Raw genomic sequence first — 113,093 nt, forward strand, 5'->3', positions numbered from 1 at the left:
TCCGGTGGGGGACCGGCCGTCCCCCGCGCCGCGCCCACTCCCCCGCCGCAAGTCACGCACGTCCCGTGGGGGACCAGCCGTCCCCAACGCGGCACTCCATCCCCCACCGGAAGCCACTGTCCGAGCGCGGGCACCGGCGCGCGATCAGCGCACGGAGCCGGTCGCGCCGACGGGATATGCGTCGGACGCATGGCTACGGGCCGCAGAACACGTCTTGACCTGCACGAACAGCAGCCATGCGCCACGCGCATGGCTCTTCTGAGCAACACCAGGCCGTGCGGCGGCTCCGCGCCCGACGCCCGCGGCCGCGCACTGCTCAGGCGATGGGGATGAGCGCGCGGGGATCGTCGGCGGGGAGGGGCGCCGCGGCCTCGGCGGTCACGGTCAGCCGGTCGAAGCGGATGGAGCCGCCGTGGTTGTCGAGGAAGGCGATGTCGGCGGCGTCGCGGCCGGTGGCGATCCGCACCATCGACGCGCGCGGGGCGAGGCCGGTCCCGTCGAGCACCCACCAGCGGCCGTCGACCATCACCTCGGCGACGGCGTGGAAGTCCATCGGATCGCAGCCGGGCGCGAAGACCGCGCTCATCCGGGCGGGCAGCTTCAGGGCTCGGAGCAGCGCGATCGTCAGATGCGCGTAGTCGCGGCAGACGCCGGCGGAGGCGAGCAGGGTGTCGGAGGCACCGTCGACGGAGCGGCTGGCGCCGGGCAGGTACTCGAGCCGGCTCGCCACGAACTCCCGAACCGCCACAGCACGTTGTGCATCCCCGGTCACGCCCGCGAACTGCTTCGCGGCGTAGCCGTAGAACCTGTCCACCTCGCAGTAGCGCGAGGGCCGCAGGTACAGCGACCGCAGGTACTGGTCGACGTGCTCCGGCGCGGCGAAACCGGCGACCTGCGCGTGGTACTCGAACAGCACCTTCCCGGGCCCGGCGTCGACGCGGTGGATGCGTCCGCCGTGCGGCCCCACCACCTCCTGGGCCGGCAGGGGCGCACCGTCGAGCGTGACGGCGAGCGACTCCTGCACCTGCAGGCCCGGCACCCGGGCGACGGTGGCCTGATACTCCAGCACGGTGGGGGCGAGCACGGTGCACGCCACCCGCGCGGACATCCTCCGCGCTCCGGGGACCACTAGTTCTTCGACAGCGCCGACATCGATTGCCACGTCGGCCAGTCTAGGGTCCAGTCGTAGATGTCCCCGTCGGCCTCCGAGAGCTCGATCGACGTGCCGGTGACCTCGACCGGATCGCCGAACAGCGCGCTCGCGAAGTAGCGCTGCGCGTCCTCGAGCGAGAGGTTGATGCAGCCGTTGGTCACGTTCGACGCGCCCTGGTTCCCGACGGTCTGCGGGTTGGCGTGGATGAACTCGCCGTTGTTGGAGATCCGCACCGCGTACCGCTCGTGCACGTTGAAGTACCCGGCGGCGGGGTTGGACATGTAGAAGTCCTCGTGCTTCTCGCTGACCACGTGGATGCCCGACCGCGTGACGTTGCGCGGCAGATCCCCCTCGCCGTACGAGCAGGGCAGGTCGAGGTACACCTGGTCGCCGCGCATCACCCGGATCCGGTGCGACGGGGCGGAGGCCTTGACGATCTGCGACCGGCCGACGACGAACGAGCTGGTCACGTCGCTGGCGCCGTACTTGCCGTCGCCGTGATCGAGGCCGTAGAGCTTGCCGTTCATGGTCACCCTGGTGCCGGGCGCGTAGTACGCGCGCGGCCGCCAGTGCGCCCGGGAACCGTTGTCCTCGGGCAGCCAGGCCCACGCGCCCTCGGTGTGCGGCGTCGTGGTGACCTCGAGCGCCTTCTCCACCGCCGCCTTGTCCTCGACGGTGCCGGCGAACTTGAGGATCAGGGGCGCCGCGATCCCGACCTCGGCGTCATCGGCGATGTTGATCTGCACGGACATCGTGGCGTCGGGCGAGACCACGGAGACCTCTCCGTCGAGGCTCGAGAAGGTGCCGCCCTCGCCGTCGGCGGTGCCGGACCAGCGGTAGGTGGCGCCGAAGCCGAGGGGCTCCGCGGTCGAATAGGTCACACCGTCGGACGAAGCGGTCAGTTCGACCTTTTTGCCCGATTGCGTGTTGGTCAGCGCGACGCCCGGCCGGAAGGTGCCGCCGCGCACGCGCACGGAGACGGTGTCGCGGGGGCCGATCTTCTGTCCGGCTGCGGGGGCGTACTCGAAGGTGGGGGCATCGGCCCTGGTCTCACCGATGCCGCTGTCGCGGGTACACGCGGTCGCGGCGACGGCCACCGTGGCCGCCGCGCCGCCGAGGAAGGCACGCCGACGGACGGGCGCGCGAAACATGTCGAACACTGTATGAATTCTACGGGCGCAGCGGGGGGAGCTCCGCACCCACGAGGACGGGCTCGGGCCGCAGCTCGACGCCGAACCGGGCGAACACCCCATCCCGGACCTCGCCCGCGAGGCCGAGGAGTTCGGCGGTCGTGCCGGTGCCGCGGTTGGTCAGCGCGAGGGTGTGCTTCGTCGACAGCGAGACGCCCGGACGGCCGCCGTCGTAGCCCTTGTGGAACCCGGCGCGCTCGATGAGCCAGCCCGCGGAGAGCTTCACCCCGTCGGGCGCGGGGTACTGCGGCGTGCTCTCCCCCGTCGCCTCCTCGATGCGCCGCACCGTCGCGGCGGCGGTCGCGGCCGGGACGACGGGATTGGTGAAGAAGGAGCCGACGCTCCAGGTGTCGTGGTCGGCGGGGTCGAGGACCATGCCCTTCCCCCGGCGCAGGTCGAGCACGGCGCGGCGCGCGTCCGCGGGGTCTACGGTGCCGCCGGGCTCGACCCCCAGGACGCGGGCGAGCTCGCCGTACCGGATCGGGGCGGAGGCACCGTCGGTCAGCGCGAACCGCACGCGCAGCACGACGTCGGCGGGGCCGGCAGCAGTGGTCGAGCCGGCGGCGCCGGGTGCCTCGTGCTGCTTGAGGCGCGACGTGCGGTACGCCAGGCCCAGCGTCTCGGGCGCGACCCACGCGGTCTCGCCGGTGGCGCGGTGGTAGAGCTCGACGGCGTCGAGCCACGCCGACACCTCGACGCCGTACGCCCCGACGTTCTGCACCGGCGTCGCGCCCGCGGAACCCGGGATGCCGGACAGGCACTCGAGCCCGCCGAGCCCGGCGTCGACCGACGCGGCGACCACGTCGTCCCAGACCGCGCCCGCGTCCGCGGTGAGCACGGTGCCGTCGATCGAGACGGCGTCGTGCGCCAGGTGCACAACGGTCCCGTCGAAGCCCGCGTCGGCGATCACCAGGTTGGAGCCGCCGCCGACCAGCAGCACCGGCTCGCCGGCGGCGTCGCAGCGCGCGACCGCCTCCGCGACCGCCGCGGCGGAATCACAACGCAGGTAGGCACGGGCTGGGCCGCCCAGGCGCAGCGTGGTCAACTCCGATAGCAGTTCAGGCACCACGCAACGGTAACGTGTCCGGCTATGACCACCCGTCTCGAGCGCTCGCTCGACTACGCCACCAGTCCGGCCGCGCTGCACGCCGCGTTCACCGACGACGCGTACTGGCCCGCCCGTGTGGCCGAGGTCGGCGGCGAGGGCGCCCGCGTCGCGGAGCTGTCCATCACCGGCGAGGGCGCCGGGCGCTCGGTGCGCGTGCTCGTGGTGCACGTGATCGGCGAGGACAAGCTGCCGCCCGTGGTGACCGCGGTCCGCCCCGGCGGCCTGGAGATCCACCGCGTCGAGGAGTGGGGCCCGTTCGACGGCACCCGCTGCGAGGGCCGCTTCTCCGCCGAGATCCAGGGCGTGCCCGCGCAGCTGTCCGGCACGGCCGTCCTGGAGGCGGGCCCCGGCTCGGACGGCTCGGCCGCGCGCATCACCGCGGACGGCGAGGCCAGCGTGTCCATCCCGTTCGTCGCGAAGAAGGTCGAGTCGCTGGTGGTCGAGAACCTGCAGGAGCTCATGGAGAGCGAGCGGGAGTTCACCCTGCAGTGGATCGCGGAGCATCCCTGACCGGTAAGGTTCCCCCACATGGCACGACGTCTCAGCTACTCGGCGCGCTTCCCGTTCCCCGCCGACGTCTTCTACAACGCGTACTCCACCAAGGAGTACTGGACCGAGAAGATGACGGACTTCCGCAACCTGACCCCGCTGTCGGAGCTCTCCGAGTTCGACGTCGACGACGAGGGCATCACGGTCGTCCAGAAGCAGAACCTGCCGCACGAGTACCTGCCGCCGATCGCGCAGGGCGTCGTGAAGAAGGACATGATCATCACGCGCGAGGAGTTCTACGGCGCGTGGGACGGCGAGAACTCGGTCGGCGACTACAAGGCGTCGATCCCGGCGGGCCCCGGCTCGCTCAAGGGTGAGGCCTCGCTGTTCAACACCGAGACCGGCTGCACCATGCGCTACACCACCGTGGTGAAGGTCTTCGTCCCGTTCGTGGGCACCAAGCTCGAGCAGCTCATCCTCATCAACCTCGTGGACCTCTTCCGCGCCGAGGCCGAGTACCTCAAGTACTGGGTCGACAAGAACGCCTGATCCGCGTGCCCGCCCCGGAGGGCCGCATCGTGCAGCCCGAGGGGCGGATCACCCGCGGCACCACGGGGCTCAATCGGCTGCGCCGCAGCGATCGCTGGTCGGTGCACTCCCCCGCGCTCGCGGCCGCGCTCGGCGGACCGTCGCCGCTGGCCGTCGACGTGGGCTACGGCGCGCGCCCGAACACCACTCTGGAATGGGCGTCCTGGCTGCGGCGCGTGTCGCCGACGGTGCGGGTGACGGGACTGGAGATCGACCCCGCCCGCGTGGTCCCCGGCCGCGACGGCGTCGAGTTCGCCCGCGGCGGCTTCGAGCTCGCGGGGCTGCGCCCGAACCTGGTGCGCGCCTTCAACGTGCTGCGGCAGTACGACGAATCCGAGGTGGCCGACGCTTGGGCGACGGTCGTCGCGCGGCTCGCGCCGGGCGGGGTGTTCATCGAGGGCACCTGCGACGAACTGGGCCGACGGTGCTGCTGGCTCACTCTGGGCGCCGCCGCGCCGGGCGTGGCACCGGTCCCGCGGACGCTGACGCTGGCCTGGCACCCCGGGTTCACCGACCACCCGTCGGATCTGGCCGAGCGGCTGCCGAAGGCGCTGATCCACCACAACGTGCCCGGCGAGAGGATCCACACCCTGCTCACGCTGGCGGATCGCTGTTGGGACGAGGCCGCCGGCTACGCGCCCTACGGCAACCGGATGCGCTGGCGGGCCGCCGCGGCGCTGCTGGCGACGCGGACCGACGGGGCCGCCCGCCCGCCCCGTCGCCCGGTGCGCGACAACCTGCTCACCGTCGATTGGGCCTTCGTCGCGCCGTAGTCGCTCANGATGTCGAGTTCTGCGNNGNTCGAGGTGTCCTGGCGCATCTCCGTCGCAGCAGAAGCCGACATCGTGAGCGCGGAACCTTATCGAGCATGAGTCAGTAGTGTGGTGCGCATGACATCGCTGACGGTCGCGCTCGCGCAGATCGAGGCCACCACCGACCCGGCGGCCAACGCCGCGCTGGTCGAGGAGGGGCTGCGCCGGGCCGCGGAGGCGGGGGCGGCGCTCGCCGTCTTCCCCGAGGCCACGATGTGCCGGTTCGGGGTGTCCCTCGGCCCCGTCGCCGAGCCGCTCGACGGGCCGTGGGCCACGCGCATCGCGGAGGCCGCCCGCGCCACGGGCGTGCACGTCGTCGCGGGCATGTTCACGCCCGCCGCCGACGGCCGCGTGCGCAACACGCTGCTGTCCGCGTCGCCCGACGGCACCCGCACCGCCTACGACAAGATCCACCTCTTCGACGCCTTCGGCTTCGCCGAGTCGCGCACCGTCGAGCCCGGCGGGCGCGCCGTCCTCGTGGACGTCGGCGGCGTCACCGTCGGGCTGAGCACCTGCTACGACCTGCGCTTCCCTTCGCTCTACCAGGGGCTGGCGGACGCCGGCGCCCGCGTGATCGTCGCGCCCGCGTCGTGGGGCGACGGCCCCGGCAAGCTCGACGCCTTCACCACCCTCGCCCGCGCGCGGGCGCTGGACTCCACCACCTACGTCGTCGCCGTCGACCAGGCGCGGCCCTCCGATGCCGAGCCCGGCCCCGCGCCGCGCGGGGTGGGCGGCTCGCTCGCCGNCGGGCCCGACGGTGCCGTGCTCGCCTCCGCCGGCGACGGGCCGGAACTGATCGTCGTCGACCTGCCGCTCGCGCGCGTCGACGAGGTGCGGGCCGCACTGCCCGTGCTCGCCAACCGCAGGGACTTCACCGTCGCCACCCAGGGATGAGGAACAATCTAACGCCGATGGATACGAACCCGAACGCCCCGCAGAACCCCGGCCCCCCGAACGGCCCGCAGAACGGCCCGCAGGATCCGAACCTGACGCGGCCGATCGCCCCGGCCGATCGGCAGGCCCCCCAGCAGCCGCAGCAACCGCAGGCCCCGCAGCAGGCGCAGCAGCCACCCGTGCCCCCGGTGCCGCCGACGCAGATCCCGCCCGGCGGACCGTCGGGTCCGGGCGGTCGGAGCGGACCGGGTGAGCCCGCGAAGCCCGCCAAGCAGCGCTCCACCGGCAAGCTCATCGGCCTGGCGGCGGCCGGCCTCGTCGCGGTGCTCGTGATCGTGCTCGTGGGGTCCGAGCTGTACATCCGCAATCACGTGCAGAACTGCCTCGCGGACAACATCAAGAAGGGCACCAGCGCCGGCGACGTCAAGGTCAGCTTCGAGAAGACGCCGATGCTGATCCAGAACGCGAGCGGCAAGATCCCGTCGATCGACATCCAGGTCGACGGCATGCAGGGCACCCCCGGCCTCAACGCGCGGATCCTGCTCAAGGGCGTCGAGCCCAGCGGCGACAACAAGGTCGACGACGCGACGATCCTCGGCACCTTCACGGCCGACGGCATCAAGAACAAGGTCGTGAGCTCGCAGGTGATCTCGGACCCGAAGGTCACGCTGAACAGCGCCGCGAACCAGATCGAGATCAGCGGCACCGCCGTCATCCTGCCCGTCACGGTGAACCTCAAGCCCACCATCAAGGACAACAAGGTGGTGCTCACCGCGAGCAAGGCCTCGGTCTTCGGCATCGGCGTCCCCGACGACCTGGCGCAGCAGCTCATCAGCGCCGTCGCCGACATCCCCACCCCGAACGGCCTCACCGCCAGCGACCTGAAGATGACCGACGAGGGCATCTCGCTGCGCTACTCCGGCAAGGACGTGCTGCCGAAGGACATCGAGAGCGGATCCGACGTGGGCGCCACGAACTGCTCGGTGGTGTAGCGGGCCATGGCGATGGTCGCCCCGGTGGGTCAGGTGGTGCACGTCGTGCGCGACTTCAGCGCGCTGCCACCCGCCGCACTGGGGCTCCCCGCCCGGCTCTCGGCGACCATGAAGGCGGCCCTCGGCATCGGCCTCGTGATCGTCACCGTCGGGACCGCCCTGCTGGTCCACCGGCTGTGGGTGGACGCGGAGACGCCCGGCCTGTGGTTCCAGCTGCTGTTCACCGCCTTCCCCGGCCTCGTCCTGTTCGGGTTCTGGTTCGCCTATCTCGGCTCGTTCGGGGACGCCGCGAAGGCGCGGGCGGTCGAGCGGCGGTGGGTCGACCTGCGCGCATCCGCCCTGCCCGGCCACGGCACCGTCGAGGACCGGCGGGTGCGGACCTCCGAGAACGGCGGCGTCACCGCGTTCGTGCTCGAGATCGTCGGCGACGGCGTGCCCTTCTCCGCCCAGTGGCGCGCGACCGGCGACGAGCTGCTGCAGCCGCAGGTCCCGGGCATCGGCTCGCCGGTCCGGTTCTGGCGCACCACGCCCGACGGTCCGCTGGTGGTCGAGGTCCTCGATCCCACGGTGGTGCGGCCGTGAGCGCGCCGCGGCTCGACCTGAAGCTGCGGGTCCGCTGGGCAGTGCTGCACGGGCTGCCGCGGTACGCCCTCCCCCGCCGCGCGGCCCGCGGCGACACCATGGCCGAGCTGCTGCTCGGCTACCGCGGCGCGCCGGGCGGCCAGTACGCGCGCCTGGACCGGATCCGCGAGCAGGGCCGGATCATCGGCAGCGAGGTCGGCGCGGCGACGGCCGACCACGCGCTGTGCCGCGCCGTGCTGCGCGATCCGCGGTTCGCCACGATCCAGCCACGGGACTTCGGCTTCCCGCGTCCGCTCATCCCCGTCCTCGAGCGCACCGATCCGCGGCTGCCGAACCCCGTCGAGCCGCCGTCGATGCTGGTCACCGAGCCGCCGGCGCACACCGCCTACCGGCACCCGATCGCGCGGACCTTCACGCCGAAGGCGATCGCGACGCTCACCGACCGGGCGCGGACCGTCAGCGAGGAGCTCCTCGACGGGCTCGCCGAGTCGGCCCGACCCGACCTCGTGACCGGCTACGCCGCCCGGCTCCCCGTCACGATGATCGGGCGGCTCCTGGGGCTGCCGGAGGCCGACGACGAGTACATGCTGGAGTGGGGCGAGGCCGCCGCGCCGCTGCTCGACACGGGCCTCGACTGGCCCGTCTACCGGCGCGCGCAGCACGCGCTGCGGGGCCTCGACACCTACCTCACCGCGCACTTCGCGCGGGTCCGCGCGCACCCCGACGCCGACGACCCCTTCGCGCTCCTCGCCGCCTCGGGCGAGCTCACCGACCGCGAGCTGGTGGCGAACGCGGCGCTGCTCATCGGCGCGGGCTTCGAGACCACCGTGAACCTCATCGGCAACGGCATCGTCGCGCTGCTGGAGCACCCCGCGCAGCTGGAGCGGCTGCGCGCCGAACCCGAGTTGTGGCCCAACGCCGTCGAGGAGATCCTGCGCTACTCCAGCCCCGTCCAGCGCACCGCGCGCGTGGCCCGGGAGGCCGGCGAGATCGAGGGCTTCGCCTTCGCGGAGGGCACCGTCGTCTCCCTGCTGCTGGCCGGCGCGAACCGCGACCCCGCCGTCTTCGACCGGCCGCACGAGTTCGACGTCGCGCGCCCCGACGCGAAGAAGAACGTCTCCTTCGGCTACGGCATCCACGCCTGCATCGGCGCGGCGCTGGCCCGGATGGAGGGCGCCGTCGCGCTGTCCGCGCTGTTCGAGCGGTACCCCGGGCTCTCCCTCGACGGTCCCGGCACGCACCGCGGGCTCGCCACGCTGTACGGCTGGGCGAATCTGCCCGCGAAGCTCTCCTAGCCCGACGGGGCCGTCGTCCCGCCCGACGGGGCGCGGCACCGTCGGACGGAGGGGCTGCGCGCTACTCCGGGAAGCCGGCGAGCACCGCGCGGGTGCCGGAGAGGCCGAGCCGGTTCGCGCCGGCGTCGATCATCTCCCGCGCTGCCTCGGCGGACCGGATGCCGCCCGACGCCTTCACGCCCACGTCGGGCCCGACGGCCGCGCGCATGATCGCCACCGCCTCGGCGGACGCGCCGCCCGACGGGTGGAAGCCGGTGGAGGTCTTGACGAACGTGGCGCCGCCCTTGACGGAGCGCTTGCACACCTCGGTGAGCAGGTCGGCGTCGCCGAACTCGAGCAGCGCGGCGGACTCGACGATCACCTTGAGCACGGGGTCGGCGCCGATCGCCTCGCGAACCGTGAGCACGTCGGAGAAGACGCGATCCAGGTCGCCGGCGAGCGCGAGCCCGACGTCGATGACCATGTCGACCTCGTGCGCGCCCTCCTCGACGGCCATCCGCGCCTCGGCGGCCTTGATCAGGGTGTGGTGCTTACCGGAGGGGAAGCCCGCGACGACGCAGAGCTGCGGCACCCGTCGCCCCGTCTCTCCGGCACCGGCCTGCGCGTCGATCGCGGCGCGCAGCGGGAGCATCGACGGCGAGAGGCAGACGGCGTAGACGCCCAGGTCCAGCCCCTCGGCGTAGGCCGCCGCGGCGGCGGCCTCGGTGGCCTCGGGCTTGAGCAGCGTGTGATCGACGAGGGCGGCGACTTCGGAGCGTGTGAGCACGTTTGAGACGATACCGGGCGTGACCCGCGAAACACGCTACGTCCTCACGCTCGGGTGCCCGGACACCACCGGTATCGTCGCGCGCATCTCGACCTTCCTCGCCGACGTGGGCGGGTGGATCGTCGAGGCCGGCTACCACTCGGACCAGGATTCCGGCTGGTTCTTCACCCGCCAGGCCGTCCGCGCCGACAGCGTCGCGATCCCGCTCGACGAGCTGCGGGCGCGTTTCGCGGCCGAGGTCGCCGCCGAGCTGGGCCCCGAGACCGAGTGGCGGCTGACCTCCAGCGCGGAGCGCAAGGACATCGTCGTGCTGGTCAGCAAGGAGGGGCACTGCCTGCACGACCTCGTCGGGCGGGTGGCCACGGGCGAGCTGAACGCGCGCATCGCCGCGGTGATCGGCAACCATGAGGACCTGCGAGACTTCGTCGAGCGCCTCGACATCCCGTTCCACCACGTGCCCTTCCCCGGCCCCGGCGAGGACAAGTCGGCGGCCTTCGCCGAGGTCGCGCGGCTGACCGATCAGCACGCCCCCGACGCCGTGGTACTGGCCCGGTTCATGCAGGTGCTGCCGCCGGAGCTGTGCGCGGCGTGGGCCGGACGGGCGATCAACATCCACCACAGCTTCCTGCCGAGCTTCATCGGCGCCCGGCCGTACCACCAGGCGTTCGCGCGCGGCGTGAAGCTGATCGGCGCGACCTGCCACTACGTGACCGCGGACCTCGACGCCGGCCCGATCATCGAGCAGGACGTCGCGCGCGTCGACCACGCCGACGCCGCGTCCGACATGGTGCTCCGCGGCCGCGACATCGAGAAGGTCGTGCTGGCCCGCGGCCTGCGCTGGCACCTCGAGAACCGGGTGCTGGTGCACGGCCGCAAGACCGTCGTCTTCTCCTGACCCGGGGGCTACGTCCCGGAGGCGACGGGGCGGCCGTCGAGGATGGAGTCGAGGAGGGCGTTGAGCTTCTCCGGCTGCTCCAGCGGGAGCATGTGGCCGGCGTCGCGGATCACGGCGAACCGGTCCAGCCGCCCGGCGACGCGGAGCTCGCCGGCGATGACGTCGGCGTCCGCGGGCGGGGTGAGGTGGTCGAACTGGCCGACCACGACCGACGTGGGGATCGTGATCTTGCGCAGGCCGCCGGTGACGTCGACGCTCGCGAGCACGTGCCCCCACTCGGCGCGCACGTCCGAGGGACACGAGGCCACCATCTCCTCGGTGTACCGCACGGCGCCGTACGAGGCGTAGCCGCACAGGGCGGTGTAGCGGATCACGGCGGTGTGCAGGCGGTTGTGCCGCATCTTCACGTCGGCGCCGAGGATCCCGTCACCGAGCTTCTGGGTGAACCGGGGAGCGATCCGCGGCAGGGGCGCGAGCGGGGTGGCGGCGGCGAAACCGGCGATGCCGTCGCGGGCGAAGGTGGAGACGAGCACGGCGTGGTGCGCGCGCTCGGCGACCTCGTCGGTGTACTTGTCGGCCCAGGCCATGACGGTGATGGCGCCCATGCTGTGCCCGACCAGCAGCGCCTTCCGCCCCGCCGGCACGTGGGCGGCGAGGACGGCGTGCAGGTCGTCGGCGAGGACGCCGGCGGAGAACGCGAACGCGCCCGCCTCGGACGCGCCGTGGCCGCGCTGGTCGTAGGCGATCACGCGGTGGCCGCGGCCGACGAGGTGCTCGACCTGCCGCGGGAAGTTCGACAGGTTGCAGGACCAGCCGTGCACCAGGACGGCGATCGGGCCGTCCGCGGGACCCCACGCCCGGGTGCGCAGGCGGGTGCCGTCGCCGGAGACGACGACGCCGTCCTCGGAGGGGCCGTCGTAGTCCTCGATCAGCTTGGCGTTCGCCGGCTCCGCCGGGGACGACAGCGCGTACGCGGCGACGCTCGCGGCGATGGCCGCGGCACCGGCACCGACGGCACCCGCGGCGCCGACGACGAGCTTCCTGGAGATCTTCATGCGAGCAACCTTACTAACTAATACTCAATAGCGCGGGCGGCGGACCTCGTCGAGTTTCGGCTTCGCGTCCAGGAGGTACACCAGGATGCCGATCGCGCCGATGACCGTTCCCATGTAGTTCAGGCCGGCCAGCACGAGCACCTCGCAGGCGACGAGGGTGATCACCCAGTAGTTCTTCTGCCACTTCCCGGCGGCGGTGAAGGCGTCGGCCGGCGCGCGCAGGGCGTGGATGAGGCAGAAGGCACCGGTCGCGAGCAGCGCGACCGTGATGAGGAGCGAGGCGAACAGGCTCAGAGTGCCGAATCCGTAGAGGATGACGTCCATGACACCAGCCTAAAGGTCGGGNGCCCGACGGCAGTGCCGCCGGGCGCCCGGATGAAGCTGAAGGGGGTGACGATCAGGCGTCGGCCTTCTTCGCGGCGGCCTTGGGGGCGGCCTTCTTGACCGCGGTGGCGGCCTTCGCGGTGGTCTCCTCGACGGCGGCCTCGGCCTTGTCGGCGGCGGCCTCGACCTCGTCGCCCGCGCGGCCGACCAGCTTGGCGGCGCGCTCGCCGACCTGCTTGGTGGCGGTGGCGACCTGGCCCAGCGAGGACTCGGTCAGCTCGACGGCCGAGTTGTAGGCCTTGGTGGCCTGCTCGGTGGCGTCCTCGATCACGGAGCCGGACTTGATGCGGTCGTAGGCCGACTCGCCGCGCTCGGCGAGCGACTCGTAGATGTCGGTGGCGACCTGGATGTACGCGGCGGCGACCTTGCGGAGCTCGTCGGCGGTGAACTTGGCGCGCAGCTCGTCGACGTCCTTGGGCAGGCCGTCCTTGGCCTCGGTCAGCTTGGCCTGCGCGGAGCCGCGGGCCTCCTCCACCTTGGCCTGGGCCTCGTCGACCTTGGTCTGGAAGTCCTTGGACGCGTCGGTCGCGGCGGCGCGCAGCTTCTCGACGACCTCGGAAACGGCCTCGTAGGCGTAGTCACCGGCGCCGAGAGCGGCGAACAGGGGGGTCTTCAGGTCGTCGAGGGTGTTCTGCTCGGTCATGGGGTGATCTCCTTCAATGCAGTCTCGTTCTCGCGGCGGAAGCTCTCGTAGATCTCGAGGAGTGCCTGCTTCTGCCGCTCGGTGATGGTCGTGTCCGCGATCAGCGCGTCGCGCACCGGGGATTCCGGACGCTCCTCGAGGATCCCGGCCTGGACGTAGAGCACCTCCGCCGAGAGCCGCAGCGCTTTGGCGATCTGCCCGAGCACGTCGGCCGACGGTCGTCGGAGCCCTCGCTCGATCTGGCTCAGGTACGGGTTGGACACCCCCGCCCGCTCGGCCAGCTGCCGGATGGACACCTCCGCCGCGAGACGCTGCGCCCGAATGAACGCTCCGATGTCAGATCCCGAATTGGCTGAAACCTCTTCGGCCTGTTCATCGCTCGTCATATCCGGTCTCCCGTCTGCGCGGCTGATTCCACGCTAACAGCTAGTGCTAGCTCTTGCAAGCAGTTTGCTAGCAGAGTGATTCCAATCAGAAGAAGATCTGGGTGATCGAGTAGATCACCAAGCCCGCGATCGAGCCCACGACGGTGCCGTTGATCCGAATGAACTGCAGGTCACGCCCGACGGCGAGCTCGATCTTGTCCGAGGCCTCGTCGGCGTCCCAGCGCGCGACGGTGTCGGTGATGATCGATGTGATCTGGCTCGCATAGTTCTCGACGAGGTGCCGCACCGACCGGTCGACCCAGAAGTCGACCTTGTCGCGCAGCGCCTGATCGTCGCGCAGCCGCACGCCGAACCGGGCGGCCGATTCGCTGAACTTCTCCCGCAGCGTCGAGTCCGGGTCCTCGACCGACGCCTCGATCATCCGCTTGGCCGCCCGCCACGCCGCCTGCGCCGCGGTGCGCACCTCCTCGCGCCCCATCAGCTCGGCCTTGACGTCCTCGACCTTCGCGATGGTCCGCGGATCGTGCTGCAGGTCGGAGGCGAAGTCCCACAGGAAGGTGCTCATGGCCTGCCGCACCTCGTGGTCGGGGTCGCTGCGCACCTTCCACGTGAACTCGACGAGCTCGCGGTAGATCCGCTCCCCCAGCAGCGAGTTGACGAACTTGGGCGACCACTGCGGACCGTCGGTGTCGACGATCTTGTCGATGACGCCCTGGCTGCCCAGCGCCCAGTGGTGGGCGCGCTCGGCGAGCAGGTTGATGAGCGGCAGCTGGCGCTGCTCCTGCAGCAGGGTTTCCACCAGGCGCCCGATGGGCGGCCCCCACTCGGGCTCCGCGAGTCGCTTGATGATCGTCGAGTTGAGCACCGCCTCGACGTCCTCGTCGCGCAGCACCTCGCTCATCACCTTCACCAGCTTCGCGGCCTCGCCGCCCAGCTTCTGCGAGTTCTCCGGGTCGGCCATCCAGTTCGCGACGCGGCCGCTCAGTTCGAGCGAGCCCACCTTCTCCGCGATCACGTCGGGGGTGAGGAAGTTGCTCTCCACGAAGCCGCCGAGCGCGTCGCCCAGCTGGTCCTTCTTACGCTTGATGATCGCCGTGTGCGGGATCGGCAGCCCGAGGGGGTGCCGGAACAGCGCGGTCACCGCGAACCAGTCGGCGAGACCGCCCACCATGCCCGCCTCGGCCGCGGCCTTGACGTAGCCCACCCACGGCCCGGCGATGGCGAGGTTCGAGCCCTTCGTGTCGAGGTACTCGCAGAACAGGTAGACGATCGCCGCGCCGATGAGGAAGGAGAGGGCGAGCGCCTTCATCTTGCGCAGGTCGCGCTTCTTCTGCTCGTCGGGCGTGCCGCCGAACGGACTCGCCGGAACGCGGGACGTCGAATCGGTCCCGGACGACTGCGGGGTACCCGCGGGAGATGACACCGTCACGAGTCGATCTTGCCCGAAGATCGGGGTGGCGCGCCGGATAGGGTGACCGCATGGCGAACGACAAGGGTTGGTCCGGTTCCGCGTCCGCAGCTCTGCGCTGGCAGCCGGGGTCCACGGTCCAGGACATCGACACGTCCGGCACGCCGGGCTTCGACGGGGACAAGGCGCTCGGGGAGAAGCTGCTCGCCGAGCGCGGCGCGCGGCTCTCGGAGCTGCAGGAGCTGCTCTACGCCAACGGCCGCGCGGGTGATCACCGCTCGGTCCTGCTGGTGCTGCAGGGTATGGACACGGCCGGCAAGGGCGGCATCGTCCGGCACGTGATCGGCATGGTCGACCCGCAGGGCGTGAAGACCGCGTCCTTCGGCAAGCCGACCGAGGAGGAGCTCGCGCACGACTTCCTGTGGCGCATCCACCGGCAGACCCCGAAGGGCGGCCAGATCGGCGTCTTCGACCGCTCGCACTACGAGGACGTGCTGGTGGTCCGCGTGCACGACCTGGTGCCGCCGGCGGTCTGGGAGCCGCGCTACGCGATCATCAACGACTTCGAGGCGGACCTCATCACCGCCGGCACCACGATCGTCAAGTGCGCGATGTTCGTCTCCCTCGACGAGCAGAAGAAGCGGCTCGCGGAGCGGCTCGACCGCCCCGACAAGTTCTGGAAGTACAACCCGGCGGACATCGACGAGCGCGGCTACTGGCCGAAGTACCAGGAGGCCTACCAGGCGATGCTGGACCGTACCAGCGTCGACGGTGCGCCGTGGCACATCATCCCCGCCGACCGGAAGTGGTTCAGCCGGCTCGCGATCACCGAGCTGCTCATCGAGGCCCTCGAGGGCCTGGACCTCGGCTGGCCGCCCGCCGACTTCGACGTCGAGCACGAGAAGGCACGCCTCGCGCAGGCCTGACCGCTCCGGCCCATCAGGCCCGACGGTGCGCCGCTGGCCCACGGCCGTGCCGGGTCCGACGGTGCCGGGTGGCGTCCCGCGGGGGAGGAAACGCCGCGCGGGGGACGGCCGAGCCCCCACTGAACGAGGGCGGCGTTCAGTGGGGGACGAAACCTCGCGCGGGGGACGGCCGAGCCCCCACTGAACGAGGGCGGCGTTCAGTGGGGGACGAAACCTCGCGCGGGGGACGGCCGAGCCCCCACCGCAAGCGCGGCTTCTCGTGGGGGCTCGAACGCGAGAGCCGCGGATCGGCGCGGCGCGGGGGACGACGGGGCGATGCGTCCCACACATCACCGCGACCTCGACCATGCCCCTGAACCGCACGTACAGAGGTGTGCGCGGGACGCATCGCTCGCCGGAGCGAACACACTCAAGTGCCGGCGCGACGATCGACCGCTATGTCCGCGCCCGGCACCGTCGGGCTAGGCCAGGCGCTCGGCCCGGCGCTTGCCGGACCACAGCTCCTCGACGACGACCTGCACGAGCAGCGCGATCGCGCTCCACACCAGCGCGGCCAGCGGAGTGGCCCCGGCGGCGACCGCCGCGACGCCGGCGCCGAGCAGCGCGAGGGTGATGCCCACGGTGAACGCGCGGTGCCCGTCGAACCCGCAGAGGTAGGCGTCCATGATCTCGATCCCGAGCACCGCGACGGCGAGCGGGATGACGAACGCCGACGCGACCACCACGTTGCTCACGTGGGCCTCGTGCGAGATGCCCAGCGCCTCGACGTGCAGGCCGGCGCCGAAGGCGGCGATCGCCATGAAGATGGCGATGTGCCCGTAGCCCCAGGCGAAGCACTTGCTGGGGTTGCGGACCAGCGCGTGCCCGACGGGGATCGAGAAGTAGATCCACCAGATCGACAGGTTGAGCACCATCGCCGCGACGCCGAGCACCGCGATGTCGAGGCTCCAGCCCTGCGCCTTGAGCAGCGCCTGCAGCGCGACGACGGTGCCGACCACCCCCTCGCCCAGCGTGATGATGGTGAGCAGCCCGTAGCGCTCCGCGATGTGGTGCGGGTTCCACGGGGTGCGTTGGCGCCGCTCCGCGACGTACGGCCCGCCGAGCTCCACGACGTAGAGGACCAGGCCCGCGACGATGATCTGCGTGAGCGTCAGCGGCGCGAAGGCCGTGACGATCCAGCCGACCTGCGCGACGGTGATCGCGACGATGTAGGTGACGGCGGCGGTCCGGTACCGCGGGGAGGAGATCGCCACGCGGGTCCACTGCGCCAGCAGCGCGACGCGCATCACCACGTAGCCGATCACCAGCACCGTGTTGTTCGGTCGGTCGCCGGCGGTGACCGACGTGAAGAACGGCTCGACGCCGAGGCCCATGATGCAGACGCCGATCATCTGCAGCATGGTCACCGCGCGGAAGAGCCAGTCGTCGGTGTCGAAGGCCGAGGCCATCCACGTGAAGTTGATCCACGCCCAGATCGACGCGAAGGCGCAGAACCCGAAGCCCAGGAAGGCCGTGAAGTAATGCGCCTCCGCGATCGCGTCCGCCAGCTGCACGCCCGCCAGGGAGAACACGACCACGAAGGTGAGGTCGAAGAACAGCTCCAGCGTGGTGGCCGTGCGGCCCTCCTCGTGGGGGTCGCGGCCGGCCATGCGGGTCAAGCGGCGACGCATCGCCGACGGTCCATCGGTCACTGAAGAACTCTCCTGCTCGTCGCCCAATTCGTGATCGCACGAAACGTCGATCATCGTAGGCCTCGTGGACCGCCGGCGCGCGCCGGTGGTCAGCGCGTGGTGTAGCCGCCGTTGGCGAACAGCGTCTGGCCGGTGATCCAGTGACCGTCGGTCGAGAGGAAGTCGACGATCGGAGCGATGTCCTCGATGAAGGTCAGGCGGTTGCCCATGCCCTGCGACTTGTGGAACTCGACGCGCTCGGGCGTCTCCTGGCCGTAGAAGAAGGGCGTGTCCATCGGGCCGGGCGCGATGGCGTTGACGCTGATCCCGCGCGTGCCGAACTCCTTGGCCGCGGCGCGGTTGAAGTGCTCCACCGGCGACTTGCCGCCCGCGTAGGTGGAGTAGCCGTCGGTGAACGCGCCCAGCAGCGCGGTGACGATGGTGATGAGCGTGCCGTCGTCGTTGAGCGTGCGGCCCGCCTCCTTGATGAAGAAGTAGGCGGCCTTCGCATTGATGTCCAGCATGGAGTCGTACTCCTCCTCACTGGTCTCGAGGATCGGCTTGCGGAGCACCTTGCCGACGGTGTTCACGGCCACGTCCACGCCGCCGAACTCGGCGACGGCCGCGTCGAACAGCTCGGTGACCGTGGCGGGCACGGTGAGGTCGCCCTGGAACAGCAGCGCCTTGCCGCCCGCGGCCTCGACGGCGGCCGCGGTCTCGCGCGCCTCCGCCTCCGACGACGGGCTGTTGTAGTGCACGGCGACGTTCGCGCCCAGACCGGCCAGATGGCGGCTGACCAGGCCGCCGAGGTTCTTGCCGCCACCGGCGACGACCGCGGTCTTCCCTGCGAGCTTCGTCATGGAATGTCTCTCCTTCGTCGGGTTGGTAACGCCTTTGCAATTCCCAACATACGGTGCAGACGGTCAACCTACAATCGAATCTTTTCAGCCTATTCACAAGCGCTGATTGTGCAATGCTGGTCGGGTGACAACACCCGACCTCCGCCGTCTGGAGCAGTTCGTCGCCGCGATGGAGGAGCCCTCCCTCGCCGCCGCGGCCGCCCGCCTGCACCTGAGCCAGCAGGCCCTCTCGGCGGCCCTGCGCCAGCTCGAGCGTGAACTCGGCACGCCGCTGTTCACCCGGTCCGGGCGGCGCCTCGCCCCCACCGCCGCCGCCCGCTCCCTGTACGACGGTGCGCCGTCCGTCCTGTCCGGCGCCCGGCTCCTGGCCGCCCGGGCCCGCGCCGCGGGCGCGGAGCGGCCGCGGGTGTTCGTCGTGGGCCGCAGCCCCGCGGTGACCGCCGACGAGGCGTACGGATTGCTCGAACCGCTCATCGACCGCCCCGAGGCGCCGTCCATCACGGTGCGCGAGCTGTTCCCGTCAGCGATGGTGGACGAGCTGGAGCGGGGCACCGTCGACCTGGTGCTGCGCCGGGGCGTCTCCCTCCCGGACCGCCTGGCCGGAGTCACGCTCGCCTACCACCGCATGCGGGTGGCGCTGCACCGCGATCACGACCTGGCCGGCCGGGAATCGCTGGCGCTGGCGGACCTCGCGGGCTCGCCGATCGTGGTGTGGGCGCCGCCCCACGCCTCGTTCTACACGGACTTCCTGGTGGCGCAGTGCCGCCGGGCGGGGTTCGAGCCGGACCTCCTCGTGAACCGCGTGCAGGGCACGCCGCCGGCGACGGCTGTGCTGACCTCGCCGCACGCGGCCGCTTTCGTCACGGATCCGGCGGGCCCGCGGTCCGACGGGCGGGTCGTCGTCCTCGACCTCGACGACGCGCCGCAGGTCCCCGTCCAGGCCCTGTGGCTCCCGCACACGACGGACCCGCTGCGAACGGAGCTGCTCGCCGCCTATCCCCCGGCGTGAGGGCTCAGCTGACGATCCGCAGCACGATGACCTTCACGAAGTCATCGTTGACCGCGTATGTCAGCAGCCCGCGCCCATCGCCGAACAGGGCGGTCCACTGATCGGTGGTCTTGTCGTAGCTCCCACCACCCTTCGGATCGTCGAGAATCTCAGCGAACACGGCATCGAAGGACTGCTTCAGGTCGTACGGAAGCTCGGCGTATTGGACCCTCGCGATCTCCACCCACACCGGCGAGTAGAGCGCCATCTACCCGGTACGCAGCGGTGACGTCGCGAGACCGGCGAAGTCGCCGCGCGCGACCCGCTCGATGACGGCTCGCTCGTCGTCCGTCGGGGGGTTGAGGCGCAGGTGCGCGACGCCCCACCACCGGTTCACCACGCGCTCGACCCGAGAGAGGTCGAAGTCGTGGTCCGCCTCCGCGAGGGCGATCCGGAACTGGGCTTCGAATTCGGGAAGTTCATCCGGCGCCACGGCTGCGAGGGCATCCCGGATCGCCGGACCGGACCGTTCCACCGCCACGTACTCGCCCATGCATCGATGGTACGACGCACGTCCGACGCATCGCAGAAGCTACGGCGCCCGTGGCGCTCACGTCGCCTTGCGGGCCGTCACGAACTGCCCCTGGCCGCTGACCGTCTGCTGCACGTCGACGAGGCCGTACTCGCGCAGCCAGCCGGTGATCTCGTCCCTGCCGAACCAGCGGAAGCCGGAGACCCGCTCCGCGGTCGACGAGCCGAGGACCGACGTCAGCGGCGTCTGCAGCGAGGTGAACAGCGCGACCCGGCCGCCCGGCTTCGTGACGCGGCAGATCTCGCGGACCGCGAGCCGCGGCGCGGGGATCAGGTACAGCGCGGCGAGGCAGACCACGGTGTCGAACGTTCCGTCGGGGAAGGGCACGTCGAGGGCGCTGCCGTGCACGTAGGCGACGCGATCGTCGGCGTTGTCGCGGACCGCGCGCTGGAGCATCGCCTCGGAGACGTCGAGGCCGACCACCACGCCCTCGCCGCGCAGCTTGCGGGCCAGCGGCTTGGTGTAGAGGCCGGGCCCGCACGCGACGTCGAGGACCTTCTGCTCGCCCCGGCCGGTGAGCTCCTCCAGCAGCACGTCGGTGCGGCTCAGCGTCCCGCTCCCGCCGAGGCTGAACAGGCGGGTGAACGCCGGCCGCCACGCCTTCTCGTAGACCGCCGCCAGCGCCGGGTTGTGCATGAGCGCGTTGCTCAGGCCCGTCGGCTTGGCGCTCTCGGGCGCGAGCACGTCGAGGTAGCCGTGGCTGCGGTCGGGCTCGCGGCCGAGCCGGTCGGGATCGAGCAGGGCCTCCACCCGGTCCAGTGCGCTGGTCATGCGGCCACGCTAGCGCGCCCTCCTCCGGGCCGGGCCGGGACCGCCCACCGTCACCCCGCCCTTCCCGACGTAACAGCGTGAGCCCGCACCGCTTCCTGGGGAAACGTCTGCGACTAACGCTGTTACGTCAGTCCGGTCAGGAGACGAGGCTCGCCGCGCCCAGCTCCGCCGCGATGTCGCGCTCGAGCAGGTGCGCGCTGATCGCCGCGGCGGCGGTGGAGCCCGCACCGGCGGCGACGATGACCTGCGCCACCGGGTTCACGACGTTGCCGGCCGCCCACACGCCGGGCTGCCCGGCGACCGCACCCATCGGGTCGACGGGGACCGTCGGGAAGGGCCCGGCGGAGCCGCGCTCGGCGCCCAGCTCCAGCAGGAGCTCGTCCTGCGGCACGAACCGCGGCCCCACGAAGACCGCCTCGCGGGCGATCTCGGTGCCGTCGGCGAGCCGGACGGCGCGCAGCGCGTCGCCCTCGACGACCAGGCCGGCCACGGCACCGTCGACGATGCGGGTCCCGCGCGCCTCGATCTTCGCCCGATCGGACTCGTCGACGTCAACACCGTTGGTGAAGAACACCAGGTCGCGCGACCACTGCGGGATCAGCAGCGCCTGGTGCACCGACATCGCCGCGTTCTCGCCGCCGAGCACGGCGAGCGGGCGGTCGCGGACCTCGTAGCCGTGACAGAAGGGGCAGTGGATGGCGTCGCGGCCGAAGCGCTCGGCGACGCCGGGGATGTCGGGCAGCACGTCGGTCAGGCCGGTGGCCACCAGCAGGGTGCGGGCGCGCAGCACCTCGTCGCCGACGGTGACCTCGATGACCTCGCCGTCGCGGCGCACCGCGGTCGCGGCGCCGGGGAGGATGCGCACGCCGTAGGCCTGCGCCTCGCGGCGGCCGAGGGCCAGCAGCTCGGCCGGGTTCAGGCCGTCGTGGCCGAGGTAGCCGTGCATGTGCGCGGCCGGGGCGTTGCGGGGCGCGCCCGCGTCGACGACGGTGACGGCCCGTCGCGCCCGGCCGAGGACCTGCGCGGCGGTGAGCCCGGCGGCCCCGCCGCCGACGATCACGGTGTCCAGGATCTGCGTTGCGTTCATGGATCCACCGTGCTCCAGAAACGGCTGAACCGGCAAGTTTCCTTGCCGGTTCAGCAACAATCCCGCTTCCGCTCCGACTTAACAGCGTTAGCCCATACTGCTTCCTGGGGATACGTCTGCGACTAACGCTGTTAAGTCAGGCGGGCGCGGCTACTTCGCGGGGTACTCGTAGATCCCGCGGCCCGACTTCTTGCCGACGTAGCCGGCCTCCACCAGGCGCAGCAGCAGCGGCGGCGCGGCGTAGGTGGGCTCCTTGTACTCGGCGTACATCGCGTCGGCGATGAACTTCACGGTGTCGAGGCCCACGAGGTCGGCCAGCTTGAGCGGCCCCATCGGGTGCGCGCAGCCGAGCATCATGCCCTTGTCGATGTCCTCGGCGGTCGCGAAGCCCGACTCGTACATGCGGATCGCCGAGAGCAGGTACGGCACCAGCAGCGCGTTGACGATGAAGCCGGAGCGGTCCGTCGCGCGCACGACCTGCTTGCCCAGCACCTCGGAGGCGAACTGCTCGGCGCGGGCGGCGGCCGCCTCCGACGTCGACAGCGAGCTAATGACCTCGACCAGCGGCAGCACGGGCACCGGGTTGAAGAAGTGCAGCCCCAGCACGCGGCCGGGGTTCTTCGTGGCGGTGGCGATGCGCTGGATCGGCAGCGACGAGGTGTTGGACGCGAGCACGGCATCGGGGTCGGTGACGACCTCGTCGAGCTTGCCGAAGATCTCCGCCTTCACGGCCTCGTTCTCGACGATCGCCTCGACCACGAGCTGACGGTCGGCGAAGTCGGCGAGATCGGTCGTGAACTTCAGCCGCTCGGCGGCCTGATCGCGCTCGCGCTCGGTGATCTTGCCGCTGGACACGGCGCGGTCCAGCGACTTGAGGATGCGCGCGCGACCGCCGGCCGCGAGCTCCTCGGTGGCCTCCCAGACCAGCACGTCGGCGCCGGCGCGGGCCGACACCTCGGCGATGCCGCCGCCCATCTGACCGGCGCCCACGACGCCGACGCGCGAAACTACTTCGCTCATAACAATTTCCTTACGTAACGACCACTAGAGGTGAGACGGGGGTAACTCTGCTCGGGGTACCCCAGAACCGGAGCACCTACGCCACAGGCGGCCCGCAACGTGAGTCGCGGACCGCCTGCTGATCGGCCTGAGTTCCGGAGAGGCGGAACAGTTCCTAGTGGAACTGGCCCTCTTCGGTCGAGCCCTTCAGCGCCGCGGTGGACGTGTTGGGGTCGACGGTGGTGGCGATGCGGTCGAAGTAGCCGGCGCCGACCTCGCGCTGGTGCTTGGTGGCGGTGTAGCCACGGGCCTCCGACGCGAACTCGCGCTCCTGCAGGTCGACGTAGGCCGTCATGCCCTCGCGGGCGTAGCCGTAGGCCAGGTCGAACATCGAGTGGTTGAGGGCGTGGAAGCCGGCCAGCGTGATGAACTGGAAGGTGAAGCCCATCGCGCCGAGCTCCTTCTGGAACTTGGCGATGGTCGCGTCGTCCAGCGCCTGCTTCCAGTTGAAGGACGGCGAGCAGTTGTAGGAGAGCAGCTGGTCCGGGAACTCGGCCTTGACGCCCTCGGCGAACTTCTTGGCGACCTCGAGGTCCGGAACGCCGGTCTCCATCCAGATCATGTCCGCGTACGGCGCGTAGGCCTTGGCGCGGGCGATGCAGGGCTCGATGCCGTTCTTGATGTTGTAGAAGCCCTCGGCGGTGCGCTCACCGGTCACGAACGGCTTGTCGCGATCGTCGACGTCCGAGGTGATCAGGGTGGCGGCCTCGGCGTCGGTGCGCGCGATGACGACGGTGGGCGTGTTCGCCACGTCGGCGGCCAGGCGGGCCGAGGTCAGGGTGCGGATGTGCTGCTGGGTGGGGATGAGCACCTTGCCACCGAGGTGGCCGCACTTCTTCTCCGAGGCGAGCTGATCCTCCCAGTGGGTACCGGCGGCACCCGCGGCGATCATGGCCTTCTGCAGCTCGTAGACGTTCAGGGCGCCACCGAAGCCGGCCTCGCCGTCGGCCACGATCGGCACGACCCAGTTGTCGACGGACTTGTCACCCTCGACGCGGGCGATCTCGTCGGCGCGGAGCATGGCGTTGTTGATGCGACGCACGACCGACGGCACCGAGTTGGCCGGGTACAGCGACTGGTCGGGGTAGGTGTGGCCCGAGAGGTTCGCGTCACCGGCGACCTGCCAGCCGGAGAGGTAGATGGCCTTGAGGCCGGCGCGCACCTGCTGCACGGCCATGTTGCCGGTGAGGGCGCCCAGGGCGTTGATGTAGGAGCCGTCACCCTTGGTGACGCCGTCCCACAGGATCTCCGCGCCGCGGCGAGCGAGGGTGTTCTCCTCGACGACGCTGCCCTGCAGCTCGGCGACCTGCTCAGCGGTGTACTCGCGCGTGATGCCCTTCCAACGCGGGTTGGTGTCCCAATCCTGCTGGATCTCGGCGGCGGTCCGCGGCTGTCCGACGGTGCTCATTGGCTCCCCGTTCTTCGCTCTAGTCGATGTGGATCTGATCGGCCACCAGGAGGCTGAGCGAGGGGCTATCGCTAACCCGTTTCGCAGTCCCGGCGTTGCGCCTTCGCCTACTGTGCCACACCCAAAGCCGCAGGCCAAGGCGGTCGACTATGCCAAAGCAAGCCATGAAATCACCCCGATCTTGCTAATCCTGCGAAGGTCGACGGCGAACTTCGGTGTAAAAAGTACGCTCGTACTGGGAGTTTACGGGCGGACGCCACCGACCCCCTTTCGCCCGTTCCCGAACGGTCCCGGCCGCCGGACCGCGAACCGTCGACCTCCCGCTGTGACGCACCTCACTGCGAAGGTTCGCGTGAACCGCCGGAACCGGGTAGTAGCTGGGCGTCCGGGACTAAACTTCGCCCCATGTCCAAGACCTTCGTGGGGGCTCGACTCCGCGGCCTGCGCAAGGAGCGCGGGCTGTCGCAGGCGTCCCTCGCGGAGGCGCTCGAGATCTCCCCGTCGTACCTCAACCAGATCGAGCACGACGTCCGCCCGCTCAGCGTGCCGGTGCTGCTCAAGATCACCGACGTCTTCGGCGTGGACACCTCGTTCTTCAACTCCCAGGACCAGACGCGGCTGATCGCGGAGCTGCGCGAGGTCACGATGGACGTCGACGCGCCCACCAGCACCGACGAGCTGTCCGAGCTGGCGCGCGATCATCCCGGCTTCGCCCGCGCCATGGTCGCGCTGCACCGCCGCTACCTCGGCGCCGCCGATCAGCTGGCCCAGGTGACCGACGGCCGCAACGATCCCGGGGCCCGCGGCGCCATCCCCAATCCGCACGAGGAGGTGCGGGACTTCTTCTACCAGCGGCAGAACTACTTCCACGAGCTCGACGTCGCCGCCGAGGAGCTCACCGCGCGGATGCGCATGCACAACGCCGACGTGCGCACCGAGATCGTCACCCGCCTCGAGGCCGTGCACAACGTCTCGATCCGCCGCCGCGTCGACCTGGGTGAGACGGTGCTGCACCGCTACGACCCGCGCACCCGCGTGCTGGAGATCAACCGCCACCTCTCCGGCGGGCAGCAGGTCTTCAAGATGGCCGCCGAGCTCGCCTACCTGGAGTGCGGCCGGGAGATCGACGCCCTGGTCGACGGTGCCGGGTTCGGGTCCGAGGAGGCCGGCCGGCTCGCCCGCCTGGGGCTCGCCAACTACTACGCCGCCGCCGTCGTGCTGCCGTACACGCAGTTCCACGGTGCCGCCGAGGAGTTCGAGTACGACATCGAGCGGCTCTCCGCCTTCTTCTCCGTGAGCTACGAGACCATCGCGCACCGGCTGTCGACGCTGCAGCGGCCCAACCTGCGCGGCGTGCCGCTGTCCTTCGTCCGCGTCGATCGCGCGGGCAACATGAGCAAGCGGCAGAGCTCCACCGGCTTCCACTTCTCCGCGTCCGGCGGCACCTGCCCGCTGTGGAACGTCTACGAGACCTTCGCGTGGCCGGGCAAGATCATCACGCAGATCGTCGAGATGCCCGACGGCCGCAATTACCTGTGGGTCGCGCGCACCGTCGAGCGACGCGCCGCGCGCTACGGCCAGCCCGGCAAGACCTTCGCCATCGGGATCGGCTGCGAACTGCGGCACGCACACCGCCTCGTCTACGCCCGCGGCATGGACCTCCACGACGTCAACGCCACCCCCATCGGTGCCGGCTGCCGCGTGTGCGAGCGCGCCGGCTGCCCCCAGCGCGCCTTCCCCGCCATCGGCAAGGCGCTCGACATCGACGAGCACCGCTCCACGATCTCCCCCTACCTCGTCCGCTAGGCGCGGGCCTCCCCGCCCGACGGTGCCGCCTGCCTGGGGAGGCGTCAGGCGATCCGGCCGTCGATCACGACCGCGTACCGGGCGATCTGCTTCTTGATGGCGTCATAGCCTGCCTGCTTGTCGAACGCATCGCCGAGCTCGGCGTAGGTCTTCTGAGCGGAGTGCACGCCGTCGAAATCCGTGAGCGGATTGCCGGTGGACCGGGTCGAGGCCCGTCCGGTATACGTATTGCCATTCTTAGCGGCGTTCAACGGCGCGTCGATGAAGCGCGTGAGGTGGGCGAGCTCATCGACCGAACCGGCCAACAGAGCGTTATACCGCGCGGCCGCCTGATCTGCCATGCGCCGTTGATCGGCGGAACTCCATGGCAACGATGCAACCAGCCTGGTGCGTGTCGCCTCGGCAAAGGCGTCTCGAACCGCGCCCTGCCACTGGATAGGGGCAAGGCTCGCTATCACCGGGCTGCCCACGACCGTCATTCCGGGAACCGGATCGGCGCTGTCGCGGATGTGGACCGTCGGCACTGACAGCTCGGAAGTGATCGGGGATCCGAACGTCACGACACCTGTCACCTGTCCCTTGAAAGGGGCACGCAGTGCCAGGTTCTGCGCGTCCATTCCTCCCTGGCTGTATCCCACCAGAAGGATCTTGTCGTTCGAGTCGATCTGCTGCTGAATCTTCTGCATCTGCTTGGCGTCGGGAACACCGGACGCGGCGGGGAGAAGTTTCGCCACCCCTTGGTTATTCCAATCATTCCATGCCCAGAACGGCGTTGTCCCACCGAGATATACGACGACGTAGTCGCCAACCTTCTTGACCGCGATCCCGTCTGCCTTCCCCGCCGTTTCGCTTCGGAGGTTCTCGTAGAGTTCGCGGGTCCACCCCTGCCCAACGTGCGATCCAGAGCCCGAGCCTGTTCCTGTGCCCGTACCCGACCCGCCACCGGGATTCGGGACGATGATCGGCACCGGCTTGTTTCCCACGCCGTAGATCGTGTGCAGCACGTTCTGCGCAGTCATCGCGCCGTCCACCCCCGTCGTGAACTGCCGGGTCACGAGCGAGTAGTTGTTCTTCGGCGACAGGATCGCACCGGCACCGAGACTCCCGTCGAAGAACACCGTCGAGATCCCGCCCGACGCGGGCAGGATCGTGACGGCCGTCCGCGTGTCGAGGGGCTGCGCCTGCCCGAAGACCTGCTGCAGGATGTACACCGACCCGTCCTTGCCGACCTCCATCGTCGGCGCCACCGTGCCCGCGGGCAGCGTGTAGGTCGTCCTCCGGCCGTCGGCCTCGAATACCACGGCGTCGGTGCCGTAGGTCCCGGTCCCCGGCGAGACCCACATCGTCGCGGCTACCACCCGTCCATCCGCCGTCAGTACAGCTCCCGGCATGGGCGCGCCGTCGAGGAGGTGAGTGCGGAGGACCCGATCACCGGTCCGGCTGAGCACGGTCACCGCGCCGGACGTCCCTCCCGCCGTCGTGATCACGATCTCCCCTCCGGGGCCGAAGGTCACCGCCCTCGGCGTCCCCGTCAGCGACGTCCTGGCGACCTCTCCTCCCGCGCGCACGACGTTGGCGACGACGCCGCTGCCCGTCGCCGTCATCACGAGGGCGTCGCCGGCGGGCGTCAGTATCGGCGACGCTCCCGCGTACTGCGCCCCGAGGTTCACCGTCGTCACCCCACCACCCGGACCGATCCGTTTCACCACGGCGTTCCGGTCGTCATCCACACCGAAGTGGACGACCCCACCGTCGGACGTCGCGAGCACGCCGGCATTCGTGGTGCCGACCGCCACCCGGGTGATCTTCGCGCCGTCAGGGCTGATCATGACGAGATCCGATCCGGCCAGGTACACGAATCCGCCGCTGCGCGTGACCACCTGGGCCCCGGCGGACTCGTCCGGCAGCACCGTGCGGTAGGTGCGGCCGTCCGCCGCGATGCGGGTGAGAGCGGTCGGCCCCACCACGCCGTCGACGTAGGACCGCCCGACGAGATAGACGTCGCCGTTATCGGCGACGTTCCCGACCTGCACCAGCCGGTCGGCGAGGACGCTCGTCCGGGTGCGGCCGTCCGCCCGCACCACGGTGATCGTCGCGTCGTTCTCGGAAGTCGCGATCACCGCGACGGTCCCGTCCGTCCCGACGCCCGCGAGGTAGCCGTCGACGGTACGCACGGACCCGTCCTTGCGGACGATGACGGTCCCGAACCGATACGCCCCCGTCTCGTCCTGGGTCATCGTGGTCTGGACGACGGTGCCGTCGGCCCCGATCCGGTTGCCACCCCGCACCGCGTTCGCGACCGGCACCGTCTGCCGCGTGCCGTCCGGGCGGATGATCTCCATCGTGAGATCGCCGGTCCCGGCGGTCGCCGGCGCACCGACGAACGCCACCGTCGTGCCGTCGGGCCCGCGGTTGAACGCGGACGGGCTGCTCGCATCTCCCGGGAGCACCTCTGACTGCACGTACGCCTGGCGCAGGTCGACGACGTACTCGCGGACGGTGACGCCGCCGTGACCGTCGTTCGCGCGCACCGTGAACCGGGCGGTGCCCGGGTCCGATGCCGCGGACGCGAAGGAGGCGAACGCGGTGCGCGCGGCGGGCCGAGCGGGGGCGGCGCCGATGGCCGCCGCCCATTCCTCGACGGTCGGGACGTACCGGAAGGTTCCGTCCGGGTCGATCACGAGCCGGCCGTCGGTGGGCCCGTCGACGATCGTGAAGGTGAACTCGTCACCGTCCGCATCGGCGAAACCCGCCTTCAGGTGGCCCTTCACGACCCCGTCCGCGCCGGCGACCGCGGGCTGCTGCGGCGTGGTGGTGACGGTCGGCGCCTCGTTGACCGGCGCGACGTCGACGACGATCTCGACCGCGGTCCTGCCCCCGTCCGCGTTCTCCGCGTACACCACGACGGTGCGGGTCTTCTCCGCGTCGGGCGCGGTCGACGCGGCGGCGTGCCGCGTCTCCCCGGTGGGCGTGAAGCGGAACGCTCCGGTCGTGGGGTCGACGACGACCTCGCCGGACGTGTCCGACGTGCCGTACGTGATGCCGGGCCCGGCGACGAACAACTCGGCCACGGAGCCGGTGACCGCGCCGTCCTGTCCGGGAGTCAGGTCCGGCGCTTCCACCTCGCTCCGTTTCGGCCCCTCCGCGGCGATCGTCACGGTCACCGTCGCGGACTGCGCCGGCGGGTTGAGCCAGGACAGGAGCCCCGGCAGGTCGAAGCCGGGGCGGTCGGTCACGGTCACGAGGAACGAGTCCGCGCCCGCGTAGCCCGCGGTCCGGGTGTACACGTAGCGGCCGCTCTGATCGATCGTCACCGTGCCGTGCTTCGCCCCCGACGCCGCGAACCGCAGGCCGTCGCCGTTCGGGTCCGCGGCGATGACCGTTCCCGTGGTCCCCGCGCTCGTCGTGACCGGCGGCAGCGCAACCGCGATCGGCGCCCGGTTCGCGAACTGCGAGTCCAGGCGCCGCCCGATCCAGGTGAGCGCCCACATCGCAGGCGCGAGCGGCCCGTCGCCGGAGTTCCCGGTGTCGCCGAACAGGTCGAACAGGGTGCCGAGCGGGCCCGCGGGGGTCATCGGCGTGGGCGCAGGTGTCGCCTCCACGACGGTGCGCGGCCGCGGCGACTCGCCGGTCACCGCTCGGGACGCCGACGGTGTCGGCTCGGCCGCGGGCGCGGCCGTCACGATCGGGCCCTCGACAGGCCGCGTCGCGGGCTCCGTGTCCCGCGGTTCGGTGTCCCGCGGTTCCGGGGCGTCGACGCTCGCCGTCGGTTCGGACGACGCAGGTGGGGCCACGGTGACCGCCGACAGCGCCGTGGTCGGCGCATCGGCCGGCGCCGGCACTGCCTGGTCCGGGGGCTGTGCCGCCGGGGTCGGGACCGGCGCCACCGTCGGGTTCGTCTTCGACGGAGCAGACGGATCCGCCGGAGCGGGTTCACTGGGGGCTGCCGGCTCACTCGGCGCGGCCGGCTCGGGCTCAGCAGGCGCCGTCGCGGTACCAGGATCGGCGGCGCTGCCGGGATCCGGCGCCGACCGCTCAGCGGCCGGCACCTGCACACCGGGCTCGGCGGCACCGTCGGCATCCACGACGCCCGCGCCGGTGTCGGGCTCGGCGCAGGCCATCGTCGCCGGTCCGAGGCCGATCGCCCCCGCGAGAGCCGCGCTCGCGCCGAGGCGGATCGCCGCCTGGACCCACTGCTGTTTCCGCTGCATGGCGCGCCCCTCCGCTGTCGACCTACGGCATCGACGCTAGGCGTCGCCGATGCAGCGGCGACATCATCTGAACGGACCAATTCCGGCCGGGACCGGTAGCGTTCACGGCATGACACCGCGCGTGACCCCCGGCGGACTCCGCCAGCTCGGGCCCATCAACTACGCCATCGCCAAGATCGGCGCGAAGGCCATCCGCGCCGACGACATGCACCTGTTCTCCACGCTCGGCCGCACCAAGCGGCTGTTCGTCGGCTGGCTCGGCTACTCGGGCATGCTCATGCCCTTCGGGGCGCTGAAGCGCTCGGAGTCGGAGACGGTCATCGTCCGCGTCGCGTTCCTGCGCGGGAGCGACTACGAGCTGGGGCATCACCGCCGCATCGGCGCGCGAGCGGGCCTGACGGAGACGCAGTTCGAGCGCATCTTCGACGGCAGCGGCTGGGACGAGCGCAGCGCCGCGCTGCTCGACGTGGTCACCGAGCTCGTCGAGGAGAAGGCGGTCACCGACGACGCCTGGGCGCGCCTCGCCGCGTTCTACGACGACCGCAAGCTGGTGGAGATCGTCATGCTGGCCACCAACTACGACGGTCTCGCCACCGCGATCGACGTGCTTGGCATCCAGCCCGAGAGGCCCTGACCATGCGGGTGCACAAGGTGATCCCCAACATCGCGGTCGACGACATCGCCGGCGCGCGCGGCTTCTACGCCGACTTCCTGGGGCTCGCCGACGAGGAGTTCAACCTCGGCTGGGTGGCCCGCTTCTCCTCCCCCGATCACGGCGCCAGCGTGCAGCTCGTCACCGGTGACCGGACCGCGGAGGTCGACTCCGACCTGTCGGTCATGACGGACGACGTCGAGGCGGCCTACGCCGAAGCGCAGCGCTCCGGCTACGAGATCGTGCACCCGCTCACCAGCGAGGAGTGGGGCCCGCGCCGCTTCTTCGTCCGCGCCCCGGACGGCACGGTCGTCAACGTGGTCGGCCACCACTGATCATCTCGAAAGTCGAATCCAGCGGCGCACCGCGGCGCCATACGTCACGTCGCGCCGCTGGATTCGACTTTCGGACGGCGTCAGCGGGTCGCCAGGTACTCCGGGCGACGGGCGTCGGCGGCGAAGGGCTCCTGCAGCGCGTTGGAGACGGCGTTGAACACCACGAACAGATTCGAGCGCGGGTAGGGCGAGATGTTCCCCGCCGAGGCGTGCAGGCAGTTGCAGTCGAAGTACAGCGCGCTGCCTGCGCCGCCGGTGACCTGCTCGATGCCGTACTCGTCGGCCATCGCGGCGATGTCCCGCTCCTCCGGCGTGCCGAAGGGCGGCCGGTAGGACTTGAGCGACTCGCGGTGGTACTCGCCGGGCGTGCGGCCCACGCAGGAGACGAACCGGCGATGCGAGCCCGGCATGATCATCAGCGAGCCGTTGAACGGCGTGTTCGGCGTCAGCGCCAATGAGACGCTCACCGCGCGCGGGGTGGGCATACCGTCCTCGGCGTGCCAGGTCTCGAAGTCGCTGTGCCAGTAGAAGGGTCCGCCGGCGAAGCCCGGCTTGAGGTTGACGCGGCTCTGGTGCACGTAGACGTCGTCGCCGAGCAGCTGCCGGGCCACCCCGGCGATCTCCTCGCGCGCGATGATCGACGCGATGCGGTCGCTGAGCTCGTGCACCGCGAAGACCGACCGCACGCTGCCGTCGGAGGTCTCGCGGATCACCCGCTCGTCGGCGCCGAGCCGGCTGGTCACCGCGTCGATCTCGGCGCGGACGTCGCGGATGTCGCCGGCATCGAGGACGCCCTCCTCGCTGCGGAAACCGCGGGCGGCGAAGTCGTCCACCGCACTGTGGGGCCAGGGGCCGGGCCGGCCGGGCCACACCACGGGGTCCTGTCGGTCGTGGATCTCGCTCTGGTCGACGCGCGTCGGGTAGTGGTCGGTGAGCGTCGCTGCGTTGTTCATCGATTCCTTCCGTCCGGGCAGTGCGCTTTCCACTGCGTGCCTCGCGGCGCGGACGTGATGACGGTGACCGATGCCCTTTCTCGACCCGGCGCCGTGGCCACACCACGCCGCGTTCCCGACCCTGCCAGGGTCCGGCACAAGTGTCCAATTCAGCCGGAAGAGCACGGCGGCCCGGCACCGTCGTCGACGATGCCGGGCCACCGGGAGGAAAGATTCCTACAGGTTGATCATGTGGCCGGCGAGGCCGTGGATCGACTCCTGCAGCGCCTCGGACAGTGTCGGGTGCGTGTGCACGTTGCGCGCGAGCTCATTGACCGTGAGGTCCCACTTCTGCGCGAGGGTCAGCTCGGGAAGCAGCTCGGAGACGTCGGGGCCGATGAGGTGGCCGCCGAGCAGCTCGCCGTACTTGGCGTCCGAGACCAGCTTGACGAAGCCGACCGCGTCGCCCAGGCCCTGGGCCTTGCCGTTCGCCGTGTAGGGGAAGGTCGCGGTCTTGACGTCGTAGCCCTCGTCCTTCGCCTGCTGCTCCGTGAGGCCGAACGAGGCGACCTGCGGCTGGCAGAAGGTGGCGCGCGGCATCATGCGGTAGTCGCCCAGCGTCTGGGTCTCCGCGCCGGCGATGGTCTCCGCCGCCACGACGCCCTGCGCCTCGGCGACGTGCGCCAGCTGCAGCTTCGCGGTGACGTCACCGATGGCGTACACGCCGGGCACGTTGGTGCGCATGTAGTCGTCGATGGCGATGGCGCCGCGCTCGGTGAGGGCGACGCCCGTCTTCTCCAGGCCGAAGCCCTCGACGCGCGGCGCGAAACCGATCGACATGAGCACCTTGCTCACGGTGATCTCGCCCGGACCCTTCGGGCCGGTGTACTTGACGACGACCTGCGAGCCCTGATCGTCGACCGACTCGACCTTGGTGGAGGTCAGGATGTTCACGCCCAGCTTCTTGTACTGCTTGGCGATCTCCTTGGAGACGTCGGCGTCCTCGTTGGGCAGCGCGCGGTCCAGGAACTCGATGATGGTGACGTCCACGCCGTAGTTCTTGAGGACGTAGGCGAACTCCATGCCGATGGCGCCGGCACCGACGATGGCGATCGACTGGGGCAGGTCGCGCGTGAGGATCTGCTCCTCGTAGGTGACCACGTTGTCCGACAGCGTGACGCCCGGCAGCAGGCGCACCGTCGAACCCGTGTCGATGATGATGTTGTCGCCCGTCACCGTCTGGTCGCCCACCTGGATGGTGTGCGCGTCCACGAAGGTGCCGTAGCCGTTGATCTCGGTGATCTTGTTCTTCTTCATCAGGAAGTGAACGCCCTTGACGATCCCCTCCGACACCTTGCGGCTGCGGTCGAAGGCAGCGCCGAAGTCGAACGAGACGTCACCGGAGATGCCGAACAGCTGCGCCTTGTGCGTGAAGGTGTGCGCCAGCTCGGCGTTCTTCAGGAGCGCCTTCGACGGGATGCAGCCCACGTTCAGGCACACACCGCCCCAGTACTTCTCCTCGATGACCGCGACCTTCTGCCCGAGTTGGGCGGCGCGAATAGCGGCGACGTAGCCTCCTGGGCCGGCGCCGAGTACAACAGTGTCAAAGTGATCAGCCACGGCTTTCAGCCTAGCCCTAGTGTGGAGTCCATGGACCAGTACGCATGGCTCGAAGAAGTGGAATCCGCCACTGCCCTGGATTGGGCCAGGGAACGCAACGCCGCGAGCACCGCGCGCCTGACCGGACCGCGGTTCGACGAGCTCGAGGCGGGCGTCCTCGCCATCCTCGACACGGACCAGCGCATCCCCTACCCGGTGCGCCGCGGCGAGTACCTCTGGAACTTCTGGCGCGACGCCGACCACCCGTACGGGCTGTGGCGGCGCACCACGCTCGAGTCCTTCCGCACCGACAGCCCCGAGTGGGACGTCGTCATCGACGTCGACGCCCTCCGCGAGGCCGAGGGCGAGAACTGGGTGTGGGGCGGGGCCGCCGTCCTCCGCGCCGAGTCGCCCGACGGTGCGCGGTACGATCGCGCGCTCGTCTCCCTCTCGCGCGGCGGCGCCGACGCGACGGTGGTGCGGGAGTTCTCCATCTCGCGCCGCGAGTTCGTCGACGACGGCTTCTCCCTCCCGGAGGCGAAGAGCCGGATCTCCTGGATCGACAAGGACACCGTGTACGTGGGCACCGACTTCGGGCCGGGTTCGCTCACCGATTCGGGATACCCGCGGCTGGTGAAGCGGTGGCGCCGCGACACCCCGCTCGGTCACGCGGACCTGGTCTACGAGGGTCACCACTCCGACGTCTCCATCGGCGCCGGATACGACGACACCCCCGGCTACGAACGACATTTCGTCTCGCGCGCCATCGACTTCTACAACAGTGAGATCTACCTCCTCGATCCGGACACGCTGGCGCTGGAGCGGATCGACGTCCCGACCGATGCCGACGCGGACGTGCACGAGTCGCGGCTGCTGGTGCGCCCGAAGTCGGCGTGGGAGCTTCCCGGCGGCGTGGTCGAGCCGGGAGCGTTGGTGGCCTTCGACTTCGACGCCTACCGGGCGGGCACGCGCGAGTACAGCACCGTCTTCACCCCCGACGCGCACACGGCGCTCGCCGGGTACTCGTGGACCAAGTCGTACCTGCTGCTGTCGACGATGCGGGACGTCCGCTCGGAGCTGCACACCCTGGAGCCCGGCACGTGGGAGAAGCGCGAGACCCGCGGCTTCCCGGAGCTGGCCGAGATCGGCGTCTACTACACCGATCCGCGCGAGGGCGACGAGATCTTCGCCACCGCCAGCGGTTTCACGCTGCCGCCGACGCTGCTGCACGGTGAGGCCGGCGGTTCCGTGGAGCCACTGAAATCGGCACCCGCCTTCTACGACGCCACGGGCGTCACCGCCGAGCAGTTCTTCGCCACCAGCGAGGACGGCACGCAGATCCCCTACTTCGTGGTGCGCAAGCCGGCGGAGGGCCCGCAGCCGACGCTGCTCTACGGCTACGGCGGCTTCGAGGTGTCGTTGACCCCGGATTACACGGCGGTGTCCGGGACGTCGTGGATCGAGCGCGGCGGCGTCTACGTGCTGGCGAACATCCGCGGCGGCGGTGAGTACGGACCCGACTGGCACACGGCCGCGCTCAAGGAGAACCGGCTGCGCGCCTACGAGGACTTCGCCGCGGTCGCGAAGGATCTTGTGGCCCGGGGCATCACCACACGCGAGCAGCTGGGCGCGCAGGGCGGGTCCAACGGCGGGCTGCTCATGGGCGTGATGTACACGCGGTACCCGGAGCTGTTCGGCGCCATCGTCTGCCAGGTGCCGCTCCTCGACATGCGCCGCTACCACCAGCTGCTCGCCGGCGCGTCGTGGATGGCGGAGTACGGCGATCCGGACGATCCCGCCCAGTGGGCGTACATCAGCGAGTACTCGCCGTACCAGAACCTGCCCTCCCCGGACGCGGATCTGCCGGCGCTGCTGGTGACCACGTCGACCCGCGACGACCGCGTGCACCCCGGCCACGCCCGCAAGTTCGTCGCGGCGCTGCGCGAGCGCGGCATCGAGGTGGACTACTACGAGAACATCGAGGGCGGCCACGGCGGCGCGGCCGACAACAAGCAGGCCGCCTTCAAGTCGGCTCTCGCGTACGAGTTCCTGTGGCGCGAGCTCGGATCCACGGAGCATTGATGCCCGTCCGCGGGGCGCGCTCGCTGGCGGTCTTCATGGGCGCGATGACGGTGCTGTGGTCGGTCCTCGGGCTGCGCGCGGCACCCGTAGCGGGTGCGGTGCTCGCGGCGGCGGGCGCGGCGGTGATCGTCGCCGCTGTCGTACTCGCGCGCGGGCGGGCCGCAGCCGCGACGACGGGTCCCGATTCGCCCGGTAGGGGTCGTCGACAGCGGGCCGGTGGGTCGTCCCGCTCCGTGTTCCGCATCGCCGTGGCCGCCGAGATCGTGGCCGCGGTGATCGCCGTCGTCGTGCTGAATCGGGCCGGCCACCCGCAATACATCGCGCCCGCGATCGCCCTCGTCGTCGCGCTGCACTTCTTCGTCTTCCTGCTCGACGGCCCCCAGCCGGTGCATCTCGCCACCGGTATCGTCGGCACTGTCGGGGCCGTCACGGCGATCTGTCTTATGGCGGCGGGTGCCGTCACCCCCGGCGTCGGCCACGCGATCGCGGGCGGTGCGCTCGCGCTGTGCACCCTCGCCTACGGCCTCGGATTCCTCCGCATCCTTGCGGATTCGCCCCGCTCGACCACCGATCCCGGCGCCGCACGGGACTGAAAGGACTCCTCATGCTCGCAGCATTCTCGATCAGCCCGATGGGCGGCGACCAGAGCGCCGACGGCGGCGTCGCCGCCGCGGTCGCGGAGGCGGTCGCCATCGTGCGCGCCTCGGGTCTGCCCAACGAGACCACGGCGATGTTCACCACCATCGAGGGCGAGTGGGACGAGGTGATGGGCGTGATCAAGGCGTGCGTCGACCGCCTCGCCGAGAGCGCGCCGCGCGTCTCCCTCGTGGTCAAGTGCGACATCCGTCCCGGCCACACCGGCCAGCTCACCGCCAAGGTCGAGCGGGTGGAGCGTCACCTGCGCTGAAGCCGGGCCTCGATGCCGAACGGCTCGTCGAGGGCGAAGCGGCCGGGCCCGGCGCCCGCGAGGGCGAGGAGTACCAGAAGCAGCAACCACTCGGGGCTGTAGAAGAACTGGCTCAGGAAGCCGGGGATCGTGGTCGACGCCTCGACCGCCGCGGGCCACACCGAGTAGTAGATCGCGCCGAGCATCGTGACCGCGAGCCCCGCCGCCGCGAGCCGGGCGAGCAGCCCGAATACGAGGAGCGCGCCGAGGACCAGCTCCGCCCACGCCGTGACGGTGGACAGGAGTTCGGGTTCCGGGATCCCCCACGCCGCGAAGTCGGCGGAGAACTTCTGCGGGTTCGCCACCTTCCCCCACCCGCTGAGAAAGAACATCACCCCGACACTCGCCCGCGCCACCAGCAGCCAGAGGTCCCTCGTCGTATCCACGCCCTCGAAGGTACGGAAGGCTGCGAAGCGCCGTCGCCGACGTGCACGGTTCGGCCCAAAATCGCCGCGCATTCGGCGCTCCGACGCCGACCGGGCCCCACCGTCGATCCGGCGTCGCATAGAGAACGCCTAAGACCTGTCTTTCTGACTCAGTGATTGACTCTACCTGTCAATACGAGGTAATAAGTGAATAGCGAGAATCCTTCTCGTTCCAAGAAGAACCTGCGACCCCGGGAGCGCCGATGACCGGCACGGCCAACTACAGCAACTACGAGACCATGACCTTCGAGCGCACCGAAGGCGTGTTGACGGTGCGGTTCAATCGGCCCGAGGCCTTCAACGCGGTGAACCGCCAGCTGCACACCGAGTTGGCCCGCGTCTTCGCGGAGATCCGTACCGACACCGAGACACGAGCGGTCGTTCTCACCGGCGAGGGCCGGGCGTTCAGCGCGGGCGGGGATCTCAAGAACATCACCGAAGGCGCCGGCGCCCGCTTGGATCGGACCTTCACCGAGGCTCGGAAGATCGTTCTCGACCTGCTCGAGCTTCCGCAGCCGATCATCTCGGCGGTCAACGGCCCGGCGATGGGGCTGGGCGCCACCATCGCGCTCCTCTGCGATGTCGTGTTTGCCTCGGACCGTGCACAATTCGGCGATCCGCACGTCCGGATCGGAGTGGGCGCGGGCGACGGCAGCATCGTCATCTGGCCCTGGCTGATCGGTATCAACCGCGCCAAGCAGTACCTCATGACGGGGGACGCCATGTCGGCGGAGAAGGCCGAGCGCCTGGGTCTGGTGAACGAGCTCGTCCCCCACGACGAGCTGATCGCGTCCGCGCAGACCTTCGCCAAGCGGCTCGCCGACGGCCCGCAACGCGCGATTCGCGGCACCAAGGACGTCCTCAACAAGATCCTCCGCGACAACGCCAACCTCGTGCTCGACCCGAGCCTGCTGATGGAGAAGGAGTGCTTCGCCAGCGGTGACCACCACGCGCCGATCGCCGCGTTCCTCGCCCGGCAGAAGAGCGCCTGACGTGACGGCCCTCCCCCTGGCCGGACGCACCGCGTTGATCACCGGTGCTGCCGGCGCTCTCGGCAGCGCCACCGCGCGCAGGCTCGCCCGAGACGGCGCCGCCGTGCTGGTCACGGACATCCTCACCGACGGTGCCGAGCACGTCGCCGCACAGATCCGCGCGACGGGTGGCCGCGCGGAGGCGTTCGCGCACGACGTGACCGACAGCGCTCAGTGGCGGGCTGCAATAGGACGTGCGGAGGCGGCATTCGGCGGGCTGTCGATCCTGGTCAACAACGCCGGCATCGGCAATCTCGCACCGATCGACGAGTTGTCCGTCGAGGGCTACGACCGGGTCGTCGCCATCACCCAGACGAGTGTCTTCCTCGGTATGAAGTACGCCTGCGAGGCGCTGCGTCGTTCCGGCCACGGTGCGGTGATCAACATCAGTTCCATCTGCGGAGTCACCGGCACCACCGGCCGATCGTTCGGCTATCACGCCGCGAAGGGCGCCGTGGGCCAGATGACCAAGAACGCCGCGATCCGATGGGCGCAGAGCGGGATCCGGGTGAACTCGATCCATCCGGGCTACATCGCCACGCCCGGAGTGCTCGCCAAGGGCGAGTACTTCGTGAACCAGGTGACGAGCGCCGTGCCGATGGCGCGGTTGGGCGAGCCCGACGAGATCGCCGCCGCAGTCGCATTCCTGGCGGGCGACGAGGCCACGTTCATCACCGGGGCCGAACTGCACGTCGACGGCGGATTCCTGGCGAGGTGACCGACGTGACCACAGTGCGAGAGGAGAAGCCGATGGGCGAACTCGGGGGCCGGACGGCGCTCATCACCGGCGCCGGGCGAGGGATCGGCCGGGCCATCGCCTGCACGCTCGCGGCGCGCGGCGCGACCGTCGTGGTCAACGACGTGGACCCCGAGCCCGCAGCCGGGACGGTCGAACTCATCACCGCCGGCGGAGGCACAGCCGTGACCTGCGTCGGCAGCGTCACCGATGCGGACTTCCCGGACCGGTTCGTTCAGACCGCCCTGGACGCGACCGGCGGGCTCGACATCATCGTCAACAACGCAGGCTTCTACTGGAACGATCCGATCGAGGACATGTCGGACGAGCAATGGGACGCCGTTCTCGACGCCGATCTGACCGCCCCGTTCCGGATCATGCGGGCCGCGGCGCCGATCATTCGCCGCCACCCCACGGCCTACCACCGAAAGGTCGTGAACATCTCGTCGAACGCGGGCGTCGTGGGTCTAGAGCGCCAGAGCAACTACGCGGCGGCGAAGGCAGGCCTGATCGGGATGACGAAGTGCATGGCGAAGGAGTGGGGGCGCTACGGGGTGAACGTCAATGCCGTCGCGTTCGGATGGATCGCCACCCGTTTGACCGCCGCGGCGGAGAACCTGGCCCACATCGAGGTGGACGGGCATCGGATGCCGGTCGGCATGCGCCCGGAAAAGCGGGACCTCGCAGCGCGGGTGATCCCGCTGGGCCGATCGGGCACGGCGGAGGAGGCCGCGGGGGCGGTGTACCTGCTGTGCACTCCGGACGCCGACTACATCAACGGCCAGTGCCTCGTGTGCGACGGTGGACGCCACTGACCTCCTCGAGGCCCTCGCGTCGGAACCGAATCCAGCACGAACCCACTGGTCCTCGATCGCCAACGAACGCACCGAATCCCTTGACACCCCATCGCAGCGGCACGAAACTGAACCAGGAGAATCCTGTGAACCTCACCCTACCTCTGCATCGCGCTCTCCAGCAGAACGCCGACGCCGTGATGACGATCTGCGGAGATCAGGTCCGTACCACTCGTGAGGTCGCGGACCGGGTCGCCCGACTCGCGGCCGCGCTCGTCGACGACGGGGTCCGCGCTGGCGACCCGGTCGCCCTGCTGTCCCTCAACTCCGACGTCTATCACGAGTTCTTCTACGCCACCTGGTGGTGCGGCGCGGCCGCACTCCCGATCAACACCCGCTGGGCCCTCGACGAGATCGTCTATGCGCTGAACGACTCCGAGGCCGAAGTCCTGATCCTGGACGCCGAGTTCGCCCAGTACGGCCCCGAGCTGCGGGAGACCTGCCCCGCGTTGAGGACGGTGATCTTCCACGGAGAGGGCGTCATCCCCAGGGCGATGCTCGACTACGAGCACCTGATCGCCGCCTCGGAGCCCATGGACGACGTAAGACAGGGTGGCGACTCGCTCGCGCTCCTGCTCTACACCGGCGGCACGACCGGGCGTCCCAAGGGCGTGATGATCAGCCACCGCGGAATGTTCACCTCACTCATCGGCACCCAGCTGGTCAATCGCGCGGCCGAGCCCGGCGGCGTCATGCTGCACACCGCGCCCCTGTTCCACATCGCGGCGGTGTTGAGCTGGCACTCCCAGAACTTCATCGGCGGGAGCCACGTCTTCCAGAGCCGGTTCTCCCCCGGCGGCTTCCTCGAGGCGGTCCAGACCCACCGCGTGACCACCTGCGCGCTGGTCCCCGCGATGATGCAGATGATCTGCGATCACCCCTCGATCGCCGACTACGACGTCAGCAGCCTGCGGCGCATCACCTACGGCGGCTCCGCCAGTTCGGACGGACTGCGAGGCAGGGCTGTTCGCGCCTTCCCCACCGCGGGATTCGGCCAGGGCTACGGCATGACCGAGACCGGCGTCCTCACGATCCTCGGGCCGGACGAATCCGCGGAACAGCGCGCGACCGGGCGAGCCGTGGCGCACGTCGAGCTCGCGATCCATGACGTCGACGGGACACCCCTCCCGGTCGGGGAGATCGGCGAGGTGGTGACCCGCGGTGAACACGTGATGATGGGCTACTGGAAGCTTCCCGAGGTCACGGCCGAGACGCTGCGCGGGGGCTGGATGCACACCGGCGACCTGGGCTACCTCGACGAGAACGGCTACCTGTACGTTGTGGACCGCCTCAAGGACATGATCATCAGTGGCGGAGAGAACGTGTACTCCGCCGAGGTCGAGAACGCGATCGCCACGCACCCGGCGGTCTCGTCGTGCGCGGTGATCGGACTGCCGGACGATCGCTGGGGCGAGAGCGTGAACGCCGTGATCGTGTGCAAGCCGGGAGAATCCGTCACGGCGGAGCAGCTGCGGGCGCACGTGCGGGAAAGGCTCGCCGGCTACAAGGTGCCGCGCGACGTCCGCTTCGTGACTACCCTGCCCACGACGGCCACCGGCAAGATCCTCAAGCGCGAGCTCCGTGCCGAGTTCGCCTCGGCGCCCGCTGACCTCTGACGATCAGATCCCCGCAACTCCGTGTTGTCCACGGTGTTGCGGGGATCGTTGTGTTGCGGGGATCGTTGGAGGCGATCGGGTGCGGAACCCGCTGCACCGCGAGGACGGTGCAGCATTCGTCAGCGGTACTGCGGCTCCGTGCGCCCGGGGAAGATGTCGGGCAGTTCGGAACTGACGCGCGATCCGAAGACCGGATCCCGCTTCTCCAGGAACGACGTGATGCCCTCGTAGGCATCGCGATCGCCGCCGCGAGCCGCCATCCCCCGTGACTCCGCGATGTGCGCGGTCATGGGATGATCCGCACCGAGCATCCGCCAGACCAACTGGCGCGTGAGCGTGACCGATACCGGCGCCGTGCCGTCGATGAACCGCGCGGCGATCTCCCGGGCCGCAGGCAGAAGATCCTCGGGTGCGCACACGGCGGACACCAGGCCCGCCTCGAGGGCCTCGCCGGCGTCGAACATCCGCCCGCTGTAGAACCATTCGAGTGCCCGCGAGACCCCCACCACGCGCGGCAGGAACCAGCTCGAGCAGCTCTCGGGAACAACCCCGCGCCGGGTGAAAGGCACTGCGAAACGCGCTTGGTCCGAGGCGATCCGGACGTCCATCGGCAACGTCAACGTGGTACCGACTCCTACGGCCGGGCCGTTGATGGCGGCGATCACCGGCTTGAGCGAATCGAAGATCCGCAGCGTGGTGATCCCTCCGCCGTCCCGCGGAGGAGTGTCCCCGTAGTCGCCGTGGTCGAATCGTGCTCCGCCCTCGGAGAGGTCGGCGCCGGCGCAGAACGCGCGGCCCGCACCGGTCACGATCACGACCTTCACGGCGTCGTCCCCGTCAGTACGATCGAAGGCGTCCCGGATCTCGGCGGCCATCTCCCGGGTGAAGGCGTTGAGCTTGTCCGGTCTGGTGAGTGTCAGGACGGCCACGCCGTTCCCGTCCACTTCGAGTCCGATCGTCGAGTAGCTCATGCCGGCACCCCCGCTCCGGCGGTGCACGCGCGCAGCACGTGGCGCGCGAGGTTGCGCTCATGTACCTCCGAGGCGCCCTCGTAGATCCGCAGAGCACGCACGTCCCGCCACATCCGCGGGACCGGGCTGTCGCCGACGATGCCCGCCCCGCCCAGGATCTGCACCGCACGATCCGCGACCGAGCTCGCCATCTCGGTGCAGAAGTACTTCGCCGCGGCGATCTGGTGGCGCGGAATCTCTCCCGCATCGAAAGCCCGCGCGCAGTCGAGGACCAGGGCGCGACCCGCCGCGATCTCCGCGTAGCTCCGCCCGAGCCACGCCTGGACCGCGCCGAGGTCACCGATCGGGCGTCCGAACTGCACACGCTCCCGCGCGTGCCGCGCTGCCTCGTCGAGCAGACGGGTGGCCTGACCGACGGCTGTGGCGGCCACATGGGTTCGCGCGTGGTTGATCCCGCGCATCGCGAACTCGAGGCCGCGCCCCTCGACGGCGCCGATCAGAGCGTCGGGCCCGACGTGCACATCACGGAACTCGAGCTCTGCGACCGGCCCCGCCTCGTGACCGTTCATCCGCTCGGGCAGACGCACGGAGAACCCCGGCGCATCGGCGGGAACGAGGAACGCCGACAGGGCCCCGTCGGCCTCGGTTCCGGTCCGGGCGAAGACGACCACGAGATCGGCCCACGCCCCGTTGGTGATGTAGCGCTTGGTTCCGTTGATGACGTATCCGTCGCCGTCGCGCACGGCGCTGGTGCGCAGCGCTCCGGCGTCGGAACCGGCGACGTCCTCGGTGAGCGCGAACGCGGTCACGCAGTCGCCGCCGGCCATCACGGGCAGGTACAGCTGCTGTCCGGATGTGCCGTGGTCGAGCAGGATCTGCGAGGTCAGGCCGATCGTGGTCGAGAACCGCGAGCGGTAGACCACAGACGCGCGCGTGAACTCGAATGTCAGAAGGACCTGCTGCTCCATGCTCCAACCGAGGCCGCCGTGCTCGCGCGGCAGGGTCATACCGAAGAGCCCGAGGTCTCCCATCCGGGTCACCAGGTCCTCGGGGACCGCCCCGCGCTCCGCCATCTCCCACTCGCTGGGGATCAGTTCCTCGTCGGTGAATCGCCGCACCCTCTCGAGGTATTCCTCGAAGCCCATCACGCGAACGTTCTCGTCGATCATCCGTCTCTTCCCGTCGTCGTCCGCGCCGACGTCGATCGTCGACACCCGCTACGCACGACTCAACCACCGGAACCGGCTCGAGTCCAAGATCGATACCCGTTGGTTCGCATAGAGAACGAGCATTGGAATCGCTCTCGAGGGGACGGTTCCATGGAGGTTCGACACGTCTGTGAAACGTACTGACAAGGAGACACCATGAAGTCGTGGCGGGTGCACGAACCGGGCGAGCCGCGGAGCGCGATGCGCTGGGAGGAGGTCCCCGATCCGCAGCCCGGGCCGCACGAAGTGGTCATCGACGTTCGCGCCGCGGCCGTCAACTTCCCGGACCTCCTCTTGTGTCGCGGTACGTACCCACCACAAGCCGGCGCCGCCGTTCACCGTCGGCTGCGAGGCGGTGGGCGTCGTGACGGAGCTCGGCGACGCCGTGACCGGGATACAGGTCGGGCAACGGGTGATCGCCGCGCCGATGGCGTACGGCTGCTTCGCCGATCGCATGCTCGCCCCCGCGGCGGGCTCGCTTCCGGTTCCGGATGACATGCCCGACAGCGCCGCTGCGGCGTTGTTCTCGGCGTACCAGACGAGCTGGGTCGGGCTGGTGCGCCGCGCTGCACTACGGGCGGGCGACACGCTGCTCGTACACGGGGCGGCAGGAGGCGTCGGGAGCGCCGCAGTGCAGATCGGAAAGGCGCTCGGCGCCCGCGTGATCGCCGTCGCCGGCGGCTCCGAGAAGGTCGCGGCATGCACCGCCCTCGGTGCCGACCTCGTGGTGGACCATCGGCGCGATGACCCGGTGGCCGCGGTTCGTGCCTTCACCGACGGACGCGGCGTGGACGTCGCGTACGACCCGGTCGGCGGATCCGCGTTCGACGTGAGCCGGAAGGTGATCGCCGTCGAGGGCCGGATCCTCGTCGTCGGCTTCGCCGGCGGCAGCATCCCCACGTTGGCTGTGAATCACGCTCTACTCAAGAACTACAGTGTTGTCGGATTCCGCCTCCAGCCGTTCCGCGAGGATCCGGAGTATCTCCGCCGGGTGCACGGCGAACTGGTGACGCTCCATGCGGCGGGCATGATCGCGCCCCTGGTCTCCCAACAGCTGCCCCTCTCCGAAGCTGCGGCTGCGGTGGCGCGACTCGGCGAGCGCGGAGTTCTCGGCCGGATCGTCCTCACCGCCTGAGCCCGTCGCGGCGACGCCATCGGCGAAACCCACGGACCTGGTGGACATGACGAAGCGGCCGGGCGATGACATCGTCGTCACCGCCCGGCCGCACCGGGAGCACACCCTCACCGTGCCGGGATCACCGGCGTGCGAGCTCCTCGATCTTCTTAGCGTCGCGCTCCGGGTCGGCGATCAGCGCGACCAGCGCGCCACCGAGCAGGATCGTGACGCCCACCAACTGGAAGGCGACGGCGTAGCCGCGTCCTGCCGAGCCGACAGCATCGACGATCACGCCAGTGAGCCAGGGCGCGATCACACCGGCGGTCGAGTACAGCGCGGTGAACATCGTCAGCACGCTCGCCTGGCGCGCTCCAGGTGCCACGTGCGAGACCGAAGCGAACAGTAGCGGGGTGGCCAGCGACGCAAGGCCGTAGCCGAACACCAGGAGCGTCACCGGCGCCCACTTGCCATCGACGTACGGCAGCAGTACCAGCAGGACGCCGCCGACCCCCAGGCCCGTCGCCGCGACCAGCGAGCGAAGTACCCGCGAGGAACCGCCGCGGCTGAGCAGGCGGTCCGTGAGCCACCCCCCGAGCACGCCGGCGGCGATCGCCACCAGGCTGGGAAGACCGAACAGGGTTCCCGCCTGGACTCGGGTGAAACCGAGCCCTACCTCGAAGTACGACGGCAGCCAGGTCAGAACCACGGTGGCCATGGCGTTGAGCGCGAAGGCACCCACCACCGCGGCCAGCACCGTGCGCGTCCGCAGGATGGCCCACATCGGCACCCGCAGGTCGTCCGCCGCGGACCCGCTGGCCCCGGGCGCGGCGTCGGCGTCGCCCACAGCCCTCTCTTCGGCGCGCGGGACGCCGGCGGTGCTGAAGGGCCCCTGCTTCCCGATGAAGAACCACAGCACGCACCACACGCCGCCGATCACGGCGAGGGCCACGATCGCGGACCGCCACCCGTGGTTCACGATCAGCACTGCGAGGAACGGCGCGATCACGATCTTCGACAGGCCCGTTCCTGCGATGAGCAGCGCCGACGGCAGCGCGCGCTTCTCCTTCGGGAACCACTGGAACGCGGCGGCCTGGGTCAGTCCGCCCGCCGGTCCCTCCGCGGCGCCGAGGCCGATGCGCGTGGCGAGCAGGACTCCCGCGGACGCCATGAACACCAGCGGCATCTGCACCGCCGACCAGATCACCACAAGGATCAGGAGCGCCCATTTGATCTTGATGCGGTCCGCGATCAGGCTCACTCCCAAACCGGTGACGGTGAACAGGAAGAAGAACGCACTGCTCATGAATCCGAGGTCCGAAGCCGACAGCCCGAGCTCCTTCGCGATCGGCTGCGCGATGAGTCCGAACACCGCCTTGTCGGCCCAGTTGATCATCACGCAGCACATCAGCATGATCACGACGAACCACGCCGTCGATGATCGGTGTTGATCCTGCTGCTGCGGCGTGGCCGGTTGATCGGCCATGGTGTTGGTGGACATCTGCACCTCTCACGTTCTGTGGAAATCGATCGACGCCCGACCGCCGATCGATGAAGGGCCGGAATCCGGTACACGGGGGGCCGGATCGTGGCAGACACCGGCCCGGCGCAGCGAAACGTCGTGTGGAAATCCCTCTTTCGCGCTCCCGATGCGATCGGGTCTGCGATGACACCGTGGCGGTGCGACTCGAGATGGAGGCTCTTCCGGCTGCAACAAGTAAATCACCGGAACCCTACTGTGGCAAGAGTCACAGAGGATGGAGGGCCGTCCGAACCATAGAGATGTGCACACCCGGCCATCGCACTGCGTCATGATTGCCTTCGAAGCCCAAACATGTTGGATTGCAACGCCGGACGCGGCAGCAAGGCGGGAGATGCACGGCATCTCCCGCCTCGTGGCGTTCGGTCTGGATTCCAGCGGTTCAGATGTCGACGAGGAACTCCGCCTCGCCGATCAATGCGTCGACGCCGTTCTGCCGAGCACAGTGCAGCTCGACCAGCACGCGACGGCCGTCGTCCGCCTCGCGCACGTCGATGATCGTCGCCGAGCAGGTCAGCTCATCGCCGGGCCACACCTTCTCCGCGAACCTGATCTTGAAACGGCGGACAGCCTCGACCCCCAGCCAGTCCGTCGCGTAGCTGGCCAGCATTCCGGCCTGCAGCATGCCCACCGAGAACACGGACGGAAAGCCGGTCTCCTTCGCGAAGACGTCGTCGTGGTGGAGGGGATGGAAGTCGCCGGAGGCGCCCTGGTACTTCACGAAGTCTGTGCGCGTGAGCGGCGGATAGGTGCGCGGCGGCGCTTCCTGTCCGACGGTGTAGGAAATCGATGTCGTCATTTCTTCCCCTGGGATTCGCCGGACGTCGCCGTCTCGATGATGGTGCTGTTCTGCGTCGCCACGAGAACACCCTGTTCGTTACGGAATTCGGTGACCAGCTTCGCGAAGGTCATGACTCCGCCGCGCTTGCCCGGCTTCTCGAACCGCTCGCCCACGCTGGTCTCGGCGGTGAGCGTCTGGCCGGCGCGGGGCAGCGGACCGTGGAACACGTACTCCTCCTCGCCGTGCAGGATGCGACGGCGATCGAAGCCCAGCTGCTTGAAGCCCGACTGCTCCGCCGGCTCCCAGATCATCCGTGCGCTGGTGAGCATCGTCGGCGGGATCACCGCGTCACGTCCCTCGTGCGCTGCGTCCTCGGTCTTGACCGCGCGGGCGAACTCCCGCACCTTGCTGTAGTCGATCGGGAACTCGTAGCTCATTTCGTCTCTCCCTCGACCTTGGGAATGCCGGCGCGACGGGTCACCACCGACTTCGGGAACGACTCCTCGCCCATCAGTCGCGTGAGCTCGCCGATGTCCAGCGGCCGATCCTCACGGATCTCGTGCGCGATCGAGTACCCGCCGTAGAGGCCCACGTACCCGCCGTACACTGCGAACACCTGTCCGTTGAACGCGCATTCCGCGCTCGAGAGGTACGCCACCAGCGACGAGCAGTTCGCTGCGTTGTAGCGATCGAAGACGGCGGCGTCGACGGGCTCGCCGACCAGGTCCTTGATGCCGGGCGTGGCCTTGACCGGCTCGGTCCGCGCGACGGGGGCGATCGCGTTCGCCTTCACCCCGAACCGCTCCAACTCACGGGAAGCGTTCACGACCTGGATCGCCAGTCCGGCCTTCGCCGCGGAGTAGTTCCACTGGCCGAAGTTGCCGTGCAGGCCGGACCCGGAACTCGTGTTGACGATCGTCCGCTGCGCCTCGTGTCCCGCCTTGGCCTGATCTCGCCAGTACCTCGCCGCCGCCTGAGTAGCGGAGAACGCCCCCTTCAGATGGACCGCGACGACCGAGTCGAACTCCTCCTCGGTCATGTTCCACAGCATCGAGTCACGGATGATGCCCGCGTTGTTCACCACCGAGTGCAGGTCTCCGAAGTTCGCCACTGCGGCGTCCACGAGCTGTTGCCCCACCGCCATCTCCGCGATCGAGCCCGCCACCGCGACGGCCTGACCGCCCGCACCGGCGATCTCATCGACCACGTCCTGCGCGCCGCGCACGTCGTTGACCACGACTGCGGCGCCCTCGCGCGCCAGGAGAAGCGCGTGTTCGCGGCCGATCCCGCCGCCCGCACCGGTGACGACCGCCACCCGCCCATCGAGTTGTCCCATGATTCTTCCTTCAGTTCGTCGGATTCGGCTGTAGCCGAAGAGGTTCGTGCCCCAGGCGGGGCGGCGATCGAGGTCAGGAGACCTTCTCGTACAGGGTGACGACGCCCGCGCCGCCGAGCCCGAGGTTGTGCGCGAGGCCCATCGTGACGCCGTCCACCTGGCGGGCATCGGCGGTACCACGCAGCTGCCAGACCATCTCGGCGCACTGGGCCAGTCCCGTCGCACCGAGCGGGTGCCCCTTGGACATCAGCCCGCCGCTGGGGTTGACCACGACCCGGCCGCCGTAGGTGTTGTCGCCGTTCGCGATGAACTCCTGCGAGGCGCCCTCCTCGACGAGGCCGAGCGCCTCGTAGCAGAGCACCTCGTTCACGGTGAAGCAGTCGTGCAGCTCGACGACGCCGATGTCCTTGGGGTCGACCCCCGCCGTCTCGTACACGTCGTTCGCGGCGGCCCGGGTGATGTCCGCACCCACCAGCGCGAACACGTCGTCACCCGTGAACAGCCCGTCGAAGTCGGTGGCCAGCGACTGGGCGGCGATCTTCACACCGGGAGTGAGGCCGTTGACCCGCGCGAACTCCTCGGAACAGATGATCGCGGCGGCCGCGCCACAGGTGGGCGGGCAGGCCTGCAGGCGGGTCAGGCCGCCGTACAGGGCCGGCGAGGCCAACACCTCCTCCTCCGTCACCGCGTCGCGGAACACCGCGTACGGGTTGTTGGCCGCGTGCTTGCGTGCCTTCACGGAGATCTTCGCGAACAGGTCGGTGGAGACGTCGTACCGACGGCTGTACTCGGCCGCCGCGGCACCGAAGTACTGCATCGCCATCGACGGATTCTCCTTATCGACACCGTGGAGCCGGTCGAGCGCCTCGGCGTGCAGGCCCATCGGGGCGGGACGGTCGGTCCACTGCCCTTTGAGGGCGCCGGGCTGCATCTGCTCAAACCCGACCGCGAGCGCGCAGTCCACCGCACCGGACTCGACGGCCTGGCGGGCCAGCCACAGGGCCGAGGACCCGGTCGCGCAATTGTTGTTGACGTTGATGATCGGGATCCCGGTCATGCCAACGCCGTAGACAGCTCGCTGTCCGCTGGTCGAATCGCCGTACACGTAACCGGCGTACGCCTGCTGGACGAGCTTGTAGTCGACGCCTGCGTCGGCGAGGGCCGCGGCGATCGCCCGTGATCCCATGTCGAAGTAGTGCTCGCTGCGGCCGGGCTTGGTGAAGGGAACCATCCCGACACCGGCGACGAGGGCTTGTCCGCTCATCGTGACTCCTTCAGGTAGCTGAGAATCTGTGTTTTCCAGGCCGTTACAGGCCGATGTCCTTGGCGATGATGGTCTTCATGACCTCGCTGGTACCGCCGTAGATCCGGGAGACGCGTGTGTCCGCGTACAGTCGCGCGATCGGGTACTCGAGGATGTAGCCGTAGCCGCCGTGCAGCTGGAGGCACTTGTCGATCACCCGCCCCGCGGTCTCGGTGCAGAAGAGCTTGATCCGAGCGGCGTCGGGCGCCGTCAACTCCCCCGACTCGTCGAGCTCGAGCCCCTGATCGACCAGCGCTTGTGCCGCAGCGACTTCGGTCGCGCACTCGGCGAGAACGAACTTGCTGTTCTGGAAGTCCGCGACCGGGCGGCCGAAGATGTGCCGCTCTCGCACGTAGTCCTTCGCGAGGTCGATGGCGGCGACGGCGTTCGCGGTCTGGGTGACCCCGATGGAGAGGCGCTCCCGAGGGAGATTCTGCCCGAGGTACGAGAAGCCTCGATCCTGCTCGCCGAGCAGGTTCTCCACCGGAACCTTCACGTCGGTGAACGACAGCTCATTCGTGTCCGAGGTCTTCATCCCGATCTTCTCGAGCTTGCGGCCGAACTCGAATCCCTCACTGTCGGTGGGGACCACCAGCAGGCTGAGACCGTGGCGCCGATCCTGAGCGGAGGCCTCCCCTGTGCGTGCCACCACGACGCAGAGTTCGGAGTTCCGAGCGCCACTGATGAAGGTCTTCGCGCCGTTGAGCACATAGTGCGTTCCGTCTGCGGAGAGCTTCGCGGTGGTCCGGATACCGGCCAGGTCCGATCCCGTGCCCGGCTCGGTCATCGCGATGCACAGCATGGTCCGGCCGGACGCGACACCCGGCAGCCACCGCTGCTTCTGCTCGTCGTTCGCCAGTCGTAGCAGGTACGGAAGGACGATCCCCGTGCTCACGCCGTAGTGGCCGAGGCTGACTCCGAGGCGGGCGGTCTCCTCCGCCATCACCGCCTGGAACTTGAAGCTGGCCGGGCCGGTACCGCCGAACTCCTCGGGGATGTCGAACCCGGTGGCCCCGAGCTCGGCGAGCTTGACGAAGAAGTCGCGGGAGACCTGGTTCTTCTCCTCCCACTCCTGGAAGTTGGGCACGGCCTCGCGCTCCATGAACGACCGGAAGGTCGTGCGGAAGGCTTCGTGCTCGTCGGTGAAGACGGTGCGCTTCATGAGTACTCCTTGATGTTCGGTGACGCGGCGCCCCTGCAGGCGGACGTCGGTTCGTCGGGATGTGGTGCGACAGCTCGGATACGTGGGCGCCGGAGCTGCGTCAGACGCGCCCGGCGTCGACCACGAGGCACTGGCTGTTGACGTAGTCCGCCTCCGGAGTGCACAGCAGGTACACCGCGCCGGCGGCCTCCGCAGGGGTCCCCCCGCGCCCGAAGGGGATGGTCTTCGAGGCCATCGCCATCCGGTCCGGGTTCACACCGACGCGGATGTCCCGGCCATCGATGGTCAACTGCGCATTCGCATCCGCGGTGACCTCGGTCATCCGCGTGATGATGAGACCGAACGCGACGGCGTTCACGTTCACCTTGTACCGGCCCCACTCCTTCGCCAGGGTCTTGGTCAGGCCGATCACACCGGCCTTCGCCGCGCCGTAGTTCGCCTGTCCCGCGGTGCCGTAGACGCCGGACACCGAGGAGATGTTGACCACCTTGCGGTGGTACTCAGTGGGGTTGGCCTTGATGTAGGGCAGCGCAGCGCGGAGGATCCGGAACGGCGCCTTGAGGTTGACGTCGAGAATCGTGTCCCACTGCTCGTCGGTCATCTTCTGGATCACGGAATCCCAGGTGTACCCGGCGTTGTTCACGATGATGTCCAGGCCGCCGAACGAGTCGACCGCGGTTGCCACGAACCTCTCGGCGAAGCCGTCCTCCGCAACCGACCCGACGCAGGACGCGGCCCGCCCGCCGGCTGCGATGATGTCCTGCTCAGTCCGCCGTGCCGGCTCCGGGTCCAGGTCGTTGACGACCACCGCGGCACCCTCGCGAGCCAGCTTGAGAGCCACCTCGCGCCCGATCCCGCGCCCGGAGCCGGAGACCAGAGCCACCCTGCCGTTCAGATTTCCCATGGGTTGCGCCTCTCTGCGCTCGAAGGCGATCGTCCGCCGGACATGAGACGGAGCGCCCGCGTGACTCGCCGTATTCGGTTTCTTCATATTTACATCTACGGCCATACTCGCTGATTGTCAACACTGATCGCGCCACTCATGGAGCAACTGTCAGTTCGCATCAAGCGAACAGGACCGCCGCGGCGCCGGAGCCGATCACCAGGGCGATCACGAGCGCGCGAAAGGTCTCGACGGGCAGTAGTGCCCCGCATCGCAGACCGGCGGCATTGCCCACGAACGCCGCCAGGAGGAAGAGCGGCATGGCGTGCCAGGGGAAGGAGTCGGGGAGCATGCCGCCCGTGACGACCAGACCGAGCGCCACCGTGTTGGTGACCACGAAGTAGCCCGCGAGGTCGGCCACGAAGATGTGCCGAGGCACTTCCGCCCGGTGCAACAACAGCACGGGGGGGAGGTCCCCCGAGCGACGTGGTCGAGGTCATGAAGCCGCCCACCGCGCCCACCGCGGCCTGGGCGGCGGCGGACGGTGGCGGCGCCGGATTCCTGGGCACCGCGAGCCACACGCCGCACACCACCACGGCGGCGCCCGCGCACGGCTGCAACAGTCCCGTAGGGGCGTGCACGAGGACGGCGGCGCCCCCCCAACGCGCCGGGAACGCTGCCTGCGCAGAGGAGGAGGACCCGCCGCCGGTCCATGTCGCGGCGCATCCGTGCCGCGACCACCGCGCGGGTGGTGATGCCTGCGACGAGATTGATCACCACCACTTCGGGCAGGCCGAGGCCGACCAGGAGCATCAGCGGGGTCCCCACCAACGCCGAGCCGAATCCCGTGGCGCCCCCGACCATCGCCGCGAAGCCGAGACACAGGACGCCCAGGAACGTCGTCACCATCCGGCGCCGACCTCGACCGGGATATCAGTCACCGAGAGTGACCATCCGATGATCGCCGATCCCATCGCTGATCCGGCGCAGGTGGTCCGCACCGCCGCCGAGCGTGTGCTCGATCGCGGTCAGCCGGCTCACGTAGTGCGCCAACGGATATTCGGCGGTGAGCCCGATTCCGCCGTGCATCTGAATCGCCTCCTGGCCGATCAGTCGCGCCGACCTGCTCACCCGGAGCCGGGCCCGGGACGCCACCACCGGATCGAACTCGCCGGCGTCGATCGACATCGCCGCGTACATGCTCATGCTGCGCGCCAGCTCCAACGCGACGTACATGTCGGCGGCGCGGTGGGTGAGCGTCTGGAACTTCGCCAGCGGCACCCCGAACTGCCGCCGATTCTTGAGGTATTCGACGGTCAACCGGAGTGCCTCGCTCATCGCGCCGACGGCCTCCGCGCACAACGCCGATTGCGCGCGCACCTCCCACTCGACGAGCGTCGCCCCGCGATCCGACGGATGACCGAGCGGCACGGCCGCAGCGTCGGCGAGCTCCCACTGCGCGCCCCGCAGGCCGTCGTGTGTCGCGTACCCGATCCTGGTGACCCCGGCACCGTCGGACGGCACCAGGAACAGGCCCGTCCCGCCGGACGGGAGCGCCGCGCTCACGAGGGCGACGTCCGCACAATCGCCATGCAGCACGGGATTCTTGGTCCCGGTCACGCGCCAGCCGTCAGGTCCCTCGCTCGCTGCGGTGGTCACGGGCACGTGCGGCCATCGCCCGCCCGGCTCGTGGTGCGCCACGGCACAGAGGAGGGAGCCGTCGGCCAACCCGGGCAGCATCGCCGCCCGCTGCTCGTCACCCCCGGCCGCCACGATCAGCGCACTCGGGCCGAGAACCGCATCCCACAGCGGCTCGGGTGCGAGCGCTCGCCCCACCTCCGTCAGCACCAGCATCGCCTCGACCGCGCCCGCGGCCATGCCGCCGTCCGCCTCGGGAAGGCTCATCGCGAGCACGCCCATGTCGGCCAGCGCGCCCCACGCATCGCGGTTCCAGCCGAGTTCCTCGCCGGTCACACGGTTGCGGTCCTCGATCGCGGGGTAGAACTTGGTCAGCAGCACGCGCGTGGCGTCCGCCAGCATCTGTTGCTCGTCGGTGACGTTGAAATCCATGTTCCGTCCTTACAATCCGAGAGTGGTGGACGCGATGATGGTGCGCTGCACCTCGCTCGCGCCGCCGTAGATGGACACCTTGCGCACGTTCAGATAGCTCAGTGCCGAGCGCTGCGCCCAATGCGGACTGGCCACCCCGATCTGCGCGCCGATCGGTATCGAGTCGACCCCCGCCACGTCGAGCAGGAGTTCCGTCGCCGCCTGCTGCAGCTGCGATCCGCGCAACTTGAGCACCGACGGGATGGCGGCCAGGTCCGCCGTGGCACCGCCGGACACGGCCCGGAGCTGTGTCAGTTCCAGAGCCAGCACGTCGTTCTCCAGCTCCGCCAGGCGGGAGGCGAACATCGGGTCATCGAGCAACGTGCCCGTGCCCACCGGGATCGCCGCGGCGTAGTCCTTGGCGCGCGCCAGACGCACCTTGGTGACGCCGCACCGCGCGACGCTGGTGCGCTCGTGCTGGAGCAGGAACTTCGCATAGGTCCAGCCGTGGTTCTCCTCGCCCACCAGGTTCTCCGCCGGTACGCGGACGTTCTCGAAGAACACCTCGTTGACCTCGTGGCCGCCGTCGATCAGCTCGATCGGACGGATCGTGATGCCCGGCGTCTTCATGTCGATCAGCAGGAACGAGATCCCTGCCTGCGGCTTCGGCGCATCCGGGTCGGTGCGCACGAGACAGAAGATCCAGTCGGCGTGCTGCGCCAGCGAGGTCCAGATCTTCTGGCCGTTCACCACGTACTCGTCGCCGTCCCGCACCGCGCGCGTCTTGAGCGACGCCAGGTCCGAACCCGCGTCGGGCTCCGAGAAGCCTTGGCACCAGTAGATGTCCATGTTCGCAGTGGGAGGCAGGAAGCGACGCTTCTGGTCCTCGTTCCCGAACTCCGCGATCACGGGGCCCACCATCGCCGTGTTGGTGGGCAGGGTCTCGGGCACCGACGCCAGCTGCAGCTCGTCGAGGAAGATGTGCCGCTGGATCGGCGTCCAGTCGCGGCCGCCCCATTCCACGGGCCAGTTCGGGACCGCCAGGCCGTGGGCGTTCAGGATCTTCTGCGTTGTGACGCGATCCTGCTCGTCGACGTGGACGGCGAGGCGGGCGCGCTCGCGGATGTCCGCGGGAATCTCGGTCGTGAAGAACGTCCGCACCTGCTCGCGGAACGCCAGCTCCTCGTCGGAGTAAGTCAGGTTCATGTGGTTTCCTCGCTCGGCTGTCCGCTCCGGCACCCCGGGGCGACGGAGCGGACCGATCGGACGATGACCCTTCCAGTGAACGTGGCGGGCGGCGCACCCGTCCAAGAGCCGTTTGCGCAATCACCCATCGCGATCGTCTATCCCGCGCGACGCACTGCACCCATCGCGATCCTCTATCCCGCGCGACGCACTGCACCCCCGCGCGGCGCGGCTCATAGGCGCCGACTATCCCATCGTTCGGCGCTGGGCCATTGCCCCGCGCCTCCCACCTCGGTGAGGTGAAGGGATGACGAGAGATCTGCAGGACAGGGTGGCGATAGTGACCGGCGCGGGCCGCGGCGTGGGCCGCGCACACGCGCACGAGCTGGCGGCACTCGGCGCCCGGGTGGTGGTCAACGACCTCGGAACCGCGGGCGACGGCAGCGGCGGCGCGCACGGCCCCGCCGAGCAGGTGTGCGCGGAGATCCGCGCTGCAGGAGGTGAGGCCGTCCCCGATTTCGGCGATGTCGCCGATGAAGCGGCCTCCGCGGCGCTCATCGCCCGCGCGGTCGACACGTTCGGCCGTCTGGACGTGCTGGTGTGCAACGCCGGCATCATCCGCGGCGGGCCGCTCCAGGACATCTCGGTGGAGCAGTGGGATTTGATGAGCGCGGTCAACCTCCGCGGACACTTCCTGCCGGTCCGGGAGGCCGCACGGTACTGGTCGGGCCGCGCCGCGGAGTCGGGACAGCGGGTGTACGGCAGCATCGTGCTGACCGCGTCCCGGGCCGGTCTCGTGGGCAGCCAGGGGCAGCTCGACTACGCGGCCACCAAAGCCGGCATCGCCGCGATGGCGGTCGTCATCGCGCGCGAACTCGCCCCGATCGGCGTGCGCGCCAACGCGGTGTGCCCGCGCGGGCGCACCCGGATGACAGCCGGGGCTCCCGGCTACGAGGCGCCCATCGGCGACGGTTTCGACGTCAAGGCGGTCGAGAACAACTCCGCGATGGTCGGCTACCTGGCGTCACCGCTGTCCGCGGACGTGTCCGGCCAGGTCTTCGTCGTGGGCGAGGACAACGTCCAGTGGATGCGGGGTTGGACGCAGCAGGGCGAGCTGCGCAAGCCCCATGCCCGCCTCACCGTCGCGGAGATCGACAGCGGCGCGCGGGTCCTGTTCTCCGACCGCCCTACTCAGCCTTCCGAGGGGCTGGCGCTCCCTACCACCGGCGGCTCACCGGAGGCGCCGTGAACCTGCGCGCGGCGTCCGATGGTGACGAACGCGCGGGCCGCCGCCGAGAGCCCCGCCTTCCGATAGACGAACCCGTACGCCTGCACAGGTTCCGGATCGATCCGGCAGAGGTGGGCGCCGCCCTCCTCCGCTTCGCGCGCCAGGTCGGGGGGAAGCACCGCTGCTCCCGCTCCCGTGGCCACCAGCCGCGGGTGTGCGGGCAGCACCCCCACTTCCAGGGCGACGCGCAGCGTCACGTCCATTCGCTCGCACTCGCGATCGAGCAGGTCCCGCACCACATCGCCCGGGGGGCCGGCAACCAGGGAGAGGTTGGCCAGGCGCGCCAGCGGAATGCTCGCCTCATCGAACAGGACGTGTCCCGGCGGCAGCGCGAGGACGAGCGGTCGACGCCCGAGCGCGACCGCCGCGGTTCCGGTCGGCGGTACCTCCGGCGGCGAGCACAGTGCGAGCTCGCATTCGGCGCGGCGCACGTGGTCGGCCGCGGCGTCCGCATCCGCCGCCTGCAGCACGTTGACCCAGATCCCGGGGTGAGCGTCACGAAACGCGCGGATGATCGGCAGCAGGGGATCCACCGCGAGGTCGGAGGTGACCGCGATGTCGATCCGGCCCGCCTCGAGGTGCTCGATCCGGCGCACCGAGGCCGACGTCGACGCCACCCCGGCGAGTACCTGCCGCGCGGGCCCCACCAGCGCCGTCCCGGCGGAAGACAGTTCCAGGCCACGGCCCACTCGCCGGAAGAGTTCCACGTCGAGTTCCCGCTCCAGCGCTCGCAGCGCGTGCGAGACCGAGGGCTGGGCGACGAACAACGCCTCCGCGGCCCGGGTGACGCCGCCGTGGTCGACGACCGCGAGGAAGTAGCGTAATTGTCGGGCGTCCATGCTTGCACCGTATCTCAGGAGGACCACGTGGAGTTCAGACAACTGGAGCAGTTCCTCGCGGTGGTCGATCACGGCGGACTGGTGCGGGCCGCGGCGGCGCTGCACATCGCGCAACCGTCACTGTCCCAGACGATTCGCGGCCTGGAGCGGGAGCTGCGGACTGCACTGTTCCATCGCGTCGGACGAGGGCTGGTGCTCACCGTGACCGGCGAGGCGCTCGTCGCGCCTGCTCGTCAGCTGATGCGCGACGTGGACACCGCGAGGGCGTCGGTCGCCGAGGTGTCGGGTATCCGATCGGCACGGCTCGACCTGGCGGCGATGGGCGGGCCGCTCGAGATGCTGCTTCCCGTTCTCAGCGATTTCCGCCGCCGCTACCCGGATGTGGTGATCGGGTTGGTGACGCCCACGATGGAGACCGAGCTGGTGCGGCGCATCATCGAGGGCCGGAGTGAGCTGGGGTTCCTCCCGCTGCCCGAGGACGTGGACACGTCGGATCCCCGCAGTGGGGTGGAGTTCGACCTCCTCGGTATCGAGCCGATCGTGCTGATGACCCCGCCGGGCCACGGTGAGGAGCTCCCCGACCCGCTTCCCCTGGACCTCCTTCCCGACCTACCCGTGGTCGCCGCGCCGCCCGGAGCCCGCGGCCGCGGGCTGGTCGAAGAGGCGCTCCGGGCGGCCGGAGTCCGTACCCGGGTCGGCGTGGTCACCGAGCACAGGTACACGCAGGCCGCGCTGGTGGCGGGCGGCCTGGGGATAGCGTTCGTCCCGGCCGGCCAGGCCGGGCCGGGACACCAGGCGGGCGCGGTCGTCCGGCACCTCACCCCACCCGTCGTGGTGCCGTTCGGGATCGCTCGCCGGTCGGGATTCCTCTCCCCCGCGGCGCGCGCCTTCCGTGCGCTCGCCGTCGAACGCCTCACCGGCCCGTCCTCTGCCTCCACGGCCCGGGACCCAGCCCTTCCGTGATCGGACGGCGCGCGTCTGTTCGATCGCGGCGGCTCAACCGTCGGTCAGAGCAGCTCCAGGACGGTCGCGTTGGCCATCCCGCCGCCCTCGCACATGGACTGAAGGCCGTACCGGATGCCCTCATCGCGCATCCGATGCACCATCGTGGTCATCAGGCGCGCGCCCGACCCGCCCAGTGGGTGGCCGATCGCCATCGCGCCGCCGTACGGATTCATCAGCCGGTAGTCTGCGCCGGTCTCCGTGAGCCAGGACAGCGTGACCGAGGCGAAGGCCTCATTGATCTCGAACGTCCCGATGTCCGACAACGACAGGCCCGCCCGGGCAAGCACCTTCGCAGTCGCGGGAATCGTGCCCTTGAGGTTGGCCACGGGATCGGAGCCCGTCACGACGGCGGTGTGGATCCGCGCCATCGGGCGCCAGCCGTTCGCGCGGGCGATCTCGCTCGTGGTCACCAGGAGAGCCGCGGAGCCGTCCGACACCTGCGACGACGTCGCGGCGGTGATCGTGCCCTCCGCGGAGAACGCCGGTCGCAGGGCACCGAGGCTCTCCAAGGTGCCGCCGCGGCGGACCCCTTCGTCCGTGTCGAACAGGCTCGCTCCACCGTCGACCGGAATCGGGGCGATCTGTCCCACGAACCGGCCCTCGTCGATCGCGCGGGCGGTGCGCTCGTGCGAATCGAGCGCGTGCTGATCCATGTCGGCGCGGGTGATGCCGTACTCGTCGGCGATCATCTGTGGTGCCCCGCCGCGCGCGTACCCGGTGCCGCGGTAGCGCTCCCGCGCGAGCGGCGCATACGCCTCGCCGAAGTCACCGACCCTCGCCGCGGTGCCGATCGGCACCGCGCTCATCAACTCGACCCCACCGGCGACGGCGATGTCGTACTGGCCGCTGATCACGCCCGCCGCCGCCTGATGCACTGCCTGCTGCGACGAGCCGCATTGGCGGTCCACCGTGACACCCGGTACGTGCTCCGGCCACCCCGCCGACAGCACCGCGGATCGCGCGATGCACTGGGACTGCATGCCGAGCGTTTCCACGCACCCCCAGATCACGTCGTCGACGGCGCCGGGATCGAGGCCCGTCCGGTCCACCAGTGCGTTCAGAACGTGCGCCGACACCGATGCGGCGTGGGACTTCGACAGCGCACCGTTGCGGCGGCCCACCGGGGTACGCACCGCATCGACGATGACTGCATCACGCATGAGATCTCCTCGAACCGATTGGGGCCACGCTTCCCGTGGCCCGACACCGACGGGCGCCCCGACGCAGCGACTGCGAAGTGCACAACCCGACCCGCGTGCCTGTGTCTTGATTCTGTCGCTGACCAGGTATTGTGTGCCAATACATAAATCAACACTCACTGATAGGCGACGAGACGTGACCGAGAAAACGGCGGCGTCCCCGGGCCGTCGAAGGCCCCGCGACCGCAAGCATCAGATCGTGCTCGCCGCTTCGCGGCAGTTCCGCGACAAGGGCTATCACAACGTGTCGATGTCCGACGTCGCCGCCGAGGTCGGCATCACGGCGGGCGCCTTGTACCGACACTTCGCGGGCAAGCAGGAACTACTGTTCAGCGCAGTGTCCGACGGCCTCGCCCACGTGCAGGCGATCGCCTCCGACGCAGCGGACCTGGATGCGTTCATCGCGGCCACCGGCCGGTCGTCGCTGGAACGACGGGGCCTGCCCGTGCTCTGGAGCCGCGAGGCCCGGCACCTGAGCGCCGACAAGCGCGCGGCGCTGCGCCCACAGCTCGCGGCGGTGGAAAGCCGAGTGCGCGACCTCCTCGCCCGGGAGCGCCCCGACCTCGATGACGCCGACGTCGACCTCGTGTCCTGGGCCCTGATCGCCGCTCTCGGATCCTCCGGCCTGCACCGGATCTCGCTGTCCAAACACGAGTTCCTCCGCGTGCACGCCGGAATCATGCGACAGGTGGTTCAGGCGCCGCTCGGCACCACCGCCGACACGATCGCGCCGGCGCCGGCACATGATCGGTACACCGGGATCGGCCTGCCTCGCCGGGAGCAGCTGATCGATCACGCGATCCGCCTGTTCGACGAGCGCGGCTTCCAGTCGGTCCGGATGGACGACGTCGGCGCCGCCGAGGGGATCACCGGTTCCAGTGTGTACAAGCACTTCTCCACGAAGGAGGAGCTACTGGCCACCGCGATCCGGCGGGGCGACGAGCAGTTGCGCGCTGGGATGTCCCGCGCACTCACGGAAGGATCCGATTCCGCGGAGGTGCGCCGCATACTGCTCCGTTCGCATACGGATTTCGCGCTCGGGAACAGCCGCCTGATCGGCATGCTGAGCAGTGAGCGCGCGGAACTCCCCGACAAGGAGCGCCGCGTGTCCGAGCGGGTGCTCCGCGACTACCTCGGCGTATGGACCGACGTGCTTCGGGACGAGAACCCCGCGCTCACACCGGAGGTCGCGAAGATGATGGTCGACACGGCCTTCACCGTCACCAACAACCTGGTGCGCATGCGCCTTCTGCGCGAGCGGCGGGACCTCGGCGACCGGATCCTCGACATCAACTCATCGGTCATGCGCTACGCCGGCCCCACCTCGCACACCGACTGACTACGGGCGCGTCGCGGCGAGCAACGCACCGTCGGGACGCGCATCGCGCGCGCGCCGGAACAGCGCCACCCCTACCCCCTGTTGCTCCACGACGGGCCCGCGCGCCACCAGGTGGCGCAGATGCGCGGCAGCCTCCGACAGCGCGAGCCCCTTCCCCATCCAGCGAATCTCGTGCCACGCTCGGTGCCAGTGCATGCGAGCGGCTACCTCCCACAGAGTGAGCTGCTCGTCACCGAAGGAGACGAACATCGCGGCGAGTTCTCCTCGTGGTGGTCGATCAGTTCGCCGGCCCGACGTGGGAGATCGTCGATCGCCGCGCCGTGCGCGCCCAGCCCACGCGTGATCCCGAACCGGCGGACGTTCCGCAGCGAGGAAAGGTAGTCGCCGACGTGGTCGCGCTCGTCCAGCGGGAGGATGGCCGATCCCACGTGCGGGCTCGTCTTCTGCAGCACGTGATCGCCCGTGAACAGCACATCGGCGCCGTCGAGCAGAAAACAGGCGTGTCCGGGGGTGTGCCCCGGAGTGTGCACCACGCGCAGATTCCGCCCGGCGAGCGCGATCACCTGACCGTCGTCCAGCGGGCGGTCCGGGGCGCTCTCCACTGGAGCGGGCGGGGCCGTCGCCCGGTGCTGGTCGAACAGAGCGATCTCGTCCGGAGGAGCGCCGGCCGCGCGCAGTGTGCTCCGGAACCGGTCGGCCCAACCGGTGTCCCGCGGAGAACCATCTGAGCGAAGAGGGCATCGTCGAGGGCGTGCATCGCCACCCACGCGCCGGACGCCTCGCGGACCCGGCCGCACAGACCGGCGTGGTCCGGATGGTGATGCGTCAGGACGACGCCCTCGATGTCCGCCATGGCGACGCCGAAGGAGCCGAGACCCGATACGAGCGCGGCCCAACTCTCGTCGTCGTTCCACCCCGCATCCACCAGGAGCACACCGTTCGTAGACTGCAGGGCGTAGACGAAAGTGTGCCCCAGAGGGCTGTCCGCGATGGGCACCGCGATCCGGTGGATGCCGTCCCCGATCTCGACTGCCAGGTCCATGTCGCCTCCTGCCGAACGTCGACCCCGAGCCGGCCGATCGTTGATGAAATGAACCGCATCACCCGAAGAGTCACCGACGTGATCGGCGGTAGAACTGCAGGAAACCGCGCACTATGTGAATATCAAGACACCACGAACGGCGCCAACTCCGACGATTCGACCGGCGCCTCCCACCCGAGTCGGGGCACGCCCGCGCACGCCACCCCCGGCCATGTCATACTGTGACGCATGCTGCTCAAGAGGCGTCAGGTGCTCGTGGGGCTAGCTGCGCTCCCAGCGGCCGCGGTCGCCACGTCGGTGACGGTCCCGCACGCCGCCGCCGCGGACGCCGACAAGGCGCTGCTCGACGCCGCGGTCGCGGCCGCGCCGACGGCCCGCGAGGTCATCACCGTGGCGGCACCGTCGTTCTCGTCCACCGACGTCCAGGTCTCGGCATGGGCCCTGCTCGCGCAGGGCTGGACGAAGGTCTACGGGCCGGTCCCGGGCAAGGTCGGCCAGCAGGGCATCGGCGAGGGCAAGGACGGCGTGCCCCGCACCCCGTTCGGTGTCTTCCGGCTCGACCTCGCCTTCGGCCGGCAGGACAACCCGGGCACCACGCTGCCGTACACGAAGGTGACGAATCAGCACTGGTGGGACGGGAACGTCGCCTCCCCCACCTACGACCGCATGGTCGTCCAGGCCGCCAGCCCCGGGCCCGAGAGCGAGAACCTCTACGACATCGGCCCCGTCTACGACTACGCCGTGCACTTCGACAACAACCCCAGCCACACCCCGGGCAAGGGCGGCGCGATGTTCCTGCACGTCACCGACGGCAAGCCGACGCTGGGCTGCGTCGCGATCAGCCGCGACGGCATGAGCACCCTGCTGAAATGGCTGGCGCCCGCCCACAACCCGGTCCTGGTCACCGGCCTCGCGGGCTGACCCTCCCGGCGCGCACTACCGAGGTGCCCCGGCGTCCACCGGGGGGACCGAACGCCGCGCGGGGGTAGACCGCTCCCCTACCGCACGAGCGGCCTCCGGCGGGGGAGCGAACGGCAGGCCCGCGGATCGGCGTCGCGCGGGGGACGAACACGGGGGTACGCGCGCCGCCGACAGGGGCTGCGCCGCCCACGCCGACGGGGCGGCTATGCGCGATGCGCATAGCTCCAACCCGCAAAAACCGGCACTGAACTGCGTTTTCATAGGGTATGCGTGGGACGCATGGCTGTCGCGACCGAACACACCTACCCCGGCGCCGATCGCCTTCAGCCGCGCGGCAGTGACTGCGCGATCCACCCCGACAGCGCGGGAATCACGGCACCGGGCGAGAGGATCCACTGGTTGTGCCCCAGGGGCTCCTCGATCCGACGGTGCACCGATGACGGGAACTTCTCCCCCACGAACCGCGACTGCCGATCCGAGACCAGCTCGTCGCCGGCGATCGCCACCGTCAGCACCGGGGTGCGCGTCCCCGCGATGCGCGCCTCGTAGTCCACGTCGGCCCCGTCGACGTTGAAGTCGCCCGTCTGCACCAGGTGGTCGAAATCGGACACGATCCCGGCGGGTACCTCGCCGAGGCCGTCCGGGCCGGACCAATGGCCCCGTCGGGCGGCGGCGCGGGCGGCCACGGACGTCCCGATCCGGCGCGCGGCCCCCGACAGCCCGTCGAGCTTGTAATAGCCGGTGCCGCAGGCGATGAGGATCACCCCGGCCAGGTTCCGGCGGGCGCGCGCCGCGTACATGACGCCCATCAGCCCGCCGAGGCTGTGCCCCAGCAGGATCCGCGGCGCGTCGGGGAACTTCTGCCGGGCCAGCGCGGAGACGGCCGGGTAGTCCTCGACCACCACGTCCTGGAAACCGTGCGTGCCGGCGGCGCCGCGGGGCCGCGAATCCCCCTGCCCCCGCAGCTCCGACACCACCGCGTTGAACCCCGCGTCGATGAGCGCGCGCCCGAAGTCGTCGAAGTACCCGGCCGGCACGTTCACACCGGGCCAGATCATCAGCACCGGCGCCGCGGGGTCGGGCCCGCGGAAGATCCGGACGGGATTGGTGGTGCCGTCCTTGTACGTCAGCGTCGCGACGGTCGGCCGGGCCGTCGACGTCACCAGGCGCGCCGTTCCGCGCGCCGGGCGGCGACCGCGCCCAGCCCGCCGAAGATCAGGCCCAGCAGCGCGAGCGCGCCGCCGATCGCGGCCTCGGTCGTGATCCACGGCGTCAGGCTCTTCGTCACCTGCTCGAGCGCGGCGTCCACCACGGGGCTCAACCCGCCCGTGCCGCTGCGGCTCGAGACGTACGACGGTGCCGCCACGCACAGCATCCACGTCACGCCCGCGGCGACGGCGACGCCGAGACCCAGGTAGAACATCATGAAGCCGCGACGGTGCGCGGCCAGCAGCGCGAGCAGCGCCGCGGCGAGCGCGGTCAGCGGGGCGATCCACGCCGCCGACCGGATGGCGTCGGCGACGGAGGCGTACCGTCCGGCCCGGAACAGGTCCCGGTTCGCGCCGGTCCCGGACAGGTCGATGGTGACCCGCTCCGGCACCGTCACCTTGACGTTGTTCGCGGCGGCCACGTCGCGAATCATCGGCGCCAGGTCGATCTCGGCGGTGGTGGCGCCGCGCAGGCGCTGCTCCGCGGTGGGGCGCACCAGCAGCCACGTGTGCACCTGGCCCACGGCCTCGGTGAAGGCGCCCGGGAACTGCGGGCCGTGCACATAGGTCGAGACGTAGGGCGTGATCGCGTCGAGCGGCGGCCGGGCGTCCCCCTGCTCGGTGAGCAGCCGCTGCACCTGCTGGGCGATCTCCTGCGCCATCGCGTCCTGCACGGCGGGGTCGCGGCCCAGCGGCTCCATGAGCGTCATGAACTCGGCGCGGTCGAGCACCGTGTTCTTCGCCCACGCGGCGGGGACCGCCACGAACGTGGCCGCGATCGCCACGAGAACGAGGAGGAAGGCCGTCAGAGAACGCACGGCGACAACGGTACTCGACGGTCCCGACGGTGCCGGTCCGGCGCAGCGACGGCCCGTCCGCGCACCCCGGCCACCGCGCCGATCAGTCGCTGATCAGGTCGCGGCCACGACCGACGATGAGCGGGTCCGGCCCGGCCGCGAGGACGTCCATGTCCTTGTTGTCGTAGTCGAACTTGTCGAGGATGTAGCGCATCGCGTTGAGGCGGGCGCGCTTCTTGTCGTTGCTCTTCACCACGGTCCAGGGCGCGTAGTCGGTGTCCGTCGCGGTGAACATCTCCTCCTTCGCCGCGGTGTAGCCGTCCCACTTGTCCAGCGAGGCGAGGTCCATCGGCGAGAGCTTCCACTGCCGCACGGGGTCGATCTGGCGGATCGCGAAGCGGGTGCGCTGCTCGAGCTGGGTCACGGAGAACCAGAACTTGGTCACGTCGATGCCATCCTCGACCAGCATCTTCTCGAACAGCGGCACCTGGTGGGTCCAGCGCTCGTGCTGCTCGTCGGAGCAGAAGCCCATGACCCGCTCGACGCCGCCGCGGTTGTACCAGGAGCGGTCGAACAGGACTATCTCGCCCTTGGTCGGGAAGTGGTCGATGTAGCGCTGGAAGTACCACTCGCCGGCCTCGCGCTCGGTGGGCTTGACCAGCGCCACCACGCGCGCACCACGCGGGTTGAGGTGCTCCATGAAGCGCTTGATGGTGCCGCCCTTGCCGGCGGCGTCGCGGCCCTCGAACACGATGACGAGCCGCTGCCCGGTGTCCTTGACCCAGCGCTGCAGCTTGAGCAGCTCGATCTGCAGCAGGCGCTTGTCCCGCTCGTACTCCGACCGGGCGAGCCGCTCCGAGTACGGGTAGCCCTCGCGCCAGGTGTCGACGACGTGGCGCTCGGGCGTGAGCAGCACCGGATCGTCGTCATCGTCGTCGTTCACGGAGAAGCCCTCGGTCGCCCGGAGGTCGACGATCTTCTGCAGCGCCTCGCGGCCGCTGACCGCGCTCAAGTCGATGCCCACGGGCAGGTCGAGATCCATCACGCGCCGAAGGCTACGGGCAGGCTCGGACCGGCGGGTGAACGTCGCATGAACGCGCGGTGCCCGGTGGTCGGTAAACTGTGCGGAATGCCTACCACCGCCACCGGCGGGCGCCGCCGCGCCGAACACCTCGGGCCCGAGCGCCGCCGCCCCCAGGTCCTCGACGCCGCGCTGGAGATCGCCGCGCGCGACGGGCTGGCCGCCGTGACCATCGGCACCGTCGCCGACCGCCTCCAGGTCACGCGCCCGGTCATCTACTCGTGCTTCCCGGACCGCGTCGCGCTCATCACCGAGCTGCTCGACCGCGAGACCGAGACGATGATGGCCTACGTCCTCACGTCGCTGCACAACGCCCACGGCGAGGACCCCGAGACCGCGTTCATCATCGGCATGCGCGGCCTGCTGGCCGCCGTCAACGAGCGCGCCGACACCTGGCAGCTGCTGTTCTCGGGCGTCACCGACCCCGAGGTCGTGCACCGGGTCCGCGGCGCCCGCGCGACGCTGGCGAAGCAGGCCGAGGAGTGGATCCGCCCCGCCCTCACCCGCTGGTGGGACATGCAGGACCTCGACGAGAAGCTGCCCATGCTCATGGAGCTGTTCGTCTCGGCCTGCGAGGCCGCGGTCCGCTCGATGCTCGCCGGCCGCCCGGACGACGCCGGGCCGCAGTGGCGCGGCGATTCCGAGGGGATCGGGAAGTTCTACGGCTCGGCCGTCTACCGCGCCTTCCACGGCGCCTGACGGCGCCCCGGCCACCGCTCGGCGGTCAGGCCTGCGCCCCGTGCTCGACGGTGACGTGCTGCTCCAGATCCGGACACCAGTGTCGACGCAGTTCGTGCTTGAGCACCTTGCCGGTCGGTGACAGCGGGAACTCGGTGACGAACGTGAATGATCGGGGCGCTTTGTAGCCCGCAACGCGCGCTTTGACGAAGGACCGGAGGTCGTCGGGCCGGGGATCGGTACCGGCCTCCGCGATGACCACGGCGTGCACCCGTTCCCCGTACCGCGCATCAGGCACTCCGATGACGGCGCACGAGGAGACCTGCGGGTGTTCGACGAGGGCGTGCTCCACCTCCGCGGAGTACACGTTCTCACCGCCGGTGATGATCATGTCCTTGATCCGGTCCGCGAGGTACAAGTAGCCCTCGTCGTCGAGCCGTCCGGCGTCGCCGGTGTGCATCCATCCGTCCCGGAGCGCCGCCGCCGTCTCCTCCGGACGATTCCAGTAGCCGAGCATCACGTTGGCGCCGCGCACCAGAATCTCTCCGACCTCGCCGAGTGGGAGCTCGCGGCCCTCCGGGTCCGCAATGATGATCTCGGTGTGCCGGGAGGCCCGGCCCACCGAATCGAGGCGGCCGGCGCGATGATCCTCCGGGGTCAGTGAGGTCACGTTCGCGGAGGTCTCCGTCATGCCGTAACCCTGACCGAATCCCGCGAGCGGGAAGGCACGCATCGCGTGCTCCAACAAGGACGGAGCCATCGGCGCCGCACCGTACTGGAGGCGCCTCACGGAGGATACGTCCCGCGGTCGTGCGGACAGTTCACGCACGACCTGCTGCATCACGGTGGGAACGAGCACGAGGCTCGTGATGCGATGCGCCTCGATCGCGTCCAGCACTGCGGGGACGTCGACACCGGGGAGGAAGACCATCCGACCGCCGGCCACGAGCTGACCGTTCCACAGCATCAAGGACGCGAGGTGGAACATGGGAAGAGCCACGAGAGTCGCGCCGCCCGGTGTGACATTCGACGACGTCGCTTGCACCCCCAGGGAACTCGCCTGCAGATTGCCGTGGGCGATCATCACGCCCTTGGGCCGTCCGGTGGTGCCGCCGGTGTAGAAGATCCCCGCGAGATCGCCGTCGTCCCTGCGCGCATCGGCGATCGGGTCACCGGTGGCGATGAGTTCTTCGAAGTCCAGGACGCCGTCGGACGCGGGGGCGTCGACCGCGATCACTACCCGCAGCGGGTACACCTCGCGCAGTCGCGGGAGGATGTCTCCGAACGCGGAGTCCACGACCAGCACGTCCGATCCACAATCGCGCAGGGAGAAGCCGATCTCTGCGACGCTCCACCGGGTGTTCACCGGATTGACGACGGCGCCGGCCCACCAGGTCGCAAGGATCGCCTCGTGGAAGCGGTCGGAGTTCACACCGAGCACCGCGACCCGGTCGCCCTCGGCGACGCCGGCCGCTCGGAGGGCCCCGGCAAGCCGGGCGATCCGGTTCACGGTCTCCCTGACGGTGCGGGTCCGAGCGCCGTCGACGGTCAGGACCGAGTCGGGTGCCTGCTGGAGGGCGCGGTGCAGCGCGCGGGTCGACGACATGGAGGCTCCTGTTCGTGGTGATTCGCTGATCCATTTACCGTGAGCCGCGTCGAACGTGTCAAGGCTATGGGAGGCATTGATATTCGGTATGAACGACGCCCGTTCACGTGTCGACAAACGATCGAGCGCATTCGTATGATTTTTTTCTTAGCGGGCCGTTGCGGCGGCCCCTAGGCGTACGCCCGAATTCATCGGGCCATCGAATCCGCTGAGGAGCACACCGTGACCACCACCGAATCCTCCGCCCACACGGCGAGCCTCGACGACCTCGCCCACCGGAGCCGCGCCTTCTTCGCCGGCATAGGCTCGGTCCTCGACCCGATCCCGGACCCGGAACTGCGGGCACGCACGTACCAGCGCGAGTTGTTCGCAGCAGGGCTGACCGGGATCGACGTGCCTGTGGAGTACGGCGGTCAGGGGCTGGACCATATGGCAAAGGCGTTGGTCGACAGGATCACCCGTACCGACGCGCCGCCGGAATCCAGCACGTTCGCAGTCGGCCCGGGCATGGCCGTGCCCACCATCCTCGAGCTGGCGGCGGAGTCGCTCCGGCAGCGATACGTGCGCCCCGCGCTCGAAGGCACGGAGATCTGGTGCCAGCTGTACTCCGAGCCGGGCGCCGGGTCCGACTTGGCGGGGCTGCAGACCCGGGCGACGCGCACCGAGGACGGTTGGGAGCTGAACGGGCAGAAGGTCTGGACCTCGCACGCTCACTGGGCCGACATGGGGATCTGCCTGGCCCGCACCAACCCCGACGTGCCGAAGCACCGCGGGCTGACCATGTTCGTCGTGCCGATGCGCGCCCCCGGCGTGACCGTCCGGCCGATCACCCAGATCACCGGCGATCAGGAGTTCAACGAGGTCTTCTTCGACGGCGTGCGGATCCCCGCCGACCACGTCGTCGGCGAGGTCGACGGCGGATGGCCGGTTGCGGTGGCCCTCATGCAGAACGAGCGATCGTCCATTGGTGCCGGCGGCGGCCGCCAGGCGGTGGGGTACCTGCGCTTGGCGGAGCTCGTTCGCTCCCGCGGAGCCTCCGCCGACCCCGCGGTGCGCGAGCGGCTGGTCGACGTCTTCGTGGGCCAGCGCCTCGCCGGCGCTGTCGACGAGTACCTGGCCGAGTCCCGGGACGGCGGCGCACCGCTCGGTGCCGTCGCGTCCCTCGGCAAGCTGTGGCGCTCCGACAACGGTCGGCTCGCCAGTGATCTGATCGGCGAACTCGCGTACCGCGACGGCACCGCCTGGGACGGCGGCGACGACCGGGACGAGTGGACCTACGCACTTCTCGATGCGTGCGCGCTCGCCCTCGGCGGCGGCTCCGACGACATCCAGCGGAACGCCCTGGCCGAGCAGGTCCTCGGACTCCCGCGCGACCCCTTCAGCGTTTCCAACGTGCCTTTCCGCGAGCTGCGGGTGGGCAACACCCGCTCGACCCCCGAGGAGATCCGATGATCGAGACCACCGAACAGCGCGAGCTCGGCGCCGCCCTGCGCGCCGCACTCGAGCCCATCGCAGGCGACACCGAGCGCGTGACGTCGGTGTTGGTCGACGAGTTCGGGTTGCGCGGGTTGTCGTGCTCCGAGAGCAACGGCGGCCTCGGGGCGAGTGCCGGTGACATCGCGGCGATCGCTTTCGAACTCGGCTACACCCTCGCCTCGGATTCGATTCTCGGTCCGGAACTCCAAGCCCGGCGGCTGCTCGACCTCGCCGGCACTGCAGACGCCGCGGCCGCGGTCCGCAGCTCGATCGACTCCGGCCGGTCCCTCACGCTGATACCGGACGGCTCGGTCACCGTCGTCCTCGAGGACGACGTGCTGCGCACCTCCGGTACCGCGAAAGCGCTGCCGGGACCGGTGACCGACGACTACCTGGTGATCGGCGGGACGCCCGCGCGGCCGGAGCTGCTCTTCGTCTCCGGCGACATCGACTCCGTGACCGCCATCCCGGACGACCGTGCACTGGACCTGCGTCGGCCGCAGCATTCCGTGCGCCTCGCCGACGCTGAGAGTCGCGNNGNNGCCGTGGGCGACGACGTGACCGCGGCGCTGGACCGTGTGTCCCTCGAGGTGCGGTTCGCGCTGGCGGCGCAACAGGCCGGCGGGGCCCGACGGTGCCTGGACGACGCCGTCGCCTACGCCAAGGACCGGTACCAGTTCGGCCGTGCGATCGGGTCCTTCCAGGGGCCGAAGCATCGGATGGCCGTGATGTTCCAGCGCGCCCAGTCCGCGTACGTGGCGGTGCGCAAGGCCGCCGACCTGCTCGACGCCGGTGACGCCGACGCTGCGGAGGCGGTCGACGTCGCCGCAGTGTGGTGCGGCCCTGCCTACATCCGCAATGCCGCCGAATCGCTCGACATCCACGGCGGAATCGGGTTCACCGTGGAAATGGACTGTCACCTGCACATCCGTCGCTCTCGCGCCGCCGCCGCCCTGTTCGGAGGAACCGGCGCGGCGCGGCGCGGCGTCGCCGAACGCCTGTTACCCGCGTGACGAACACCCGTGGGTCCGACATCGGTCACTCCGGCCCCACCCCACCCGACCTGAACGAGAACAACGGAGAATCGTCGTGACTGACAACCCGCGAGTCACCACCCGCGACGGCATCGTCGACATGGTGCTGGACATGCCCGCGCGACGGAACGCGCTCACCCGGGACACCGCACGGGCGATGCTCTCCGCCCTGGACTCGACACTCAGTGATCCGGAGACACGGGTGCTCCTGATCCGTGCCGAGGGACCCTCCTTCTGTTCGGGCCTCGATCTCGACGATCTGAACGGCCCATCCGCATTCGCCGAATGGATGCCCCTGTGGACCGAAATACATTGTCGGCTCGCCGAGTCCGCCGTTCCGATCGTGATCGCCGCGCAGGGCGCGATGGTCAACGCCGGAGCGGGACTGGCGATGTCTGCGGATGTCCTGCTCGTCTCGGACGACGCCTTCCTCCAGGTCGGTGAGATCAAGCAGGGTCTGGCAGCACCGGTGTGCATCGCCTGGTTGGCGCTGCGGCACCCACAAGCCGTGGCTCGTCAGATCTGCCTCCTCGGCGACCGGATCCCGGCCGACAAGCTGTTGCGTCTGTCGATCGCCGCGGCGGTCCACCCGGCGAGCGAACTGACCGATCGGGCACGAGAAGTCGCCGGACAGCTCGCACGGTATCCCGCGTCCGGTGCGTCCCGTACCGCCGCCGCCCTCTCGGCCGCGTATCCCACCGATATGCGCACCCTCCTCGCTGGAATCGCTCAGGCGGGCGACATGGCTGCGCCCACGGAGTTCGCACCGGCACGGGTGCGCTGAGCGGAAGTCCCTGGAATGAGCGAGACGAGCCGGACCGATGACGAACCGAATCGCTGGCCCAGTGGCGTCTTCGGGGTGGGGACTGAACCGGACCCGCGGTTCTCCTTGGCGAACGAACGCACCTTCCTCGCGTGGATCCGCACGGCTCTGGGGCTGCTCGCCAGCGCCGTCGTCCTCGAAGCCGTTCGGCTGCCGGTCCCCGGCTATCTCACGACGACGGCCGCAGTCGTACTCACCACTGCGGCGGGTGTCGCGGCGTGGGCCGGGTGGCGTGGTTGGTACCGCACGGAACGTGCGTTGCGGATGAATCGCGCCCTGCCGAGCAACGCCCACCACGCCCTGACACTCGCGCTGGCCGTCGGAATCTGCATGGTGATGCTGCTCGCGGTGATCGTCGCGTGAGCGGTCCTGGCCCGCGAACACCTTCCGGGCCGAGAGATCCGGGCCTGCAACCGGAACGTACACGACTGGCCTGGCGACGAACGGCTCTTGCTGCCGCGGGGCTGATGGCGATCGTGACCCGCCAGGCGCTCCACCTACCGCCCGCGGCCCTGGTCGGCGTCATGGCGCTGCCGTGCGCCGCTGCCGTCACCGTCGTCCTGGCCGTTCGGGTCCGCCTCCGGTCCGGTTTCGACACGGTGCCCGGCCCAGTCGTGGCCGGACTGACCTTCGCAGTAGCGGCGGCCGCCGTCGCGCACACCGTCACCCTGCTCTGGCCCTGATCGACGTCGACCTCGGCGATGCCGAAGTGCTCGCGATTGAGGTCGTGGTGACCGTGGTGCCACGGCTGCGGCGCCCGGGTCCTGGAAGAATCCCGAGGCCGACGACCTGTGGGCATCGAACGGAACGGCCCACCCCGGCTCCGGGCACCCGGCGGCCGCCTCCGGGCGGGAGGATCAACAGGAGGGCGCACTCACCGGTGTCGGCTCCACGCGGCCCACAGCTGGGCGTACCGTCCGCCCGCACTCCGCAATTGGTCGTGCGTGCCCTGTTCGACGACGGCGCCGCGGTCCATCACCAGGATCCGGTCGGCCCGGGCGGCCTGGCTGAGCCGGTGCGCCACGACGAGGGCGGTGCGCCCGGCCAGGGCGGCCTGCGCGGCCTCCTCGAGCACGTCGGCGTCGGCGCTGTCGGCGTCGGCGGTGGCCTCGTCGAGGATCGCCACCGGCGGGTCCAGCAGCACGAGGCGCGCCAGCGCCAGCTGCTGCTCGCGCTGCGGCGTGAGCGCGTGCCCACCCGCGCCGACCACGGTCTCCAGGCCGGCCTCGAACCCGCCGCCGAGCTCCGTCACCCACGCCGCTGCGCCTACCCGCTCCAGCGCGGCGCGCAGGTCGTCGTCGGAGGCCGACGGTGCCGCCATCCGCAGGTCCTCGGCGAGGGTGCCGGCGAAGACGTGCACGTCCTGCGTGAGCAGCACCGGCGCGGCGGAATCCGGGAGGCTCGCGAGGTCGGTGCCGCCGATCCGGATCGTGCCCGCGTCGGGCACGTGCACGCCGGCGATGAGCGCGGCGAGGGTCGTCTTGCCCGCGCCGGACGTGCCGACCACGGCCACCGTCTCCCCCGGCTGCAGGCGCACCGACACCCCGTCGAGCACGCGGCGCCCGCCGCCGTAACCGAAGACGACCCCGTCGACCTCGACCGCGGGCGGCGCGTCCCGCACGGGCACCGCGCCCGACGGTGCCGTGGCCGCGTCCTCGTCGCCGAGCCGGATCACGCCGACGATGCGTGCGAGCGAGGCGCCCGCGGACTGGATGTCGTCCATCACCAGGAGCAGCGCGCCGATCGGTCCGAACAGGCGCAGGAAGAGCAGCATCGCGGTGGTGACGGCGCCGACGGAGACGAGATCCCCGTCGACGAGGGCGACGCCGAGCAGGAGGATCGCGGCCATGCCGACGAACTCCGCGAGGTTGACCCGGCCGAAGAGGCGGTTCTGCACGATCCGGGCACGCATGGTCCAGCGCACCACCCGCCAGGAGCCGTCGCCGACCCGCAGGCCGGCGCGGTCCATCAGGTCGTAGGCGTGCACGGTGGGCAGCCCCCGGATCGAGCCCAGCATGTGGTGCGCCCGCTCGGCCATGGCGGCCCGCTCGGCGCGGTACACCGGCGGCGCCGTCCGCACGTACATGCGGGCGCCGAGCGCGTAGACGGGCAGCACGACGAGCACCACCAGCAGGAAGCGCCAGTCGAGCGCCGCGAACCCGGCGACGGTGACGGCGACCGAGAAACCGGACCGCGCGAGCGCGGGGACGCCGCGGGAGATGGCCTGGCTGACGACGCCGACGTCGTCGGTCGCGCGGGAGACGAGGTCGCCGGAGCCGGCCTCCTCGACGCGCGCCTGGGACAGCCGCAGCGCGGCGCCCACCATCGACTCGCGGAGCCTGGCGAGCGCGGTCTCGAAGAGTCGCGCGGTCAGGGCGATGCCGATGCCGGTGAACGCCGCCGAGGCGGTCGCTGCGACGGCCACGACCCCGCCGATCCGCAGCACGTCGCGGTAGCCGCGGCCGTCGATCGCCACGTCGACCATGGCGCCGAAGCCCCAGGGCACGGCGAGCCCGAGGGCGGCGCCCACGAGCAGGACCGCGAAGACGAGCGCGAGCGCGCCGCGCTTGCCGGCGAGCAACCCGCGGGCGTAGCGGAAGGTCTCGGCACCGTCGGCGACGGGCAGGGCGCCGGTCGTGACCGGGGCGCTCATGCGCGCACCTCCGCTCCGGTGGGGCTCACGGTGAGCACGGTGTCGGCCGCGGCGATCAGCGTCGGGGATCCGGTGAAGACGACGGTGGCCAGGCCCGCGCGGGCGGCGCCCAGCCGGTCGGCGATCGCGGCCTCGGTGACGGAGTCGACGGCGCTGGTGGGATCGACCAGCACCAGGGTGCGGGTGTCGGTGGCGAGCGCGCGGGCCAGTGCGATGCGCTGCCGCTGGCCACCGGAGAGCAGCCGCCCGGCCTCGCCGACGGAGGTCTGCAGCCCGTCGGGCAGGACTTCGAGGACGTCGTCGCAGGCCGCGGCGAGCAGGGCCGCGGCCACCCGGTCGGGCGCGCCGCCGGCGGCCACGTTCTCCTCGACGGTGCCCTCGAACAGGGTGGTGGCGTGCGGCGCGACGCGCACGGTGCGCAGCGCGGCGGGCTGGGTGAGCGTGTACAGGTCGGTGCCGCCGACGGTGACCCCGGCGCCGGGCCGCGGCGCCCCGGAGCGCGCGAGCAGCGCGGTCGCGGCGGCGGCGGTCTCGGCGCCGCACACCACGGCGGTGACGCCGGTGGGCGGGAACTCCAGGTCGACGACGCCCTCCCCCGCGGGGACGCCGGTGAGGCGCACGGGGACGTCGTCGCCGTCGTGCGCGTGCAGGGTGCCCTCGTCGCGGGCGAAGGGCGCCTGCAGCACCATCAGCACGCGCTTCGCGGAGGCGTTGCCCGCCACCCAGAACTTGCCGACGTTGGTGCCCATGGCCTGCAGCGGCGCCATCACCACCTGGGTGAGGCCGACGACGGTGATGAGCTGGCCGACGGTGAGGTCGCCGTGGACCGTCATGACCCCGGCGAGCACGCCCACCAGCACCACGAAGACCGCGGCGACGGCCTCCATCGCGGCCACGTACGCGCCCTCGGAGCGGCGGGCCCGGATCACGGCGGCGAGGGCGCGGGCGCTCGCCGACCGATAGCGACGGCCCGCCTCGGCCTCGGCGTGCATGCCCTTGACCACGCGGAACCCGGCGACGAGGTCGGCCGCGGCGCCCGCGGCCTCGNCGGCGGCGCGCTGCTCGGCCTCGGTGCGGGCGCGCAGGGAACCGCCCGCCTTGTCGAGGCACCAGAGCATCGCGGGCGCGCCGAGCAGTACCAGCAGGCCCAGCTGCCAGGAGACGGACAGCAGCACGACGCCGCAGAAGACGATCGCCGCGAGCTCGCCCACGGGGTAGAGCCCCAGCGCGACCGACATCGCGAGGCGCTGCACATCGGAGGTGGCGATGGACAGCAGCACCCCCGGCGGATGTCCGCCGCCCAGGCCCCGCGGATCGAGGATCCGTTCGGTCACCTGGGTGCGCAGCCGGTGCTGCACCGTGTTCATGCCGAGGAAGCCGATGCGCGAACCGAACCGGAAGCTGAAGGAGAGGAAGGCGAACAGCACCGCGAGCACGAGCACCCAGCGGAGGGTGGCTGCCCAGTCCCCGGTCCGGACGGCCCGGTCGATGGCCAGGCCCATCACCACGGGCACGAGCGCCTCGCCGACCTGATGGCCGACGATGAGCAGGCCCGCGGGCAGCGTCCGCGCCCGGTCGCCGAGCATCGTCCGCAGCACCAGTTGCCGCGGCGTGGTGTCGGCGTCGACCGCGATCGGCCGGTGATCGGGCTGCTGTTCGGGCGCCTCGAAGAACACCGGCAGGCGGCTGCCGGTCCAGTCCGCCATCCTCAGCTCCGCGCGGTCTCGGTGAGCCGGAACGGGCCCAGCACGGTGCGCAGCTTGTTGCGGGTCTCGGCCAGCTCGGCCTGCGGATCCGACGCCCCGACGATGCCGCCGCCCGCGTAGGCGCGCAGCCGCGCACCGTCGAGCTCGGCGCACCGGATGCTGACGCGCCAGTGCCCGTCGCCGTTCGCCGCGGTCCAGCCGACGGCGCCGGCGTAGAAACCCCGCTCGCCCTCGATGTCGGCGATCGCGCGGGCGGCGGTGCGCCGCGGGAAGCCGCACACCGCGGGCGTGGGGTGCAGTGCGAGCGCGAGGTCGAGCGCGCTGGTCGCGGGGTCGGCGAGCCGGCCCTCGATCTTGGTGCCGAGGTGCCACACGGGCCCGGCGCGCGTCACCGACGGCGCGGCGGGCACGTCCAGCTCGGCGCACAGCGGCGCGAGCGCGGAGGCGATCTCGTCGACGACGTAGGCGTGCTCCTCGCGGTCCTTCTCCGAGTCCAGCAGACCCTCGGGCGAGGTGGCGGTGCCGGCGAAGGGGTGGCAGAAGACGGTGCTGCCCATCCGTCCGACGAGGATCTCCGGGCTCGAGCCCACCAGCCAGCGGCCGCGGTAGGCGTCGCCGGCGGCACCGAGGTCGACGGCGAAGGCGTTGCCCTCCAGGTCGCGCTGCTCCAGCGCGGCGGCCACGGCGAGCGGATCGAGCGGGGCGTCCGCCTCGAAGTCGACGGCGCGCGCCAGCACCACCTTCCGCAGCGCGGAGTCGTCGATGAGCGCGATGGCGCGGCGCACCCGGTCGACGTGCTCGGCCGGGGCGGGGTGCTGGGCGGTAGGGGTCAACGTGGGCAGCTCGGCGGCGGACCCTGCCACTGTGGCGGGGAGGTCGCCGAAGTGCGCCGGCACCGTCAGCGCGGCGGCATCGGCCAGGTCGAAGGGCAGGGCGCCCACCACTGCGGGGGCCGTGCCGGCGCGCAGCGCGGCGGCCGCGGCGTGCGGGTCGGTGAAGGTCGCGGCGGTGCCGCGGGCGGCCAGGCGCTGCCCGGCGGCGGTCAGCAGGAAATGCGGATGGTCGCTCTCCCCGCTCGTGCTCGCCGTCATCGCAGTGCCTCCAGAACCTTGCCCGTAGTCTCCACTCTGCCGCATCGGCCCGCTACATAGGTGAGCGCGTTGGCGTGATCCTGCGCGGAGAAGTCGGCGACGGCGTCGCGGACCACGTACGGCTGCACGTCGCGCATGAAGGCGTCGAGCGCGGTGGTCATGATCCCGATGTGGGCGTAGATGCCCGCGATCACCAGCTGATCGCGGCCCCAGGCCCGCATCCGCTCGGCGAGGTCCGACTTGGCGAAGGCGCTGTAGCGCCACTTGGTGAGCAGGACGTCGTCGTCGGCCGGGGTCAGCTCGCCGATGATGTCCTGGTTCGCGGTCTTCAGGCCGGGGCCCCAGAAATCGGTCAGCAGCGCCCGCTCCTCGGGGTCCTGGTCGCCCGGCTGCGCGGTGTACACCACGGGCACGCCGGCGGCGCGGGCCGCGGCACGCAGCGCCACGATGTTCGGCACCACGGTGCGCAGCGGCTCCGCGTCGCGCTCGAACGGGCCGACGAAGTGCTCCTGCATGTCGTGGATGAGCAGGACGGCGCGCGCCGGTTCGACGGTCCAGTCGACGGTGTCGGCGCATTCGATCTCGGGCAGGTCGTAGACGACCGTCTTGGGCAGGCTCACAGCTTCTCCTCGTTCGTACGCGCCTCGTCCTCGCGCCGGAGGCGGTCCGCCAGCGCGCGCCGCAGTTCGCGGCGACTGATCTTGCCGACGCCCGTCGTGGGGAACTCGTCCACGAACTCCACCCGGTCGGGCACCTTGTACTCGGCCACGCCGCGGGAGCGGACGAACTTCTTCAGCTCGGGCACGGTCGGCCGCTCGTCCCCGGTGAGGACCACGGCGCAGGTGCGCTCCCCCAGGAACGCGTCGGCGACGGCCACGACGGCCGCATCGATCACGAGCGGGTGGGCGAGGAGGTGGTTCTCCACCTCCTCCGCGGCGATCTTCTCGCCGCCGCGGTTGATCTGATCCTTGGCGCGGCCCTCGACCACGAGGTGCCCGCTCGGCAGCCGGCGCACGATGTCGCCGGTGCGGTAGAAGCCCTCGGCGTCGAAGGACTCGGCATCGACGCCGCCCAGGTAGCCGCGGATGGTGTACGGCCCGCGGGTCCACAGCAGCCCCGGCTCGCCGGGCGCGACGGGCGCGCCGTCGTCGTCGAGGACGCGCACCTCGTCGTCGGGCGAGATGGCGCGGCCCTGCGTGCCGAGGACGAGGTCCTCGGGGTCGTCGTCGCGGGTGTAGTTGACCAGCCCCTCTGCCATCCCGAAGACCTGCTGCAGGCGGCAGCCGAGCTCGGGGGTCACGCGCCGCGCGGCCTCGGGCGGGAACTTCGCGCCGCCCACCTGCAGCACGTCGAGGCTGGACAGATCCGTTGTCGCGGTGGCACCTTCGCCGCCCCGAGCCTGCAGCCAGAGCATCGCGAGCGGCGGCACGAGCGAGGTCATGGTCACCCGCTCCGCCTCGATCAGGGGGAAGGACTTCGACGGTGCCGGGTCCGTCCCGAGCACGACGGTGCCGCCGGCCCACAGGACGCCGAGGATGCCGGGGCTGCTCATGGGGAAGTTGTGCGCCACGGGCAGGACCACCAGGAAGCGCGTGCCGGGGCCGAGGCCGCAGATCTTCGCGGACTCGCGCACCGAGTACAGGTAGTCGGCGTGCGTGCGCGGGATCAGCTTGGGCACGCCGGTGGTGCCGCCCGAGAGCTGCAGGAAGGCCAGGGCTTCCGGGTCGACGGTGACCGGCGTCCCGTCCGCGCTGTCCTGATTCGGCCCGCTCGCTCCGCTCCCGGCGCCGAGCGCGACGAACGGCGCGTCGTCGACGACGAGGGCCTCGATGCCCGTCTCCTCGGCGACGACCGCGGCGAGGCCGCGGTGGTCGAAGCGGTTGATCGTCGCGGCGGTGATCAGGGCCTTCGCCCCCGCGGTGCGCACGAAGTGCACGAGCTCGCTGCGGCGGTGCGCGGGCAGCGCGAACACGGGGACGGCGCCGATCCGGAAGAGCCCGAACAACGTCGTGACGAACTCGGCGGTGTTCGGCAGCTGCAGCACGACGCGGTCGCCCTCGGCGATGCCGCGGGCGCGCAGTCCGGCGGCGGTCGCCGCGGCGGCGTCGTCCAGGTCGCGGTAGCTCAGCCGCACCGGCTCGCCCGCGACGTCCTGCGCGACCAGCGCCTCGGTATCGCCGAACCGCGCGGCCGCGTCCGGCAGGAAGGCGGCGAAGGTCTCGCCGGTCCAGTAGCCCGCCGCGCGGTAGCGCGCGGCGAACTCCTCGGGGAAGTAGCGGATCCGGGTGCTGGTCATACGGTGGCGCCTCCGTCGACGGTGAGTACCTGCGCGGTCACGTGCCGCGCATCGGGCGAGAGCAGGTAGTCGATCGCGCCGGCGATGTCGTCGGCATCGGCGATCCGGCCAAGGGGGATGCCCAGCCGGTGCCGGGTGAGGTCGCCCGCGATCGCGGCCTCGGCGGCGGCCGCGCCGCCGAAGGCGGTCTGCATGGGCGTGGCGGTGGAACCGGGCGCGACCACGTTGATCCGCACGCCGCTGCCCGCGAGTTCGAGCGCGAGGGTCAGGGTCGCGTTGTGCGCGGCGGCCTTCGACGCGCCGTAGGCGCCGAGGCCCACGCGCGGGCCGTTCCCGGCATTGGAGCCGACGACCACGGCCGCGCCGGTGCCGCGCTCGGCCATCCGCCGGGCGGCGGCGGTGAGCACGTGGACGGTGCCGGTGAGGTTCACGGCCAGGGCCGCGGCCCAGTCGTCGGCGGCGGTGTCGAGGACCGGCCCGGCCACCAGTATCCCGGCGCAGTGCGCGAGCGCGTCGACGGGCCCGCCGGCCTTCTCGGCGGCGTCGAGCGCCGCGGCGACGGCGTCCGCGTCGGTCACGTCGAGGACGTGCGAGGTGGCGACGCCGCCGGCCGCGGTCACGGCCCGCGCGGTCGCCACGAGCCCGTCGGCGTCGCGGTCGGCGAGGGCGACGGGGCCGCGACGCGCGAGGCGCAGGGCGGTCGCCGCGCCGATCCCGGACGCGGCGCCGGTGATGAATGCGTGCATGTCTCGCTCCCCCGGCTCAGCCGAGATAGGCGCCGGAGTCGCCGAGGATCTTCGCGGCGGGGTGCTCGGCGCCGTCGGCGGTGCGCACCGTCTCGACGATGAGGGCGGGGTTGCCGCCGCGCCACGCATCGGGTCCCGCGACGACCGCGATGCCGTCGCCGTCGGGCACGCAGACGCGTCCGGGCGTGCCGCCGTAGCGCTTGGTGGAGACCGAGGCCGCCGTGATCGCGAGCCGCTCGCCGCGGAAGACGGTGTGGGCGTTCGGGTACGGATCGGACTGGGCCCGGATCAGCCGTTCGATGGCGTCGGCGGGCCAGGACCAGTCGATGGCGCTGTCGGCGTCCGAGCGCTTATGGAAGTACGTGGCGGCGGCGGGGTCCTGCGGGATCGGCTGCGCCGTACCGGCCTCCAGCTCGCCGAGCGAGCGGGCGACCAGCGGGCCGATCAGGTCGACGGTGCGGTGGAACAGGTCGACGGTGCGGTCCTTCGGCCCGACGGCGACGGACTCCTGCGCGATGATCGGGCCGGTGTCGAGGCCCTCGTCCATGAGATGTGCGGTGACGCCCACGTGGGTCTCGCCGTTGATGAGCGCCCAGATCAGCGGCGAGAAGCCGGCGTACTTGGGGAGCAGCGAGTCGTGGATGTTGAGGGTGCCGAGTCGCGGCATCGAGTGGATCGACGTCGGCAGCCAGGTGCGCCAGTTGTTGGCGACGATGATGTCCGGCTCCGCGGCCGAGACCGCCTCGTAGAGAGCCTCGTCGGGCTTCTTCGCGAGGTGCACCGGCACGCCGCGCTCGGCGGCCAGCTCCTCGACCGAGTCGTTCCACATCATCTCGTACGGATTGTTGGAGACGGGGTGGGTCACGGCGAGCGCGACCTCGTGGCCGGCATCGAGGACGGCGGACAGCGTGCGGTGGCCCCAGGTCTGGAAGCCGAAGGTGACGACGCGCATCATGCTCCCTTCGCGGCCGCGAGGCCATTGGTCAGGCTGGTATCGGCGACGATCCCGTCGAGGATCTCGCCGGCGCGGACGGCGACGTTCGACAGCAGCGTCGAACCGAGGCCGTGGGTGGATTCGGTAGCGCCCTGGACGTATAGGCCGTCGAGCGGTTCGCCGTCGATGGCGAGCAGGTAGTCGCGGCCCACCTGCATCCGCTCGGGCGCCACGTCCCACCCGGCGAGCACGTCGGAGACGCCGATGGAGCGGAAGCCGGTGGCGCACACCACGGCCGAGTAGTCCTCGCCGCTGGTCGCGCCCGCGATCCGGTCGCGCAGGGTCACCCGCACCCCGGCGTCGGACGCGACCGCCGAGGTCACGACCGTGGCGGGGCGCATGAGCAGGCGACGGTGACCCGAGACCTTCTCCTGGTACTCGACGGCGAAGAGCTCGTTGATCAGTTCGAGGTCGACGCAGCCGTAGTTCGTGGTGGCGTGGCGCGTCATCAGCTCGCTCCGCACCTCGGCGGGGGCGCCGTAGAAGTCGTCCACGGCCGCGGGATCGAAGACGCGATTGGCGTACGGGCTGTCGTCGGCGGGCTGGTAGCCGTAGGAGTTGAAGACGCTCTCCACCACGGCGGCCGGGTAGGTGCGGTGCAGGTACTGCGCGACCTCGGCGGCGCTCTGGCCGCCACCCACGACCAGGAAGCGGTGCGGCGCCGCGGGATCCAGATCCGCCGCGGCGAGGTGCTCGAGGAGCCGGTGGTTGTGGAACAGGCGCGGACCGGTCTGGGCCCACTCCGGCAGCCGCTCGCGCAGGCCGGTGGCCACGACGACGGACCGGGCGCGCAGCGCACCGTCACCGTCGGGGCCGGTGTACCGGACGAGCCAGCGCGCACCGTCGACGGCGCCGTCGATGTGCTCGACGTCCGTGACGGTGGTGCCGTAGTCGATCCGCGCGGAGACGCTCTCGGCGACCCAGGACAGGTAGTCGGTGAACTCCACGCGAGTCGGGAAGAAGGTCTGATGGTTGACGAAGTCGACGAGCCGGCCGCGGGCCTCGAGGTAGCTCAGGAAGGTGAACGGACTGCGCGGATTGCGGAGCGTCACCAGATCCTTGAGGAAGGCGATCTGCATCGTGGCGCCGTCGAGCAGCATGCCCGGGTGCCAGGCGAAGGCGGGTTTGCGCTCGAGGATCGTCATCGACAGCGGCGGAAGGCCCGTCCGGTTCCGCTCGTCGAGGGCTGCGGCGAGCCCCAGATTCGACGGTCCGGCCCCGATCCCGACGACATCGGCGATCGCGTGCTGCTGTCCCATGTATCTCCCTCGTCGTTAACTTGGATAGGATAGGCATACCTGAAAGCAGGAACTGTTCGCCAGTCGTGCGAACGTCTGTGTCCCTCGACACAGGCAACTCATGGAAGAGGAGAAACCGTGTTCGGGTCATCCCGCATCGCTCGTACCGCCCTGACGCTCGCCACTCTCGCCGCCCTGGTCACGGGCACCGCCGCCTGCGGTTCGGGCTCGTCGAACGACGAGCACGCGCAGCACGACGCGGGTTTCCCCGTGTCGATCGTCTCCGCGCTCGGCACCACCGAGATCAAGGCCCGGCCCGAGCGCGTGGTCACGCTCGGCTGGGGCAGCACCGAGGCCGCGATCGCCCTCGGCGTCACGCCGGTGGGGATGCGCGACATGAAATCGGAGCTCGGCGAGGGCGGCGGCGGAATCATGCCGTGGGTACAGGAGAAGCTCGCTGACGCGAAGCCCGTGCTGCTGCCCGAGTCGAGCCAGTCGCTGCCGCTCGAGCAGATCGCGGCGCTCAAGCCCGACGTGATCCTGTCGGTCCAGTCCGGCCTCACCGCGGACCAGTACGCGCAGCTGAGCAAGATCGCGCCCACCGTGGCGCAGCCGGGCCGCAACTGGCAGACCTCGTGGCAGGACCAGACCACGCTGGTCGGCAAGGCCCTGGGCCGCGAGGCCGAGGCGAAGACCCTGATCGCGGACACCGACAAGCGGATCGCCGAGGTCAAGACCGCGCACCCGGAGTTCGCCGGGAAGACGGTGGCGGCGGCCAGCGGCACCACCGCCGACGGGCTGAACTTCTACTTCGACACCGATCCCCGGGTGAAGCTGCTGCAGGGCTTCGGCTTCACCCTGCTGCCCGAGCTGGCCGCGCTGCGCGAGGCCACCCCGGCGGGCAAGTTCGCGGCGCCGGTGAGCTGGGAAAACGTGCCGAAGTACAACGCCGACGTGCTCACCTCGTGGTACCTCGACCCCGCGAAGCGCAGTGCCACCGAGGGCAACCCGTCGTTCGCGAGCCTGAAGGCCGTGCAGCGCAAGGCCTACGTGCCGCTCACGGATCCGCCGCTGGTCTTCGCGGTCAGCTCGCCCAACGTGCTGGACCTGCCGTGGCTGCTGGATCGGTACGTGCCCGCGCTGTCGACCGCGGCGAAGAACGCCGGCTGAGCCGGCACCACGCAGCGCGCCGACACTGCGTCAGGCCTTCGCCGGCCCTGTCGTCCGTCGTTCGATGAGGTGCGGCGACAGCACTACGTCGGACGGGGAGCCTCCGTGGAGACGGTCGATAACGCTGGAAATGGTCTCCGCCGCGATCCGCTCGGTGGCCTGCGCGATCGTCGTGAGTCGGATGTGGCCGAGCCTGGACAGTCGTGAGTCGTCGTAGCCGACAACCGAAACATCGTCGGGCACCCCGATGCGATTGCGGAGTAGGTCATCGAGCACGCCGGTCGCGACCCGATCGTTGAAGGCCATGACCGCAGTGACCGAGCGCTCTTCGTGGCGTAGGCGCGTCATGGCGATGACGCCGTCGGTCTCCGTCGATCCGCCCGGCACGACGAGACCGTCCACGCCGAGTGTGTCGGTGTAGGAACGGAATCGGGCGGCTCGGTCGTCGCTGCCGGGGGCGTCGCCGCCATCGATGTACGCGATCCTGCGGTGGCCGAGGCCGGTGAGATGGTCGACGGCGAGTGTGATGCCGGCACCGTCGTTCATGCGCACCGCGCCGACGGCGTCGGTGCCGGGCGCGCGTGCGACGACCTCCACCGGAACCTTCTTGGCGAGCCGGTCCAACTCCTCGGGGGTCAGCCGGGAGCCGAGCAGGATGACAGCCTCACACCGCTCGCGGACGAGGGCGTCGAGCGCTGCGGATTCGTCACGCGTGGGGGCGATTCCGCTGAGCACCAGGTCGTAGCCCCGGCTCGACGCCTGCGGGTACAACTGCTCGACGAGGTCTCCGTGGAAGGGCTGCTGGAGCTCGAACGTGACGCCGATGAGCCCCGACCGGGCCTGCCGGAGCTTCTGCGCATGGCGGTCGGGTACGTAGCCGAGCTCGTCCGCGATCCGCTTGACCCGTTCGCGGGTCTCGTCGCTCGCGCCCGGGGCGTCGCGGAAGATGATGCTGACGAGCGCCGTCGAGACCCCGGCCGCGGTGGCGACATCGGCCATCGTGGGACGTCGCGCCATCCGCCTGCCCCTCCTTCACCGCTCGCTGTTTCGCACTCCATCATCGCGCGCCCGGATCGGTCGCGGTATTGACCCCGCGGGAGTGATGTGGCTAACATCGACTAGATCGTACTACTAGAACGTTCTAGTTCCTCAAGGAGGCTTCATGCCGAACCAAGCACCTGTTCGAGTCGCGCTGATCGGGGCGGGCCGTATCGGCGCCAATCATGCGGAGCTGCTGGCGCGGGAGATTCCGGACGCGGAGCTGGTGGTCGTCGCGGATCCGACGCCGAGCGCCGACGCACTCGCGTCCCGGCTGGGGGTGGAGTCCGAGAGGTCGTCCGACGCGGTGCTCGGCCGCGACGACGTCGATGCCGTCGTGATCACCACGCCCGCGCGCACCCACGCCGATCTGGTCGTAGCGGCGGCGCAGGCCGGCAAGCACGTCTTCGTGGAGAAGCCGATGGCGGTGACTCTCGCCGATGCCGATCGCGCGATCGCGGCGGCCGACAGCGCCGGCGTGGTGCTGCAGGTCGGTTTCAACCGGCGGTTCGCACCGGGATTCGCCGCGGCGCGCGGTGCGATCGACAGCGGGCGGGTGGGGACGCCGCAGCTGTTGCGTTCGCTGACCCGCGACCCCGGGCCGTTCACCGCTGATCCCGCCCGGATCCCGCAGTGGACGATCTTCCTGGAGACCCTGATCCACGACTTCGACGCGCTCGCCCACCTCAACCCCGGCGCGAAGCCGGTCACCGTCACGGCCCACGCGGACGCACTCGTCCGCCCCGATGCCAAGAACTCCGGGCACCTGGACACCGCGGTGGTGACCATCGTCTTCGACAACGGGGCCATCGCGACCGCCGAGGCCAGCTTCTGCGCCGTCTACGGCTACGACGTGCGGGCCGAGGTGTTCGGTTCCGGCGGCATGGTGACCGCCGGCGACATCCGCCGGACCGACATGACCTACAGCGGGCCCGACGGGATCGCTGTCGACACCTCCCGCCTGGACACCGATCTGCTGCACGCCGCCTACCTCGGTGAGCTCGGCGCTTTCGTCGACGCGGTCCGCACCGGGCGGCCCGCCACGGTCACCGGGCAGGACGCCCGCAACGCGCTCAGGATCGCGCTCGCCGCGATCCGCAGCGTCGAGACCGGGACGACCGTCGACATCGCCTCGATCAGCGCGGAGGTCACGGCGTGAGCGCGCGTCTGGCCGCGTGCGCGGAGATGCTGTACACGGACCTGCCGATCATCGAGCGCGTCGAGCGGATCGCCGAGCGAGGGCTCCTCGTCGAGATCTGGGACTGGTCGTCCAAGGACCTCGATGCGCTCGCTGCATCGGGAGCCGAGTTCTCGTCGATGACGGGCTACCTCCGCGGTGATCTCACGTCGGACGAAGGCCGCGCGGAGTTGATCGCGACGGCACGCCAGTCGCTCGAGGCCGCCGAGGTGATCGACTGCCCCCGGCTGAATCTGCACGGGACGGGGTTGGGCGAGAAGGGACTGCCCGTCCGCCCGGTCGAGGTCGTCACACCCGCGATGTGGCTGCGCGCGGCCGACACCCTGCGTGAGGTCGCAGCGCTCGGCGAGGCCGAGGGCAGGATCTTCGTCCTGGAGAACCTGAACCTCGCGGTCGACCACCCCGGGACGCCGTTCGCGCGCGCCGCGGACACGTTGACTCTGGTCAAAGCGGTGGACCACCCGAACCTCCGGCTCAACCTCGACCTGTACCACGCACAGATCGGCGAAGGGAACCTCATCGAGCTCGTGACCGAGGCCTTCCCGTACATCGGCGAGATCCAGGTGGCGGACGTGCCCGGACGGTGCGAACCCGGCACCGGCGAGATCAACTACGCCGCTGTCGCCGCCGCCCTGCGACGGCTCGACTACGACGGCGTCGTCGGACTCGAGGCCTGGGCATCGGGCGACCCGGACGCAGCGCTCGACGCCTTCCAAGCCGCGTTCGCAGCAGCGCTCTGACCCACCCCTCCGAGAACTGGAACCACCATGCCCCACAGCACTACACCCGGCTCAGCCCGCAAGCTGCCACCGCTGCGGCCCGGGCCGCATCAGCGTCGGCTCGACCTGATCGTCGTCGTCGCGACATTCGGCGGCCTGCTCTTCGGGTACGACACCGGGGTCCTCAACGGCGCTCTCGAGCCGATGACCCGTGACCTCGGGCTGACGTCGACCACCGAAGGACTCGTCGGCGCCGCACTCCTCGTCGGCGCCGCCGTCGGCGCCGTGGTCGGCGGCCGCATGAACGATGCGCTCGGCCGGAAGAAGACGCTCACCATCCTCGCCGTGGTGTTCTTCGTCGGCACTTTCGGCGCGGTCTTCGCACCGAATCTCGGAGTCATGATCCCGGCCCGGTTCATCCTCGGCCTCGGCGTCGGCGGTGCATCGGTGACGGTACCCGTCTATCTCGCCGAGCTCGCACCGACCGAACGACGCGGAACACTCGCAGGGCGCAACGAACTCGTGATCGTCTTCGGGCAACTGCTCGCCTTCGTCGTCAACGCGATCATCGGCAACGTGTGGGGCGAGCACGCCGGCGTCTGGCGGTACATGCTCGCCGTCTGCGCCATCCCCGCCGTCTTCCTCTTCGTCGGCATGCTGCGGATGCCCGAGTCGCCCCGATGGCTGATCTCCAAGCAACGACACGACGAGGCCCTCGCAGTCCTCATGCAGGTGCGGACAGAAGACCGTGCACGGGCCGAAATGGACGAGGTCGAGGATCTCGCGGAAGAGGAGCGGCTCGCCCAGACCGGTGGCGCGGCGGACCTCGCCGTCCCGTGGGTCCGCCGCCTCCTGATCGCGGCCGTCGGTCTCGCGATCGCCCAACAGTGCACTGGAATCAACTCGGTGCTCTACTACGGTCAGCAGCTCCTCATCACCGCCGGCTTCGACAAGGGCACCGCCCTCGTCGTCAACGCGGCGGTCCCCGGTGTTCTCGGCGTCGTCGGATCCATCATCTGCTTGTTCGTCCTCATCGACCGTGTACCCCGACGTGCGCTGATCATCGGCGGATTCATCGCAACGACCGTCTGCCACGGACTCATCGTCTGCGCCGCTCGATTCCTTCCCGAAGGCACCGTCAAGGCGTACCTCATCCTCGCGATCATCGGCCTGTTCGTCTTCGCGATGCAGACCATGCTCAACGTCCCCGTCTGGGTGTGCCTGTCCGAGATGTTCCCCCTGCGACTGCGCGGATTCGGCATGGGCGTCGCGGTCTTCGCACTGTGGGTGACCAACGCCGCCCTGACCTACGGCTTCCCGATCATGCTCGCGCTCACCGGGCTCACCGGCTCCTACCTCGTGTTCTTCGTCCTCGGTCTCATCTGTATCGCCTTCCTCTGGAAGATGCTGCCCAACACCAGCGGCAAATCGCTCGAAGAACTCGAAGAGCACTTCGCACGGGGCGAATTCCGTTGATCCCCAGAACACCCACGGAAAGGAAGCAGTCAGCTCATGACGATCGTCGTCGCCGTGCCGGAAAGCGCTGAAGGCCGTACCGCCCTCACCGCCGCCTTCGAAGAGGTACGCCGCATCGGCGGCGACCTCGTCGTCGTCAACGTCGGACTCACCCCGCTACGCCTCGATGGCATCGTCCCCGAGGGAATCGCGGTATCGGTCGTCGAACGCCTCGGACGAGGTGACCGAGACCCCGTCGACGCCGTACTCGACGAGATCGAGGAACGCTCCGCAACCCGCCTCGTCATCTGCATCAAGCGGCGCAGCCCGGTCGGTAAGCTCGTGCTGGGCAGCATCAGCCAGAGGCTCCTGCTCCAGAGTCCCGTCCCCGTGCTGGCAGTCAAGGTTCCGCCGCTTCCCGAGTCGGAGCATTCAGCGAGACCGTAAGGGCCGCAATCCTGCCGGGCCTACCCGGAGGACAGGATTTCGTGTGCAGCTACAGCCCCGCGGCCTCCAGCGCCTGCTCATAGAGGTCGGTCGCCTCGTCGCGGGACTTGCCCGCGGCGAGGGCCTCGGCGAAGACCGCCCGCAGCCGCTCCTCGCCCGCCGCCTCGAAGCGCTTGGTCCACGCCTCGGCGTCATGACGCCAGTAGCCGACGACGTCGGCGCGGTCGCGCGCCCAGCCCAACCCTCGCACGTGCTTCTTCGCGGCGCGGGTGTCCGCCGCCTCCCCCGCGAGCCACAGGTACCCGTCGGTCGGCAGGTCGACGGTGCGCAGCGCCTCCGGAAGGCGGCTCGGTGCGGCGCCGTTGCCCGTGCCGATCAGCTCGATGATCTCCGTGCCGGGACGCTCGGGGAGGTAGGCGATCTCGCTGCGATCGAGGACCTCGGCGATCACGGTGACGTCGGCGTCGGGCGGGGTCTCCTCGAGGATCCGGGCGAGCGCGGGCAGCGCCGCGAGGTCGCCGGCGAGGACGTGCCGGGAGGCGTCGTCCGCCGGGTCGTACCAGGAGCGGGGCCCGGCGGCGAGCAGCCGCCACCCCGGGCGCGCGGCCCGGAACCACTCGATCGCGGGGCCGTGGCCGTGCTCGGCCACGTCGACGAGCATGCGCCGGGTCGCGGGGTCGTAGGCACGCACCGAGTAGTTCCGGTGGCCCAGGCTGCGCTCGGGGTCGGCGATCTCCCAGCCGCCGAGTGCACCCGGATCGTCCGATGGGCGGGCCGTCAGCTCGGTGCCGTCCGGCGAGAAGTAGAAGGCGATGGACTCGTCGCCCGGCGAGATCGGCACGTAGCCCCCGGCGGTGCCGCCGCCCACCTCGAACTCGAGGCGCAGCAGGTTCTCCGCGATCTGCGAGGTCGCGGTGAGGGTCAGGACGAAATCGTTCCACTTCATGGGTCACTCCGGACGGGTCGGGCCGCGGCGCGGATCGAGCACGCACCGCGGCGAACGGGACGGCGGCATGGTCCGGCACGCAAGCGACTCAACAGCAAAGTGTAGGCTTACCTACCTGACCGCACCGCAGATTACCCCAAGGAGACGGTTTCCGATATGTCCACCTCCCCGCTGACCGCAGACCGCGTGCGCGCCGACGTCGCCGAGCTGCTGCAGGTGCCCGCGCAGTCGATCGCGGACGACGACAACCTCTTCGACCTGGGCCTCGACTCGGTGCGGGTCATGACGCTGATTCAGCGTTGGCGCGACGCGGGCGCCGCGGAGCTCGAGTTCCCCGACCTCGCCGAGCAGCCGGAGCTGGCGCACTGGCAGCAGCTCGTGGTGGGCGGATGAACCCGTTCGACGAGCCGGACGCCGGCTTCCTGGTCCTGCGCAACGCGGTGGAGCAGCGATCGCTGTGGCCCCGTTTCGCCGAGGTGCCCGCCGGCTGGACCGTCGAGTTCGGCCCGGCGTCGCGCGAGGACTGCCGCGGCCACATCGAGGCCGCGTGGACGGACCTCCGCCCGCAGCGCGCCGATCTCCCCCGCTAGCCGAACCACCGCTCAGGAGCCCCCGACGTGACCCTCGCAGAGGCCGCCCCTTCCCCGGCTCCGGCCGGCACCGACGCACCGGATCTGCTGCCGCTCACCGCGGCGCAGCACGGGATCTGGAACGCCCAACGGCTGGAACCGGATTCGCCGTACTACGTGGTGGGCGACGTTCTGGAGATCGTCGGCGACACCGTCGTCGACGTCGACGCCCTGCGCGCGGCGATCACGCGCACCGTCGCCGAGGCGGGCAGCCTGCGGCTTCGCGTCGTCGAGACCCCGGACGGCCCGCGGCAATGGATCGACGATGCCGCCGCGCCCGAGCCGGAGGTCGTCGACCTGCGGGGCGAGGCCGATCCGCGGGCCGCGGCCGAGGCCGCCGTCGTCGTCGAGCGCGCCCGGCTGGCGGCGGAGTGCGCGGGAATGACCGATCGCGACCTGTTCGCCTTCCGGGTCCTCCGGCTCTCGGACACCGAGGCCTGGTACACGCAGCTGGGGCACCACCTCGTGTTCGACGGCTACTCCGCCGCGATGCTCTCGCGCCGCGTCGCGGCGCACTACACGGCGCTGGTCTCCGGCGCCGAGCCGCCGAAGTCGCCGTTCGGCTCGTTCGCCGAGTTCGTCGCCGCCGATCAGGAGTACCGCGCGAGCGAGCGGCACGAGGCCGACCGCGCCTACTGGCGCGACGAGCTGACGCCCCTGCCCGAGCTGCCGGATCGCCCCGGCGTCGACGGTCCGGCGGGCGCGGTCCACGTGGCGCGCACGGAGCTCTCCTCCGATGTCGTCGACGCGCTGCGGCGGGTGGCGGACGAGTCCGGAACCACCTGGGGCGAGGCCCTCATCGCCTGCTACGCGGCCTTCCTGCACCGGACGCTCGGGGAGTCCGACGTGGTCTTCGCGATGCCGCTCATGTGCCGCAGCGGCGGCGTCGCGCTGCGCACCCCGGCGATGGCCGTGAACGTGCTCCCGCTCCGCATCGCGGTGCGCGCCGAGGACCGCCTCGCCGACCTGAGCACCCGGGTGGCGGAGACGATGCGCCGCATGCGGAAGCACCAGCGCTACCGCGGCGAGGATCTCCCGCGGGACCTGGGTGCGCCGAACGTGGGCGCGCTGCTGCACGGGCGCGGCATCAACCTCAAGGCCTTCGACCTCACGCTCGACTTCGCCGGCTCCGCCGGCACGATGCGGAACGTGGCGGGCGGGCCGCCGGAGGACTACGGGCTCAGCGTGATCCCCACGTCCGGCGCCGGGAGCGGAGCGAGCGGGCCGAATCGGAGCGGCGCCGGGAGCGGAGCGAGCGGGCCGAATCAGGGCGGCGCCGGGAGCGGAGCGAGCGGGCCGAATCAGGGCGGCGTCGAGGGCGGCGCCGGCGGTGACGGATTGCTGCTGGGCTTCGAGGTGGACGCCCGCTCCGCGACGCAGGAGCAGGTGCAGGGCCGGCTCGATGCGGTGACGACCCTGATCACCGAGCTCTCCTCGCCCGCCGCCCCCGCGGTGGGCGAGGTGGAGTTGGTCCCGGAGGATCTGCGCACCGCACTGATCGAGGGTTCTCGCACAGCGGAATCCGCCCATCCGGCGCAGGACGTGCCCGCCGCGTTGGACGCGCAGGCCCGCCGCGCTCCCGCGGCCCTCGCTCTGGTGCACGGCGCGGAGCGGCTCACGTTCGGCGAGCTCGCCGACCGGGTGCACCGCACCGCCCGGCTGCTCCGCGCCGNAGGCGCCGGCGCCGACGACGTGGTGGCTCTCGCCCTGCCCCGCGGCGTGGATCTCGTGGTCGCGATCCTGGCGGTCCTCGACGCGGGCGCCGGCTACCAGTACTTGGACCCGGCGCACCCCGCGGCCCGGCACGCCGAGCTGGTCGCGGATTCGCGTCCCGCACTGCTCCTGACCGACGCCGATTCGGCCGTGCCCGCGGGCATCCCGGTGCTGCGGCTCGCCGACCCACAGATCCGCGCGCGCCTGGGCGACCTGTCCGGCGCGCCGCTGGGAGAGTCCGAGCTCGCCGCGCCGCGGCACCCGGACCACCTCGCCTACGTCATCCACACCTCTGGTTCCACCGGTCGACCCAAGGGCGTCGCGGCCCGCACGGGCGGGCTCACCAGCCTGCTGCGGCATCATCGCTCGACCCTGGCCGATCTCGCGACGGGCGGCGACGGCGAGCGTCGCCTGCACTGCGCGCACACCTACTCCTTCTCCTTCGACGCCTCCCTCGACCAGCTGCTGTGGCTGCTGAGCGGCCATGCGCTGCACCTGTACTCGACGGAGACCGCGCGGGACGCCGATGCCCTGTTGGCCGCGTACCGCACCGACCGCATCGACGTCGTGGACACCACGCCGTCGATGGCGGCGCCGCTCATCGACGGCGGGCTGCTCGACGGCCCGCACCACCCCGCCCTGCTCATCCTCGGCGGCGAGGCCACCGGCCCCGCGCTGTGGCGCCGGATCGCGGACACCGGCGTGCCCGCCGTCAACGTCTACGGGCCCACCGAGGCCGCAGTCGACGCCACCGCCGCGGCGATCACCGGCGAGACGCCCGTCATCGGCCGGGCAGTGCCCGGGACCGCGGCCTACGCCCTCGACGGTGCGCTGCGACCGGTCCGGGACGGCGAGGTCGGGGAGCTGTACCTCGCGGGGCCGCACCTGGCCCGGGGCTACCTGAACCTGCCGGCCGCGACCGCCGAGCGGTTCGTCGCGGACCCGTTCGGGCCGCCCGGCTCCCGCATGTACCGCACCGGCGACCGCGTGCGCCGGCGCGGCGAGGCCGGCTACGAGTACCTGGGCCGCGGCGACGGCCAGGTGAAGATCCGTGGTTACCGGATCGAGTTGGCCGAGGTCGAGACGGCGCTCGCCGCCGTCGCGGGCGTCACCAGCGCCGCCGCCGTGGTCCGCGCCGATGCCGGCCGGGACCGGCTGGTGGGCTACGTCACCGGCTCCGTGACCGCCGACGGGGTGCGTGATGCGCTCACCGCCGCCGTACCCGACCACATGGTGCCGTCGGCGGTGATCGTGCTCGACGAGCTGCCGGTGACGATCAACGGCAAGCTCGATCGCGCCGCCCTGCCCGCGCCCGCAGTGCAGGCCGGCGGCCGCGCGCCGCGGACCGACCGTGAGCGGCTGCTCTGCTCGGTCGTCGCGGCCGCGTTCGACGTCGCCGAGGTCGGCGTCGACGACGACTTCTTCAGCCTGGGCGGCGACAGCATCAGCGCGATCACCGTGTGCAGCGAGCTGCGGGCGGCCGGGCTCGACGTGCGTCCCCGGGACTTCCTCTCCGGCAGCAGCTTCGCGACGCTGGCGGCCGGCGCCACCGCGACCGCCTCACAGCAGGAGGGTCCGGTCGTCCCCGCCGTGGGCGACTTCCCCGCGCCGCCGATCGTCGCCGCACTGCTCGAGCTCAATCCGGACCCGCGGGTGTTCGCGGGGTACGCCCAGTGGGTCGCCCCCGAGCTGCCTTCTGGCGCCACCGTCGAATCCGTGCGGGTGGCGCTGGAGGCCGTCGTCGCCGCGCATCCCGCGCTTCGGCTGCGCGTTGCGGGGCCCGCGTCGCTCACCGTCGATGAGGCCGCCGCGCCGCTCGACGTCTCCGCGGGCCCGGGCACCGTCGACGCCTCCGCGGCCGCACTGGCTTCCGAGCTCGACCCCGCCGCCGGCGTCGTGCTGCGCGCGCGGATCGTGCGCGGCGACGGCGCCCCGGACCGGCTGGTCCTGGTGATCCACCACCTCGCCGTCGACGGGGTCTCCTGGCGCGTGCTCCTGCAGGACCTGCCGCAGGCGCACCGGGATGCCGTGGCCGGCCGCCCGCCCGCGCTGCGGGCCGAGGCGACGCCGTGGCGCGCGCACGCCCTCGCCCTCGCCGAGCAGGGCGAGAACGGCACGTACCGTGCCGAACTCGAGCACTGGCGGGCCGCGCTGGCCGACGCCGAACGGCTCGGCGAACGGCTGCTCGACCCCGCGGTCGACCGGGTCGGCACCGCGGCGACCACGCACACCCGCACGGCCGGCCCCGTCGCGGCCGCCGTGACGGACGAACTGGCCCGCGCCTACCGCGCCAACGCCGAGGAGACGCTCCTCGCCGCCCTCGCGCTGGCCCTGCGCCGGCGCCGGCGCCGCGCGGGCCTCGCCCCGCAGCACGCGGCGACCGTCACCGTCGAGGGGCACGGCCGCGAGCAGGTGCTGCCGTCCGCCGATCTCGCGCGGACCGTGGGCTGGTTCACCGTGGAACACCCCGTCCGCCTGCCGATCCCGTTCGAGGATGCGGAGCTCGACGACGCCCTCGCCGGCGGCGCCGCGGCCGGGCGCCTGGTGCGCGCCGTCAAGGAGGCCCGCCGCGGCGTGCCCGGCCACGGCGTCGGCTACGGCGTGCTCCGGCACCTCGACCCCGAGTCCGGGTCGCTCGGGGCTGCGCCCGACGTGGTCTTCAACTACCTCGGCCGGTTCGCCACCCCCGACGGCGGCTGGCGGCTGCCGGGCGACACCCCGTTCGCGGTGATCGACCCCGCCGGGAAGGCGCTCGAGCAGGTGCTCGCGATCAACTGCTTCGACGGCGGCGACGGGCTCACCGTCGAGTGGACCGCGGCGGGCGGCGTGCTGGACGCCGCGGCGGTCGCGGAGCTGCAGGAGTGCTGGACCGTGGCCCTGGGCGGCCTGGCCGCGCACGCCGGGCGGATCGGGCCCGACGGCGGCGGCCTCACCCCGTCCGACCTACCGCTCGTGACGCTGGACCAGGCCGACATCGACCTGCTGGAGCAGGACGGGCCGATCGCCGACGTGCTGCCGGCGACCGCGCTGCAGGTGGGTCTCGCGTACCAGTCGCAGCTGCTCGCCGAGGGCGAGCCCGACGTCTACGCAGTGCAGGCCGCGACGTACCTCGACGGTCCGGTGGACCCCGACCGGATGGCCGCGGCGGCGGCGGAGCTGCTGCGCCGGGTGCCCTCGCTGCGGACCCGGCTGGGCTACACCGCCTCGTCCGACGTGGTGCAGGTGGTCCCCGAGGCGGTCCGACCCGACTTCGCGTTCGTCGATCTCACGGACCGTCCCGATCCGGCGGCGGCGTTCGCGGAGATCGCCGCGGCCGAGCAGGCCCGCCGGTTCGACCCGTCGACCGCCCCGCTCATCCGGTTCCTGCTGTGCCGCACCGGCATCGACCGGCACCGTCTTGCCCTGACCAACCATCACTCGTTGCTCGACGGCTGGTCCATGCCGATCGCGGGCCGCACCCTGCTCGCGATCTACGCCGAGCTCGGCGGCGGCCCCGCGGCCCCGGCCTCCGCCCCGCTCGCCGGCTACTACCGCTGGCGCGCGGGCCGGGACGTCCCCGCGGCCCGCGCGGCGTGGGCCGAGGAGTTGGCGGGCCTCGAGTCCCCGACGCTGCTGGCCCCCACCGGCTCCGGCGCCGCCGACGCGGCGCCCGAGCGCGTCCTGGTGGAGCTCGACGACGACCTGACGAGCGGCCTGGCCGCATTGGCCCGATCCCGCGGCGTGACGCTGACCAGCGTGCTGCACACCGCGTGGGGCCTGCTGCTGGGCCGCCTGACCGGCCGCCGCGACGTGGTCTTCGGGTGCCCCGTCTCCGGCCGGCCCGTGGAGGTGCCCGACGTGGGCACGATGGTCGGGCAGCTCGGCGAGTCCATCGTGATCCGAGTGCGGGCCACGCCGGAGCAACCCGTCGGCGAGGTGCTCGCGGACGTGCACCGCCGCGCCCTGGCCCTCTCGGACCATCATCACCTGGGCCTGGTCGAGATCACCCGTGCCGCGGGGCTGGGTGAGCTCTTCGACACGATGGTCGTCACGGAGAACTTCCCGCTCTCCGACCGGAGCGTGCAGCCGGTCGAACCCGGCCTCGATCTCACGGGCGTCGACATCACCGACGCCACGCACTACCCGCTCACCGTGGTCGTCCTTCCCGGGGAGCGCCTGACGCTCGGCCTGGGCTATCGCACCGACCTGCTCGGCGCGGAGACCGTCCGCGCCTACGGGCGCTGGCTCACCGAGGTGCTGCGTGCCCTGATCGCCGCGCCCGACACCCCGGTCGGCGCGATCGGCACCCTGCCCGCCGACGAGCGGGCCGCGATGCTGGCGCTGGGCGACGTACCGCTGCGCGGCGCGTACGGGCCGCTGCTCGAGGAGTTCGGCGCCCACGTCGCCGCGAATCCCGACCACCCCGCCGTCGTGTGCGAGGACCGGCAGCTGACCTACCGCGAGCTCGACGAGGCCGCCAACCGGCTCGCCCACCGGCTGCTCGCCGGCGGCGTGCGGCAGCAGGACGTGGTCGCGGTCTTCGCCGAGCGCGGGTTGCCCTGGTACGTCGCGGTGTTCGGCGTGCTCAAGGCGGGCGCGGTGTACCTGCCGCTCGACCCCACCTACCCGGCGGCGCGCCTGCGTTTCCTCCTCGAGGACGCGGCACCGTCGGCCGTGCTGACGTGTGGCGACGTCCCCGAGGCGGCCACCGCGGCCGTGCCCGACGGGGTGCCGGTGCGCGCCGTGGACCCGGGGGACGGCGCGGGCCCGGCGACCGACCCGGCGCACGCGCGCGACGGCCTCACGCCGGACGCCCTGGCGTACATCATCTACACGTCGGGCACCACCGGGCGGCCCAAGGGGGTCGCGGTGAGCCACCGGGGCCTGCCCGACCTCATGGCCTTCGTGGTGGAGGTGCTGGGCTTCCGCCCCGACGAGCGGGTGCTGCAGACCGGCTCGCCCGGCTTCGACATCTCGGTGCTGCAGGTACTCGGACCGCTGATGGCCGGCGCCACTTCCGTGATCGCCCCCGACGCCGTGCGCGTGCCGGGCGACGAGCTGCTGGAGTACGTCGCGCGCCAGCGGGTGTCGGTGATCAACCTGCTGCCCTCCTTCCTCGCGGCGATGCCCGACCACGCCGAGGTGGACCCGTCCGTGATCTTCATGGTGGGCGCCGAGCGCCTCGACCCGGAGCTCGCCGACCACTGGGGGCGCGACCGGCGCGCCCTGTTCAACTGCTACGGCCCGACGGAGGCGACGATCAACGCCGTCACCTGGCGGTACGAACCCGACGACCCGGGACCGCTGCCGATCGGCCGGCCCGACCCGAACCTGCCCTGCTACGTGCTCGACGAGGGGCTCAACCCGGTGGGCACGGGCGTGCTCGGCGAGCTGTACCTCGCGGGCGACTCGCTGGCGCAGGGCTACCTGCACCGGCCCGACCTCACGGCGGCCACGTTCGTGGCGAATCCGTTCGGGGAGAAGGGTTCCCGGATGTACCGCACGGGCGACCTGGTGGCCTGGCGAGGGGACGGCACGCTCTCCTTCCACGGCCGCGCCGATCATCAGGTGAAGATCCGGGGCCTGCGGATCGAGCTGGGCGAGATCGAGACCGCGCTCGCTCGGCAGCCCGGCGTGCGCGCCGCGGCCGTGCTGGTGCGCGACGACCGGCTCGTGGGCTACCTGGTGCGCAACGACGGCGCGCAGCCCGACCCGGAGGCGATCCGCACCGCGCTGGGCGCGGAGCTGCCCGCACACATGGTGCCCGCGGCCTACGTCGTGCTGGACCGGCTTCCCCTGGGGCCCACCGGCAAGCTGGATCGCGACGCGTTGCCCGCGCCTGCGGCCCGCGCCGTCGCCGGAGCCGACCGGGAGCCCGCCACCGCGGCCGAGGCGGCGCTCCTGACCGTCTTCCGCGAGCTCCTGGGTACCGAGGAGGTGCGCCTGAGCGATGACTTCACCGAGCTGGGCGGCGACTCGCTCGTCTCGCTGCAGGTGGTCTCGCGGGCGCGGCGGTGCGGCTTCGAGCTCAGTGCCCGCGACGTCCTGGAGGGTCGCTCGATCGCGGGCATCGCGGCACGCGCCGTCGCCTCCACACCTCCGGAGATCCCGGCGGGCAGCGACTTCGAGCAGTTCCTCGACATCCTGCGGCTCGACGCGAGCGCCGTCGACGTCTTCACCGGGCGCCATCCGGCCAAGGTCGGCGTGCACACCTTCGGCGGCCAGATCCTGGCGCAGGCGATCGTGGCCTCCGCCGCGACGCTCCCCGGCGCCGATCCCCTGCCCCTGCACGCTGCGCACACGCACTTCGTCGAACTCGGCACGGTCACCGAGGATCTCACCTATCGGGTGACGCGCCTGCGGGACGGCCGGACCGCGGCGAACCGGCAGGTCACCGTCGAACAGGACGGGCGGATCCTCGCCGTCATGACGCTCGCCTATCAGGCGGATGCGCCGAACCCGCTGGAGCACGCCGATACCGCGCCGGAGGCGGGCGATCCGCTGACCCTGCCGACGATGGCGGAGCGGTTCGCCGGCCACGAGGCGCGCCTGCGCGCCCTCGTGGACGCCTCGCATCCGATCGAGATGCGGTTCGCGTCGGATCCGGTGTGGGACAAGCGCGGGGGCACCGAGGGGCGCGGCCTGGTGTGGATGCGCACCGACGGTGCGCTGCCCGACGACCGGGTGCTCCACGACGCCGCCCTGGCGTGGGCGTCCGACCTCACGGTGCAGGACCCGATCATCGGCCGGCACGGGCTGGCGTGGGGCTACGACCGGGTCGGCGCGGCGACGCTGAACCAGTCCCTGTGGTTCCACCGGCACACCCGGTTCGACGACTTCCACCTGCTCGTGATGGATTCCCCCGTGGCGCGCGGCGGACGGGGCCTGTCGACCGGGCACTTCTACGCGGACGGCGAGCTGGTCGCCACGGTGACGCAGGAGGCGATGGTGCAGGTCCTCCCCGACTGAATCCCGCCCGGACTGCATCCTATTGGGCGCTAGACGCGAAGAGCCGCGGCCGGAGTGATCCGGCCGCGGCTCTTGCGGTGTGGAGCAGGTCGAGCGGTTACTTCGTGAACATCTTCTCGACGACGTCGAGGGTGGCCATGGCCTTGTCGAAGTCGGGGCGCTGCACCCAGTACGGCAGGTCGAAGGCCCGGTTCGCGGAGAACGCCGGGAGCGAGGCGTAGACCGGCTGCGAGCGCAGCGAATTCGCGTCGAAGGTCTGTCCGCTGAAGCCGACGATGAACACCGAGGGCTGCGTCACCGTGCTGGGCAGCTGCTCCGGGGTGATCTCGTAGGAGTCGCCTCCGGCGGTGTAGGGCTTGAACTTGCCGCTCGCGAAGATCGGGGCGGCCTCGATGCCCACCTTGGCGAACTCGGCCGGGACGCCGCGGTTCTCGATCAGGCCGTAGGCCTTGCCCTGCGCGGTCATCGAGAGGAAGGCCACGGGGCCGGGGGGCGGCGTGATGGCGGCCTTGACCTGCGCGATGCGCTCGTCGTACTTCTTCACGGCGTCCTGGTACACCTGCGGCTGGTCGAAGGCCTTGGCGAGGAACTCGAACTGCTGGTTCCAGCTCTCCGCCTTGTTGTCGACCACGAGGGTCGGCGCGATGGCCTTGAGCCGGTCGTAGGCGTCGTTCGTCTGCTTGAACGGGAAGCCCAGGCCACCGCCGACGATGAGGTCGGGCTTCTCCGCCGCGATCGCCTCGAGGTCGTAGCCGCCGGCCGGCCACTGCATGAACTTGGTTCCGGCCTTGGTGAAGTCGTCCTTCCACGCGTCGAAGGGCTGGGCCTTCGCGGGATCGCGGTCGGTGTACTCGGTGACCATGGCGGTCACGGGCAGGCCCAGGTCGTAGAGGTAGCCCGCGAGGTTGTAGTTCAGCAGCACGACGCGCTTGGGCTTGACCGGAATCGTCACGTCGCCCTTCACCGTGCTGACGGTGCGCGTCGCGGAAGCCTCGGTTCCGGAGTCGGTCGAGCCGCCTCCACACCCGGCGACCAGCCCGACGGCGCACAGGATGGCGACGACGTATCGCACGTGCTTGGCCATGAAGAAGCCCTTTCTCGGAGTATTTAGGACAGGCTTATCAAAGCACACCGACTCGCCGGCGTGGCACCCCACCTCTCGGTATATGAGGTTAGGGTAACCAACTTCTCATCGGTACGGTGGTGCCATGTTCCGCGCCGACGCCCCCTCGCCCGCTCGCACGGTCGCGCGCACCGTCGCGCTCTCCGTCGGCGGCCTGGTCCTCATCCTGTTCCCGGCCGCCGTCCTGCTCTCGCAGATTTTCGCCGCGCTCGACGCCGCAGCGGTGTTCACGCCCGCGTGGCGGGCCGTCGGCACCGTCGGCGCGCTGGCCACGGGCACGGAGCCGGCTCCGGTGGACGTGGCGACCGGCAGCGATCTCGCCTGGGCGTGGCAGTTCCACGCGGGCGCGCTCGTCCTCGGCGTGGTGGGCGGCCTCCTGTGGGGCGCGCTCGCCGTCCGTTCCGGCGCGCGGGGCGCCGCGGGCGTGGACCGCGCCGCCCGAGTGCTGCGCGGCATCGCGTGCGGCGTCCTGGCGGTCGCGATGCTGCTCTACGGCCTGGCCAAGGTGATCCCGGCGCAGATGGGCCACATGAACCTTCCCGCCTACCAGCTGCAGGCCGTGGGCGACACCGAGCCCTTCTCGCTGCTCTGGGGCTACATGGCCGCATCCACGCCCTACACGGTGGTCACCGGCGCGATCGAGCTCACCGCGGGGCTGCTGCTGATCGCGCCCCGCACCCGCCTTGCCGGGGCGCTGCTCTCCGTCGTCGCGCTGACGCAGATCGTGCTGCTCAACCTGTTCTACGACGTGCCGGTCAAGCTGCTCGCCGCCGAACTCCTGGTGATCGCGCTGGTCCTGGTGCTCCCGCACCGCGCGGCGCTGCTGCGGGCCGTCCTCCCCGCCGCGGCGTCGCCCGCGCGGCGGACCGGCACCGCCGTCGCGGCGGTCGTCGCCGCCGTCCTGATCGCCGCCACTGTCGCCGGGAACCTGGCGCGCGTCGACACCATGAACACCCCGCGCGATCCGCGCGACGGGGTCTGGCGCGCCACGGCACTGACCGTCGACGGCGCGCCCGCGCTCGCGACCGACGACGCGGGCCCGGCGTGGACGTCGATCGCGATCACGCTCCGCGGCACCGCGGAGCGCCCGGCGCGGGGGTCCGCGCAGGACAGCCTCGTCACGCAGACCCCCGACGGCGCCGTCACCGCCTGGGGTGTGCGGGCCGCCGGCGATCGGTTCACGGTGCGCCGGGGCGCGGGCACCGCACCCGTCGAGCTGCTGGTCAGGACGGTGCCCGACGGCCTGCTGGTGACCGGCACCGTCGACGGGCACCGGCTCGACGCGCGGTACGCGCGACGCGCGCTGGAGCGGCGTCACCAGATCCGGTTCGTCCAGGCCCCGTTCGATCGCACGCGCCCCCGGCTGTAATGGCACAGTGGTCTCCCATGGAGCTACGCATCTTCGTCGAACCCCAGCAGGGGGCCACCTACGCCGACCAGCTCGCCGTCGCGCGGACCGCGGAAGCGGCCGGCTTCGGCGCCTTCTTCCGGTCCGACCACTACGTGGCGATGAACGTCGACGGGGCGCCCGGTCCCACCGACTCGTGGATCACCCTGGGCGCGATCGGACGGGAGACGTCCACCATCCGCCTCGGCACCCTGGTGACCTCCGCGACGTTCCGCTTCCCCGGCCCCCTGGCCATCTCGGTGGCGCAGGTCGACGAGATGTCGGGCGGGCGCGTGGAGCTGGGGCTCGGCGCCGGCTGGTTCGAGGAGGAGCACGCCGCCTACGCGATCCCCTTCCCCGGCGTGAAGGAGCGCTTCGCGCGGTTCGAGGAGACGCTGGAGATCGTGACCGGCCTGTGGGATGCACAGGGCCCGTACACCTTCCGCGGTGAACACTTCTCGCTCGTGGACTCCCCCGCGCTGCCCAAGCCTGCGCAGGCGCACGTGCCGATCGTGCTCGGCGGTGCGGGGAAGAAGCGCAGCGCCGCCCTGGCCGCACGGTTCGCCGACGAGTACAACACGCCCTTCGTGCCGGTCGAGGAGGCCGCCGCGGTGTGGGCCCGGGTCGATGCGGCCGCCGTCGCCGCGGGCCGCGATCCGCAGTCGATCATCAAGTCCGCCGCCCAGGTGGTGTGCGGTGCCTCCGACGACGCGACGCTCGCGCGGCGGGCGGCGACCATCGGCCGCCAGTTGCCCGAGCTGCGCGAGAACGGCCTCACCGGCTCCGCCGCGGAGATCGTCGACAAGCTGGGCACCTTCGCCGAAGCCGGCGCCGCGCGGGTGTACCTGCAGGTGCTCGATCAGAGCGATCTCGACCACGTCGAGTGGATCGGTGCCGAGGTGCTGCCGCAGGTCGCCGGCCTGTAGTCGCCGAGACGCCGCAGAAACCGGCCCCCAGCTCAGTCGCGCGGAAGCATTTCCGTCGAGGACGAGCTGGGGGCCGGTTCGTGTTCGGCGATCAGGCGCTCGCGGCCAGGAGGTTGGTCGCGGTGCGATGCGCCAGCGCCATCGTCGTGATCATCGGGTTCACGCCCGAGCAGGTGGGCATGCCACTGGCGTCGGCGATCCACACGCCGCGGGTGTCGTGCAGCTCGCCCGACGGATCCGCCACGGAGGTAGCGGGATCCGCGCCGAGCGGGGCGCTGCACATCTGGTGCGCGCTGAACACCGGGGTACCGCCGGGGCCGATCGGGATCTCGTTGACCTTCGCGATGTAGGCCTCCAGATCGTCGCCGCGACGCCACGGTTCGAAGCGCTGGCCGGAGAGGTAGATCTGCTGGGCGCCCGCCGCCTCCTGCATCCGGATCGAGACCGCGATGCCCTCACGCAGGTGCTTGCGGTCCAGCTCGTCGTCGAAGGGATACGTGTGCACGGCCTCGCCGTCGGGGCCGATGGTGACGGTGCCCGTGCCGCGGTCCTTGACCAGCACCACCCAGTCGGCGCGGTTGCCGTACTGCGCGGCCAGCTCCTTGTGGCGCTCGCCGCCCAGCCAGGGCACGATGCTCGCGAACAGTCCCGGCAGGTGCTGCACGCATTCGATGAGGAAGCCGTACCCCGCATCGGCATCGGCGAACTCGTTCATCACCCCGGCCATCGCGGGTCCCTCCCACGGCGCCATCGGCTCGTCGTAGATGCCGCTCACCAGCGTCGCGGGGTGCAGGCGCAGGCTCTGCCCGACGGCGGGGCCGCCGATACCGGAGCGCAACAGGAGCGCCGGGGTCTCCAGGCTGCCGGCGGCCACGACCACGGTGGGCGCCTCGATCCGCACCGGCGTCTGCGCGCCGGTGGCGGGATCGGTGTGCACGCCCTCCACCCCGGTGGTGGCGCGCGTACCGTCGGCCGCGTCCACGGTGGTGACGGTGGCGATCCGGGTGTTCGGCAGCAGGCGCGCGCCGGCGTCGGAGGCGTCCTGCAGGAACGTGCGCATCGTGCCGTTCTTCGCGCCGGTCTGATCGCCCATGCCGCTGTAGGCGCTGCGCACCACGTCGTAGCGGTCCGGGTTCACGTTGAGGTCGGCGAGCCGGTAGGAGTAGCCCAGACCCGCCGCCCCGGCCGCGAGCATCCGGTGCGGACCGTTCTGCGTGGCGACCTCGCTGTTGCAGCCCATCCGCGAGAAGACCGCGTCGAGGTGCTCGTCGAACTCGGGGCCGAGGGCATCCTCGAGGCCGGCGTCGGCCCACTCCTTGCGCACCACGTCGGGGGTCCGGAGCGAGTTGGACCAGTTCACCGTGCTCCCGCCGCCGACGGTGGCGCCGGCCGCGAGCATCACGGTGCCGTCGGCCGTCGGGAAGAAGCCGCCACGCAGGAACAGGGTCTGGTAGGCGAAGAGCTCGTTCTGCACGAAGTCGGCCTCGTTGCGGTACGAGCCGCCCTCGACCACGATGACCTTCTTGCCCGCCCGGGCCAGCTCGGCGGCGGTGACGCCGCCGCCGCTGCCGCTGCCGACGATCACGACGTCGGCGGTGAGGGTCTCGCCCGCGGTCGGGGCGATCGTGGTGATGGTCTTGGGAGTCGCGGGCGGCGCGGACACCGGTCCCGGATAGCCCATTCCGGCCCAGAGCGGGTTGCGGCCCTGCTCGTCCATGAGGCCGTAGGCGATCATGGTGGACAGCTGGCACAGGCTCGCGACGGCGAGGCCCGCCTCGGGCGCGATGCCGGCGAGGTTGGCGAGGATGGCCTCGCGGATCGCCTGCGGCTGGTTCTTCATGCCGACGAGGGCGGCGGTGTCGAGGAGCTCGCCGAGGCCCTCCAGCTGCTCCTCGGGGAGGTGACCGAGGAGGTACTCCTCCACGGCGGCGTCGACCTGCAGGTCGCTGCCCTTGACGGCCCAGAATCCGGTGGGGTCGTCCTCGCGGGGGACCGAGGCGACGAAGGTGTCGACGACGGCGGTGAGGGTGGCGCGGCGGCGCGCGTCGAAGGTGAAGCTCATGGCTGTGTTCCTTACGGGAGTAGGTGCGGTCGGGTGGGCGCTCAGGGGAGCTGCATCGACTTGGTCTCGAGGTAGTCGTCGAGGCCCCACGCGCCGAACTCCCGGCCGTTGCCCGACTGCTTGTAGCCCCCGAACGGGGCGTGGATGTTGAAGGCACCGTCGTTGATCTGGACCTGTCCGGCCCGGATGCGCCGGCCGACGGCGACGGCGCGGTCGCGGTCCGCGGAGTAGACCGCGGCGTTGAGTCCGTAGGGGGTGTCGTTGGCGAGGCGGATCGCGTCCTCCTCGTCGTCGTAGGCCTGGATCACCAGCACCGGGCCGAAGATCTCCTCGCGCACGATCGCCATGTCCTCGGCGACGTCGGTGAAGACGGTGGGCCGCACGAAGTAGCCGCGCTCCAGCCCGTCCGGCGGCGTCGGGCCGCCCGCGACCAGCCGCGCACCGTCGGCGATGCCCTTCTCGATGTACCCGACCACCCGGTCGCGCTGCTGCGCGGAGACGAGGGGCCCGAGTACGGTGTCGGGCTCGAACGGGCCGCCGACGCGGATCTGCTCGACGCCCGCGGCGGCGATGGCCTCGACCTGAGCCATCGCGGCGCGCGGGACGAGCATGCGGGTGAGCGCGATGCAGGTCTGGCCCGAGTTGAGGAAGCAGCCGTTCAGGCCCGCGGTGACGGCCTCGACGAGGTCGGCGTCGTCGAGGACGACGAGCGGGGACTTGCCGCCCAGCTCGAGCGCGACCTTCTTGACGGTCTGCGCGGCGACGGCGCCGATGCGGCGGCCGGCGCCGGTGGAGCCGGTGAGCGAGACCATGTCGACCTCGGGGTGACCGACGAGGGCCTCACCGACGGACTGCCCGGTGCCGGTGACCACGTTGAACACGCCCTTCGGCAGGCCCAGCTCGTGGAAGACCTCGGCGAGCACGAAGGCGGTGAGCGGCGCGACCTCACTGGGCTTGAGCACGACGCTGCAGCCGGCGGCCAGCGCGGGCGCGACCTTCGCGACCACCTGGTGCAGCGGGTAGTTCCACGGCGTGATCGCGACGACGACGCCGATCGGCTCGCGGACGACGAGGGAGTTGTAGACCGTCTCCTCGAAGGCGTAGGTGCTCGCGACCTCGGCGATCGAGACGAGGGACTGCACCGGTAGGCCGGCCTGCACCACGTTGCTGTAGGCGAAGGGCATGCCCACCTCCTGGCTGACCAGGGTGGCGATCTCGGTCTGCCGGGCCTGCAGCGCCTGGGCGGCGCGGGTGAGGAAGCCGAGCCGCTCCTCCAGCGGGGTGCGCGACCAGCCGTCGAAGGCGGCGCGCGCGGCGGCGACCGCGGCGCTCGCGTCCTCGGCGGTGCCGGCGGCGACCCGGCCGATGACCTCCTCGGTGGTCGCGTCGACGACGTCGATGGTCTCGGTACCGGTGGACGGGCGCCACCGGCCGTCGATGTAGTGGCTGGTGCGGTCGATCATCGCGTGCTCCCTGCGGTCGGCTGTGTTGTTCGTCGCTTCCAAGCATCCGGTGTGATGGGCGTCATATTCTTGGCGTCATGAGCAAGGTTCACGCCGAGGCTTGTCCGTCGGAACAAAACGCCGGCCCGATGCGCCACCTGAGCCCGCCGGCCCGCGACTGGCTCACCGAGTTCTCCCGCAACGCCGAGAACGAGCAGATGCTGGACGCGATGGTGACGAGAGTGGACGACGCGATCGTCGCCGCGATCCCGACGATGGACGAGCCCCTGCTGCGCGGCGAGCTGGACGCGAGCACCCGCGCGCACTGGCGCGGCGTGCTCTCCTCGATCACCCGCAGCTCGCCGACGGCGAGCCCCGGGGAGGAGACGCACGACCTGGCCCGAACGATGGCCCGCCGCGGTTTCGAGATCCAGGTCCTGCTCGGCGTCTACCGATTCGGCCAGAACGCGGCGTGGGAGGTGTTCACCGAGACGACGGCCGCCGAGATCGGCGACGTGCAGGTGCGCAGCGAGGTGCTGCTGTACTTCTGGCCGCGCACCACGGACTGGCTCGACAACGCGATCGAGGAGATGATCGGCACCTTCACCGCCGAGCGGGAGCAGTGGCAGCGCGGCGCGCTCGCCCGGCAGTCCGCCGCCGTCGAGGCCGTGCTGTCCGGGCACGAGGTCGACGCGGACGAGGTCAGCGCCGCGCTCGGCTACCCGGTGCAGGCCGTCCACACGGCGTACACGCTGTGGGTGGACGAGGCCGTGGCCGACGCCGACGTGCAGCGGCTGCTCGAACGCGCCGCGGGCGCCGTGCACCGGGAGGTGCGGGGCGAGCACCGCCTGGCGCAACGGATCGGCGCCCGCTCACTCCGCTGCTGGAGCGCGGGGTCAGGGGCGCCCGAGGGCCGCGACCTCCCGCCGACGGTGCGCTGCGCCCTCGGCACCGCGCATCCCGGGCTCGACGGCTTCCGGCGCAGTCACGAGGAGTCCGCGGCCGCCCTCGTCGTCGCGCGGCGGACGAGCCGCCTGTTCGTCGCCTACCGGGACGTGGAACTCGCCTGCCTCGCACACGGCATCGCGGGGCCGGACGGGCCGTCGACGCTGGTGGAACGCGAGCTGGGCGCTCTCGCCGACGACACCGCGGCCGCTGCTCGGCTCCGCGACACCGCGCTCGCGTACCTCGGCGCCGGGTGCGACGCCCGCGCGGCGGGCGCGGCCCTGATGCTGCACCCCAACACCGTGCGCTACCGGATCCGGCAGGTGGAGCAGTTGCTGGGGCACCCGATCGGCGAGCGGCGCGTGTACGTCGAGCTGGCGCTGCACTCGGTGCGCGCCTTCGGCGTCAATCCTGTAGCGCGCCCTTGAGATAGGCGGCGGCGCCGAGGTGCTGCGCGCAGTCGTCGACGATGCTGACCAGGCGCACGGCGACGGTGACGGGCGGATCCCACGCCGCGTCGATCACGCGGGCCAGCTCCTCCGGTGTGACGGTGGCGAGGTAGCGAGTGGCCATGTCGTCGACGTCGCGGAAGTACCCGATGAGCAGCGCGTCACTGCCGTGCACCTCGGCCGCCTCGGCGCGGGAGTGGCCGTAGCCGGTCGACTCCGGCGGCAGGTCCAGCGCGAACCGGCCGTACCAGTCGTTCGCGGTCCAGACCTCCTCGACGCCCGCGATCGGCGCGAGCTGCGCGTCGATCACCCGCGCGCTGTGCCACACCAGCCACGCGATCGTGTTGGCGTCCGGCACGATCCGGCGGTTCGCGATGCCGGGGTCGAGTCCGTCGGTGACATCCTCCGCGTGCTCGAGGATGCGGGCGAACGAGTCGGTGAGCAGGTCCCGTGCAGCGGCTGAGTCCATACCTCCGACGGTACGCCTCGCCGCCCCGCCGAGCGCGCCCGTCAGCTCAGGTCGCGGGCCAGGTGCCGGGCGAGGACCGCGGCGAACTCGGCGGGCTCCGCGAGGGCGCCGCCCTCCGCCAGGACCGCGGTCGCGTAGAGGATCTCGGCCGCGTCCTCGAGCGCCGCATCGTCGCGGGCGTCGTCGTCCTGCGCGATGCGCTCCCGCAGGCCCTGGACGAGGCCGTTGTCCGGGTTCAACTCCAGGGTGCGGCGGGTCCGCGGCACGTCCTGGCCGCTGGCGCGGTACATCTGCTCGAGCTGCGGCGTGAGATCGAACTCGCCGCCCACCAGGCACGCGGGCGAGGTAGTCAGGCGCGAGGTGAGCCGCACGCCCGAGACCTTGTCCTCCAGCGTCTTCGCCAGCCATTCGGTGAGCGGCTCGAAGCCCTCCACCTCGGGGGCCTCGTCGCCGAGATCGGCCTCGCCCTTGGCGACGGAGACGAACCGCTTACCGTCGAACTCCGCGCCCGTCGTCCACAGCTCGTCGACCTGATCGGTGAGGAGCAGCACCTCGAAGCCCTTGGCGGCGAAGGCCTCCAGGTGCGGAGACGACTCCAGCTGCCCGCGGGACTCGCCCGCGGCGTAGTAGATGACGTCCTGCCCCTCGGGCATGCGGGCGACGTAGTCCGCCAGGCCCGTGGTGCCGTCCTCGCTGAAGGTCGACGCGAACGACGATGCCTTGAGCAGCGTTTCGCGGTTGTCCTCGTCGTCGAGCAGGCCCTCCTTGAGGACCGCGCCGAAGGCCTTCCAGAAGGTGTCGTACTTCTCCCGCTCGTTCTCCCGCATCGCGGTGACGGTCTGCAGAACGCGCTTGACGAGGCGCTTGCGGATCATCACGAGGTGCCGGTCGTTCTGCAGGATCTCGCGGGAGACGTTGAGCGACAGGTCCTGCGCGTCCACGACTCCCGTGATGAACCGCAGGTACGGCGGCAGCAGCGCCTCGCAGTGGTCCATGATGAACACCCGCTTGACGTAGAGCGCGGGCCCCGGCTTGGTGTTGCGGTAGAACATGTCGAAGGGCGGCATCGTCGGGATGAACAGCAGCGCCTGGTATTCGAAGGTGCCCTCGGCGCGGACCGCGATCGTCTCGAGCGGCGCGTCGAAGGCGTGGCCGATGTGCCGGTAGAAGTCGGCGTACTCCTCGTCCGAGACCTCGTCCTTGGGGCGGGCCCACAACGCCTGCATGGAGTTCAGCGTCTCCGGGCCGGGCGTCTCGGCATCGTCCACCTCGGCACCGTCGGTCGCGGCGGCCTCGGCAGCCTCGGCGGCGGGGAGGACCAGGCGGATCGGGAAGGCGATGAAGTCGCTGTAGCGCCGGACGACCGTGCGGAGCACGTGCTCGGAGGCGTAGTCGTGCAGGCTCTCGTCGCCGTCCGCGGCACGCAGGTGCAGGGTGATCGTCGTTCCGTGCTGCGCGGGCACATCGTCGCCGGTGAGATCCGTGACGGTGTACGTGCCGTGCCCCTCCGATTCCCACCGCGTGGCGGTGTCCTCACCGGCCCTGCGGGTGACGAGGGTGACGCGGTCGGCGACCATGAACGCCGAGTAGAAGCCGATGCCGAACTGGCCGATGAGTTCCGCCGAGGCGCCCTGCTCCTTGGCCTGCTTCGCCGCCTCGAGCTTGCGCTTGAGCTCGCCGGTACCGGACTTGGCGAGCGTGCCGATGAGGTCGACGACGTCGGCGCGGCTCATGCCGATGCCGTTGTCGGCGATGGTCAGCGTGCGCGCCTGCGCGTCGGGGCGCAGCTCGATGTGCAGGTCGGAGGCGTCGGCGTCGAGATCCTTGTCCTGGTACGCCTCGAGCCGCAGCTTGTCGAGCGCGTCCGAGGCGTTGGAGATCAGCTCGCGGAGGAAGACGTCCTTCTCCGAGTACACGGAGTGGATCATCAGCGACAGCAGCTGATCTGTCTCGGCCTGGAACTGAAGGGTCTCTGCGGTCACGTCGTCGCCTTTCTTTGATCACGGACGTTGCGATGTCGATTCTGCCAACCGGCCGAGCGCGACCGAACACCGGTCGGGGGCGCGGCGGGCCAGCCACCGGTGCGGCTGGGCCGCGCCGCGAACGCGGATTCCCGGTCCTCCCGCGATCGCTTCCGTTCCTTCATACCGGCGCAACGCTATGAAGAGTCGAATTCGATCGCGGGAGCCCGAAGATCAGCCCTGAACTGTCGGGAGCACGATCATCGAAGCGACGTTGACGTCTGCGGGGAGCGATGCGCTCCATGCCACCGCGTCGCCGATCGCGGAGGCCGGGATCGGCGGGTTTTCGACGGCGTATCGCCGCAGAGCGGCCGCAGCGTCCGGGTCCGTGACGCCCCCGGCGAGCTCGGACTCGACCATGCCGGGCTCGACGACCCGGACACGGACGCCGCGAGGACCGAACTCGCCGCGCAGATGCGCGGTGAGGTGCGCGACCGCCGCCTTGGTCGCGTTGTAGACCGAGTATCCGGGCAGCACCAGATGGGCGCCGATGGAGCCGATCAGGATCAGGTCCGACGGCCCCGACTCGGCGGCGCGCGTGAGGTCGTCGACAGTCGCACGCGCGGTCGCGAGGAGACCGGAGATGTTGGTCGAGACCATCCGGTCCCAGTCGCCCTCCTCCGCGCTATCGAACGCGGCCGGGAGCATGGCGCCTGCATTGGCTACCACCAGATCGAAGGCGCCGACCTCCTCGCGGAGACGAGCGATCGCGGACGTGAGAGAAGCGCGGTCGGTGACGTCGGCGACCGCGTGCGCGGCACCCGTCGCCGTGGCAACGGCGGCGAGGCGATCGGCGCGGCGGCCGATGAGCGCCGCCCTGGCGCCGGCGGCGGTCAGGGATGCGGCGGTGGCGGCACCGATGCCGCTGCCGGCGCCGGTGATGAGTGCTGTGCGATTCGTCAAGGAGGTCATGCGAGCAACGCTGCCCCGCGCGGACGACGCGCGGCAGGCCGTGGCGCTGGGGGGGGTAGCCGCGCTACCTGGCTGGACCTGGGCGGATGGGTAGCGTAGGGCGGGTGGACGAGAACCTCCTCGGCGAATTCCTCCGCGCCCGGCGCGAGCGCGTGGACCCGGCGACGTTGGGCCTGCGAACCATGGGAGTGCGCCGCACGCCGGGCCTGCGGCGGGAGGAGGTGGCCGCGCAGGCGGGGATCAGCGTCGAGTACCTGGTGCGCCTCGAGCGGGGCCGTGATCGCCGCCCCTCTCCCGCAGTGGTCGCCGCGCTCGCCGACGTCCTACAGCTCGACGCCGACGGCGCCTCGCACCTCGCGCAGTTGGCGGAGCTCCCCGACGGACGCGGTGGAGAGATCGTCGACGAAATGTCCGATGTGGTCCGTCGCCTCCTCGACTCGTGGCCGAACCCCACCATCGTGACCAACTCCCTGCTCGACCTGATCGGAACGAATGCGGCGGGCGCGGAGCTGCACCGCGGCATCGGCCTGGAGGGGGGCGACAACATGGTGCGGTCGCTGTTCCTCGACCCACGATCGCGGGAGGTGTTCCTGGACTACGACACGGTCGCGCAGGAGTCCGTCGGGAATCTGCGGGCGCTCTCGGGTGCGAATCCTTCGAACCCACGATTGATGGCGCTGGTCGGCGAGCTCTCGGTTCGGAGCACTCACTTCGCGCAGCTCTGGGGCGCCGGCGAGGTGCAGGCGAAGACGAACGGCGGCAAGGTGATCGCGCATCCCGACCTGGGCGTCGTGGAGCTGGAGTGGTCCACGCTGGAGGTAGCCGCGGCGCCGGGCCAGTTGATCGTGGCGTACCAGGCGCAGGAGGGCTCGGCATCGGAGCGCACGCTGGCAGCACTCGTCGCCCGCACGTCGTAGTCGCCACCGCCGGCCGTTCCGAAACCGTCGTTCTGCTGCGGCACGCGGGAAATACTTCGGCGTGGGCCAGGAGAACGTCGGTTTCGGAACGGGAAGGGCCCGGCACCGTCGAAAGACGATGCCGGGCCCTGAATTCCCTAGCCGAGTGGCTGGACTTAGAAGTCCATGCCGCCCATGCCGCCGGTCGGATCGACCGGGGCACCGGCCTTCTCCGGCTTGTCGGCGACGACGGCCTCGGTGGTGAGGAACAGCGCCGCGATCGACGACGCGTTCTGCAGCGCCGAGCGGGTGACCTTCACCGGGTCGTTGATGCCGGCGGCCAGCAGGTCCTCGTACACGCCGGTGGCGGCGTTGAGGCCGGTGCCGGCGGGCGAGTTGCGGACCTTCTCTGCCACGACGCCGGGCTCGAGGCCGGCGTTGAAGGCGATCTGCTTGACCGGCGCATCGAGCGCGACGCGCACGATGCTCGCACCGGTGGCCTCGTCGCCCTCGAGAGCGAGGCCCTCGAAGACGGCGCCCGACTGCGCGAGAGCGACGCCACCACCGGCGACGATGCCCTCCTCGACGGCGGCCTTGGCGTTGCGCACGGCATCCTCGATGCGGTGCTTGCGCTCCTTGAGCTCGACCTCGGTGGCGGCACCGGCCTTGATGACGGCGACGCCGCCGGCCAGCTTCGCGAGGCGCTCCTGCAGCTTCTCCCGGTCGTAGTCCGAGTCGCTGTTGTCGATCTCGGCGCGGATCTGCGACACGCGGCCGTCGATCTGCTCCTTGGAGCCGGCACCGTCGACGATGGTGGTCTCGTCCTTGGTGACCACGATCTGGCGCGCCTGGCCCAGGACCTCGAGGCCGGCGGTGTCGAGCGACAGGCCGATCTCCTCCGACACGACCTGGCCACCGGTGAGGATGGCCATGTCCTGCAGCATCGCCTTGCGGCGATCGCCGAAGCCGGGGGCCTTGATGGCGACCGACTTGAAGGTGCCGCGGATCTTGTTGACGATGAGCGTCGACAGGGCCTCGCCCTCGACGTCCTCGGCGATGATCGCGAGCGGCTTGCCCGACTGGATGACCTTCTCCAGCAGCGGCAGCAGGTCCTTGACGGTCGAGATCTTGCCCGAGACGAGCAGCACGTAGGCGTCCTCGAGCACGGCCTCCTGACGCTCGGCGTCAGTGGCGAAGTAGCCCGAGATGAAGCCCTTGTCGAAGCGCATGCCCTCGGTGAGCTCCAGCTGGAGACCGAAGGTGTTGCTCTCCTCGACGGTGATGACGCCTTCCTTGCCGACCTTGTCCATGGCCTCGGCGATGAGCTCACCGATGGCGGGGTCGCCGGCCGAGATGCCCGCGGTAGCAGCGATCTGCTCCTTGGTCTCGACCTCCTTGGCGGCCTTCAGCAGGTGCTCGGTGACGGCCTCGACGGCCTTCTCGATGCCCCGCTTGAGGCCCAGCGGGTTCGCACCCGCGGCCACGTTGCGCAGACCCTCGCGCACGAGCGCCTGGGCCAGAACGGTGGCGGTGGTGGTGCCGTCGCCCGCGACGTCGTCGGTCTTCTTGGCGACCTCCTTGACGAGCTCGGCGCCGATCTTCTCGTAGGGATCCTCGAGCTCGATCTCCTTGGCGATGGAAACGCCGTCGTTGGTGATCGTGGGGGCGCCCCACTTCTTCTCCAGCACGACGTTGCGGCCCTTGGGGCCGAGCGTCACCTTGACGGCGTCGGCGAGGGCGTTCAGGCCCCGCTCGAGACCGCGGCGGGCCTCTTCGTCGAACGCGATGATCTTGGCCATTGCGAAGTGATTCCTCCAGATAGGGGCCGGTTCGGCCCGTACTTTGGACACGTCTTCTAGGTCGATTCGATGCCCGCGACGGACGACCCGGCGTGTCACCTGCGCGGGTTGCGCACAGGGCCCGGTCTCACCTCTTCGACCTAGCACTCACGTAATCCGAGTGCTAAGTCGTTTCTAGCACTCGGCAGGGTCGAGTGCAAGGCGTTCGCCACGAGCGGAGGCCGCCGCGATCGGCGCCGTGCACCCGGGGGATCGAGGGGGCCGGATCGTCGTGGGCACGCGCCGCCCGCAGGGTTCGACGCGAGGCGCTTCCTACTCCTCGGTAGGATCCGGTCATGGCAACCCCCGTTCTGGAGTCGAGCGTCGTGATCGACGCGCCCGTGGAGAAGGTCTGGTCGGTCGTGTCCGACCTCGAGGCGATGGGCCGTCGCAGCCCGCAGTGCAAGAAGGTGTTCGTGTTCGGAGGCCCCCTCAAGGTGGGCACCCGCATGTTGAACATCAACCGTCAGGGCTGGAAGGTGTGGCCCACGAACAGTCAGGTCACCGAGTTCACGCCGAACGAGCGCGTGGCGTTCCGCATC

The 113,093-nt window shown here is 70.9% G+C and carries 99 protein-coding genes and 6 pseudogenes (1 of these 105 running past the window's edge); 46 read left to right on the forward strand and 59 right to left on the reverse strand.

The annotated features are described in order from the left end of the window. Positions 1-316: 316 nt before the first annotated feature. Genes ACNAYW_RS06590 through ACNAYW_RS06600 form a run of 3 tightly spaced genes read right to left on the reverse strand, consistent with a single transcriptional unit; the run spans position 317 to position 3,409 of the window. Complete coding sequence (locus ACNAYW_RS06590) at positions 317-1,162, reverse strand: transglutaminase-like domain-containing protein (protein ID WP_415848923.1); 846 nt, start codon at positions 1,160-1,162, stop codon at positions 317-319. Beyond that, positions 1,129-2,304, reverse strand: a complete 1,176-nt coding sequence (locus ACNAYW_RS06595; RefSeq protein WP_415849089.1) for a L,D-transpeptidase — start codon at positions 2,302-2,304, stop codon at positions 1,129-1,131. Before ACNAYW_RS06595 ends, ACNAYW_RS06590 begins: the two co-directional genes overlap by 34 nt. A 19-nt stretch (positions 2,305-2,323) precedes the next feature. Further along, complete coding sequence (locus tag ACNAYW_RS06600) at positions 2,324-3,409, reverse strand: UDP-N-acetylmuramate dehydrogenase (RefSeq protein ID WP_415848924.1); 1,086 nt, start codon at positions 3,407-3,409, stop codon at positions 2,324-2,326. A 24-nt stretch (positions 3,410-3,433) separates the two neighbouring features. On the opposite strand from ACNAYW_RS06600, the gene ACNAYW_RS06605 reads away from it, so the two are divergent. The 8 genes and pseudogenes from ACNAYW_RS06605 (at position 3,434) to ACNAYW_RS06640 (ending at position 9,103) form a co-directional block, all read left to right on the forward strand. Further along, complete coding sequence (locus ACNAYW_RS06605; protein ID WP_415848925.1) at positions 3,434-3,961, forward strand: DUF2505 domain-containing protein; 528 nt, start codon at positions 3,434-3,436, stop codon at positions 3,959-3,961. An 18-nt stretch (positions 3,962-3,979) separates the two neighbouring features. After that, positions 3,980-4,489, forward strand: a complete 510-nt coding sequence (locus tag ACNAYW_RS06610; protein ID WP_415848926.1) for a DUF2505 domain-containing protein — start codon at positions 3,980-3,982, stop codon at positions 4,487-4,489. Further along, positions 4,486-5,301: a class I SAM-dependent methyltransferase gene (locus ACNAYW_RS06615; protein ID WP_415849090.1), complete on the forward strand. Its 816-nt coding sequence runs from the start codon at positions 4,486-4,488 to the stop codon at positions 5,299-5,301. The genes ACNAYW_RS06610 and ACNAYW_RS06615 overlap by 4 nt, the downstream gene beginning before the upstream one ends. A 126-nt stretch (positions 5,302-5,427) precedes the next feature. Further along, positions 5,428-6,085, forward strand: a 658-nt coding sequence (locus ACNAYW_RS06620) for a nitrilase-related carbon-nitrogen hydrolase (RefSeq protein ID WP_415849091.1), incomplete at its 3' end; no start/stop codon positions are given. 1 nt (position 6,086) lies between these two features. Then, positions 6,087-6,234, forward strand: a pseudogene (locus tag ACNAYW_RS06625) (hypothetical protein); the annotation flags it as partial. A 17-nt stretch (positions 6,235-6,251) separates the two neighbouring features. Beyond that, complete coding sequence (locus tag ACNAYW_RS06630) at positions 6,252-7,226, forward strand: LmeA family phospholipid-binding protein (protein ID WP_415848927.1); 975 nt, start codon at positions 6,252-6,254, stop codon at positions 7,224-7,226. Positions 7,227-7,232: 6 nt separating this feature from the next. Next, positions 7,233-7,808, forward strand: a complete 576-nt coding sequence (locus ACNAYW_RS06635; protein WP_415848928.1) for a hypothetical protein — start codon at positions 7,233-7,235, stop codon at positions 7,806-7,808. Further along, complete coding sequence (locus tag ACNAYW_RS06640) at positions 7,805-9,103, forward strand: cytochrome P450 (protein ID WP_415848929.1); 1,299 nt, start codon at positions 7,805-7,807, stop codon at positions 9,101-9,103. The genes ACNAYW_RS06635 and ACNAYW_RS06640 overlap by 4 nt, the downstream gene beginning before the upstream one ends. 61 nt (positions 9,104-9,164) lie before the next feature. Here ACNAYW_RS06640 and deoC read toward each other — a convergent pair whose 3' ends face one another. Next, positions 9,165-9,881 carry a deoxyribose-phosphate aldolase gene (gene deoC / locus ACNAYW_RS06645; protein ID WP_415849092.1) on the reverse strand — a complete coding sequence of 239 codons (717 nt, stop codon included), beginning with the start codon at positions 9,879-9,881 and terminating at the stop codon, positions 9,165-9,167. A 7-nt stretch (positions 9,882-9,888) separates the two neighbouring features. Here deoC and purU point away from each other — a divergent pair, with 7 nt between their 5' ends. Beyond that, positions 9,889-10,764, forward strand: a complete 876-nt coding sequence (purU, locus tag ACNAYW_RS06650; protein ID WP_415848930.1) for a formyltetrahydrofolate deformylase — start codon at positions 9,889-9,891, stop codon at positions 10,762-10,764. 8 nt (positions 10,765-10,772) lie between these two features. Here the strand turns inward: purU and ACNAYW_RS06655 are convergent, their stop codons facing one another. The 5 genes from ACNAYW_RS06655 to ACNAYW_RS06675 form a co-directional block, all read right to left on the reverse strand. Next, positions 10,773-11,819 (reverse strand): alpha/beta fold hydrolase, encoded by a 1,047-nt coding sequence (locus ACNAYW_RS06655; RefSeq protein WP_415848931.1) that lies wholly within the window; start codon positions 11,817-11,819, stop codon positions 10,773-10,775. Positions 11,820-11,843: 24 nt separating this feature from the next. Further along, positions 11,844-12,143: a DUF2516 family protein gene (locus ACNAYW_RS06660; protein ID WP_415848932.1), complete on the reverse strand. Its 300-nt coding sequence runs from the start codon at positions 12,141-12,143 to the stop codon at positions 11,844-11,846. A gap of 73 nt (positions 12,144-12,216) precedes the next feature. After that, on the reverse strand, positions 12,217-12,846 hold the full coding sequence (locus ACNAYW_RS06665; protein ID WP_415848933.1) for a heparin-binding hemagglutinin: 630 nt from the start codon (positions 12,844-12,846) through the stop codon (positions 12,217-12,219). Further along, positions 12,843-13,232, reverse strand: coding sequence for a helix-turn-helix domain-containing protein (locus ACNAYW_RS06670; RefSeq protein WP_415848934.1), 390 nt, complete (start codon positions 13,230-13,232; stop codon positions 12,843-12,845). Before ACNAYW_RS06670 ends, ACNAYW_RS06665 begins: the two co-directional genes overlap by 4 nt. Before the next feature lie 85 nt (positions 13,233-13,317). Continuing rightward, entirely contained in the window at positions 13,318-14,541 is a 1,224-nt protein-coding gene (locus ACNAYW_RS06675) for a DUF445 domain-containing protein (RefSeq protein ID WP_415849093.1), read from the reverse strand. Positions 14,542-14,711: 170 nt separating this feature from the next. Here ACNAYW_RS06675 and ACNAYW_RS06680 point away from each other — a divergent pair, with 170 nt between their 5' ends. Beyond that, complete coding sequence (locus ACNAYW_RS06680; protein ID WP_415848935.1) at positions 14,712-15,566, forward strand: polyphosphate kinase 2 family protein; 855 nt, start codon at positions 14,712-14,714, stop codon at positions 15,564-15,566. 461 nt (positions 15,567-16,027) lie between these two features. On the opposite strand, the gene ACNAYW_RS06685 is transcribed toward ACNAYW_RS06680, so the two are convergent. Further along, positions 16,028-17,257 carry a low temperature requirement protein A gene (locus tag ACNAYW_RS06685; RefSeq protein WP_415848936.1) on the reverse strand — a complete coding sequence of 410 codons (1,230 nt, stop codon included), beginning with the start codon at positions 17,255-17,257 and terminating at the stop codon, positions 16,028-16,030. An 89-nt stretch (positions 17,258-17,346) separates the two neighbouring features. Beyond that, positions 17,347-18,096 (reverse strand): SDR family oxidoreductase, encoded by a 750-nt coding sequence (locus ACNAYW_RS06690; protein WP_415848937.1) that lies wholly within the window; start codon positions 18,094-18,096, stop codon positions 17,347-17,349. A gap of 124 nt (positions 18,097-18,220) precedes the next feature. Here ACNAYW_RS06690 and ACNAYW_RS06695 point away from each other — a divergent pair, with 124 nt between their 5' ends. Further along, on the forward strand, positions 18,221-19,105 hold the full coding sequence (locus ACNAYW_RS06695) for a LysR family transcriptional regulator (protein WP_415848938.1): 885 nt from the start codon (positions 18,221-18,223) through the stop codon (positions 19,103-19,105). Positions 19,106-19,109: 4 nt separating this feature from the next. On the opposite strand, the gene ACNAYW_RS06700 is transcribed toward ACNAYW_RS06695, so the two are convergent. From ACNAYW_RS06700 to aceA, 6 genes are all read right to left on the reverse strand, one after another. Continuing rightward, on the reverse strand, positions 19,110-19,352 hold the full coding sequence (locus ACNAYW_RS06700) for a hypothetical protein (protein ID WP_415848939.1): 243 nt from the start codon (positions 19,350-19,352) through the stop codon (positions 19,110-19,112). Beyond that, positions 19,353-19,637, reverse strand: coding sequence for a DUF6247 family protein (locus ACNAYW_RS06705; RefSeq protein WP_415848940.1), 285 nt, complete (start codon positions 19,635-19,637; stop codon positions 19,353-19,355). A gap of 57 nt (positions 19,638-19,694) precedes the next feature. Next, positions 19,695-20,447, reverse strand: a complete 753-nt coding sequence (locus ACNAYW_RS06710) for a class I SAM-dependent methyltransferase (RefSeq protein WP_415848941.1) — start codon at positions 20,445-20,447, stop codon at positions 19,695-19,697. A gap of 136 nt (positions 20,448-20,583) precedes the next feature. Continuing rightward, positions 20,584-21,534: an NAD(P)/FAD-dependent oxidoreductase gene (locus ACNAYW_RS06715; protein WP_415848942.1), complete on the reverse strand. Its 951-nt coding sequence runs from the start codon at positions 21,532-21,534 to the stop codon at positions 20,584-20,586. 150 nt (positions 21,535-21,684) lie between these two features. Beyond that, entirely contained in the window at positions 21,685-22,554 is an 870-nt protein-coding gene (locus ACNAYW_RS06720) for a 3-hydroxybutyryl-CoA dehydrogenase (RefSeq protein ID WP_415848943.1), read from the reverse strand. 154 nt (positions 22,555-22,708) lie between these two features. Then, complete coding sequence (gene aceA / locus ACNAYW_RS06725; protein ID WP_146434360.1) at positions 22,709-24,001, reverse strand: isocitrate lyase; 1,293 nt, start codon at positions 23,999-24,001, stop codon at positions 22,709-22,711. 405 nt (positions 24,002-24,406) lie between these two features. Between aceA and ramB the strand changes: the two genes are divergently transcribed. Continuing rightward, the gene (ramB, locus tag ACNAYW_RS06730) at positions 24,407-25,807 is read left to right on the forward strand and encodes an acetate metabolism transcriptional regulator RamB (RefSeq protein ID WP_415848944.1); all 1,401 of its coding nucleotides are present in this window, start codon (positions 24,407-24,409) and stop codon (positions 25,805-25,807) included. A gap of 44 nt (positions 25,808-25,851) precedes the next feature. Here the strand turns inward: ramB and ACNAYW_RS06735 are convergent, their stop codons facing one another. Beyond that, positions 25,852-30,018 (reverse strand): Ig-like domain-containing protein, encoded by a 4,167-nt coding sequence (locus ACNAYW_RS06735; RefSeq protein ID WP_415848945.1) that lies wholly within the window; start codon positions 30,016-30,018, stop codon positions 25,852-25,854. A gap of 109 nt (positions 30,019-30,127) precedes the next feature. Here ACNAYW_RS06735 and ACNAYW_RS06740 point away from each other — a divergent pair, with 109 nt between their 5' ends. Beyond that, on the forward strand, positions 30,128-30,652 hold the full coding sequence (locus tag ACNAYW_RS06740) for a carboxymuconolactone decarboxylase family protein (RefSeq protein WP_415848946.1): 525 nt from the start codon (positions 30,128-30,130) through the stop codon (positions 30,650-30,652). 2 nt (positions 30,653-30,654) lie between these two features. Continuing rightward, the gene (locus ACNAYW_RS06745; RefSeq protein WP_415848947.1) at positions 30,655-31,005 is read left to right on the forward strand and encodes a VOC family protein; all 351 of its coding nucleotides are present in this window, start codon (positions 30,655-30,657) and stop codon (positions 31,003-31,005) included. Positions 31,006-31,085: 80 nt separating this feature from the next. Here ACNAYW_RS06745 and thpD read toward each other — a convergent pair whose 3' ends face one another. Together thpD and lpdA are read right to left on the reverse strand one after the other, a co-directional pair. Continuing rightward, positions 31,086-31,958 carry an ectoine hydroxylase gene (gene thpD / locus ACNAYW_RS06750; RefSeq protein WP_415848948.1) on the reverse strand — a complete coding sequence of 291 codons (873 nt, stop codon included), beginning with the start codon at positions 31,956-31,958 and terminating at the stop codon, positions 31,086-31,088. Positions 31,959-32,174: 216 nt separating this feature from the next. Then, positions 32,175-33,557, reverse strand: coding sequence for a dihydrolipoyl dehydrogenase (gene lpdA, locus ACNAYW_RS06755; RefSeq protein WP_415848949.1), 1,383 nt, complete (start codon positions 33,555-33,557; stop codon positions 32,175-32,177). Between lpdA and ACNAYW_RS06760 the strand changes: the two genes are divergently transcribed. The 3 genes from ACNAYW_RS06760 to ACNAYW_RS06770 are packed head-to-tail and all read left to right on the forward strand — an operon-like array spanning position 33,546 to position 36,525. Then, positions 33,546-35,618: a prolyl oligopeptidase family serine peptidase gene (locus ACNAYW_RS06760; RefSeq protein ID WP_415848950.1), complete on the forward strand. Its 2,073-nt coding sequence runs from the start codon at positions 33,546-33,548 to the stop codon at positions 35,616-35,618. The two genes, lpdA and ACNAYW_RS06760, sit on opposite strands and share 12 nt — an antisense overlap. Then, positions 35,618-36,211 (forward strand): hypothetical protein, encoded by a 594-nt coding sequence (locus tag ACNAYW_RS06765; protein ID WP_415848951.1) that lies wholly within the window; start codon positions 35,618-35,620, stop codon positions 36,209-36,211. Before ACNAYW_RS06760 ends, ACNAYW_RS06765 begins: the two co-directional genes overlap by 1 nt. A gap of 11 nt (positions 36,212-36,222) precedes the next feature. Continuing rightward, positions 36,223-36,525: a thiamine-binding protein gene (locus ACNAYW_RS06770; RefSeq protein ID WP_068741430.1), complete on the forward strand. Its 303-nt coding sequence runs from the start codon at positions 36,223-36,225 to the stop codon at positions 36,523-36,525. Here the strand turns inward: ACNAYW_RS06770 and ACNAYW_RS06775 are convergent. Continuing rightward, positions 36,513-36,950, reverse strand: a complete 438-nt coding sequence (locus ACNAYW_RS06775; RefSeq protein ID WP_415848952.1) for a DoxX family protein — start codon at positions 36,948-36,950, stop codon at positions 36,513-36,515. The two genes, ACNAYW_RS06770 and ACNAYW_RS06775, sit on opposite strands and share 13 nt — an antisense overlap. 242 nt (positions 36,951-37,192) lie before the next feature. Here ACNAYW_RS06775 and ACNAYW_RS06780 point away from each other — a divergent pair, with 242 nt between their 5' ends. The 4 genes from ACNAYW_RS06780 to ACNAYW_RS06795 all read left to right on the forward strand — a co-directional run bounded on the left by ACNAYW_RS06780 (position 37,193) and on the right by ACNAYW_RS06795 (position 41,226). Next, positions 37,193-37,981, forward strand: coding sequence for an enoyl-CoA hydratase/isomerase family protein (locus tag ACNAYW_RS06780; RefSeq protein ID WP_415848953.1), 789 nt, complete (start codon positions 37,193-37,195; stop codon positions 37,979-37,981). A 1-nt stretch (position 37,982) separates the two neighbouring features. Next, the gene (locus tag ACNAYW_RS06785) at positions 37,983-38,738 is read left to right on the forward strand and encodes an SDR family NAD(P)-dependent oxidoreductase (RefSeq protein ID WP_415848954.1); all 756 of its coding nucleotides are present in this window, start codon (positions 37,983-37,985) and stop codon (positions 38,736-38,738) included. A gap of 32 nt (positions 38,739-38,770) precedes the next feature. Beyond that, positions 38,771-39,571 carry an SDR family NAD(P)-dependent oxidoreductase gene (locus tag ACNAYW_RS06790; protein WP_415849094.1) on the forward strand — a complete coding sequence of 267 codons (801 nt, stop codon included), beginning with the start codon at positions 38,771-38,773 and terminating at the stop codon, positions 39,569-39,571. A 125-nt stretch (positions 39,572-39,696) separates the two neighbouring features. Continuing rightward, positions 39,697-41,226 carry an acyl-CoA synthetase gene (locus ACNAYW_RS06795; RefSeq protein WP_415848955.1) on the forward strand — a complete coding sequence of 510 codons (1,530 nt, stop codon included), beginning with the start codon at positions 39,697-39,699 and terminating at the stop codon, positions 41,224-41,226. A 119-nt stretch (positions 41,227-41,345) separates the two neighbouring features. Here ACNAYW_RS06795 and ACNAYW_RS06800 read toward each other — a convergent pair whose 3' ends face one another. Together ACNAYW_RS06800 and ACNAYW_RS06805 are read right to left on the reverse strand one after the other, a co-directional pair. After that, positions 41,346-42,197 carry a crotonase/enoyl-CoA hydratase family protein gene (locus ACNAYW_RS06800; RefSeq protein ID WP_415848956.1) on the reverse strand — a complete coding sequence of 284 codons (852 nt, stop codon included), beginning with the start codon at positions 42,195-42,197 and terminating at the stop codon, positions 41,346-41,348. Continuing rightward, entirely contained in the window at positions 42,194-43,411 is a 1,218-nt protein-coding gene (locus tag ACNAYW_RS06805) for an acyl-CoA dehydrogenase family protein (RefSeq protein WP_415848957.1), read from the reverse strand. The genes ACNAYW_RS06800 and ACNAYW_RS06805 overlap by 4 nt, the downstream gene beginning before the upstream one ends. Before the next feature lie 150 nt (positions 43,412-43,561). Here ACNAYW_RS06805 and ACNAYW_RS06810 point away from each other — a divergent pair. After that, positions 43,562-44,540, forward strand: a pseudogene (locus tag ACNAYW_RS06810) (NADPH:quinone oxidoreductase family protein). Between the two features lie 121 nt (positions 44,541-44,661). On the opposite strand, the gene ACNAYW_RS06815 reads toward ACNAYW_RS06810, so the two are convergent. The 11 genes and pseudogenes from ACNAYW_RS06815 to ACNAYW_RS06865 all read right to left on the reverse strand — a co-directional run bounded on the left by ACNAYW_RS06815 (position 44,662) and on the right by ACNAYW_RS06865 (position 54,779). Beyond that, positions 44,662-46,020, reverse strand: a complete 1,359-nt coding sequence (locus tag ACNAYW_RS06815) for an MFS transporter (RefSeq protein WP_415848958.1) — start codon at positions 46,018-46,020, stop codon at positions 44,662-44,664. Between the two features lie 421 nt (positions 46,021-46,441). After that, positions 46,442-46,858, reverse strand: a complete 417-nt coding sequence (locus tag ACNAYW_RS06820; protein WP_415848959.1) for a MaoC/PaaZ C-terminal domain-containing protein — start codon at positions 46,856-46,858, stop codon at positions 46,442-46,444. Further along, positions 46,855-47,277 carry an FAS1-like dehydratase domain-containing protein gene (locus ACNAYW_RS06825; protein WP_415848960.1) on the reverse strand — a complete coding sequence of 141 codons (423 nt, stop codon included), beginning with the start codon at positions 47,275-47,277 and terminating at the stop codon, positions 46,855-46,857. Before ACNAYW_RS06825 ends, ACNAYW_RS06820 begins: the two co-directional genes overlap by 4 nt. Then, positions 47,274-48,176 (reverse strand): SDR family NAD(P)-dependent oxidoreductase, encoded by a 903-nt coding sequence (locus ACNAYW_RS06830; RefSeq protein ID WP_415848961.1) that lies wholly within the window; start codon positions 48,174-48,176, stop codon positions 47,274-47,276. The genes ACNAYW_RS06825 and ACNAYW_RS06830 overlap by 4 nt, the downstream gene beginning before the upstream one ends. A 73-nt stretch (positions 48,177-48,249) precedes the next feature. Beyond that, positions 48,250-49,440, reverse strand: coding sequence for a lipid-transfer protein (locus ACNAYW_RS06835; protein ID WP_415848962.1), 1,191 nt, complete (start codon positions 49,438-49,440; stop codon positions 48,250-48,252). Positions 49,441-49,483: 43 nt separating this feature from the next. Then, positions 49,484-50,641 (reverse strand): acyl-CoA dehydrogenase family protein, encoded by a 1,158-nt coding sequence (locus tag ACNAYW_RS06840; protein WP_415848963.1) that lies wholly within the window; start codon positions 50,639-50,641, stop codon positions 49,484-49,486. Positions 50,642-50,741: 100 nt separating this feature from the next. Next, the gene (locus ACNAYW_RS06845) at positions 50,742-51,545 is read right to left on the reverse strand and encodes an SDR family NAD(P)-dependent oxidoreductase (protein WP_415848964.1); all 804 of its coding nucleotides are present in this window, start codon (positions 51,543-51,545) and stop codon (positions 50,742-50,744) included. A gap of 160 nt (positions 51,546-51,705) precedes the next feature. Next, positions 51,706-51,963 carry a hypothetical protein gene (locus ACNAYW_RS06850; RefSeq protein ID WP_415849104.1) on the reverse strand — a complete coding sequence of 86 codons (258 nt, stop codon included), beginning with the start codon at positions 51,961-51,963 and terminating at the stop codon, positions 51,706-51,708. A gap of 227 nt (positions 51,964-52,190) precedes the next feature. Then, positions 52,191-52,433 (reverse strand): annotated as a pseudogene (locus tag ACNAYW_RS06855) (TSUP family transporter); the annotation flags it as partial. Positions 52,434-52,457: 24 nt separating this feature from the next. Continuing rightward, complete coding sequence (locus tag ACNAYW_RS06860; protein ID WP_415848965.1) at positions 52,458-53,594, reverse strand: acyl-CoA dehydrogenase family protein; 1,137 nt, start codon at positions 53,592-53,594, stop codon at positions 52,458-52,460. A 9-nt stretch (positions 53,595-53,603) separates the two neighbouring features. Next, on the reverse strand, positions 53,604-54,779 hold the full coding sequence (locus ACNAYW_RS06865; RefSeq protein WP_415848966.1) for an acyl-CoA dehydrogenase family protein: 1,176 nt from the start codon (positions 54,777-54,779) through the stop codon (positions 53,604-53,606). 286 nt (positions 54,780-55,065) lie between these two features. Between ACNAYW_RS06865 and ACNAYW_RS06870 the strand changes: the two genes are divergently transcribed. Continuing rightward, a complete protein-coding gene (locus ACNAYW_RS06870; RefSeq protein WP_415848967.1) occupies positions 55,066-56,007 on the forward strand; it encodes an SDR family NAD(P)-dependent oxidoreductase in 942 nt (313 codons plus the stop codon). Here ACNAYW_RS06870 and ACNAYW_RS06875 read toward each other — a convergent pair. Continuing rightward, entirely contained in the window at positions 55,950-56,885 is a 936-nt protein-coding gene (locus ACNAYW_RS06875; protein ID WP_415848968.1) for a LysR family transcriptional regulator, read from the reverse strand. The two genes, ACNAYW_RS06870 and ACNAYW_RS06875, sit on opposite strands and share 58 nt — an antisense overlap. A 27-nt stretch (positions 56,886-56,912) precedes the next feature. On the opposite strand from ACNAYW_RS06875, the gene ACNAYW_RS06880 reads away from it, so the two are divergent. Next, positions 56,913-57,848: a LysR family transcriptional regulator gene (locus ACNAYW_RS06880; protein ID WP_415848969.1), complete on the forward strand. Its 936-nt coding sequence runs from the start codon at positions 56,913-56,915 to the stop codon at positions 57,846-57,848. Positions 57,849-57,892: 44 nt separating this feature from the next. Here ACNAYW_RS06880 and ACNAYW_RS06885 read toward each other — a convergent pair whose 3' ends face one another. Further along, positions 57,893-59,050 carry a thiolase family protein gene (locus ACNAYW_RS06885; protein ID WP_415848970.1) on the reverse strand — a complete coding sequence of 386 codons (1,158 nt, stop codon included), beginning with the start codon at positions 59,048-59,050 and terminating at the stop codon, positions 57,893-57,895. Positions 59,051-59,225: 175 nt separating this feature from the next. On the opposite strand from ACNAYW_RS06885, the gene ACNAYW_RS06890 reads away from it, so the two are divergent. Continuing rightward, positions 59,226-60,428 (forward strand): TetR/AcrR family transcriptional regulator, encoded by a 1,203-nt coding sequence (locus ACNAYW_RS06890; protein ID WP_415848971.1) that lies wholly within the window; start codon positions 59,226-59,228, stop codon positions 60,426-60,428. Here the strand turns inward: ACNAYW_RS06890 and ACNAYW_RS06895 are convergent. Continuing rightward, positions 60,429-61,470: pseudogene (locus tag ACNAYW_RS06895) on the reverse strand (MBL fold metallo-hydrolase). A 228-nt stretch (positions 61,471-61,698) separates the two neighbouring features. On the opposite strand from ACNAYW_RS06895, the gene ACNAYW_RS06900 reads away from it, so the two are divergent. Further along, positions 61,699-62,391: a L,D-transpeptidase family protein gene (locus tag ACNAYW_RS06900; RefSeq protein ID WP_415848972.1), complete on the forward strand. Its 693-nt coding sequence runs from the start codon at positions 61,699-61,701 to the stop codon at positions 62,389-62,391. A 323-nt stretch (positions 62,392-62,714) separates the two neighbouring features. Here the strand turns inward: ACNAYW_RS06900 and ACNAYW_RS06905 are convergent, their stop codons facing one another. The 3 genes from ACNAYW_RS06905 to ppk2 all read right to left on the reverse strand — a co-directional run bounded on the left by ACNAYW_RS06905 (position 62,715) and on the right by ppk2 (position 65,438). Continuing rightward, positions 62,715-63,554: an alpha/beta fold hydrolase gene (locus ACNAYW_RS06905; RefSeq protein WP_415848973.1), complete on the reverse strand. Its 840-nt coding sequence runs from the start codon at positions 63,552-63,554 to the stop codon at positions 62,715-62,717. Continuing rightward, positions 63,551-64,417: a hypothetical protein gene (locus tag ACNAYW_RS06910; RefSeq protein ID WP_415848974.1), complete on the reverse strand. Its 867-nt coding sequence runs from the start codon at positions 64,415-64,417 to the stop codon at positions 63,551-63,553. The genes ACNAYW_RS06905 and ACNAYW_RS06910 overlap by 4 nt, the downstream gene beginning before the upstream one ends. Before the next feature lie 82 nt (positions 64,418-64,499). Further along, entirely contained in the window at positions 64,500-65,438 is a 939-nt protein-coding gene (ppk2, locus tag ACNAYW_RS06915) for a polyphosphate kinase 2 (protein ID WP_224645384.1), read from the reverse strand. A gap of 87 nt (positions 65,439-65,525) precedes the next feature. Between ppk2 and ACNAYW_RS06920 the strand changes: the two genes are divergently transcribed. Beyond that, on the forward strand, positions 65,526-66,176 hold the full coding sequence (locus ACNAYW_RS06920) for a TetR/AcrR family transcriptional regulator (RefSeq protein ID WP_415848975.1): 651 nt from the start codon (positions 65,526-65,528) through the stop codon (positions 66,174-66,176). Between the two features lie 25 nt (positions 66,177-66,201). Here the strand turns inward: ACNAYW_RS06920 and ACNAYW_RS06925 are convergent, their stop codons facing one another. Next, the gene (locus tag ACNAYW_RS06925) at positions 66,202-67,761 is read right to left on the reverse strand and encodes a long-chain-fatty-acid--CoA ligase (protein ID WP_415848976.1); all 1,560 of its coding nucleotides are present in this window, start codon (positions 67,759-67,761) and stop codon (positions 66,202-66,204) included. Between the two features lie 222 nt (positions 67,762-67,983). Between ACNAYW_RS06925 and ACNAYW_RS06930 the strand changes: the two genes are divergently transcribed. The 5 genes from ACNAYW_RS06930 to ACNAYW_RS06950 all read left to right on the forward strand — a co-directional run bounded on the left by ACNAYW_RS06930 (position 67,984) and on the right by ACNAYW_RS06950 (position 71,777). Continuing rightward, entirely contained in the window at positions 67,984-69,213 is a 1,230-nt protein-coding gene (locus ACNAYW_RS06930) for an acyl-CoA dehydrogenase family protein (RefSeq protein ID WP_415848977.1), read from the forward strand. Positions 69,214-69,827: 614 nt separating this feature from the next. Then, a complete protein-coding gene (locus tag ACNAYW_RS06935; protein ID WP_415849095.1) occupies positions 69,828-70,250 on the forward strand; it encodes an acyl-CoA dehydrogenase family protein in 423 nt (140 codons plus the stop codon). Between the two features lie 76 nt (positions 70,251-70,326). After that, entirely contained in the window at positions 70,327-71,055 is a 729-nt protein-coding gene (locus ACNAYW_RS06940) for an enoyl-CoA hydratase/isomerase family protein (RefSeq protein ID WP_415848978.1), read from the forward strand. A gap of 75 nt (positions 71,056-71,130) precedes the next feature. After that, positions 71,131-71,457, forward strand: a complete 327-nt coding sequence (locus ACNAYW_RS06945) for a YidH family protein (RefSeq protein WP_415848979.1) — start codon at positions 71,131-71,133, stop codon at positions 71,455-71,457. Further along, positions 71,454-71,777, forward strand: coding sequence for a DUF202 domain-containing protein (locus ACNAYW_RS06950; RefSeq protein WP_415848980.1), 324 nt, complete (start codon positions 71,454-71,456; stop codon positions 71,775-71,777). Before ACNAYW_RS06945 ends, ACNAYW_RS06950 begins: the two co-directional genes overlap by 4 nt. A gap of 191 nt (positions 71,778-71,968) precedes the next feature. Here ACNAYW_RS06950 and ACNAYW_RS06955 read toward each other — a convergent pair whose 3' ends face one another. From ACNAYW_RS06955 to ACNAYW_RS06995, 9 genes and pseudogenes are all read right to left on the reverse strand, one after another. After that, positions 71,969-73,747 carry an ABC transporter ATP-binding protein gene (locus ACNAYW_RS06955; protein WP_415848981.1) on the reverse strand — a complete coding sequence of 593 codons (1,779 nt, stop codon included), beginning with the start codon at positions 73,745-73,747 and terminating at the stop codon, positions 71,969-71,971. Further along, positions 73,744-74,794: ATP-binding cassette domain-containing protein (locus tag ACNAYW_RS06960; protein ID WP_415848982.1), on the reverse strand; the 1,051-nt coding region annotated here is incomplete at its 5' end. The genes ACNAYW_RS06960 and ACNAYW_RS06955, both read right to left, overlap by 4 nt. A gap of 1 nt (position 74,795) precedes the next feature. Further along, positions 74,796-75,453, reverse strand: a pseudogene (locus ACNAYW_RS06965) (ABC transporter transmembrane domain-containing protein); the annotation flags it as partial. 2 nt (positions 75,454-75,455) lie between these two features. Continuing rightward, positions 75,456-76,544 carry an isochorismate synthase gene (locus tag ACNAYW_RS06970; protein ID WP_415848983.1) on the reverse strand — a complete coding sequence of 363 codons (1,089 nt, stop codon included), beginning with the start codon at positions 76,542-76,544 and terminating at the stop codon, positions 75,456-75,458. Beyond that, a complete protein-coding gene (locus ACNAYW_RS06975; RefSeq protein WP_415848984.1) occupies positions 76,541-77,164 on the reverse strand; it encodes an isochorismatase family protein in 624 nt (207 codons plus the stop codon). The genes ACNAYW_RS06970 and ACNAYW_RS06975 overlap by 4 nt, the downstream gene beginning before the upstream one ends. Then, positions 77,161-78,840, reverse strand: a complete 1,680-nt coding sequence (locus ACNAYW_RS06980) for a (2,3-dihydroxybenzoyl)adenylate synthase (protein WP_415848985.1) — start codon at positions 78,838-78,840, stop codon at positions 77,161-77,163. Before ACNAYW_RS06980 ends, ACNAYW_RS06975 begins: the two co-directional genes overlap by 4 nt. Then, positions 78,837-79,586, reverse strand: coding sequence for an SDR family oxidoreductase (locus ACNAYW_RS06985; protein ID WP_415848986.1), 750 nt, complete (start codon positions 79,584-79,586; stop codon positions 78,837-78,839). Before ACNAYW_RS06985 ends, ACNAYW_RS06980 begins: the two co-directional genes overlap by 4 nt. 16 nt (positions 79,587-79,602) lie before the next feature. After that, positions 79,603-80,538, reverse strand: a complete 936-nt coding sequence (locus ACNAYW_RS06990; RefSeq protein WP_415849096.1) for a methionyl-tRNA formyltransferase — start codon at positions 80,536-80,538, stop codon at positions 79,603-79,605. Continuing rightward, positions 80,538-81,839, reverse strand: a complete 1,302-nt coding sequence (locus ACNAYW_RS06995) for a lysine N(6)-hydroxylase/L-ornithine N(5)-oxygenase family protein (protein ID WP_415848987.1) — start codon at positions 81,837-81,839, stop codon at positions 80,538-80,540. The genes ACNAYW_RS06990 and ACNAYW_RS06995 overlap by 1 nt, the downstream gene beginning before the upstream one ends. 117 nt (positions 81,840-81,956) lie before the next feature. Between ACNAYW_RS06995 and ACNAYW_RS07000 the strand changes: the two genes are divergently transcribed. Continuing rightward, positions 81,957-82,988 (forward strand): iron-siderophore ABC transporter substrate-binding protein, encoded by a 1,032-nt coding sequence (locus tag ACNAYW_RS07000; protein WP_415848988.1) that lies wholly within the window; start codon positions 81,957-81,959, stop codon positions 82,986-82,988. Between the two features lie 30 nt (positions 82,989-83,018). Here the strand turns inward: ACNAYW_RS07000 and ACNAYW_RS07005 are convergent, their stop codons facing one another. Then, a complete protein-coding gene (locus ACNAYW_RS07005; protein WP_415848989.1) occupies positions 83,019-84,005 on the reverse strand; it encodes a LacI family DNA-binding transcriptional regulator in 987 nt (328 codons plus the stop codon). A gap of 145 nt (positions 84,006-84,150) precedes the next feature. Between ACNAYW_RS07005 and ACNAYW_RS07010 the strand changes: the two genes are divergently transcribed. The 4 genes from ACNAYW_RS07010 to ACNAYW_RS07025 are packed head-to-tail and all read left to right on the forward strand — an operon-like array spanning position 84,151 to position 87,845. Further along, positions 84,151-85,185, forward strand: a complete 1,035-nt coding sequence (locus ACNAYW_RS07010) for a Gfo/Idh/MocA family oxidoreductase (protein ID WP_415848990.1) — start codon at positions 84,151-84,153, stop codon at positions 85,183-85,185. Beyond that, the gene (locus tag ACNAYW_RS07015) at positions 85,182-85,964 is read left to right on the forward strand and encodes a TIM barrel protein (protein WP_415848991.1); all 783 of its coding nucleotides are present in this window, start codon (positions 85,182-85,184) and stop codon (positions 85,962-85,964) included. Before ACNAYW_RS07010 ends, ACNAYW_RS07015 begins: the two co-directional genes overlap by 4 nt. Positions 85,965-85,991: 27 nt before the next feature. Then, positions 85,992-87,419: a sugar porter family MFS transporter gene (locus ACNAYW_RS07020; protein ID WP_415848992.1), complete on the forward strand. Its 1,428-nt coding sequence runs from the start codon at positions 85,992-85,994 to the stop codon at positions 87,417-87,419. 36 nt (positions 87,420-87,455) lie between these two features. Beyond that, on the forward strand, positions 87,456-87,845 hold the full coding sequence (locus ACNAYW_RS07025; RefSeq protein ID WP_415848993.1) for a universal stress protein: 390 nt from the start codon (positions 87,456-87,458) through the stop codon (positions 87,843-87,845). 49 nt (positions 87,846-87,894) lie between these two features. Here ACNAYW_RS07025 and ACNAYW_RS07030 read toward each other — a convergent pair whose 3' ends face one another. Then, positions 87,895-88,791: a siderophore-interacting protein gene (locus tag ACNAYW_RS07030; RefSeq protein WP_415848994.1), complete on the reverse strand. Its 897-nt coding sequence runs from the start codon at positions 88,789-88,791 to the stop codon at positions 87,895-87,897. Between the two features lie 156 nt (positions 88,792-88,947). Here ACNAYW_RS07030 and ACNAYW_RS07035 point away from each other — a divergent pair, with 156 nt between their 5' ends. The 4 genes and pseudogenes from ACNAYW_RS07035 to ACNAYW_RS07050 all read left to right on the forward strand — a co-directional run. Continuing rightward, on the forward strand, positions 88,948-89,184 hold the full coding sequence (locus ACNAYW_RS07035; protein WP_415848995.1) for a phosphopantetheine-binding protein: 237 nt from the start codon (positions 88,948-88,950) through the stop codon (positions 89,182-89,184). Next, positions 89,181-89,381, forward strand: coding sequence for an MbtH family protein (locus ACNAYW_RS07040; protein ID WP_415848996.1), 201 nt, complete (start codon positions 89,181-89,183; stop codon positions 89,379-89,381). The genes ACNAYW_RS07035 and ACNAYW_RS07040 overlap by 4 nt, the downstream gene beginning before the upstream one ends. A 27-nt stretch (positions 89,382-89,408) precedes the next feature. Continuing rightward, positions 89,409-91,092, forward strand: a 1,684-nt coding sequence (locus tag ACNAYW_RS07045) for a condensation domain-containing protein (RefSeq protein ID WP_415848997.1), incomplete at its 3' end; no start/stop codon positions are given. Between the two features lies 1 nt (position 91,093). After that, positions 91,094-98,081 (forward strand): annotated as a pseudogene (locus tag ACNAYW_RS07050) (amino acid adenylation domain-containing protein); the annotation flags it as partial. Between the two features lie 97 nt (positions 98,082-98,178). Here the strand turns inward: ACNAYW_RS07050 and ACNAYW_RS07055 are convergent. Beyond that, positions 98,179-99,165 carry a Fe2+-enterobactin ABC transporter substrate-binding protein gene (locus tag ACNAYW_RS07055; RefSeq protein ID WP_415848998.1) on the reverse strand — a complete coding sequence of 329 codons (987 nt, stop codon included), beginning with the start codon at positions 99,163-99,165 and terminating at the stop codon, positions 98,179-98,181. 124 nt (positions 99,166-99,289) lie between these two features. Here ACNAYW_RS07055 and ACNAYW_RS07060 point away from each other — a divergent pair, with 124 nt between their 5' ends. Both ACNAYW_RS07060 and ACNAYW_RS07065 read left to right on the forward strand, forming a co-directional pair. Then, complete coding sequence (locus ACNAYW_RS07060) at positions 99,290-100,573, forward strand: hypothetical protein (protein WP_415848999.1); 1,284 nt, start codon at positions 99,290-99,292, stop codon at positions 100,571-100,573. 17 nt (positions 100,574-100,590) lie between these two features. Then, positions 100,591-101,517, forward strand: coding sequence for an LLM class F420-dependent oxidoreductase (locus ACNAYW_RS07065; RefSeq protein WP_415849000.1), 927 nt, complete (start codon positions 100,591-100,593; stop codon positions 101,515-101,517). Positions 101,518-101,608: 91 nt separating this feature from the next. Here ACNAYW_RS07065 and ACNAYW_RS07070 read toward each other — a convergent pair whose 3' ends face one another. Together ACNAYW_RS07070 and ACNAYW_RS07075 are read right to left on the reverse strand one after the other, a co-directional pair. Further along, positions 101,609-103,579 (reverse strand): GMC family oxidoreductase N-terminal domain-containing protein, encoded by a 1,971-nt coding sequence (locus ACNAYW_RS07070; RefSeq protein ID WP_415849001.1) that lies wholly within the window; start codon positions 103,577-103,579, stop codon positions 101,609-101,611. Between the two features lie 41 nt (positions 103,580-103,620). Then, entirely contained in the window at positions 103,621-105,042 is a 1,422-nt protein-coding gene (locus ACNAYW_RS07075) for an aldehyde dehydrogenase family protein (RefSeq protein WP_415849002.1), read from the reverse strand. Between the two features lie 77 nt (positions 105,043-105,119). On the opposite strand from ACNAYW_RS07075, the gene ACNAYW_RS07080 reads away from it, so the two are divergent. Further along, positions 105,120-106,394 carry a PucR family transcriptional regulator gene (locus ACNAYW_RS07080; protein ID WP_415849003.1) on the forward strand — a complete coding sequence of 425 codons (1,275 nt, stop codon included), beginning with the start codon at positions 105,120-105,122 and terminating at the stop codon, positions 106,392-106,394. On the opposite strand, the gene ACNAYW_RS07085 is transcribed toward ACNAYW_RS07080, so the two are convergent. The 3 genes from ACNAYW_RS07085 to ACNAYW_RS07095 form a co-directional block, all read right to left on the reverse strand. Continuing rightward, positions 106,372-106,884, reverse strand: coding sequence for a mycothiol transferase (locus ACNAYW_RS07085; protein WP_415849004.1), 513 nt, complete (start codon positions 106,882-106,884; stop codon positions 106,372-106,374). The genes ACNAYW_RS07080 and ACNAYW_RS07085 overlap by 23 nt on opposite strands. 41 nt (positions 106,885-106,925) lie before the next feature. Beyond that, positions 106,926-108,866: a molecular chaperone HtpG gene (htpG, locus tag ACNAYW_RS07090; RefSeq protein WP_415849005.1), complete on the reverse strand. Its 1,941-nt coding sequence runs from the start codon at positions 108,864-108,866 to the stop codon at positions 106,926-106,928. Between the two features lie 213 nt (positions 108,867-109,079). Then, a complete protein-coding gene (locus ACNAYW_RS07095; RefSeq protein WP_415849006.1) occupies positions 109,080-109,817 on the reverse strand; it encodes an SDR family oxidoreductase in 738 nt (245 codons plus the stop codon). A gap of 104 nt (positions 109,818-109,921) precedes the next feature. Between ACNAYW_RS07095 and ACNAYW_RS07100 the strand changes: the two genes are divergently transcribed. Next, a complete protein-coding gene (locus ACNAYW_RS07100) occupies positions 109,922-110,734 on the forward strand; it encodes a helix-turn-helix transcriptional regulator (protein WP_415849007.1) in 813 nt (270 codons plus the stop codon). Between the two features lie 155 nt (positions 110,735-110,889). Here the strand turns inward: ACNAYW_RS07100 and groL are convergent, their stop codons facing one another. Then, the gene (gene groL / locus ACNAYW_RS07105) at positions 110,890-112,512 is read right to left on the reverse strand and encodes a chaperonin GroEL (RefSeq protein ID WP_415849008.1); all 1,623 of its coding nucleotides are present in this window, start codon (positions 112,510-112,512) and stop codon (positions 110,890-110,892) included. A gap of 335 nt (positions 112,513-112,847) precedes the next feature. Here groL and ACNAYW_RS07110 point away from each other — a divergent pair, with 335 nt between their 5' ends. Beyond that, positions 112,848-113,093: the 5' portion of an SRPBCC family protein gene (locus tag ACNAYW_RS07110; RefSeq protein WP_415849009.1), read on the forward strand. Its footprint extends 216 nt past the window's final position; only the first 246 of its 462 coding nucleotides appear in the window; it begins with the start codon at positions 112,848-112,850; its stop codon lies off the right edge, out of view.

Source organism: Tsukamurella ocularis (genome assembly GCF_965138335.1).
GTDB classification, from domain to species: Bacteria; Actinomycetota; Actinomycetes; order Mycobacteriales; family Mycobacteriaceae; genus Tsukamurella; species Tsukamurella ocularis_A.

Excerpts from the sequence above, each read along its gene's own strand:
- ACNAYW_RS06610 (WP_415848926.1), top strand. The coding sequence starts at position 3,980 with ATGGCACGACGTCTCAGCTACTCGGCGCGCTTCCCGTTCCCCGCCGAC.
- ACNAYW_RS06680 (WP_415848935.1), top strand. The coding sequence starts at position 14,712 with ATGGCGAACGACAAGGGTTGGTCCGGTTCCGCGTCCGCAGCTCTGCGC.
- ACNAYW_RS06825 (WP_415848960.1), bottom strand. The coding sequence starts at position 47,277 with ATGAGCTACGAGTTCCCGATCGACTACAGCAAGGTGCGGGAGTTCGCC.
- ACNAYW_RS06845 (WP_415848964.1), bottom strand. The coding sequence starts at position 51,545 with ATGGGAAATCTGAACGGCAGGGTGGCTCTGGTCTCCGGCTCCGGGCGC.
- ACNAYW_RS06840 (WP_415848963.1), bottom strand. The coding sequence starts at position 50,641 with ATGAAGCGCACCGTCTTCACCGACGAGCACGAAGCCTTCCGCACGACC.
- ACNAYW_RS06995 (WP_415848987.1), bottom strand. The coding sequence starts at position 81,839 with ATGGGACAGCAGCACGCGATCGCCGATGTCGTCGGGATCGGGGCCGGA.
- ACNAYW_RS07075 (WP_415849002.1), bottom strand. The coding sequence starts at position 105,042 with ATGATCGACCGCACCAGCCACTACATCGACGGCCGGTGGCGCCCGTCC.
- ACNAYW_RS06790 (WP_415849094.1), top strand. The coding sequence starts at position 38,771 with ATGGGCGAACTCGGGGGCCGGACGGCGCTCATCACCGGCGCCGGGCGA.
- ACNAYW_RS06690 (WP_415848937.1), bottom strand. The coding sequence starts at position 18,096 with ATGACGAAGCTCGCAGGGAAGACCGCGGTCGTCGCCGGTGGCGGCAAG.
- ACNAYW_RS06665 (WP_415848933.1), bottom strand. The coding sequence starts at position 12,846 with ATGACCGAGCAGAACACCCTCGACGACCTGAAGACCCCCCTGTTCGCC.
- ACNAYW_RS06875 (WP_415848968.1), bottom strand. The coding sequence starts at position 56,885 with ATGGACGCCCGACAATTACGCTACTTCCTCGCGGTCGTCGACCACGGC.
- aceA (WP_146434360.1), bottom strand. The coding sequence starts at position 24,001 with ATGAGCACCGTCGGACAGCCGCGGACCGCCGCCGAGATCCAGCAGGAT.
- ACNAYW_RS07065 (WP_415849000.1), top strand. The coding sequence starts at position 100,591 with ATGGAGCTACGCATCTTCGTCGAACCCCAGCAGGGGGCCACCTACGCC.
- ACNAYW_RS07085 (WP_415849004.1), bottom strand. The coding sequence starts at position 106,884 with ATGGACTCAGCCGCTGCACGGGACCTGCTCACCGACTCGTTCGCCCGC.
- ACNAYW_RS07035 (WP_415848995.1), top strand. The coding sequence starts at position 88,948 with ATGTCCACCTCCCCGCTGACCGCAGACCGCGTGCGCGCCGACGTCGCC.
- ppk2 (WP_224645384.1), bottom strand. The coding sequence starts at position 65,438 with ATGGATCTCGACCTGCCCGTGGGCATCGACTTGAGCGCGGTCAGCGGC.
- ACNAYW_RS07020 (WP_415848992.1), top strand. The coding sequence starts at position 85,992 with ATGCCCCACAGCACTACACCCGGCTCAGCCCGCAAGCTGCCACCGCTG.
- ACNAYW_RS07080 (WP_415849003.1), top strand. The coding sequence starts at position 105,120 with ATGAGCAAGGTTCACGCCGAGGCTTGTCCGTCGGAACAAAACGCCGGC.
- ACNAYW_RS06835 (WP_415848962.1), bottom strand. The coding sequence starts at position 49,440 with ATGAGCGGACAAGCCCTCGTCGCCGGTGTCGGGATGGTTCCCTTCACC.
- ACNAYW_RS06780 (WP_415848953.1), top strand. The coding sequence starts at position 37,193 with ATGACCGGCACGGCCAACTACAGCAACTACGAGACCATGACCTTCGAG.
- ACNAYW_RS06900 (WP_415848972.1), top strand. The coding sequence starts at position 61,699 with ATGCTGCTCAAGAGGCGTCAGGTGCTCGTGGGGCTAGCTGCGCTCCCA.
- ACNAYW_RS06740 (WP_415848946.1), top strand. The coding sequence starts at position 30,128 with ATGACACCGCGCGTGACCCCCGGCGGACTCCGCCAGCTCGGGCCCATC.
- ACNAYW_RS06765 (WP_415848951.1), top strand. The coding sequence starts at position 35,618 with ATGCCCGTCCGCGGGGCGCGCTCGCTGGCGGTCTTCATGGGCGCGATG.
- ACNAYW_RS06630 (WP_415848927.1), top strand. The coding sequence starts at position 6,252 with ATGGATACGAACCCGAACGCCCCGCAGAACCCCGGCCCCCCGAACGGC.
- ACNAYW_RS06800 (WP_415848956.1), bottom strand. The coding sequence starts at position 42,197 with ATGAGCTACTCGACGATCGGACTCGAAGTGGACGGGAACGGCGTGGCC.
- groL (WP_415849008.1), bottom strand. The coding sequence starts at position 112,512 with ATGGCCAAGATCATCGCGTTCGACGAAGAGGCCCGCCGCGGTCTCGAG.
- ACNAYW_RS06990 (WP_415849096.1), bottom strand. The coding sequence starts at position 80,538 with ATGCGCGTCGTCACCTTCGGCTTCCAGACCTGGGGCCACCGCACGCTG.
- ACNAYW_RS06605 (WP_415848925.1), top strand. The coding sequence starts at position 3,434 with ATGACCACCCGTCTCGAGCGCTCGCTCGACTACGCCACCAGTCCGGCC.
- ACNAYW_RS06955 (WP_415848981.1), bottom strand. The coding sequence starts at position 73,747 with ATGAGCGCCCCGGTCACGACCGGCGCCCTGCCCGTCGCCGACGGTGCC.
- ACNAYW_RS06660 (WP_415848932.1), bottom strand. The coding sequence starts at position 12,143 with ATGGACGTCATCCTCTACGGATTCGGCACTCTGAGCCTGTTCGCCTCG.
- ramB (WP_415848944.1), top strand. The coding sequence starts at position 24,407 with ATGTCCAAGACCTTCGTGGGGGCTCGACTCCGCGGCCTGCGCAAGGAG.
- ACNAYW_RS06925 (WP_415848976.1), bottom strand. The coding sequence starts at position 67,761 with ATGTCGTCGACCCGCGCGCTGCACCGCGCCCTCCAGCAGGCACCCGAC.
- ACNAYW_RS06865 (WP_415848966.1), bottom strand. The coding sequence starts at position 54,779 with ATGAACCTGACTTACTCCGACGAGGAGCTGGCGTTCCGCGAGCAGGTG.
- ACNAYW_RS06675 (WP_415849093.1), bottom strand. The coding sequence starts at position 14,541 with ATGAAGGCGCTCGCCCTCTCCTTCCTCATCGGCGCGGCGATCGTCTAC.
- ACNAYW_RS06710 (WP_415848941.1), bottom strand. The coding sequence starts at position 20,447 with ATGACCAGCGCACTGGACCGGGTGGAGGCCCTGCTCGATCCCGACCGG.
- ACNAYW_RS06920 (WP_415848975.1), top strand. The coding sequence starts at position 65,526 with ATGCCTACCACCGCCACCGGCGGGCGCCGCCGCGCCGAACACCTCGGG.
- ACNAYW_RS06595 (WP_415849089.1), bottom strand. The coding sequence starts at position 2,304 with ATGTTTCGCGCGCCCGTCCGTCGGCGTGCCTTCCTCGGCGGCGCGGCG.
- ACNAYW_RS06870 (WP_415848967.1), top strand. The coding sequence starts at position 55,066 with ATGACGAGAGATCTGCAGGACAGGGTGGCGATAGTGACCGGCGCGGGC.
- ACNAYW_RS06735 (WP_415848945.1), bottom strand. The coding sequence starts at position 30,018 with ATGCAGCGGAAACAGCAGTGGGTCCAGGCGGCGATCCGCCTCGGCGCG.
- ACNAYW_RS06705 (WP_415848940.1), bottom strand. The coding sequence starts at position 19,637 with ATGGGCGAGTACGTGGCGGTGGAACGGTCCGGTCCGGCGATCCGGGAT.
- ACNAYW_RS06635 (WP_415848928.1), top strand. The coding sequence starts at position 7,233 with ATGGCGATGGTCGCCCCGGTGGGTCAGGTGGTGCACGTCGTGCGCGAC.
- ACNAYW_RS07040 (WP_415848996.1), top strand. The coding sequence starts at position 89,181 with ATGAACCCGTTCGACGAGCCGGACGCCGGCTTCCTGGTCCTGCGCAAC.
- ACNAYW_RS06970 (WP_415848983.1), bottom strand. The coding sequence starts at position 76,544 with ATGACGGCGAGCACGAGCGGGGAGAGCGACCATCCGCATTTCCTGCTG.
- ACNAYW_RS06820 (WP_415848959.1), bottom strand. The coding sequence starts at position 46,858 with ATGACGACATCGATTTCCTACACCGTCGGACAGGAAGCGCCGCCGCGC.
- ACNAYW_RS06715 (WP_415848942.1), bottom strand. The coding sequence starts at position 21,534 with ATGAACGCAACGCAGATCCTGGACACCGTGATCGTCGGCGGCGGGGCC.
- ACNAYW_RS07025 (WP_415848993.1), top strand. The coding sequence starts at position 87,456 with ATGACGATCGTCGTCGCCGTGCCGGAAAGCGCTGAAGGCCGTACCGCC.
- ACNAYW_RS07005 (WP_415848989.1), bottom strand. The coding sequence starts at position 84,005 with ATGGCGCGACGTCCCACGATGGCCGATGTCGCCACCGCGGCCGGGGTC.
- ACNAYW_RS06770 (WP_068741430.1), top strand. The coding sequence starts at position 36,223 with ATGCTCGCAGCATTCTCGATCAGCCCGATGGGCGGCGACCAGAGCGCC.
- ACNAYW_RS07055 (WP_415848998.1), bottom strand. The coding sequence starts at position 99,165 with ATGGCCAAGCACGTGCGATACGTCGTCGCCATCCTGTGCGCCGTCGGG.
- ACNAYW_RS06985 (WP_415848986.1), bottom strand. The coding sequence starts at position 79,586 with ATGCACGCATTCATCACCGGCGCCGCGTCCGGGATCGGCGCGGCGACC.
- ACNAYW_RS06885 (WP_415848970.1), bottom strand. The coding sequence starts at position 59,050 with ATGCGTGATGCAGTCATCGTCGATGCGGTGCGTACCCCGGTGGGCCGC.
- ACNAYW_RS06720 (WP_415848943.1), bottom strand. The coding sequence starts at position 22,554 with ATGAGCGAAGTAGTTTCGCGCGTCGGCGTCGTGGGCGCCGGTCAGATG.
- ACNAYW_RS06860 (WP_415848965.1), bottom strand. The coding sequence starts at position 53,594 with ATGGATTTCAACGTCACCGACGAGCAACAGATGCTGGCGGACGCCACG.
- ACNAYW_RS06655 (WP_415848931.1), bottom strand. The coding sequence starts at position 11,819 with ATGAAGATCTCCAGGAAGCTCGTCGTCGGCGCCGCGGGTGCCGTCGGT.
- ACNAYW_RS06670 (WP_415848934.1), bottom strand. The coding sequence starts at position 13,232 with ATGACGAGCGATGAACAGGCCGAAGAGGTTTCAGCCAATTCGGGATCT.
- ACNAYW_RS07010 (WP_415848990.1), top strand. The coding sequence starts at position 84,151 with ATGCCGAACCAAGCACCTGTTCGAGTCGCGCTGATCGGGGCGGGCCGT.
- ACNAYW_RS06830 (WP_415848961.1), bottom strand. The coding sequence starts at position 48,176 with ATGGGACAACTCGATGGGCGGGTGGCGGTCGTCACCGGTGCGGGCGGC.
- ACNAYW_RS06815 (WP_415848958.1), bottom strand. The coding sequence starts at position 46,020 with ATGTCCACCAACACCATGGCCGATCAACCGGCCACGCCGCAGCAGCAG.
- ACNAYW_RS07095 (WP_415849006.1), bottom strand. The coding sequence starts at position 109,817 with ATGACCTCCTTGACGAATCGCACAGCACTCATCACCGGCGCCGGCAGC.
- ACNAYW_RS06745 (WP_415848947.1), top strand. The coding sequence starts at position 30,655 with ATGCGGGTGCACAAGGTGATCCCCAACATCGCGGTCGACGACATCGCC.
- ACNAYW_RS07060 (WP_415848999.1), top strand. The coding sequence starts at position 99,290 with ATGTTCCGCGCCGACGCCCCCTCGCCCGCTCGCACGGTCGCGCGCACC.
- ACNAYW_RS07030 (WP_415848994.1), bottom strand. The coding sequence starts at position 88,791 with ATGAAGTGGAACGATTTCGTCCTGACCCTCACCGCGACCTCGCAGATC.
- ACNAYW_RS07070 (WP_415849001.1), bottom strand. The coding sequence starts at position 103,579 with ATGAGCTTCACCTTCGACGCGCGCCGCCGCGCCACCCTCACCGCCGTC.
- ACNAYW_RS06980 (WP_415848985.1), bottom strand. The coding sequence starts at position 78,840 with ATGACCAGCACCCGGATCCGCTACTTCCCCGAGGAGTTCGCCGCGCGC.
- thpD (WP_415848948.1), bottom strand. The coding sequence starts at position 31,958 with ATGAACAACGCAGCGACGCTCACCGACCACTACCCGACGCGCGTCGAC.
- ACNAYW_RS06700 (WP_415848939.1), bottom strand. The coding sequence starts at position 19,352 with ATGGCGCTCTACTCGCCGGTGTGGGTGGAGATCGCGAGGGTCCAATAC.